85 protein-coding genes and 1 pseudogene (2 of these 86 cut by a window edge) are annotated in these 115,343 nt (G+C 41.9%); 30 read left to right on the top strand and 56 right to left on the bottom strand.

The genetic code is table 11. The features are described from left to right. The 10 genes from AB5443_RS08055 to AB5443_RS08010 all read right to left on the bottom strand — a co-directional run. On the bottom strand, window positions 1–1,505 hold the 5' portion of the coding sequence (locus AB5443_RS08055; RefSeq protein ID WP_277131357.1) for a nucleoside-diphosphate sugar epimerase/dehydratase. Its footprint begins 427 nt before the window's first position; only the first 1,505 of its 1,932 coding nucleotides appear in the window; it begins with the start codon at window positions 1,503–1,505; its stop codon lies off the left edge, out of view. 267 nt (window positions 1,506–1,772) lie between these two features. Beyond that, the gene (locus AB5443_RS08050; RefSeq protein ID WP_195663926.1) at window positions 1,773–2,363 is read right to left on the bottom strand and encodes a UpxY family transcription antiterminator; all 591 of its coding nucleotides are present in this window, start codon (window positions 2,361–2,363) and stop codon (window positions 1,773–1,775) included. Window positions 2,364–2,496: 133 nt separating this feature from the next. Then, window positions 2,497–5,538 (bottom strand): hypothetical protein, encoded by a 3,042-nt coding sequence (locus AB5443_RS08045; RefSeq protein WP_277131360.1) that lies wholly within the window; start codon window positions 5,536–5,538, stop codon window positions 2,497–2,499. Between the two features lie 47 nt (window positions 5,539–5,585). Next, entirely contained in the window at window positions 5,586–6,740 is a 1,155-nt protein-coding gene (locus AB5443_RS08040; protein ID WP_368119602.1) for a hypothetical protein, read from the bottom strand. 17 nt (window positions 6,741–6,757) lie between these two features. Then, window positions 6,758–7,867 (bottom strand): FimB/Mfa2 family fimbrial subunit, encoded by a 1,110-nt coding sequence (locus AB5443_RS08035; protein WP_368114179.1) that lies wholly within the window; start codon window positions 7,865–7,867, stop codon window positions 6,758–6,760. A gap of 243 nt (window positions 7,868–8,110) precedes the next feature. Continuing rightward, window positions 8,111–9,922 (bottom strand): fimbria major subunit, encoded by a 1,812-nt coding sequence (locus AB5443_RS08030; RefSeq protein ID WP_368114172.1) that lies wholly within the window; start codon window positions 9,920–9,922, stop codon window positions 8,111–8,113. 11 nt (window positions 9,923–9,933) lie between these two features. Beyond that, window positions 9,934–11,373, bottom strand: coding sequence for a DUF3868 domain-containing protein (locus AB5443_RS08025; RefSeq protein WP_368114173.1), 1,440 nt, complete (start codon window positions 11,371–11,373; stop codon window positions 9,934–9,936). A 13-nt stretch (window positions 11,374–11,386) separates the two neighbouring features. Further along, the gene (locus AB5443_RS08020; RefSeq protein ID WP_368114180.1) at window positions 11,387–11,971 is read right to left on the bottom strand and encodes a DUF3575 domain-containing protein; all 585 of its coding nucleotides are present in this window, start codon (window positions 11,969–11,971) and stop codon (window positions 11,387–11,389) included. A 419-nt stretch (window positions 11,972–12,390) separates the two neighbouring features. Further along, window positions 12,391–13,596 carry a site-specific integrase gene (locus AB5443_RS08015; protein ID WP_022139292.1) on the bottom strand — a complete coding sequence of 402 codons (1,206 nt, stop codon included), beginning with the start codon at window positions 13,594–13,596 and terminating at the stop codon, window positions 12,391–12,393. A gap of 130 nt (window positions 13,597–13,726) precedes the next feature. Next, entirely contained in the window at window positions 13,727–15,265 is a 1,539-nt protein-coding gene (locus AB5443_RS08010; RefSeq protein WP_368114174.1) for a DUF3078 domain-containing protein, read from the bottom strand. A 189-nt stretch (window positions 15,266–15,454) separates the two neighbouring features. Between AB5443_RS08010 and AB5443_RS08005 the strand changes: the two genes are divergently transcribed. The 4 genes from AB5443_RS08005 (at window position 15,455) to AB5443_RS07990 (ending at window position 22,514) form a co-directional block, all read left to right on the top strand. Further along, window positions 15,455–17,065 carry a CTP synthase gene (locus tag AB5443_RS08005; RefSeq protein WP_022139290.1) on the top strand — a complete coding sequence of 537 codons (1,611 nt, stop codon included), beginning with the start codon at window positions 15,455–15,457 and terminating at the stop codon, window positions 17,063–17,065. A gap of 26 nt (window positions 17,066–17,091) precedes the next feature. After that, entirely contained in the window at window positions 17,092–18,948 is a 1,857-nt protein-coding gene (yidC, locus tag AB5443_RS08000) for a membrane protein insertase YidC (protein WP_044653133.1), read from the top strand. A gap of 83 nt (window positions 18,949–19,031) precedes the next feature. Next, window positions 19,032–20,363, top strand: coding sequence for a multidrug efflux MATE transporter BexA (bexA, locus tag AB5443_RS07995; protein ID WP_195407578.1), 1,332 nt, complete (start codon window positions 19,032–19,034; stop codon window positions 20,361–20,363). 48 nt (window positions 20,364–20,411) lie between these two features. Further along, window positions 20,412–22,514, top strand: a complete 2,103-nt coding sequence (locus tag AB5443_RS07990) for a prolyl oligopeptidase family serine peptidase (protein ID WP_368114175.1) — start codon at window positions 20,412–20,414, stop codon at window positions 22,512–22,514. Window positions 22,515–22,661: 147 nt separating this feature from the next. On the opposite strand, the gene AB5443_RS07985 is transcribed toward AB5443_RS07990, so the two are convergent. The 4 genes from AB5443_RS07985 to AB5443_RS07970 form a co-directional block, all read right to left on the bottom strand. Further along, the gene (locus AB5443_RS07985; protein ID WP_288361980.1) at window positions 22,662–23,168 is read right to left on the bottom strand and encodes a flavin reductase family protein; all 507 of its coding nucleotides are present in this window, start codon (window positions 23,166–23,168) and stop codon (window positions 22,662–22,664) included. A gap of 22 nt (window positions 23,169–23,190) precedes the next feature. Continuing rightward, window positions 23,191–24,189, bottom strand: a complete 999-nt coding sequence (locus AB5443_RS07980) for an MBL fold metallo-hydrolase (protein WP_022139285.1) — start codon at window positions 24,187–24,189, stop codon at window positions 23,191–23,193. A 154-nt stretch (window positions 24,190–24,343) separates the two neighbouring features. Continuing rightward, window positions 24,344–25,441: a PspC domain-containing protein gene (locus AB5443_RS07975; RefSeq protein ID WP_368114176.1), complete on the bottom strand. Its 1,098-nt coding sequence runs from the start codon at window positions 25,439–25,441 to the stop codon at window positions 24,344–24,346. A gap of 20 nt (window positions 25,442–25,461) precedes the next feature. Further along, window positions 25,462–25,788 carry a PadR family transcriptional regulator gene (locus tag AB5443_RS07970; RefSeq protein WP_044653137.1) on the bottom strand — a complete coding sequence of 109 codons (327 nt, stop codon included), beginning with the start codon at window positions 25,786–25,788 and terminating at the stop codon, window positions 25,462–25,464. A gap of 165 nt (window positions 25,789–25,953) precedes the next feature. Between AB5443_RS07970 and AB5443_RS07965 the strand changes: the two genes are divergently transcribed. Continuing rightward, window positions 25,954–26,454: an N-acetyltransferase family protein gene (locus AB5443_RS07965; RefSeq protein ID WP_368114177.1), complete on the top strand. Its 501-nt coding sequence runs from the start codon at window positions 25,954–25,956 to the stop codon at window positions 26,452–26,454. Between the two features lie 56 nt (window positions 26,455–26,510). On the opposite strand, the gene AB5443_RS07960 is transcribed toward AB5443_RS07965, so the two are convergent. From AB5443_RS07960 to uvrA, 3 genes are all read right to left on the bottom strand, one after another. Further along, a complete protein-coding gene (locus AB5443_RS07960) occupies window positions 26,511–28,073 on the bottom strand; it encodes a peptide MFS transporter (protein WP_333697343.1) in 1,563 nt (520 codons plus the stop codon). Between the two features lie 97 nt (window positions 28,074–28,170). Next, on the bottom strand, window positions 28,171–28,650 hold the full coding sequence (gene ybaK, locus AB5443_RS07955) for a Cys-tRNA(Pro) deacylase (RefSeq protein ID WP_044653895.1): 480 nt from the start codon (window positions 28,648–28,650) through the stop codon (window positions 28,171–28,173). Window positions 28,651–28,732: 82 nt separating this feature from the next. Next, window positions 28,733–31,558 (bottom strand): excinuclease ABC subunit UvrA, encoded by a 2,826-nt coding sequence (uvrA, locus tag AB5443_RS07950; protein WP_288361551.1) that lies wholly within the window; start codon window positions 31,556–31,558, stop codon window positions 28,733–28,735. A 157-nt stretch (window positions 31,559–31,715) separates the two neighbouring features. Here uvrA and AB5443_RS07945 point away from each other — a divergent pair, with 157 nt between their 5' ends. Both AB5443_RS07945 and AB5443_RS07940 read left to right on the top strand, forming a co-directional pair. Further along, a complete protein-coding gene (locus AB5443_RS07945; RefSeq protein WP_368114178.1) occupies window positions 31,716–33,479 on the top strand; it encodes a LysM peptidoglycan-binding domain-containing protein in 1,764 nt (587 codons plus the stop codon). A 7-nt stretch (window positions 33,480–33,486) separates the two neighbouring features. After that, window positions 33,487–34,221: a porin family protein gene (locus tag AB5443_RS07940; protein ID WP_044655033.1), complete on the top strand. Its 735-nt coding sequence runs from the start codon at window positions 33,487–33,489 to the stop codon at window positions 34,219–34,221. Between the two features lie 79 nt (window positions 34,222–34,300). Here the strand turns inward: AB5443_RS07940 and AB5443_RS07935 are convergent, their stop codons facing one another. The 5 genes from AB5443_RS07935 to AB5443_RS07915 all read right to left on the bottom strand — a co-directional run bounded on the left by AB5443_RS07935 (window position 34,301) and on the right by AB5443_RS07915 (window position 38,011). Continuing rightward, window positions 34,301–34,744 (bottom strand): DUF4293 domain-containing protein, encoded by a 444-nt coding sequence (locus tag AB5443_RS07935; protein WP_073346103.1) that lies wholly within the window; start codon window positions 34,742–34,744, stop codon window positions 34,301–34,303. A 107-nt stretch (window positions 34,745–34,851) separates the two neighbouring features. Then, on the bottom strand, window positions 34,852–35,187 hold the full coding sequence (locus AB5443_RS07930) for a DNA-directed RNA polymerase subunit omega (protein ID WP_022139275.1): 336 nt from the start codon (window positions 35,185–35,187) through the stop codon (window positions 34,852–34,854). Between the two features lie 14 nt (window positions 35,188–35,201). Continuing rightward, on the bottom strand, window positions 35,202–36,005 hold the full coding sequence (locus tag AB5443_RS07925; protein ID WP_022139274.1) for an outer membrane protein assembly factor BamD: 804 nt from the start codon (window positions 36,003–36,005) through the stop codon (window positions 35,202–35,204). 250 nt (window positions 36,006–36,255) lie between these two features. Then, window positions 36,256–36,681, bottom strand: a complete 426-nt coding sequence (locus AB5443_RS07920; protein ID WP_022139273.1) for a hypothetical protein — start codon at window positions 36,679–36,681, stop codon at window positions 36,256–36,258. A 31-nt stretch (window positions 36,682–36,712) separates the two neighbouring features. Next, a complete protein-coding gene (locus AB5443_RS07915; protein ID WP_044655035.1) occupies window positions 36,713–38,011 on the bottom strand; it encodes a phenylacetate--CoA ligase family protein in 1,299 nt (432 codons plus the stop codon). Window positions 38,012–38,145: 134 nt separating this feature from the next. On the opposite strand from AB5443_RS07915, the gene uvrB reads away from it, so the two are divergent. Continuing rightward, on the top strand, window positions 38,146–40,179 hold the full coding sequence (gene uvrB / locus AB5443_RS07910; protein WP_022139271.1) for an excinuclease ABC subunit UvrB: 2,034 nt from the start codon (window positions 38,146–38,148) through the stop codon (window positions 40,177–40,179). A gap of 323 nt (window positions 40,180–40,502) precedes the next feature. Here the strand turns inward: uvrB and AB5443_RS07905 are convergent, their stop codons facing one another. Continuing rightward, complete coding sequence (locus tag AB5443_RS07905; RefSeq protein WP_277131382.1) at window positions 40,503–41,207, bottom strand: SGNH/GDSL hydrolase family protein; 705 nt, start codon at window positions 41,205–41,207, stop codon at window positions 40,503–40,505. A gap of 301 nt (window positions 41,208–41,508) precedes the next feature. On the opposite strand from AB5443_RS07905, the gene AB5443_RS07900 reads away from it, so the two are divergent. The 5 genes and pseudogenes from AB5443_RS07900 to AB5443_RS07880 all read left to right on the top strand — a co-directional run bounded on the left by AB5443_RS07900 (window position 41,509) and on the right by AB5443_RS07880 (window position 44,188). Continuing rightward, on the top strand, window positions 41,509–42,156 hold the full coding sequence (locus AB5443_RS07900) for a vancomycin high temperature exclusion protein (protein ID WP_073346108.1): 648 nt from the start codon (window positions 41,509–41,511) through the stop codon (window positions 42,154–42,156). Between the two features lie 50 nt (window positions 42,157–42,206). Then, window positions 42,207–42,509 (top strand): annotated as a pseudogene (locus tag AB5443_RS07895) (KilA-N domain-containing protein); the annotation flags it as partial. Window positions 42,510–42,570: 61 nt separating this feature from the next. Next, the gene (locus AB5443_RS07890; RefSeq protein ID WP_368114033.1) at window positions 42,571–43,020 is read left to right on the top strand and encodes a GxxExxY protein; all 450 of its coding nucleotides are present in this window, start codon (window positions 42,571–42,573) and stop codon (window positions 43,018–43,020) included. Beyond that, window positions 43,011–43,487 (top strand): hypothetical protein, encoded by a 477-nt coding sequence (locus AB5443_RS07885; protein WP_368114034.1) that lies wholly within the window; start codon window positions 43,011–43,013, stop codon window positions 43,485–43,487. The genes AB5443_RS07890 and AB5443_RS07885 overlap by 10 nt, the downstream gene beginning before the upstream one ends. Window positions 43,488–43,759: 272 nt before the next feature. Then, entirely contained in the window at window positions 43,760–44,188 is a 429-nt protein-coding gene (locus tag AB5443_RS07880; RefSeq protein WP_052662111.1) for an Hsp20/alpha crystallin family protein, read from the top strand. A gap of 106 nt (window positions 44,189–44,294) precedes the next feature. Here AB5443_RS07880 and AB5443_RS07875 read toward each other — a convergent pair whose 3' ends face one another. From AB5443_RS07875 to AB5443_RS07855, 5 genes are read right to left on the bottom strand one after another with little or no spacing between them, the layout of a single operon-like run. Beyond that, a complete protein-coding gene (locus tag AB5443_RS07875) occupies window positions 44,295–45,410 on the bottom strand; it encodes an ABC transporter permease (RefSeq protein ID WP_368114035.1) in 1,116 nt (371 codons plus the stop codon). Window positions 45,411–45,435: 25 nt separating this feature from the next. Continuing rightward, window positions 45,436–46,539, bottom strand: coding sequence for an ABC transporter permease (locus AB5443_RS07870; RefSeq protein ID WP_368114036.1), 1,104 nt, complete (start codon window positions 46,537–46,539; stop codon window positions 45,436–45,438). A 2-nt stretch (window positions 46,540–46,541) separates the two neighbouring features. Then, entirely contained in the window at window positions 46,542–48,020 is a 1,479-nt protein-coding gene (locus tag AB5443_RS07865) for an ATP-binding cassette domain-containing protein (protein WP_368114037.1), read from the bottom strand. Window positions 48,021–48,035: 15 nt separating this feature from the next. Beyond that, a complete protein-coding gene (locus AB5443_RS07860) occupies window positions 48,036–48,947 on the bottom strand; it encodes an HlyD family secretion protein (protein WP_368114038.1) in 912 nt (303 codons plus the stop codon). A gap of 16 nt (window positions 48,948–48,963) precedes the next feature. Beyond that, window positions 48,964–50,223 carry a TolC family protein gene (locus tag AB5443_RS07855; protein ID WP_368114039.1) on the bottom strand — a complete coding sequence of 420 codons (1,260 nt, stop codon included), beginning with the start codon at window positions 50,221–50,223 and terminating at the stop codon, window positions 48,964–48,966. Window positions 50,224–50,393: 170 nt separating this feature from the next. Between AB5443_RS07855 and AB5443_RS07850 the strand changes: the two genes are divergently transcribed. Beyond that, a complete protein-coding gene (locus AB5443_RS07850) occupies window positions 50,394–51,290 on the top strand; it encodes a helix-turn-helix domain-containing protein (protein WP_368114040.1) in 897 nt (298 codons plus the stop codon). Window positions 51,291–51,292: 2 nt separating this feature from the next. Here the strand turns inward: AB5443_RS07850 and AB5443_RS07845 are convergent, their stop codons facing one another. The 25 genes from AB5443_RS07845 to glmS form a co-directional block, all read right to left on the bottom strand. After that, window positions 51,293–52,339: a mannose-1-phosphate guanylyltransferase gene (locus AB5443_RS07845; protein ID WP_368114041.1), complete on the bottom strand. Its 1,047-nt coding sequence runs from the start codon at window positions 52,337–52,339 to the stop codon at window positions 51,293–51,295. A gap of 467 nt (window positions 52,340–52,806) precedes the next feature. Then, complete coding sequence (locus tag AB5443_RS07840; RefSeq protein WP_022139258.1) at window positions 52,807–55,221, bottom strand: polysaccharide biosynthesis tyrosine autokinase; 2,415 nt, start codon at window positions 55,219–55,221, stop codon at window positions 52,807–52,809. A gap of 9 nt (window positions 55,222–55,230) precedes the next feature. After that, entirely contained in the window at window positions 55,231–56,031 is an 801-nt protein-coding gene (locus AB5443_RS07835) for a polysaccharide biosynthesis/export family protein (protein WP_022139257.1), read from the bottom strand. 20 nt (window positions 56,032–56,051) lie between these two features. Beyond that, a complete protein-coding gene (locus AB5443_RS07830; RefSeq protein ID WP_022139256.1) occupies window positions 56,052–56,759 on the bottom strand; it encodes a WecB/TagA/CpsF family glycosyltransferase in 708 nt (235 codons plus the stop codon). After that, on the bottom strand, window positions 56,741–57,958 hold the full coding sequence (locus AB5443_RS07825; RefSeq protein ID WP_022139255.1) for a glycoside hydrolase family 88 protein: 1,218 nt from the start codon (window positions 57,956–57,958) through the stop codon (window positions 56,741–56,743). Before AB5443_RS07825 ends, AB5443_RS07830 begins: the two co-directional genes overlap by 19 nt. Continuing rightward, window positions 57,942–58,988, bottom strand: a complete 1,047-nt coding sequence (locus AB5443_RS07820; protein ID WP_022139254.1) for a hypothetical protein — start codon at window positions 58,986–58,988, stop codon at window positions 57,942–57,944. Before AB5443_RS07820 ends, AB5443_RS07825 begins: the two co-directional genes overlap by 17 nt. After that, window positions 58,985–59,830 carry an AAC(3) family N-acetyltransferase gene (locus AB5443_RS07815; protein WP_277131406.1) on the bottom strand — a complete coding sequence of 282 codons (846 nt, stop codon included), beginning with the start codon at window positions 59,828–59,830 and terminating at the stop codon, window positions 58,985–58,987. Before AB5443_RS07815 ends, AB5443_RS07820 begins: the two co-directional genes overlap by 4 nt. A 26-nt stretch (window positions 59,831–59,856) precedes the next feature. Beyond that, the gene (locus AB5443_RS07810) at window positions 59,857–61,023 is read right to left on the bottom strand and encodes a hypothetical protein (RefSeq protein WP_022139252.1); all 1,167 of its coding nucleotides are present in this window, start codon (window positions 61,021–61,023) and stop codon (window positions 59,857–59,859) included. Between the two features lies 1 nt (window position 61,024). Continuing rightward, window positions 61,025–61,426: a WbuC family cupin fold metalloprotein gene (locus AB5443_RS07805; RefSeq protein WP_022139251.1), complete on the bottom strand. Its 402-nt coding sequence runs from the start codon at window positions 61,424–61,426 to the stop codon at window positions 61,025–61,027. 32 nt (window positions 61,427–61,458) lie between these two features. Next, entirely contained in the window at window positions 61,459–62,631 is a 1,173-nt protein-coding gene (locus tag AB5443_RS07800) for a UDP-N-acetyl glucosamine 2-epimerase (protein WP_022139250.1), read from the bottom strand. Between the two features lie 104 nt (window positions 62,632–62,735). After that, window positions 62,736–63,887 (bottom strand): capsular polysaccharide biosynthesis protein CapF, encoded by a 1,152-nt coding sequence (locus tag AB5443_RS07795; protein WP_022139249.1) that lies wholly within the window; start codon window positions 63,885–63,887, stop codon window positions 62,736–62,738. 137 nt (window positions 63,888–64,024) lie between these two features. Then, on the bottom strand, window positions 64,025–65,098 hold the full coding sequence (locus AB5443_RS07790; protein WP_022139248.1) for a polysaccharide biosynthesis protein: 1,074 nt from the start codon (window positions 65,096–65,098) through the stop codon (window positions 64,025–64,027). Window positions 65,099–65,100: 2 nt separating this feature from the next. Then, window positions 65,101–66,279, bottom strand: coding sequence for a glycosyltransferase (locus AB5443_RS07785; RefSeq protein WP_022139247.1), 1,179 nt, complete (start codon window positions 66,277–66,279; stop codon window positions 65,101–65,103). Next, window positions 66,276–67,457, bottom strand: a complete 1,182-nt coding sequence (locus AB5443_RS07780) for a glycosyltransferase (protein WP_022139246.1) — start codon at window positions 67,455–67,457, stop codon at window positions 66,276–66,278. Before AB5443_RS07780 ends, AB5443_RS07785 begins: the two co-directional genes overlap by 4 nt. A gap of 4 nt (window positions 67,458–67,461) precedes the next feature. Beyond that, window positions 67,462–68,679: a hypothetical protein gene (locus AB5443_RS07775; protein ID WP_022139245.1), complete on the bottom strand. Its 1,218-nt coding sequence runs from the start codon at window positions 68,677–68,679 to the stop codon at window positions 67,462–67,464. Then, window positions 68,645–70,009: a lipopolysaccharide biosynthesis protein gene (locus tag AB5443_RS07770; RefSeq protein WP_277131412.1), complete on the bottom strand. Its 1,365-nt coding sequence runs from the start codon at window positions 70,007–70,009 to the stop codon at window positions 68,645–68,647. Before AB5443_RS07770 ends, AB5443_RS07775 begins: the two co-directional genes overlap by 35 nt. A gap of 9 nt (window positions 70,010–70,018) precedes the next feature. Then, a complete protein-coding gene (gene wecB, locus AB5443_RS07765; RefSeq protein ID WP_022139243.1) occupies window positions 70,019–71,170 on the bottom strand; it encodes a non-hydrolyzing UDP-N-acetylglucosamine 2-epimerase in 1,152 nt (383 codons plus the stop codon). Between the two features lie 9 nt (window positions 71,171–71,179). Next, the gene (gene wecC, locus AB5443_RS07760; protein WP_022139242.1) at window positions 71,180–72,385 is read right to left on the bottom strand and encodes a UDP-N-acetyl-D-mannosamine dehydrogenase; all 1,206 of its coding nucleotides are present in this window, start codon (window positions 72,383–72,385) and stop codon (window positions 71,180–71,182) included. Window positions 72,386–72,413: 28 nt separating this feature from the next. After that, window positions 72,414–73,556 carry an MraY family glycosyltransferase gene (locus AB5443_RS07755; protein ID WP_022139241.1) on the bottom strand — a complete coding sequence of 381 codons (1,143 nt, stop codon included), beginning with the start codon at window positions 73,554–73,556 and terminating at the stop codon, window positions 72,414–72,416. Between the two features lie 22 nt (window positions 73,557–73,578). Next, a complete protein-coding gene (locus tag AB5443_RS07750; protein ID WP_022139240.1) occupies window positions 73,579–74,157 on the bottom strand; it encodes a UpxY family transcription antiterminator in 579 nt (192 codons plus the stop codon). 351 nt (window positions 74,158–74,508) lie between these two features. Continuing rightward, on the bottom strand, window positions 74,509–75,456 hold the full coding sequence (locus tag AB5443_RS07745) for a tyrosine-type recombinase/integrase (protein ID WP_368114042.1): 948 nt from the start codon (window positions 75,454–75,456) through the stop codon (window positions 74,509–74,511). Window positions 75,457–75,704: 248 nt separating this feature from the next. After that, window positions 75,705–78,932 carry a carbamoyl-phosphate synthase (glutamine-hydrolyzing) large subunit gene (gene carB / locus AB5443_RS07740; RefSeq protein WP_022139238.1) on the bottom strand — a complete coding sequence of 1,076 codons (3,228 nt, stop codon included), beginning with the start codon at window positions 78,930–78,932 and terminating at the stop codon, window positions 75,705–75,707. Between the two features lie 9 nt (window positions 78,933–78,941). Beyond that, window positions 78,942–80,021, bottom strand: coding sequence for a glutamine-hydrolyzing carbamoyl-phosphate synthase small subunit (gene carA / locus AB5443_RS07735; RefSeq protein ID WP_022139237.1), 1,080 nt, complete (start codon window positions 80,019–80,021; stop codon window positions 78,942–78,944). 27 nt (window positions 80,022–80,048) lie between these two features. Next, on the bottom strand, window positions 80,049–81,932 hold the full coding sequence (locus tag AB5443_RS07730) for a class II glutamine amidotransferase (RefSeq protein ID WP_022139236.1): 1,884 nt from the start codon (window positions 81,930–81,932) through the stop codon (window positions 80,049–80,051). A 32-nt stretch (window positions 81,933–81,964) separates the two neighbouring features. After that, the gene (gene glmS / locus AB5443_RS07725; protein WP_277131421.1) at window positions 81,965–83,809 is read right to left on the bottom strand and encodes a glutamine--fructose-6-phosphate transaminase (isomerizing); all 1,845 of its coding nucleotides are present in this window, start codon (window positions 83,807–83,809) and stop codon (window positions 81,965–81,967) included. Window positions 83,810–84,171: 362 nt separating this feature from the next. Between glmS and gltB the strand changes: the two genes are divergently transcribed. The 4 genes from gltB (at window position 84,172) to AB5443_RS07705 (ending at window position 92,841) form a co-directional block, all read left to right on the top strand. Continuing rightward, on the top strand, window positions 84,172–88,764 hold the full coding sequence (gene gltB / locus AB5443_RS07720) for a glutamate synthase large subunit (RefSeq protein ID WP_277131424.1): 4,593 nt from the start codon (window positions 84,172–84,174) through the stop codon (window positions 88,762–88,764). A 120-nt stretch (window positions 88,765–88,884) separates the two neighbouring features. Next, a complete protein-coding gene (locus AB5443_RS07715; RefSeq protein ID WP_277131426.1) occupies window positions 88,885–90,231 on the top strand; it encodes a glutamate synthase subunit beta in 1,347 nt (448 codons plus the stop codon). 4 nt (window positions 90,232–90,235) lie between these two features. Further along, window positions 90,236–91,903, top strand: coding sequence for an asparagine synthase B (asnB, locus tag AB5443_RS07710; RefSeq protein WP_073346192.1), 1,668 nt, complete (start codon window positions 90,236–90,238; stop codon window positions 91,901–91,903). 173 nt (window positions 91,904–92,076) lie between these two features. Beyond that, the gene (locus AB5443_RS07705) at window positions 92,077–92,841 is read left to right on the top strand and encodes a glycerophosphodiester phosphodiesterase family protein (RefSeq protein WP_044656260.1); all 765 of its coding nucleotides are present in this window, start codon (window positions 92,077–92,079) and stop codon (window positions 92,839–92,841) included. A 239-nt stretch (window positions 92,842–93,080) separates the two neighbouring features. Here the strand turns inward: AB5443_RS07705 and AB5443_RS07700 are convergent, their stop codons facing one another. Then, window positions 93,081–93,377, bottom strand: coding sequence for a thioredoxin family protein (locus AB5443_RS07700; RefSeq protein WP_073346194.1), 297 nt, complete (start codon window positions 93,375–93,377; stop codon window positions 93,081–93,083). 315 nt (window positions 93,378–93,692) lie between these two features. On the opposite strand from AB5443_RS07700, the gene dapF reads away from it, so the two are divergent. The 6 genes from dapF to AB5443_RS07670 all read left to right on the top strand — a co-directional run bounded on the left by dapF (window position 93,693) and on the right by AB5443_RS07670 (window position 101,048). Then, complete coding sequence (gene dapF / locus AB5443_RS07695) at window positions 93,693–94,505, top strand: diaminopimelate epimerase (RefSeq protein ID WP_073346197.1); 813 nt, start codon at window positions 93,693–93,695, stop codon at window positions 94,503–94,505. Window positions 94,506–94,569: 64 nt separating this feature from the next. After that, window positions 94,570–95,802, top strand: coding sequence for an LL-diaminopimelate aminotransferase (locus AB5443_RS07690; RefSeq protein WP_277131432.1), 1,233 nt, complete (start codon window positions 94,570–94,572; stop codon window positions 95,800–95,802). 129 nt (window positions 95,803–95,931) lie between these two features. Beyond that, window positions 95,932–96,693, top strand: coding sequence for a hypothetical protein (locus tag AB5443_RS07685; RefSeq protein ID WP_044655804.1), 762 nt, complete (start codon window positions 95,932–95,934; stop codon window positions 96,691–96,693). Between the two features lie 148 nt (window positions 96,694–96,841). Then, window positions 96,842–97,198 carry a P-II family nitrogen regulator gene (locus AB5443_RS07680; protein ID WP_010538423.1) on the top strand — a complete coding sequence of 119 codons (357 nt, stop codon included), beginning with the start codon at window positions 96,842–96,844 and terminating at the stop codon, window positions 97,196–97,198. A 73-nt stretch (window positions 97,199–97,271) separates the two neighbouring features. After that, the gene (locus tag AB5443_RS07675) at window positions 97,272–98,711 is read left to right on the top strand and encodes an ammonium transporter (RefSeq protein ID WP_277131437.1); all 1,440 of its coding nucleotides are present in this window, start codon (window positions 97,272–97,274) and stop codon (window positions 98,709–98,711) included. 147 nt (window positions 98,712–98,858) lie between these two features. Beyond that, on the top strand, window positions 98,859–101,048 hold the full coding sequence (locus tag AB5443_RS07670; protein WP_277131440.1) for a glutamine synthetase III: 2,190 nt from the start codon (window positions 98,859–98,861) through the stop codon (window positions 101,046–101,048). Window positions 101,049–101,173: 125 nt separating this feature from the next. Here the strand turns inward: AB5443_RS07670 and AB5443_RS07665 are convergent, their stop codons facing one another. After that, on the bottom strand, window positions 101,174–101,734 hold the full coding sequence (locus AB5443_RS07665) for an RNA polymerase sigma-70 factor (RefSeq protein ID WP_277131443.1): 561 nt from the start codon (window positions 101,732–101,734) through the stop codon (window positions 101,174–101,176). A 215-nt stretch (window positions 101,735–101,949) separates the two neighbouring features. Between AB5443_RS07665 and AB5443_RS07660 the strand changes: the two genes are divergently transcribed. From AB5443_RS07660 to AB5443_RS07640, 5 genes are read left to right on the top strand one after another with little or no spacing between them, the layout of a single operon-like run. Beyond that, entirely contained in the window at window positions 101,950–102,885 is a 936-nt protein-coding gene (locus AB5443_RS07660) for a FecR family protein (protein ID WP_277131445.1), read from the top strand. A 43-nt stretch (window positions 102,886–102,928) separates the two neighbouring features. Beyond that, window positions 102,929–106,309, top strand: a complete 3,381-nt coding sequence (locus AB5443_RS07655; protein ID WP_073346209.1) for a TonB-dependent receptor — start codon at window positions 102,929–102,931, stop codon at window positions 106,307–106,309. Between the two features lie 41 nt (window positions 106,310–106,350). After that, a complete protein-coding gene (locus tag AB5443_RS07650; protein ID WP_022139220.1) occupies window positions 106,351–108,303 on the top strand; it encodes a RagB/SusD family nutrient uptake outer membrane protein in 1,953 nt (650 codons plus the stop codon). A gap of 34 nt (window positions 108,304–108,337) precedes the next feature. Further along, the gene (locus AB5443_RS07645) at window positions 108,338–109,606 is read left to right on the top strand and encodes a discoidin domain-containing protein (RefSeq protein ID WP_277131448.1); all 1,269 of its coding nucleotides are present in this window, start codon (window positions 108,338–108,340) and stop codon (window positions 109,604–109,606) included. A gap of 37 nt (window positions 109,607–109,643) precedes the next feature. Further along, window positions 109,644–112,622 (top strand): M60 family metallopeptidase, encoded by a 2,979-nt coding sequence (locus AB5443_RS07640; protein ID WP_277131450.1) that lies wholly within the window; start codon window positions 109,644–109,646, stop codon window positions 112,620–112,622. Between the two features lie 104 nt (window positions 112,623–112,726). Here AB5443_RS07640 and AB5443_RS07635 read toward each other — a convergent pair whose 3' ends face one another. Further along, the gene (locus AB5443_RS07635) at window positions 112,727–113,302 is read right to left on the bottom strand and encodes an HdeD family acid-resistance protein (RefSeq protein WP_022139217.1); all 576 of its coding nucleotides are present in this window, start codon (window positions 113,300–113,302) and stop codon (window positions 112,727–112,729) included. A gap of 171 nt (window positions 113,303–113,473) precedes the next feature. Here AB5443_RS07635 and AB5443_RS07630 point away from each other — a divergent pair, with 171 nt between their 5' ends. After that, window positions 113,474–115,343, top strand: partial view of an RNA degradosome polyphosphate kinase gene (locus AB5443_RS07630; RefSeq protein WP_277131453.1) — the 5' portion only. It continues 221 nt past the right edge of the window; the window shows 1,870 of its 2,091 coding nt (coding positions 1–1,870); its start codon is at window positions 113,474–113,476; its stop codon lies beyond the right edge, outside the window.

Genomic DNA, 115,343 nt, shown 5'->3' with positions numbered 1-115,343 from the left:
ATGAAGAAGCGGATGATATCAGGATGAGTAACTGTGACAGGACCGCCATTCTCAATCTGTTCTCTAAAGCGAGGAATAACTGAACCGTTACTACCCAATACATTACCGAAACGGGTAGTGATGAATTTGGTATTGCCTTTAACCTTTCCCTCACGGATGGCACATCCCAGACTCTGTACATAGATTTCCGCCAGACGTTTGGAACAGCCCATCACATTGGTAGGATTCACGGCTTTATCGGTAGAGACCATGATCATTTTTTCCGCACCATACTCCACAGCCATATCAGCTACCTGACGGGAACCTGTGACATTGACCAGTACGGCTTCGCAAGGATTCTCTTCCATCAATGGGACATGCTTGTAAGCGGCGGCATGAAAGACAATTTGCGGATGATAGAGATCGAATACCATGCGTACACGTTCTTTCACACGCACATCGCCAATCACCGGAATAAAATCTATGGCTGGATATTTTTTCTCAAATTCAAGACGGACATTATGCAAAGGAGTCTCGGCAGAGTCAAACATGATGAGTTTCTGAATACCCATCTGTACAAGCTGACGGCAAAGTTCACTACCGATACTACCTGCCGCACCGGTTACCAACACAACTTTTCCCCGGAACTCTTCGGCGACCTGACGAAGATTGATGTTTATTTCAGCACGACCCAGCAAGTCTTCAATCTTAATGGGACGTATCCACTGATGGAAATTACCGTCGGAATCCGCCTCACTAATAGTGGGAGCAATCAGAGTTTTAAGAGCATTGCTTTTACAATACTCCAAAAGACGGTTTTCCTCCAGACGGGTATCCTCATAACGGGCAAACAGAATACCCTTAATACCACGCTTACGTATTATATAGTCAACATCCGATTCATTTTCAAAATAATAAATAGGAAGATCCGCCAAGTGGCGACGGCTGTTGTTTTTGCCATAAACATAAAAGCCTGCGACCTTATAATGTGCACTGTCACGGAGACGCAACTTCAAGGCCACACTCTCCTCGTCAACACCATAAATAAGGATACGTGTATTCTTCTTATTTACCCAATCCAACAAAAAATCGTAAGTGATGATAAGTGAAACACGAAAGACCGTCAGCGCAGCCAGCGTCAACAAACCGTCAAACAGAAGGTAGGAGACTTTATAATTATCAAGTAGCTGTGTGTCGGATATAATCCAGAAAGAAATCACGGACAAACATCCTATCTTGAATAATACAGCGCACATAATACGCCAAAGCTCGCGTGCCTGAGAAAAACGGATGGTATTGCGATAGGTGTGAAACAATAAGGCTCCGGCAACACTTGCCACCAAAGAAACGCCGACAAACTGACAAAGCATCCAGTCGCTCATCGGAACATGCGCCATATAATGAATGACAGCATAAGCGACCAATGAACATAAGACAGATACCACCGTATCAATACCCAAAATGATCCAATAACTCAAATAGTTCTTACGAGCGTATTGAGCTATACCCCTTAATGTTTTTTCCATTATAGTATAAACGAATAAATTATATTTCAAATTGACTGATTTGATCGATAATTATCACCTTCTGATAGTTACGCACACTTCTACACTGCATCTTTCAAAAGATACAATTTATCAATACTTTCATGGATTTTTATTTATTCGAGAGGTCACCGGTATATGTATCTGATTTTTCATCACCGATGTCTGATAGACTGTCTGCTAGATTTCGCAAACTTTCATTACATTCTTGTAGTAGAATCCCCATACCCCCATAAAATAAACAGATGATTAATCGTGTAATTCCCCTTTTTCTGATACCGGCTCAACACATCCAACCGGTATATCCACGCATGCACACCCTAACATTGTCAATCGGACAGCAACCTTTGATTTCCCATTCACATTTACCAGTTCCCCTTCCAGTCCTGCTAATGGTCCTTTGATAACCCGTATCTTCTCTCCCGGTGCCAATGGCGATGTGCTCATACTAATCGTCTCATCCGAATAGTCGAGCATAAATTTGAATCGCAACATTTGCTGGTCAGGAATGATAGCCGGAGTACTCTCCCCACGTAGTACCATATAACGGCTGATTGCGGATAAGGTTAAAACTTCTTTTTGTTCATGTAAATCAACGTGAACGAAAATCATCATCGGAATTAATACCCGGTCAACAACTTTACGGCGATCGCTCCATTGATGTACTTCCTGTTGAATCGGAAGGAAGTTTTCAATCCCCATTTTTGTGAGACGCTCACTCGTTTTTTTCTCGTGACAGATGCGCACAATTGCCACTAACCAACGTTTAGAGCGTGCTACGCCGCTGCCAATCACATTTGTTGGCAGAGTTTTTCGGTCGTCATTTTTGTTAATGATCATGTATTTTAGCCTTCATTTCTCCGTTGCTTCTTCGGTAACGGAATGAATTTGGTTGCAAATATAGGCAAAATTATAAATAGTAAACAAGAAAAAACGTTTTCTTTTTACTCACAAATCCAAATATGTGGTTAAATTACTTTTCTACACAACGAACAAAGCAGGCGTCCTTACCTCCACTTGTCCCCCAGCTACCCATAGGATAAAAATCGAATGTAAAATAATTGAAGTCCCAACCGACATTGTCCGTCGTTGTACCATTTATTTTATTCTGCCCGGTCTTGCCATACCAATATATCGCACCCGGACGCATATAGATGTCATAAAACAATGGACAGTCATTGACACCATTAGGATAAAGGTCACTTGCATCATTTGAGCTAAAGTACGTATTCCTACTTGCAGCATATCTTAAAATTCCCTTGTACTGATTTTCGGCCAATTCACCTCGAGAATCTTTTCGATGCCCATAACCGGAAGCACCTATCGGAAAGAAAAGATTTTTTCCTGTTTGTTCGTTATAGACAAAACATCCTCTCATTCCACGTGCCTTTGAGGTTGTGTAATCGTAACCGTACACATCATTAAGGTCATCTGCAACTTCTTTCGCTCCATCTCCATATAGCACTCCGTATCCCTGTTTTATAATATCACTATCAAACAATGCCTGATAATCTGAGGCACTGGCAACCCTCCAACCGGTTTTAGGCTCTGTAAAATCTGCGTTTTTGGCTATATCACTCCACTTCTTCTTTTCACCACTTCCGGCTATTGTAAAAAAGCCATCTGCCGGATATGAGTTGTTAAAATCTTCCGGTAGTACATTCACCCAATATTCCTTGGGATTCTTATTATTCAGCGCATCAATAGGATAATCCCAATTACCACGCCCGAACAGAGAGCCTTCGTCCAGCGGAGATTCAGCTTCTTCCGTTTTTGTCCTCATGTTCTTGGTGTGCCATCTCGTTCCGCCTGCTATCAGGTTGTCCGGACTATCACCCTGCCGTACAAATATCAGATGATAACAAGTATAGTTGTGATATTCGACCCTTATAATAGCATAACGGGAAGTATTGGCACCACACGTTCCATCAAAATTGACATTAAAATCAATCTCGGAACCTGTTTTTCCATATACGGTATCTTTTATACATTCGGACATTCCACTGCCTTTGTCAAGGTTGACAACTTGGCCTGCACTACCATCGCTGTTACAATACCTTACAACATATGCTTTCCACGGTCCTTCTGACACAAATGTTTCAAATTTGGTTGCATTCTCCTTTGGTAAACGTTTCAGCACCACATGAAACGGATCACTCTTTCCGCTACTACGAAATATGCCTTTGGGATTGACAATACGACGTACTTGATAAATGGTTACCATATTTTCAAACGTTTTTTCCAGACCTTTCAGCTTGGTCGTAATCTTGACTTCCGCCTTCCGATGGTATGCGACATAAGGATTGTTACCCGTATAAGCCGTTTCTTTTATCAATTGCTTGGCACGTGTATACATAGGTATAAAGACATTGTATGTATTCGCTTCGGTAGGATGTTGTTCCACACGGTATGTGTCTTTCGAATCGGAATCTGCTGTGATATGTTCGCCTACACTCATATCCGTATATGTACGCTCTCCTCTTTTAGGAACTTTCTCATAATGATCCTTATTAGAATCTACAGTTACCGAAGAGGTCGTTTTAGGAATAACCAGATCGACAGTCTTATGTAATGAAAGAAAACCATTCCACTGATTCTCATTCGACTTGTCCATTTTAGAATAATATATCGAGTCATTGGCATTATACGGAGCCCAGCGATTATCCATAATTTCCGCCTTTATGTATTCAATTTCACGCCCACCTGTATTTACTTTAATTGGATACATCATTGAGTGATTATACAAGTATGATATGAAATAGGGTTCCGGAGTTACAACACCCGGTTCCGGCTCCACATACTCGATATGCCAGTCTACATCGTTGGCAAAATTATTGAATCCGAGTGTCAGTTTGTAATGGCAGTTACGCTTGGCATTATAATCTTTGAAAATATCCTGCCCAAGCATGAACCGGTACTTGATAGGACCGTTTCCAATTCTTTCTGAATTGATGGAGACGTAATAAGCGTCTACTTCTACATATGTGCCATATGGTTTGTCATCCTTAAGCTTATAGCCGGGGTCTCCCGGCATCCCCGGAGCGTCAAGCCCGTCTTTTCCATCAGCATCCTGCCGCTTGTCCTTACCTTCCCCCTGTATATTCTCATAAAAGTATACAGCGACAGAGTCTTCATGATGCGAACCATAATGGGGATTTCCCCGCGTGATACGCGGGCCATTATATTCGTGGTCGTAATCCGTAGGCAAGTCTCCTTTATAGTATTTTATTTCTTCACCGTCCAACAAAGTTTTGCTCAGTCCGTATCCTTCCGCACCTACATTATTATCTTCCCCCAGATAACATTGTGACGGAATATCTTTTATCCGTACCGATTTAAGGTATACAAAAACGCCTTCTTTCAGGCGACTGCCGTCATAAGCGATCGTAAGTTTCGAAGCAGCCCGGCGCAACCACGAATGCAGGTAGATGCTCGGTCTGTTGATGGTAAGAGGTTCGTTTTCCGGCTGATCTTTCTTGGTCGACGTGAAATATCCAAGCATCTGACTGTTCTTGCCGACTTCACCGGAAACATTATGCCAGGTAAGCGGTATACGCTTTAACCCCTCTTTGGTCTTGATATAATCGGAATACTTGATAAGAAGATCGGGGATATTGGCAACAGCATAAATATAGTATCTACCAAAAGGTATTTCTTTCAATTTGAAAGTGACACGTGGAGTCTGTGTCTCTGCTGATACATTGTTATCTGCGTCTGTATCCACACGTTTCTCATCAGTGATTTCATAGTCTAGAATCTGACGGCTTTGATTCTCCACAAGGTTTCCACTTTCATCATACAACAAGACATAGATCGTCTCTATTTCCTTAATCGCATCTCCCGCCGCTCTTGTGCTTTGCGTAAGCCCTGAAGCCATAGGACGGAAATCCACGGTAACAGACACCGTGCTTTTACCCTCCCCGACGGATTCCGGTCTTTCAAACCAGTCGTCCACACAACTTGCCACACTGAAGACAAGTACCAACAGAGATGTATATACTATATCGCGTCTCATCATCTTATCGTATTATCATTCTTTTTTATTTGTTTTTGCCATTTCATTTATAATCCGAAATCCGGTTTAAGGATAACCTCACTATAAGGTATCACATCTACTTTTACCCCTTCCTCCCAAAATGTGACGTCAACCAATATGTATGTGTTGCGGAAAAGGGCTCTCAGATTAGGGAAAGACCGGGTAAACGATACTTTTTTCTCCTCTGAGGTTCCGGCTTCCCCTTCAGGAGTTTTTTCTGTCAGATGAAGGGTCATCATATAGGCTTGCTCTCCATATTCTTGTGCTCCATCTTTGAGATTCTTACTTTCCGGAAGATAAAACACGGGGAATATTTTTTCACCGGGAGTGGGAGCTTCATTCACGTGATATGTGAGACCGGGAACCAGAGTCGGGGAACGAACGACAACTTCCTCGTGAATCTGTGCGGAAGGAATATCGTAATCCTGTATCCACCCTCTCCTATCCGCCAACGTCACATCCTCCGGATGATTTTGCGACTCATCCGCCACTTTTTTCAGCCAGTCGATCCAAAAGAACGGCTCACCCTCAAAAAGCATTTCCTTTTCCTTTTTATGAGGTATCAGATACGTTTTTCCGACTATTCCGGAAATACCGATTGCATCCACACTGACAGCATTTTCACGTTCGTTCGTGAGACGGAAAGTAAATTTGGTAGCGGCACGAACCAAATAGAACTGCCGCTCTACCAAACTCTCCGCATTGACCGGGACATCATACACCGAGCTCATAGGAATGGGGTTCTTATAATCGGGGGTGAAATACAATTCGTCCACAATGCTCCGGAATGTATTATCGCCTGCTGTCAATGTTTCCAATTTTCCGTGAAGCTCGGAAGATACGCTTTCTTCGTTAGCTATCAGGTATATTTTCTTTGTTTCATTCCGTGTCACCTTTAGTATCCTGAAACATTCGGTTTGAGGGGAGTTACCAAAATCGACATGAACGTTATGCTCCACACTGCCGTCCGCATGAAGGACAATAATGCGTAACGTGTACATATATTCGACAGGGCTATCCGCAGGGATATCGGCCGCACGGGTTTTGTCAAGAAGAGCGGTATGCAGGATGAGCGTAGCGGTGGGATCGTCCGGCTGTACTTCGTCCGTATAGCCACTTGTTCCGCTGCTACATGCTGTCAACAACAATGCCCAACTGACAAATGCCGCCATCCATTCCATATGTCGCAGCATTTTTTTCACTCTATATCTACATTAGAACGTACCACTTTCCACGAAAGGATTTGTATCACTGTACTCACCCATTTATTGTCTTCATCAAGGAAGAATGTCATATTATATTCATCTGCCCGATCGAGAAATTCCTGTTCGGACATACTCCTGTTACATTCGCCTCTTACCAACAAAGCGTAGTCAATGACCGGAATGGAAACAACTAGCTTTCCCTCAGTAGTCCGAATTGTCAACATCGGACGTGGATACTGGCTCCAGTCCCTCTTCACCAGCCTGCTTACCGTAAGTTCTGCTACGGCAGCTTTGACTGTTGTTATAACACGTTTCCCGGCTCCGGGCATTACATCCGCACCGGCTTTTGTCGGTATATCAACACCTGCTTCACCCGAATAGGTGGACCAGGCACGATAGGTAATCGGCTCATCATTGATCAATGAATTATCATGTGCCATCCAACCGTTCCGATCTTCGATGCTAAAGACAAAGTCGTCAGCGTTTATATCTTCTCCGGAAAGGTGCTGAAGTACCACGCGAAATATATTCGTATCTTTCGTCAGCGGCATGACATATGTATACTCACCCCCGTCATCATTTACAGGCAGACTGACATCGAGAGTGCCATGAAACAACGGATGCAAGTCTTGCTTGGAACAAGTGATACGTTTTTGCGCACCTGTGGCTACATCTGTCTCCATATCATATTGCCGTTTCAACTTGCAGTGCAAATCTTCCAGGTGGCATCCATGCGACACGTCGGGTAAAGTGAAGGATTCTTCATTGTCAAGTCCGCACCACGCAACAAGATGATAGTCACCCGGAGCAAGGTCGATAGGCATGACATATTCTTCTGATGCAAGAACACTACCTTGTTCGGCGGACTGCCATACCAATTCACCGTCCGGGGTGAACGCGTAAAGTCTGACGGACTTTACTTCGTGAGCAAAGGCGTCGGCAAATTTCAGGTTCATGTCATAACGGAATTTCAGTCGGTAGCGCACGGAGCAGTCACCTTCGTCGTTATAAATCATACCGTCACACGACACGAACAGGAAGGCACTCGCTATGATTGCCAATACTGTTATTCCCCAATATTTGATATAAGACAGTGTATTCATTATCATCTATCATTTCTTAATTAATGATTATATATAGTCTGCGGAACGAAACCGCAGTGGAAATTTCTGATTAAGTGGAAACCCGGAATCTTCTTCGGGATTTCAAAACGGCATCTCTCTTTGCGCCGATACCTAAACGCTTTCTTTACATTAAAAAGATGGCGGAATGCTTTCCCGACGGGAAGCGCCCCGCCATCAGGATTACTTAGTGGTTGTTTTTATGGTTCTGTTTGCTATGAATAATCACCATTCTAAATCAACATTCTGTTTTACAACTCTCCATGAAAGGATATTTATTTGTGCAGCAAGATAAGTATCATCATCTTTTGGATGTTGCGGAATAATCTTTTCGTCAGGATTCAAAACCGGAGTTCCAAGACCAGCCACAGAAGTGATAGCAATATCATAAATATGATTACGTACTACACCATACTTACCTTTAGTATCTTCAGCACCGTCTTCATGCTTAATGTCAGTATAATAATATGTTTTACCGGATGACCATATTCTTGCACCAATCGAATTCTTATTGGCAAGTACCTTATTTACGTCAGCATGAGTAGCGTACGCCTCTCCATTCGCTTTATAGAATGTCACATCTTTTGCTGTCTCTTCATTCAACTGCAAATAACTCAAATATCTCTTGCTGTCTTCTGAAGAACCGTCAGCTACACCTGCATCTATACCGGAAACCAATTTCACCATATCTTTACTAATTGATACCAGTTTCTCGTTTTCACCATCTACTTCTTTTGTATAAATCTGAGTATTTACAATACCCAACATTGCTGTCAATGCACCGTCTTCGGTATACTGAGTTCCACCCCATTCAGCCAAACTAAGAGGAGTAGCCACATTGTTCTCATCAACTGTCACCAATACGGCTGCAATAATCGCTTGAGTACGATTGCTTAGAGCATCAGCCGGTTTGTAATCGGACTTCGTACCATCATTATTATCAGCAGCATTTTCAAGACAGTATGCATTGTGTCCATCATATGAAGTAGAATTTCCATTCTCAACTCCTTTGGTGCCCACTTTTTTAGTTATTTCATTATATGACAAATAAGCAAGTGTAGTACCTGCCGGATTCTGTGCCCAATAAGAACGATAAAGAACAGGCATATTCCAATTCCAACTTAAATTCCATTCAGAATCAACCTTTTTGAATAGATATGCTTTATCAGCAGTACTCGTCACATCCCATCCGGTGAAAATGGCATATACAACTTTTGCATCTTCTCCTTCACCAACAGTAATATTAGTCTCGCTATCTTTTGCCGTTTTCAGCGGAATGGCGATATAACCTTCTTTTTCATTAAATGTCACTGTTTTGGGAGAGACTCCTTCTTTCCATTCAGTATACAATCTTGTTTTAGCCCATACACGCTCAACATAAATATTTACAGGGTCGGCAGTGGCAGACTCCGGTTTGGTTTTCAACTTATCTGCGGTTACCTCTACTTCACAACGGAAAGTTTCAGAACCAAATACAGAACTTGTCATCAAGAAACCGTCCTTTGCAGTACCAGCCAATGCAATCTCATCACGAAGTTGACTCAAAGACTTGTTGGCATCACCTAAGAAACAGTCGGCGCCTACTCCACCGTTAAGCACTGCAACCATAGATTTAAGACCATCTACGTTGTCATCCTTATCCGTTTCAATAACAAGCACCGCATTCACTTTTTCTTCAATATTAGGCATCTCGCTTTCACCATTTCCCAAATCTTTGCTTTCAAGTGAATAATCATAATAATTCTTTCCTTCACGTCTTACCGGACAAGCAGAACCATCTGCTTTGAAGAAATAGAACCGTATCGATTTCACCTCATTTTCATTTGCCAGTCCTTCTTCAAACAAATCTCCATCCTGATTTCCGGGATTCACATCTGCACGTGTCCTGATAGCTGCCGGATTAGCAATCTGAACAGACAGGAAACGACTCTGACCGTCAAATTCCGGACTGTCGGTTTCGGGCGTAATTTCATCGCTGGAACAAGCACTAAATGCCATTACTCCAAGCAAGCCCCAAAATAAATTTGATAACTTCATAAAATTAAACGTTAATGGATTAATAAATTATTTTTAGCTTTCTCTATTTTATCTATTTCAATAAGAATTATCTCAGCCTGCTCTACCCCCATCGCTTTCGCGTCATTCAAGAATCTTCGCGCACTATCATAATCCTCAACAAGAAAGGCATATGCCCCACGGGCGTATACAGCCTGTGGCGAATCTCCCGTTTTAGAAAGATAACGTTTTGCGCTTTCAAGATCCTTACGCTGCATTGCGGAATTCGCCGCATTCAAGTTGGCTGTCTCGTCATCAGGATACATTCTCACAGCCGTCTCAAACACATCGTTGAACTCAACGCTTCCCGGTTCGTATGTCCGTGCCACAAGATAGAACTCATTGAGGCTGAGTTTCTGAGGCTGCGTCTGCATGATACGTTTTATCTCTTCCACATCGCTGAAGCTGCGGATAACGTAGTCTATACGATAATCGGTATGACGTAAGGCCGGATAACAGTTCTGCAACAAGAAGCGGTATTCTTCCGGATAAGTCCGTTTTATCTTCGCTTCTTTAGCATCCGGTTCCAGATTGCTGTCAATCATATTCAATATTTCTGTGCGGTGTGCCAGATTGGTCTTCTCAACATAACGGCGCAACCCGGCCCAATCTTCCGGCTCATAGTCCGTAACTATAACACTATCCTTAAAATGATATAGCTGATTGATATAATGTTTCAATGCTGCCGTACGGCCTATAGCCAAATCCCGGTTATGAGAATACGGACTTTCGGGTGACGCATATCCCTTGAGCCACACCGAAGTAATAGTAATATCCTTGTCGTTCCGTACAGAATCGATGGAAGCTTGGATTTTACCCAATTCATGTGTATTCTGACGATATTCGGGATAAATAACCGTCTTATCGACCGGAAAATCAATGAAAGCCGAACCGGAAAGTGAGCGGCTTTTGACCGCTTCTGCCTGAGGGTAAACATAAAGCAACTGCGGAGACAACGGGATCACTTCCATATATCCTCCTAACGGCTCGACATATTCCGCCAATAGTGTGTTGCAACAGCCGTAATCACTGCGATATAACTCCAATGCGGCCCCGTTCATCCATCCATAGTAAGGCATAATGGCATGATATGCCACATCTGAGGGTTTTGAACGCGCCTTAAATGACATCTCTTTTGCACCGGACAACATGCTTTCTCCATTACGCACATAGTAATAATAGCGTTGACGCCCATAAATTCCTATCGACGGAAGTTCAAGCGTGTCTGTCGCGCACACAAAACGGGGAGTAAGTAATACAGCCCTGTTTACGTCCACATCCAAAGGAGACAAACCCATGCTCATGTCAACCACTATGTATTCACCGTTCCGTTCAATCCTGAGACTATCGGTTATCACTCCGACAGTTTGCTGGGCATTCAGCATACAGCATGTTCCCAGCCATGCTGTTATAATAAGAATCATTTGTTTCATAACTAAACGCTTTTTAGAATAAATAGACTAGATTTACTGCTGCCTTAGTTGGACCGAAATAGTTATGTGGTCTGTTTTCACCGACTTTCTTTCCACATCCGGCACACCTGAAACGGTCATAACGGGTATAGGAATAACCGACACCTATTTCAGCCTCGATATTCCAATGCCGTCCCAATATCCAGGCATAGCCATAAGCAACACCCGCACCAACAAACCATCCTTGATACCGGGTATCTTTAAGACTTGAGAAATCCGTACCCAATAAACTGAAATCAATGTCAATGCCACCTATATTATATTGACCGCCATGCAAATGAGCTCCGACGAAATGTCCTGCAAAGCGATCGCAGAACCAATAACGGGCCTCAGGTTGCACCGCCCAATGCTTCCACCGGCGATCATGCGACAATGTCCATGCATTGACCTCTCCGGAGATGTCAAGCGTCCAGCGAGGTGCCAGTCCAACCTCCAAACCGGTATTTATATTCAAAAAAACATCGGATAAAATATTGGTCTTGATTGCCACATTCTGTGCACAGACCGGATGAGTCACAATATTCATGACTATTATCAGAAGAAAAATCCCTAGCTTCATCATTTGTGTGTATTCTTATGCTAAACATTTGTTGTCATTTCCCTTGGAATAGCATCCAAACAAGTAGCAATAAACAGATTAACATTTCACTGATAATCCAAGAATATAACTTGTATTTTAGTTTCCCTTGTAAATATGTTTATGCCCCAATTATATTCGTTTGATAGCTTAATCCGATACTTCTCTTATCAAGAAAAGTACCGCTAACATTTATATCTGATATTTACACATTTGTGCTGTACGGACATTCCACTCCGCTTAACATTTGACAAAAAATGCTAATATTTTTTGTTGTGAATCAAAAAAGTTTATTGAATATAATAGTGTATACCTTATTTTTTGTAATTTTGCATCATCTAATACTTTTCTTGATAAGAAAAGTACCGGGTTAACAACGTGTTTTCATACTTTTTATATTATTATAAAGAATTGATAATAAGACTATTAGCCTTATCAACAGCAGAAGTATCCAATGAAGCAAGATAAATCTTCGTAGTATTTTCAGAATCGTGTCCCATAGCTTCACAAATCACAGAAATAGAGATATTTTTACTTTTGGCTATACTTGCCCAAGCGTGACGGGCGACATATGTTGTCAGCGTAACATTCAAGTTCAACAGTTTTCCAATCATTTTCAATTTCCTGTTTATCAAGTGTGCCGCATTTTGATATTGCCGTCTCTCGTTTTTATTGATGTCCTTTATTATCGGCAGCAGATAAGGCGTATCTGCCGTATCATACTTATTGATAATTTCCTGCATAGGCTTTTCCCATTTGATAAAAAGCTGCTGGTTCGTTTTGTGACGCCGATATGCCAGGATACCGTTCCGGATATCTTTCTTTTTAAGGAACGCCATATCTACGAATGACATCCCGCGGGTATAAAACGAAAACATAAAGATGTCCCGGGCATAATCCATCGACGGAGAGAATCTCAATTCCATATCCCTTATCTGACGGATGACTTTCATGGGTACAGCACGCTTCATGGTCTTGTCAATTCCAGTATACACATGCTTAAAGGGATTGCGCTGTACAGTTAACTCTTTGTCTACAGCACGGTTGTATATTGCCCGCAAATTTCTCATATAATACGAAGAACTGTTGGGGCATACTCCGGCAGATTTCAAATAGGTCTCATACTCAACCATAAGAACCGAATCGATTCCTTCAATAAGTATATCTCCACGATTTCCCATGAAACGTTCGAAACTGTTCAGAGTTGCTGCATAAGTTTCAGCAGTACGTTCTTTACCAATCTGCTTCAACTGCGCAACAAGCTCTCGCCCAAACGAAAGAAAACCACCAACAGAAGGAGACTGATAAGCCCTCACTACGTCTCCTGACGTAAAGGAATTTGCAGACCGCTCGAGACTCAGGACTATTTCCCGAAGTCGGGATTGATCTTCCAAAATACATTTTCTCAATGTGGTTAGATAATGTGCACGCATTGCGTCGTCAGCAGGAATGACGATTAACGACAATCTCTTGTCCCATTCTGAGGAGAAAAGCTTGTAGCCGGTGCTTATTTGCCTCACGACCCGGTCATGGGTCACCTGATAAAACAAAGTCCCCTCTTTATCAAAAACCGAGGAAGGACGAAACTTAACTTTTACTGTTGCCATATAAGTTATATTTTGAATTAAATAATTATTGATATAACAAATATGGGAATAAAAAAAAGAGACTGAATAACTTTTTATTGTTAAACAGCCTCTTACTATTTCTTTTTTAGAGTTAACTTGGAGTCTCTACCTACCATTTATAGTTAATACCAAAACTAAGCAGTTCTTTCAACTGGAAAAAGCTGTCGCCTTCAGTCGGTTTAGAACTGTCGTCAAAACGGGTATGCACGTAAAGTTTGGTAGAGAGATAGCGGTTCAGGACGAAGTTGAAGGTATTTTCCCATTCTACACGCGCCCAATGGTAGTTGGTCAGATAATTGAAACGGGATTCCAAGGTTACGGCGGAGATTATCGTCCAGTTGAGTGTCGCTTGTAATTGGGAACCGAAGTCATTCTTGGAACACTTTCCTTCGTCCAAGCCAAATTTGGTTTCGTCTACTTCCGAGCTGCCAATATAACGCAAGTTGTAAGTCAATGGCGCCATAAAGACGGAAAGATTGAATTTCTTCTTACTCAGTTTATAGTCCATACCGACACTGACCGCCAAATCCGCCGGTGACATAAATGTTGAAACCAAAACATCACTATTCGCTTTATAACCGTTGAAAAACTGGGTCTTGAATTCGGAAGAAATGGTATAGTACCAGTTTTTGAGGGCCCGCAAACCTAATTTGTTATACAGGCGGAGCTGGTCGGTATTAAACAGGTATTTATGGTATTCGTCAGACGGGGTGGAAGTCATACCTACCTTAGCTTCGAGTTGATTCTCGAACAGGATTCTTTCATTGTCGTTGTAGTTGGCAAAAATTTGGAAAGTCGCCAAACCGGAGAAGTTGCTTTCACCACCCTTGTACCAGTTGTCCGAAAGGTGGTTCTGGCTGATTTGCAGCGATCCGTTACCACCGGTCACCCACCAGTTGGGACGGCTGATCTTTATATCGGCCTTACCTACATTATCATCCATGTTCTCCGGTTGGAACAGGTGGATAACACTGGCTTTCGGGGATATTTTCGGTTTCACGTCGCGACGGAAAACATCACGGCTCATGATGCGGTCTTCCGTAGTGACTACCAGTTGTGGTTTTTGCAGATAAAGATCCATCAATGCCTTATTGACCAAAGTATTGGCACGTCGGGTCTTGGAGAATGCCAGCGTGTCATAAGGAAGAAGCTCCGTTGGCAGTTGCGGACTGGTATCCGGCTGCACAGGCTTCCATTCCAGTTTTGAATATTGTTCCATCGGGGCATAATAATATGCCAGCGGAGTAAACAGACGGAAATAGTCAGGATCGGACGGAATATAACGCGCAGGTACGGACAGGTCATTCAGATAATCCAGTTGGGCGATATACTTATTATATAAATAAGAGACTGTATCCAGTTTCGGAGTCGGGCCTGACATGTTGAGCTTGAGCATCAAATATTTCTGAAGTTCCGCTGAAAGCGTATCTGCTTTCACAACTTTGGCTTTTGCCACTACTGTTGAAGGCTTGGTCGTTTTCGGGGATTTGGTCGCCTTGGCAGGTTTGAGAGTTTCGGGAGCAGGCTGCAAAGAATCAACCGGAATCACGGAATCAACGGCTGATTCCTGAACAGGCTCCTGTGCATAAAGTGATAACGTTAATAAGGACAGGATAAAAGCTGAACATAAAGTAGTAATTCTCATCATATTTGTCTATGGTTTAGGGTGCAAAGCTACATTATTTTGTTCAGAAATCATAGGAATCTTTTAAAATTGCATTTTTTAATAAATTTGTAGCGGCGAAAGGCAGCATTCTTCCTCTTTTTTTTATAATTTTGCGCTTTTTAAGTTCGTAAGAATACTACTAAGTAAACAATTTTTAAAACAGTTATAGCTGTGGGAGAAACAAAGTATATTTTCGTCACCGGTGGTGTTGCCTCTTCGTTAGGAAAAGGTATCATCTCATCATCCATCGGTAAGTTGCTACAAGCAAGAGGTTATAATGTAACCATCCAGAAGTTTGACCCGTACATCAACATCGACCCGGGAACATTGAATCCATATGAGCACGGAGAGTGCTATGTTACCGTAGACGGACACGAAGCCGACCTCGACCTGGGACACTATGAACGTTTCCTGGGCATTCAAACGACAAAGGCGAACAACATTACTACGGGACGTATCTACAAGAGCGTTATCGATAAGGAGCGCCGTGGAGATTATCTGGGTAAGACAATCCAGGTGATTCCTCATATCACGGATGAAATCAAACGGAATGTGAAGCTGCTCGGAAACAAGTACAAATTCGATTTTGTAATCACTGAAATCGGTGGTACGGTCGGCGACATCGAGTCACTCCCCTACCTCGAAAGTATCCGTCAGTTGAAATGGGAACTTGGCAAGAATGCCCTTTGTGTGCACTTGACTTATGTCCCTTATCTTGCTGCTGCCGGAGAACTGAAAACGAAACCGACACAACATTCGGTGAAGGAACTTCAGAGTGTAGGTATTCAGCCGGATGTACTGGTACTCCGTGCCGAACATCCTCTAAGCGACGGATTGCGTAAAAAGGTGGCACAGTTCTGTAATGTGGACGATAAAGCCGTAGTGCAGTCTATCGACGCGGAAACAATCTACGAAGTACCTATCCTGATGCAGGCACAAGGACTGGACAGCACCATTCTTGAAAAGATGGGACTGCCGGTAGGAGAAACTCCGGGACTCGGCCCATGGCGCAAATTCCTGGAACGCCGTCACGCTGCTGAAACAAAAGAGCCGGTTAATATTGCGCTAGTCGGGAAATATGACTTGCAGGATGCGTATAAATCTATCCGTGAGGCTTTATCACAGGCAGGTACTTACAATGACCGCAAAGTGGAAGTGCATTTCGTAAACAGTGAAAAGCTGACAGACGAGAATGTAGATGAAGCGTTGAAAGGTATGGCCGGTGTCATGATCGGCCCGGGATTCGGTCAGCGTGGTATTGACGGCAAGTTTGTTGCTATCAAATATACGCGTACACATGATATTCCGACTTTCGGTATTTGCTTGGGTATGCAATGTATCGCTATCGAATTTGCACGCAACGTACTGGGTTATGCCGATGCCAACTCACGCGAGATGGATGAAAAGACTCCGCACAACGTGATCGACATCATGGAAGAACAAAAGGCAATCACCAATATGGGTGGTACGATGCGTCTGGGCGCTTACGAATGCGTATTGAATAAAGACTCCAAGACCTATCAGGCTTACGGACAGGAACACATTCAGGAACGTCACCGTCACCGTTATGAGTTCAACAATGACTACAAAGAACAATACGAAGCTGCCGGCATGAAATGTGTTGGTATCAACCCAGAGTCAGATTTGGTGGAAATTGTGGAAATCCCGGCATTGAAGTGGTTCGTTGGTACACAGTTCCATCCGGAATACGGTAGTACGGTATTGAACCCGCATCCGTTGTTCGTAGCGTTTGTGAAAGCTGCTATCGAAAACGAAAAGTAAATTAGTAATTTGTAATTAAAATAAGAATGGATAAAAACACCATCACAGGTCTCGTTTTAATAGGTATATTATTGGTAGGATTCAGTTTTCTGAGCCGCCCCAGCGAGGAGCAGATAGCTGCACAAAAGAGATACTACGATTCTATTGCCGTGGTACAGCAGCAAGAGGAAGCGCTGAAGGCGAAAACGGAAGCTGCACTGGCTAACAGCAAGCAAGAGACTGCTACATCGGTAGCCGATTCTTCCGCCCTGTTTTTCAATGCCATGCATGGAACAGACTCTAAAATCAGCATTCAGAATAACGTAGCGGAAATCACTTTCACGACGAAGGGCGGACGTGTATATTCAGCCATGCTAAAGGATTACATGGCACAGGACAAGAAGACTCCGGTCATGCTGTTCGACGGTGATGATGCTTCGATGAATTTCAACTTCTACAATAAAGAAGGTGCTATTCAGACAAAGGATTATTTCTTTGAAGCAGTGAACAAGACGGATAGCAGTGTCACCATGCGTTTGGCTGCGAACAGCGAAAGCTATATTGACTTCATATATACGCTGAAGCCGGACAGCTACTTGATGAACTTTGAAATCAAGGCTACAGGTATGGCGGACAAACTGGCAAGCACCAAATATGTGGACATTGACTGGTCGCAACGTGCCCGCCAACTGGAAAAAGGATTCACTTACGAGAATCGTTTGTCTGAGCTGACTTATAAGGTGACAGGTGAAAATGTAGATAACTTGTCGGCTGCTAAAGATGATGATAAGAAGTTGGAAAGCCGCATTGACTGGGTGGCGTTCAAAAACCAGTTCTTCTCTTCTGTATTTATCGCTGAGCAGGATTTCGAAAAGGTTTCTGTAAAATCGAGAATGGAACAGCAAGGAAGCGGATATATCAAGGATTACTCTGCTGAAATGAATACATTTTTCGATCCGACAGGCAAAGAACCGACAGAAATGTATTTCTATTTCGGCCCGAACCACTTCAAGACGCTGAAGGCGTTGGATAAGGGTCGTACCGAGAAATGGGAACTTCACAGACTGGTATATCTAGGCTGGCCGTTGATTCGCTGGATTAATCAATTCATCACGATCAACGTATTCGACTGGTTGTCCGGTTGGGGCTTGAGCATGGGTATCGTATTGTTGATTCTGACTATCATGGTGAAAGTTGTGGTTTATCCGGCTACCTGGAAAACTTATATGTCTTCTGCCAAGATGCGCGTTTTGAAACCGAAAATCGACGAAATCAACAAGAAGTATCCGAAGCAGGAAGACGCGATGAAGAAGCAGCAGGAAGTGATGGGGCTTTACAGCCAATACGGGGTAAGTCCAATGGGCGGCTGTCTGCCGATGTTGTTGCAGTTCCCTATCCTGATGGCTTTGTTTATGTTCGTGCCGAGTGCTATCGAGTTGCGCCAACAGAGTTTCTTGTGGGCGGACGACCTTTCCACTTATGACGCGTTCATCACATTCCCCTTCCATATTCCGTTCCTGGGTAACCACCTCAGCCTGTTCTGCCTGCTGATGACGGTTACCAATATCCTGAACACGAAGTATACGATGTCTATGCAGGATACTGGCGCACAACCGCAAATGGCTGCCATGAAATGGATGATGTATCTGATGCCGATTATGTTCTTGTTTGTCTTGAACGATTATCCGTCAGGTTTGAACTATTATTATTTCGTGTCAACGTTGATTAGTGTAGGTACCATGATTCTGCTTCGTAAAACTACTAACGAAACAAAATTGCTGGCTATCCTTGAAGCGAAAAAGAAAGACCCGAAACAAATGAAAAAGACCGGATTTGCCGCACGCTTAGAAGCGATGCAAAAGCAACAGGAGCTATTGCAGCAGCAAAGACAGAATAAGAAATAAGGAATAAAATCCTATATATTCTGAGAAAGCCGGACATCCTATTTTGGTTGCCCGGCTTTCTTTCTCTAAATAAACAAAGTATGATGAAGACTAAATATACTTATAAACAAATATGGACTATCGCCTATCCCATCCTGATCAGTTTGATTATGGAGCAACTGATAGGTATGACGGACACCGCTTTTCTCGGGCGTGTCGGTGAAATTGAACTGGGAGCATCTGCCATCGCAGGTGTATATTACCTCGCTATCTTTATGCTGGCTTTCGGTTTCAGCATCGGAGCCCAGATATTGATTGCCCGTCGCAACGGGGAAGGGAATTACAAAGAGATAGGTCTGATCTTCTATCAGGGCATCTATTTTTTACTGGTGGTTGCAGCTATATTGTTCACCCTATCCATTGTATTCTCACCGCATATATTGAAGAATATCATATCTTCTCCGCACATCTACGATGCAGCCGAGAGCTATATACACTGGAGAGTCTACGGTTTCTTCTTCTCTTTTGTCGGCGTTATGTTCCGGGCTTTCTTCGTAGGAACCACCCAGACCAAAACACTGACATTGAACTCCATTGTGATGGTACTCTCGAATGTTGTATTCAATTATATCCTAATCTTCGGTAAATTCGGTTTCCCGCAACTGGGGATTGCCGGTGCTGCCATCGGTTCTTCCTTAGCCGAAATGGTTTCGGTGATTTTCTTTATCATCTATACATGGAAACGGATTGACTGCAAGAAGTATGCATTGAATATCCTGCCCAAATTTCGTGTACAGATGTTGAAACGGATTCTCAATATTTCCGTTTGGACGATGATTCAGAACTTCGTTTCCCTATCGACCTGGTTCATGTTCTTCCTTTTCGTGGAACACTTGGGAGAACGGTCGCTGGCAATCGCCAATATAATCCGTAATGTATCGGGAATTCCGTTTATGATTGCGATGGCTTTCGCCTCTACCTGCGGTTCACTGGTCAGCAACCTTATTGGCGCAGGCGAACAGGATTGTGTGCGGGGAACTATCAGGCAGCATATCCGTATCGGGTATATGCTTGTAATACCCATACTGGTATTCTTCTGTCTTTTCCCTGACCTGGTTCTGAGTATCTATACGGACATTCCGGAATTAAGGGAAGCATCTGTCCACTCTCTTTGGGTGCTATGTTCGGCTTATCTGGTGCTAGTTCCCGCCAATGTTTATTTCCAGTCGGTATCAGGGACGGGAAACACCCGTACAGCTCTGGCGATGGAACTTTGCGTACTGACCATTTATGTCGCTTACTCAATGTACTTTATCCTGTATCTGCGGATGGACATCGCATTTGCATGGACAACGGAGTGTGTGTATGGTATTTTCACATTGATATTCTGCTACATATATATGAAGAAAGGAAACTGGCAGAAAAAGAAGATTTAAATCCTTTTTTCACTATCTTCGCAAGAAAATAAACATTTTATAAAATATATGAGACAAGCTAATTTATTTATGATGTCGGCAGCAATGTTGTTAGCGGCCTGCGGCGGAACCAAAGAAGCAGGCAAAACGGAGCAGGTGCTTATCGAGAAATCGGATATTAAGATTGAAGGGAAGCGCATGACTCCCGAAGCACTTTGGGCCATGGGACGTATCGGCGGATTCGCGGTATCGCCCGACGGAAAGAAAATTGCGTATACGGTGGCATATTACAGTGTACCGGAAAACAAGAGTAACCGCGAAGTCTTCGTGATGAACGCAGACGGAAGCGACAATCAGCAGATCACCCGTACCCCCTACCAGGAGAATGAGGTGACATGGATCAAAGGGGGTACCAAGCTCGCTTTTCTAAGCAATGACAACGGGAGCAGCCAGCTTTATGAGATGAATCCCGATGGTAGCGGACGCAAGCAGTTGACCAACTATGACGGTGACATCGAAGGATATTCTGTCTCACCGGACGGCAAGAAGCTCTTGTTTATCTCACAAGTCAAAACGAAAGAAAGTACAGCCGATAAATATCCGGATCTGCCTAAAGCTACAGGTATCATCGTCACCGACCTGATGTACAAGCATTGGGATGAATGGGTAACGACTGCTCCGCATCCTTTCGTTGCTAATTTTGACGGTAACGGTATTTCCAATATCGTGGATATTCTGGACGGTGAGCCGTATGAAAGTCCGATGAAGCCCTGGGGCGGAATCGAGCAACTCGCCTGGAACACGACTTCGGACAAAGTAGCTTATACTTGCCGCAAGAAGACCGGACTGGCGTATGCGATTTCTACCAATTCGGATATTTATATCTATGATCTGAATACTAAGAAGACGGAGAATATCACTGAAGAAAATAAAGGATATGATACCAATCCGCAATATTCACCAGACGGCAAGTATATTGCCTGGCAGAGCATGGAGCGTGACGGTTACGAGGCTGATCTGAACCGCCTGTTTATCATGAATCTGGAAACGGGTGAAAAGCGTTTTGTCAGCAAGGCGTTCGAATCGAATGTGGATGCCTTTGTTTGGGGTGCAGATGCCAAGATGATCTATTTCACTGGGGTATGGCATGGAGAATCGCAGATTTATGCGCTTGATTTGGCTAATGATTCGATAAAGGCGGTTACTTCGGGAATGTATGACTACGAAGGGGTGGCTCTTTTCGGTGACAAGCTGATTGCCAAACGTCATTCCATGAGTATGGGTGATGAGATTTATACAGTGGCACTGGACGGAACAACCACTCAACTGACACAGGAAAACAAGCAGATTTATGACCAGTTGGAGATGGGAAAAGTGGAAGGTCGCTGGATGAAGACAACAGATGGTAAACAGATGTTGACATGGGTGATCTATCCGCCTCAATTCGATCCGAATAAGAAATATCCTACTCTGTTGTTCTGCGAGGGTGGCCCTCAAAGTCCGGTAAGCCAGTTCTGGTCTTATCGTTGGAACTTCCAGATTATGGCGGCTAATGATTATATCATCGTCGCTCCGAACCGTCGCGGTCTGCCGGGATTCGGTGTGGAATGGAACGAACAGATCAGCGGTGATTACGGCGGTCAGTGTATGAAGGATTACTTCACGGCTATTGACGAGATGGCGAAAGAGCCGTATGTAGATAATGACCGTTTGGGATGTGTAGGTGCCAGTTTCGGGGGATTCTCCGTGTATTGGTTGGCCGGACATCATGACAAGCGCTTCAAGGCATTTATTGCCCATGACGGTATCTTCAATATGGAAATGCAATATCTGGAAACTGAAGAGAAATGGTTTGCCAACTGGGATATGGGTGGCGCATACTGGGAAAAACAAAATCCGGTGGCACAGCGTACTTTCGCCAACTCCCCTCACCTTTTTGTAGAAAAATGGGATACTCCGATTCTCTGCATCCATGGAGAAAAAGATTATCGTATCCTGGCTAATCAAGCGATGGCTGCTTTTGACGCTGCCGTGATGCGTGGGGTTCCTGCCGAGCTGCTGATTTATCCAGATGAAAACCACTGGGTACTGAAACCTCAAAACGGAGTGTTGTGGCAACGTACTTTCTTTGAATGGCTGGACAAATGGGTAAAGAAAGCTCCATCCAAATAAGATTTCAAGAAATTAGTTACATAGTAGAATAAAACATAGTAAACTAAGGCGTAGTAAACGAAAACATAGTAAACTAAAAGAAGCCCCTGTTCTCAATCTCTTGAGTTCAGGGGCTTCTCCATTGCATTCATAAAAAATCCGCTAAATTTATTCCGAATATATATTTTTAATTTCTACAATATACATCTTATGAAAACCGCCATGCGCACTATCATACCATTTTTCCAATGATTCCTTATCCAGAAAACATTCCGGTTTGATGCCGTCGGCGTAGAGTTTCTTACATTCCAGGCTCAGACGGGCTTGCTCGAACAATACATTACCCTCTTCTGTAAATACAGGTTTCAATCCGGTTTCTTTGACTTTATCTATATTCCGTCCCGACTTGGAGCCACAGACTGCATGAATTTTCTTATTTTCTTCTCCTAAGAAGGATAACGTCAGATAGTCGCCCTTCTCTATAAATTCATATGTATAGCGTTCAGGGCGAACAAAAACAAAGGCTACGGGCTTATTCCACAACCAACCGATGCCACCCCAACTTGCTGTCATTGTATTGAACTTCTCTTTGGTGCCGGCTGTAACCAGCATCCATTCTTTTCCGATTGCTTCGAAAAAGTTCTCTTTCAGGTCTTTAATTTCTAATTTCTTCATCTCTTTACTCGTTCGTTTATAGTTATTTCTTCTTATTCAGTTTTACAATTTCTCCCAAGTAAGGAATCTCTACCGGGATCTTTCTTTTCTTCGCTTCTGCCGCAAAAACTTTCGGGGGATCGTGCAAAGGTTCATCAGACAAGTCAAATGTACCATAATGCATCGGGATAGTAAGCCCGGCGCGCATTTCTTCGGCAGCGGTCAGGGATTCGTAAGGCGAGATATGGTTGGGACGCATAAACCAACGGGGCTTGTATGCACCGATTCCCAGTAAAGCATAATCCGGCGAACCGAACAAGTCCGGGATTTCACGAAAGTGGCTGGAATATCCTGTGTCACCGCTATAATAGAGTGAGATGCCATCGCCTTGCAACATAAATGCTCCCCACAATCGTTGTCCGCCGTCACGCACGGAACGTTTGCTCCAATGTTGCGCCGGAAGGAAAGTGATTTTGAGTCCTTCGTCTTCCATCTGCTGATACCAGCCGGCTTCAATTATCTTCATTTCAGGAAACCAGTTCTGGATTAATTCTCCTGTTCCCAGTCCGCAGAAGAGTTTCATTTGCGGATTGTTCTTCAAGAGACGGGCGATACTTTGTTTATCCAAATGGTCGAAATGGTCGTGGCTGACGAGCAGATAATCAATCCCTGTAAAGATGTCAGGATTAGCGGGAAATTCGCTCTGACGCTTTACAAAAGGGATGCTGCCGAACACCGGATCGAACATGATTCTTTTGCCTGCCAATTGGAGAAAAAAGGAATTATGTCCCAACCATACCAGTGAGTCCCCTACCACTGCGTCCAGAGAACGAAGATAGCAGACTTTCGGATTCCACTTCACCGTCTTCTTTTCTTTTCGTTGTGGATTGGGCGAAAGACGCCATTTCAGTACACTTCCCATCCCCGGACGGAAGCGATGCTGTCTGTTAAAAAAGCGTCCGCGTACCATCGGATTTCCTCTCCAATAAGGATTGACGGTAGCCAAACGTTCGTTTCTCCTAAAACATATATGTTCACCCATTTTTATTTCTTGAATACGTCTTTACAAACTTAATAAAAAATTCTCGATTTACTATAAATAAGAACAAACAAAAAATGTACCCCGGACACACTATCGGGGTACATTTAGTTATAAAAGAATAAATATTATCCTTTTTTAATAGAACAAGAGTTAGTTAAGAGCAGTGTAAGCCGTATAAAGGTAGTTGCCATCCGAGGGCTGAAAGGTTAATTACCATAATGACTGCACCCAATATCCATAGAATCAGCAACGACCATTTCAAGCCTGTCCCCATCGGTGACCAATGGAATAACTGGCGAAGAATAGTATAAAGGAAAGCTCCCAATGGAATACCAATCAGGGCGACTCCGGCAATCGTGCCAAGCAATGTCATCATAGGAGATACGGAAGTAACCGGTATCCAACTGATGGCAGGCAGCATTTCGTAAAGCAATGCCCCGCCACTGACCGCTACCGCAACAGCAGCGAACACCAGGGCTACCAATACGACAGCCAATACGAACAATACAGGGCAGCAGATAATCACCAAAGCTACCAGAAATATCTTAAAGAGGACGGCAGCAATGGAAACAAACACATCTCCTACTTTCTGAAGAAAGGTACGGGGCTTTCCGGAATTCATATAGTTATTGACTCCGTCCGCTACCCGTTCGAAGCCGTCTGTCACCGTTTTACCAATATTTTCGATGGTCACCGCTTTTCCATGCATACTCAGCTTTTCTGCCGCTGTATGAGCTTCCGGTATAACAATCCATCCGATAATATAGAGTATGATCATCGGACAGTAAGGGACAAATACCAGAATGATCATCAAGATACGCACCAGGGTGATATCCCAATCGAAATAAGCCGCCAGTCCTGATGCTACACCACCCAGCAACTTATTGTCCGGATCGCGAAACCAACGGCGCGGAGCGGCAGTATGTGCATAACTCTGATTGCCGGAAGCGGACTGTTCCGTCTTTTTCTGTGAATCCGTGTCATCGTCAGTTATTCCGAAGTCTTCCGGTTTACCTACACGCGCTATAATTTCTTCCACATCCGAAACAGTTATGACTTGTTTTCCTTCAGCTATTTTTTCAGCAAACAGTTCGGCAATACGCATTTCAATATCGTTTACGATTTCTTCCGCACCTTCCTGTTTACGAAAGTAATGCTTCAGATTAGACAGGTAATTATCTAACAGACGGTAGGCATCATCATCTATATGATAGACAGTTCCTCCTAAATTGATGGTCAAAGTCTTTTTCATTTTAATTTTTTCTTTTCGGATTATCTATTGGCAATATGGTTCACTGTTTCGTTCAATTCTTTCCAGGAGATTTCAAGTTCTCCCAGGAAGGCTTCTCCTCTCTCTGTGAGTTTGTAATATTTGCGGGGTGGCCCCTGCGTGGATTCCACCCATTCATAGCTCAACAAATCATCATTCTTCAAACGTGTCAGCAAAGGGTATAAAGTACCCTCTACCACAATTAGTTGGGCCTCTTTCAGTTTCTGAATGATGTCTGAAGCATAAGCAGGCTCCTTATGCAGCAAAAGCATGATGCAATATTCAAGCATGCCTTTTCTCATCTGGGATTTTACATTGTCTACTTTCATTATTCTCTTCTTTTGTATGGCACAAATATATGCATTACTTTAGTACCTTGCATTGCAAAGTACTATAAATTAATAATAATTAAAACATTAGAGAGCTTACACCTTATTATAAAAAGAAATAATGTCTATATTTGTGCCCGTTAAACCACAAAAAAGAAAATACGTATGTTTACTATTCGAAAAGCAACGGCCGACGATTGCGAACTTATCAATAAGATGGCAAAGGAAGTGTTTCCCGTCACTTACAATGAGATTTTATCTCCCGAACAACTGGATTATATGATGGACTGGATGTATGCCCCCCGAAATATTCTCAAGCAGATGGAAGAAGAAGGGCATGTCTATTTCATCGCTCACAAAGACGGTGAACTATGCGGATATGTTTCTGTGCAGCAACAGGAAAAAGACGTTTTTCATCTTCAGAAGATTTATGTCCTTCCCCGCTTTCAGGGAACGCACTGTGGTAGTTTCCTGTTTAAAGAAGCGGTCAAGTATATAAAGGAAGTGCATCCGGAACCTTGCCTGATGGAGCTGAATGTGAATCGTAACAATAAGGCATTGCAGTTTTATGAGCATATGGGAATGAGGAAACTGCGGGAAGGGGATTTTCCAATTGGTAACGGTTATTATATGAATGATTATATAATGGGATTGGATATTATTTAATAAGAAAAGGCTTGCAGAACACAACCTGCAAGCCTTTTCCATTAGTTATATTTTTATTATTTTGCTACACGTTCCAGCCATCTGACCATTGATAGCATCACAATCATAGAAGCACCTGTTGCACCGACAAATACCAGCCAACAAGCCCAGATTGGAACTGTAGTATAAAGGATACCACCAATAAACAAAAGTGAATTTCCCACAGCTGTCGCAGCCAACCAGCAACCTTGCATCAACCCTTGCAAATGAGGAGGAGCTACCTTGGATACAAATGACAAGCCCAAAGGAGAAATGAACAATTCGGCAACTGTAAGGATGAAATACAACCCAATCATAATCCATGGAGTTACACGAATAGCATTAATTTCGGCAGCGCTCATTGTACCCAACACTTCCTTAGAAGGCAACGTGAAAGAGAACACCATTAGAAATACATATGCTAATGCCGCAATCCCCATACCGATAGCAATCTTCATCGGAGTAGAAGGTTCCTTACCATTCTTCTTCATTGCACCGAACATCCACATGATAAACGGAGTAAGGAACACTACGAAGAACGGGTTGACGCTTTGAAAGATTTCAGCTCCCTTTATTTGTGTGAAACCCAAGTTGATATTGATGACACTCAAATCCACATAATCACGGGCAAAATAAGTCAAGGAATAACCATTCTGATGGAAAGACAACCAAAAGAAGATTACTACACCAAATACGGCAAACAAAGCATAAATACGTTGTCTGATTTCAGTAGCACTCATCTTGATTTCTTCCTTATTGATTGTCGCGGCAGCTTCCTTATTAGCAACAACTTTCTGAGCAGGATCCGGGAAACGACTCTTATTCACAACATAAATAATCAATGAGATAATCATGGCACCAATGGCAGCCATAAAAGCATATTGGAAACCACGGTTGAATACATCGAGGTAGTTATTTACAAATACACCCATATCTGCCACAGGCGTTCCATCCAAAACAGCCGCACTGGAAAGGGTTGTTAAGTTTTCCATTGCTTGCGGAGCCATGTCGTTTCCTTTTTCCAAATATTGGTGACACAATTCGGGCAGAGTGGCATCATAATCAAAGTTATTCACTTTCAACCACCAGTTACGTACACCAATAGCAATGAACGGTGCAAAAACAGCCCCGATATTAATAAACATATAGAATATCTGGAAACCAGCATCACGCAGGCTTGAATACTTAGGATCATCATACATCTGACCTACCAAAGCCTGAAGATTTCCCTTAAACAAACCGTTACCAAAAGCAATCACCAAAAGTCCAAAACAGGTTAATCCCAAATAAAGTGCCATATTGGGAACAGGAGTCGGAGTCGGAATGGCAATAATCAAATAACCGACAGCCATTAATATCAGACCTACCAAAATAGTGCCTTTAAAATTCTTAGTCTTATCGGCAATGAAACCTCCTGCCAAAGCTAAAATATAAATGGAAGCGTAAAATGCGGAATAGATGTATCCGGTAGTTGTCTCGGACAACCCAAATTTCGCAGAAATAAACAATGTCAGAATTGCCATCATAATATAGAAGCCAAAACGCTCTCCCATATTTGCTAAAGCCGCAGCAATCAGACCTTTAGGGTGTTTACTGAACATAGATATAAGTTTTTTAGAATTAATAATGGATTGATTAATTAAATATTTCTTGCAAATATATACTTTTTCTTGAATTTTCCTACCATAATCTGTCAAACTACTCCTCAAATAAACGACAAATTTCCGCCCGCGATTCGCGAATCAAATCTGCCGGAGCCAATTTTATCTGAAGTCCCCGAACTCCGGCACTGACATAGATATACGGAAATTGCTGACAAGTTTCATGAATATAGGTAGGGAAATGTTTCTTCATGCCGATAGGAGAACAACCACCCCGGATATAGCCGGTAAGTGGAAGAAGCTCTTTCACAGGTATCAAATCGCATTTCTTGTTACCGGAAGCTTTGGCTGCCAGTTTTAAATCGACTTCGTGTTCGCCCGGGATGACGCAGACAAAATATCCGCTCTTGTCACCGTGAAGAACGAGCGTTTTGAATACCTGTTCTATATTCTCGCCTAAGTTCGCCGCCACATGAACGGCGCTCAGGTCATTTTCATCTACTTCATAGGGAATTAGCTCATAAGCTATTTTCGCCTTGTCCAGCAGCCGTGCGGCATTCGTTTTATTGATTTTCATTTTCGTTGTATTTATAAGGTATACTATGATAAGTGCCAACCCGCCGGAGACTGTCCGGCAAGTTGGCACTTTATGATTCCGATTAAAGTCCCAGTTCTTCGCGAAGGAACTTAGGTGTATATCCTTTAGGGCTCTTCGCAACTTCTTCGGGTGTTCCGTAGCTAAGGAGTTCTCCCCCGCCCTTACCACCTTCAGGCCCCATGTCGATGATATAATCCGCCATTTTAATCACGTCCAGATTATGCTCGATCACAATTACCGTGTTGCCTTTGTCTACAAGTTTGTTCAGGACGCCCATCAATACGCGTATATCTTCAAAATGGAGTCCGGTAGTCGGTTCGTCCAGGATATAGAGGGTCTTGCCAGTATCTCTTTTGGAGAGTTCCGTTGCCAGTTTCACACGTTGACTCTCGCCGCCGGAAAGAGTGGTGGAAGATTGTCCCAACTTGATATATCCCAGTCCGACATCCTGTATGACTTTGATTTTATTCAGGATTTGCGGTACGTTCTCGAAGAATTCCACGGCACGATTGATTGTCATATCCAGTACATCGGCTATGGATTTCCCTTTAAAACGGACTTCCAGTGTTTCACGGTTGTAACGTTTGCCGTGGCAGACTTCACAGGGCACATAGACATCCGGCAGGAAATTCATTTCAATAGTCTTATAGCCATTCCCCGTACATGCTTCGCAACGACCGCCCGCAACATTAAAGGAAAAACGCCCCGGTTTATAACCGCGAATCTTCGCTTCCGGCAATCCGACAAACAGGTTACGGATATCCGAGAATACACCGGTGTAAGTGGCAGGATTGGAACGGGGAGTACGCCCCAGTGGAGACTGGTCGACGTTGACCACTTTATCTATATTTTCCAATCCTTCAATAGAATCGTATTCCAGAGGATCCTGCAAGGAACGATAGAATTTCTGCGAAAGGATGGGTTGTAATGTCTCATTAATTAAGGTAGACTTTCCACTTCCCGATACTCCCGTTACGCAAATCAGTTTTCCCAATGGAAATTCGACAGAAACATTTTTCAGGTTATTGCCTTTCGCCCCTTTCAGCCAAATAGATTTTCCGTTCCCTTTTCTACGTTTGGCGGGAACTTCTATCTTCATTTGTCCATTCAGGTATTGGGAAGTCATTGTGTCGGTCTTCACCATCTCCTGCGGAGTTCCGGCAAAGACTACTTCTCCACCCAGGCGACCGGCTTTCGGCCCCATATCAATAACGTAATCGGCAGCCAACATCATATCTTTGTCATGTTCCACTACAATCACGGAGTTTCCCATGTCACGGAGTTCTTTCAATGAATTGATAAGACGCAGGTTATCGCGTTGATGCAGACCGATACTCGGCTCGTCAAGAATATAAAGTACATTCACCAATTGGGAGCCGATTTGCGTTGCCAAACGGATACGCTGGCTCTCTCCACCGGAAAGGCTGACAGAACTACGGTTCAACGCCAGGTAGTCCAAACCGACATCCAACAGGAACTTCAAACGGGTACGGATCTCTTTCAGGATTTCCACCGCAATTTTCTTCTGTTTATCGGAAAGGAACTCATCGACTTTCATCAACCAGTCATATAACTCGTTGATGTCCATATTGGCCAGTTCATTGATATTCTTATCGTGAATACGGAAATGCAACGCTTCCTTATTCAATCGGGCGCCTTTACATTCGGGACAAACAGTTGTTTTAGCAAATTGTTCCGCCCATTTCTGTGCCGTAGCAGAGGCGTCTTTCTCCTGTAACATTTGGATATACTTCACCACACCTTCGTAAGTGACGAAGTAGTCAGAGGAAGTTCCGATCAGAGAGCTTTTGATTTTAATCCGTTCGTCAGAGCCATACAGGACTTCGTCAATCGCATCATCGGGTAATTCTTTTACGGGAGTTTTTAATGTTGCGTCGTACTTATCAAGCAGCGCTCCGATTTGCCAGAAAATCATGGCATTCTTATATTTTCCCAAAGGTGCTATTGCACCTTCATAAATCGAAAGATCACGGTCGGGAATCACTTTATCCACGTCAATCTGATTGACTACACCCAGTCCTTTGCACTTCGGACACGCTCCTTGTGGAGAGTTGAACGAGAAATTATGCGGAGCCGGTTCACGGTATGATAATCCGGTGACCGGACACATGAGACGTTTACTGTAATGACGGATGTTTTCCGACTGGGTATCCAGAATCATCATCAGGCCGTCACCTTGGCGCATGGCAGTTGCCACGCTCTGTTTCAGGCGTCGGTCATCCTTTTCAGTCACCACCAATTTATCAATAACCACTTCGACATCGTGGTTCTTATAGCGGTCGAGTTTCATGCCATGCGTTATTTCACGCACTTCACCATCCACCCGTACATATAAGTATCCTTTTTTGCGTACTTGCTCGAACAGTTCCCGGTAATGTCCCTTACGGGCACGAACCAGCGGGGCAAGCAGATATATTTTCTTTCCCTTATAATCCTTCAGGATCAAGTCCAGAATCTGTTCTTCAGTATATTTCACCATTTCCTCACCGGACAGGTACGAATAAGCCACTCCCGCACGGGCGTAGAGCAGACGGAGATAATCGTATATCTCGGTCGTTGTCCCTACGGTAGAACGGGGATTTTTATTCGTTGTTTTCTGTTCAATGGAAATAACCGGGCTCAAGCCTGTTATCTTATCGACATCCGGACGTTCCAGGTTACCCAAAAAATTACGGGCATACGCTGAAAAGGTCTCGATATAGCGGCGTTGTCCTTCAGCAAAAATTGTATCAAAAGCCAGAGAAGATTTGCCACTTCCGCTTAGTCCTGTGATGACAGTCAGACTGTTGCGGGGAATCTCGGCATCAATATCCTTCAAATTGTGTACGCGCGCACCGTACACGTTGATATATTCTGTTTCCTGCATATTCATATCTTCCATAAATGTTGCAAAATTAATGTTTCCGCCCGAAATATGCTCCTAAAAAAGCACAATATTATTTTCTTAACTCAAATCTTATGAAGATATAGGGCATTATTTGTACCTTTGTTCCTTGATTTCAAGAACCAATAGTTATAATTTGATGAAACCGATAAACCGAATATTTTTATTTCTGCTTTTTATAAGCGTTTCATACGCCGTCAGTTATGCACAGGAAAACCAGTCATATTTCTTGCATACCATCGAAAAAGGACAAAGTTTATACTCTATTTCCAAGATGTACAATGTCACTACATCGGATATTATCCGTTTGAATCCCGGTTGTGACGAGAAAATCTATGCCGGACAAACGATTAAGATTCCTAAAGGAAAAGAAAGCCAGAAAGGAGAAACTTTCCATACGATTCAAGCCGGAGAGACTTTGTACAAACTGACAACCATGTATAATGTATCCGCGAAAGATATTTGTGAAGCCAATCCCGGTTTAAGTGCCGAGAATTTCCGTATCGGACAAGTAATCCTGATTCCACAGAAAGAGGAAAAGGAAGTTGCCGTGCAGACACCACCGGTTGAGCAAAGCAATATCCAAGGCCCTGTGGTTCCCAGATGCAAGGATATGCATAAGGTGAAACGCAAAGAAACTATTTTCAGCGTGAGCCGTGAATATGGCATCAGCGAACAGGAATTGATTGCCGCCAATCCCGAGTTGAAAAAGGGAATGAAAAAAGGACAGTTCCTTTGTATCCCCTACCCGGCAGTAACTACCGTACAGCCTACTCAAAAAGAAGATCCTTATGCTATTCCACCGAGCAACAGCGAACTTTTCCGTAAGAGCAAAGAGACTCCCAAAGAGATGTCTACAATTAAAGCTGCATTAATACTGCCTTTCCAGGAAGACAAACGTATGGTGGAATATTACGAAGGTTTCCTCATGGCAGTAGATAGCCTGAAACGCACTGGTACTTCGCTCGATTTATATGTATATGACAGTGGTAAGGATATTTCTACCTTAAATACGATTCTTGCCAAAAACGAGATGAAGAAGATGGATGTAATCTTTGGCCCGATGCATCAGAACCAAATTAAACCTTTATCCGATTTCGCAGAAAAGAATGATATCCGTCTGGTGATTCCTTTCTCACAGAAAGGTGAAGAAGTATTCAACAATCCTGCCGTATATCAAATCAATACGCCACAATCCTATTTATATTCGGAAGTTTACGAGCATTTTACCCGTCAATTTCCTAATGCGCACGTTATCTTTATAGAGCCGGCAATTGCCGATAAGGAGAAAGCGGAATTTATCAGCGGTTTGAAGCAGGAACTGAAAAGCAAGGGAGTCTCGATGCAGACAGTCAACGAAAGCGCTACGAAAGAGACATTAAAGGCAGCACTTCGTAATGACAAGGAAAACATCTTTATTCCAACATCAAGCACGAATGTGCTACTGATCAAGGCACTACCACAATTAACTCTGCTGGTCAGAGATAATCCCGAACAAAACATTCACTTATTCGGCTATCCGGAATGGCAAATTTACACTAAAGACCATTTAGATAGTTTCTTTGAACTGGATGTATATTTCTACTCTTCGTTCTATACAAATACATTATTCCCGGCGGCTGTGCAATTCACCAACAACTACCATAAATGGTACAGCAAGGATTTAACAAGTAAATTTCCAAACTATGCTATGCTTGGATTTGATACCGGTTTCTTCTTCCTGAAAGGATTGTCACGCTATGGCTCGGAACTTGAAAATAATCTGCCTAAAATGAATCTGACTCCTATTCAGACCGGATTCAAATTCCAGCGTGTGAACAACTGGGGGGGATTTATTAATAAGAAGGTGTTCTTCATACGTTTCACTAAGAATTTTGAATTAGTAAAACTAGACTTCGAATAATACGAAAATGATAAAGATAAAACCATTTTTGATCGCAGCACTCCTGCTTACAGGTTTTACTCTGCCTGCAACTGCCCAAATCGGAGAAGCACGGAATAATTTTTCTGTGGGTATCAACGGCGGCGTCAATCTGAACAGTGCTTCTTTCACTCCGACCATCAAGCAAAATAGCCTGATGGGTATTACCGGCGGATTGACAGCACGATATATTTCCGAAAAGTACTTTGCCATGATTTGCGGTGCACAGGTCGAATTGAACGTCTCGCAACGAGGTTGGGATCAGTTATTCGAAACTGTATCATTAGATGCCAACGGATATGAAGTGACTTCCAAAGACCCTACCAAGACATATACCCGCAAAATGACTTATGTCGACATTCCCTTTCTCGCCCATCTTGCTTTCGGACGAGACAGAGGATTGCAGTTCTTCGTCCATGCAGGGCCTCAAATCGGCTTTCTGATAAGTGAATCCGAAACAATAGACGGGATAGACATGAATAACTTGTCAAATACCCAGAAAGCAGTATATGGCGTCAAGATTCAGAATAAATTTGATTATGGTATTGCCGGCGGTGGCGGCGTGGAACTCAGAACAAAGAAAGCAGGTAGCTTCATTGTAGAAGGACGTTACTACTTCGCCCTGTCCGATTTCTATAGCACTACGAAAAAAGATTATTTTGCACGTGCGGCACATGGCACAATTACCATAAAGCTCACTTACTTATTTGACTTGAAAAAATAAAGCACCGCTTTAGAGGTCAAAAAGCACCGCTTTAGCATGACTAAAGCGGTGCTTTTTGTATCAAATATGAATGCTCAAATTATCGCAATCTATCTGCGGCTTTTACCATTACTTCATCCCGTCCGATAGCACGAATCGCCAATATATTAAGGATAATAGAAATAAGCGGCAAGCATAGCGCCCAACCAATACGGAACAAGTTCGCGTCATTCTTCAATGCAAAATAAAAAGCAAGGAAGGCGATGTAATAACCCACCAACAGCAGGCTATTGAAAATCGTCATACGAATCTGCAACATACGGTTCTTAAACAAGAAGATTGTAGCGGCAGCCACCAAGGTGCTGAGCATCAAAATACCAAACAATCCCCACGTGGACTGGAAAGCGCCGTTTACACCCATTCCCAAAGCCTTAAAGGGATGCTCTCCCATTGTATCAATAAAATAGCCCATCGGCAAACACATTGCCGTAATCAGCAATCCTGCAACAATCAGTAAATAAACTGTTTGAATCCGTTGAATCATAAGTCTTCTTATAGTAGTTAAGTTAAACAATAATAGCCAAGCAATAAGGAGCAGGGATTATCATCCCACTTACTACTTGACTATCAATCTTTTCGTCAGAAAATAGATTACTGAAGTTTTTCCTTTTCCTTAGCAGGATTTCTATAATATATTTTCCCTTCGATGTATTCTTGCGTAGCAATCAAGTCCGGTTTCGGCAATTTCTCATAGTAACGAGAAATTTCGATTTGCTCCCTGTTTTCAAATACCTCTTCCATGTTATCGGTATAAGAAGCAAACTCTGCCAATTTCTTAGAAAGATCACTTTTGATTTCCACACTGATCTGATTAGCACGCTTACCAATAATGGCAACAGTTTCATAAACATTCCCTGTATCAGAGCAGAGTTCCATCATGTCACGAGTTACTGTTGTAACAGGAGCATTCGTCTTTTTGTAGTCCATAAATCTATTTAAATTTAGTCTTTAATTACTTTCTGTGATTCATTGAATATTCTTTCAGCCTCTTTCAAGTACTTGCTTTCAGGGAATTCATTCTTAAAAGCATAATATTCATCAACCGTTTCACGGTAACGATCCATCTTCTTGTCTTCCACACTATAAATAGCCATCTCGTGTCTTGCACGCAGAATCAAGATGGAAAGTTCTTCGCGATAATCTGTATAAGGATAATCTTTCAGGGCATTCTGTGCCGTGATGACACAAGACTCATAGTTGTTACCCATGTAATTACCCAAGTTATAGTATAGTCTGGCCGAATAAAGCTCTTTCAGCACCAGCTTGTCCTGCAAAGCGAAAATCATATCCTGAGCTTCCTGCTTCTTTGTGCTGTTCGGAAAGTATTCCATGAACATCTGCAACTGCTGGATAGCCTGATAAGTGCTTGATTGATCCAGACGTGGTTCCGGAGTATCCAGGAACAATGCCTTACCTGCATGGAAACGTGCCAGTTCAGTGAAAGTACCACGCGGATAGGTGTTGAAATAGGTGATAAATGTCTGGGCAGCCGTCTGATAATCTTTCTGATTATAGTAGCTCATTCCCAGCATATACAAAGACTCTTCCGCCTTGTCCGTTCCTTTCAGAATGGTGATTAACTCATTCAACAGAGTAGCCGAACGGTTATACTGTCCTTTCGCAAAATAGTTTTTGGCGGCTTCGTACTTGTATTCGTAATCGGTGCTTTTCAGCAATTTATTATACTCCCCACATGACGTAAGAGTGGCTGCCGCAAGCAAAGTTATAATGATATTTTTCTTCATCCTATTTAAAATAATGCGCAAAGTTACTTATTCGCCGGGAATTTAGCAATTAATCTATGTTTTTTAATACATAAAAGGCGTTAAACATCGACAAAAGGGGAGAAAATGACGGTGAATTGCGGGTGATAAACCGTAAACGGGGTCAATAAACAATAGTGACGGTATATGCCCGGGATAGTGACGGTATCGTTATCATATAGTGACGGTATCCTTACCGGATAGCGTCACTATTTTTTCCACGTTGCTATATTTACAGTTTATACAGGTCGCTTGCCGCCAGCAGATCGACTTTCTTGTCTTTCAGCACCTCGATACATTTATCCAGATTACTCGGACGAATCACTACGTTAGCGATATTGTTATTGGCAAACGAATACATATATTCGATAAAGACTCCTTCATCGGATAAAAATCCCAGTACCTTGGCCAAAGCGCCCGGTATGTTGGGGCAGCTAATGCCGACCACATCGGTCACATTCACTGCAAAATGATTATCTTTCAAAGCTTTATATGCTCTATCCGGATCGGATACTATTCCACGCAAAATGCCGAAATCAGCATTTTCTGCGATGCACAAGGCGGAAAGGTTGATATTCTCCTTCGCCAGCACTTCAGTCACTTCCGTCAGACGGCCTGACTTATTTTCCAAAAAGATAGAAAGTTGTTTTGCTACCATGATCGTAAAGTATTATATGTAAGTTCAGGTATTAAATTTTTCTGTTATCAATCACTCGTTTCGCTTTGCCTACGCTACGTTCAATGCTGCGCGGCTCTACCAGTTTCACGTTGACTCCCAGTCCGAGCACACTTTGCAGACGTCCCGCCAGTTTCTTCTTCAAGGCCAGCATCTTGTTTATCTCGTCAGAATAGAATTCAGGACGTACTTCCACCTGAAGTTCCATGGTGTCAGTATTGTTTGCACGATCTACTATCAGCAGATAATGCGGTTCGAATTCAGCCATTTCAAGGATAACGGATTCAATCTGTGTCGGGAATACGTTCACACCGCGGATAATCAACATATCGTCACTACGTCCCAAAATGCGATCCATACGTACCAATGTACGGCCACAGGAACATTTATCGTGATGCAAGGCGGTCAAGTCACGCGTACGGTAACGAAGCAACGGCATCCCTTCCTTCGTCAGATGGGTAAATACCAATTCGCCTGTTTGTCCGGGTTCTACCGGTTGCAACGTATTCGGATCAATAATTTCAGGGAAGTAATGGTCTTCATTCAAGTGAGTACCCTGTTGGCATTCACATTCATAACCGACACCGGGGCCGGCTATTTCACTCAAACCATAAATATCGTAAGCTTTGATACCGAGTTTCTCCTCGATTTCATGGCGCATATGTTCCGTCCATGGCTCAGCACCGAAAGCTCCTACCTTCAGTTTGAAATCTTCGCGCGGCAGACCGGAATCTTTAATGGCATCTGCCAGATAGAGTGCATAAGACGGCGTACAGCAAAGTACCGTAGAACCGAAATCATGCATCAGGGTTATCTGTTTTTCGGTATTGCCACTGGACATCGGAATAACGGAAGCTCCGATATTTTCGGCTCCGGCATGCGCACCCAGTCCCCCCGTGAAAAGCCCGTATCCGTAAGATACCTGGAATATATCGGAACGGCCTGCTCCGTAGGCTGTAAAAGCACGGGATATACACTCCGCCCAAGAGGACAAGTCCTTGCGGGTATATCCAACGACCGTCGGCTTTCCGGTTGTACCGGAAGATGCGTGGATGCGTACAATCTGACTCATCGGCACGGCACAAAGTCCGAACGGATAATTATCTCTTAAATCATGTTTCGTGGTAAACGGCAGTTTTACAATATCATCTATGCTATTGATATCGTCGGGAGTAATTCCCATTTCCTGCATCTTCTTCCGATAGAAGGGCGTGTTATGATAAACGTAATCTACAATTTTCTTGAGTCGTATGCTTTGAATCTTGCGAAGACTTTCGCGGTCCATACACTCAATGCTCTCATTCCAAATCATGTGTTTCCGGTATTACTAGTTGTATGAATCTGTTTTTTGATATTAATATGTTGCAAAGTAAAGGATTTATTTGGAAAAATGATTTGTAATCTCGATTATTTTGCCGAATATTGCTCCACTTTTTAGGATTAACTATGAATTTTGAACTAACATCAGCTTACAAGCCTACCGGGGATCAGCCGGAAGCTATTGCGCAACTTACTGAAGGGGTACTTCAGGGAGTTCCTGCACAAACTTTATTGGGAGTCACCGGATCGGGAAAAACATTTACCATTGCCAATGTAATTGCCAATATCAATAAACCGACATTGATCTTGAGCCATAACAAAACGCTGGCTGCACAGTTGTATGGCGAGTTTAAAGGCTTCTTTCCGAATAATGCGGTGGAATATTACGTTTCTTATTATGACTATTACCAACCGGAAGCCTATTTGCCAAGTAGTGATACATATATAGAAAAAGACTTGATGATTAATGACGAAATCGACAAACTTCGTCTTGCCGCCACTTCCGCCCTGCTCTCCGGAAGAAAAGATGTAGTAGTGGTTTCTTCCGTTTCCTGTATTTATGGTATGGGAAACCCTTCGGACTTCTATAAAAATGTAATTGAAATAGAACGGGGACGCATGATGGATCGTAATGTGTTTCTCCGCCGTTTGGTGGACAGCTTGTATGTACGCAACGATATTGATCTCAATCGTGGTAATTTCCGCGTGAAAGGTGATACGGTGGATGTTTATCTGGCATACACGGACAATCTGCTCCGCGTCACTTTCTGGGGAGATGAAATTGATGGCATAGAAGAGGTAGATCCTGTTACAGGTGTCACTATCGCTCCTTTCGATGCTTATAAAATTTATCCGGCCAACTTGTTTATGACTACCAAGGAAGCGACTCTCCGTGCTATCCATGAAATAGAGGATGACTTGACCAAACAAGTGGCATTCTTTGAGTCTATCGGCAAAGAGTATGAAGCTAAACGATTATATGAGCGGGTTACTTACGACATGGAAATGATTCGGGAACTCGGGCATTGTTCCGGTATTGAAAATTATTCCCGTTATTTCGACGGTCGCACAGCAGGTACCCGTCCTTACTGTCTGCTTGATTTCTTCCCGGATGATTTCCTGATTGTAATTGACGAAAGTCACGTCAGTATACCACAAGTCCGTGCCATGTATGGTGGCGACCGTGCGCGTAAAATCAATCTTGTGGAATATGGGTTCCGCCTACCTGCTGCCATGGATAACCGTCCTCTGAAATTTGAAGAGTTTCAGGAGATGGCAAAACAAGTCATTTACGTCAGTGCTACGCCCGCAGATTATGAATTAATTCAATCCGAAGGTATTGTTGTGGAGCAGGTAATTCGTCCTACCGGTTTGTTGGATCCTATTATTGAAGTTCGTCCGAGCCTTAACCAGATTGATGATTTAATGGAAGAAATCCAACTGCGGATCGAGAAAGAAGAACGTGTACTTGTCACTACGCTGACCAAACGGATGGCGGAAGAGTTGACGGAATATCTTCTTAATAATAATGTAAGATGTAATTATATCCATAGCGATGTCGATACACTTGAACGCGTCAAAATCATGGATGATCTCCGTCAAGGAATCTATGATGTACTCATCGGAGTGAATCTGCTTCGTGAGGGACTAGACCTTCCTGAAGTATCGCTTGTAGCTATTCTTGACGCCGATAAGGAAGGATTCCTTCGCTCCCATCGCTCCCTGACACAGACTGCAGGACGTGCCGCACGTAATGTGAACGGAAAAGTTATCATGTATGCCGACAAGATGACGGATAGCATGAAACTGACCATTGACGAAACGAATCGTCGTCGTGAGAAACAGTTGGCTTATAATGAAGCAAACGGTATTACTCCGCAACAGATCAAGAAGGCCAGAAACCTGGCTGTATTCGGCAATGCCAATTCTGAAGCTAATGAATTGCTGAAAGAAAGACATGCTTACATCGAACCTGCTACACCCAATATAGCGGCCGACCCGATAGTACAATACATGAGCAAACCGCAAATGGAAAAGAGTATCGAACGTACGCGCAAACTGATGCAGGAAGCTGCCAAGAAACTGGAATTTATCGAAGCTGCACAATATCGTGACGAGTTATTGAAACTGGAAGATTTAATGAAAGAGAAATGGGGATAGCTAATCCCTGTTTTTCTTCTATCCCACAGCTTGAATATCAATAAATCTATAATAGAGCGGCCGTTTTATTAATTAGTGTTATAAAAACACCAATCATAGACTGATTATTTGCAGATATCCGGAAAGTCCGTATCTTTGCAACGTGTTTTTCATAGTATTAGATTTAAGGTTAACAAAGGTTGGAGCAAGGCGTTGCTCCTTTTTTTATGTCCATACCTCTGCTACCCTACTCTTCGACGGATAACTTCATAAAAAATGCTGCCTGATTTTAGATGATTATCAAGCAGCATTCATAGATTACATTATAATATCAACAAACTCGTTTAGAGTGCTTTTTCAATCGCTTTCTTTATCATTGGTTCCATAACATCATATCCCTCACCCGTCGGATGTACTCCATCTTTTGTATATTGAGGATTTAAAGCCTGATTCTCCGGTACAACCAATGCCTGGTAATAATTCACATACGGAATTTTGTTAGCCTTTGCATAAGCTTCTATCCGGTCATTTAATGATTTGATTTTTTGAGGAGCGTCCTTTATTTCCATTCGCCATTTGAATTGGGCGGCAGGTAATACGGAAGTCAGAATCACTTTAATCTTGTTTGCTTTGGCCAACTCTACCATAGAAACAATATTCCCGAATGTATAATCTTCATTATAAGCTTGCGTATTTTCAGCAACATCATTTGTTCCGGCGTTAATCACGACCAGTGCCGGAGAAAGATTAATCACATCTTCACGGAAACGTACCAGGAACTGATAGGAAGTTTGTCCACTGATTCCACGACCGATGTAGCCGTTCGATTTAAAAAAGTCCGGATGAGTCCGCACCCAGCCTTCGGTAATGGAGTTCCCCATAAAAACAACTCTCTTCTCTTTCTTTGCCGCTTGCGGAAGAGCTGCATTTTCTTTTGAATAACGGCCTAAATTTGCAAAATCCTTTTTTTGTGCATAACTTTCTCCTATCGGGAAACTCAAACAAACAATGGCCAACAATAACCATTGGCCTAATCTTCTTTTATTCATGTTTATATTAAGTATTAGTAATATGATATTTCGTGCAAAGATAAAAAAATCTCTATAAACAGGTGCCTAAATGACGAATAACCGTTAAGGCAAGACTCATTTTTCTTAATCTATGTTATATAACATGCGTTTTTTCTTGGATTATTTGCAGATATCGCAAAAGTCCGTATCTTTGCAATGTGTTTTTCATAGTATTAGATTTAAGGTTAACAAAGGTTGGAGCAAGGCGTTGCTCCTTTTTTTATGTCTATAGGTTTGGAATCCTAAAAAAGAGTGGTATTTTTGTAAACAAAAAAAATAGATGAAACGCAAATTGCTTTATATAGCCTTAATATTCACTATTCTGTGTATTACCTGTATCATTGTGTGTAACAGAACAATAAAAAAACATACAACTTCCAAGATATATACAGAAGCAAGCATTATCCCCACGAATAAAGTCGGACTACTACTCGGCACTTCTCCCAAACTAAAGAATGGGAATAATAATCTATATTTCGACTATCGTATTCTCGCGGCTGTCGAACTATACAAAGCAGGAAAAATAAAATATATCCTTATCAGCGGCGACAATCGCAGAGAAGATTACAATGAGCCGGAAGAAATGAAAAAGGCACTCATGCAAAAAGGAATCCCCGAAAAGTTCATCTACTTAGATTATGCCGGCTTCCGTACGCTTGACTCTGTCATACGCGCCAAAGAGGTATTCGGACAAAATCAACTGACTATCATTTCCCAACGCTTCCATAATGAACGTGCTATTTATTTAGCCGAAAAGAATGGAATAAATGCTATCGGTTATAATGCCAAAGACGTGAACGCCTATGCCGGACTGAAGACCAATATCCGTGAATTACTTGCAAGAGTGAAAATGTTTATTGATTTAGCAATAGACAAACAGCCCCATTTCTTAGGGGGAAAGATTATAATTGGCAAGAAAAGCATGTAAAAGTTTCTTTATTCCAAAAGATAGATTTACCTTTACTGAAAAATCAGAATATGACAAAAATTACAGTTCAGAAAACAGACGTTACGATCTTAAAAATCAACGATACAGATTATATTTCCTTAACTGACATAGCTAAATACAAGACAACAGATGCCAACGCTGTTATTGCTAATTGGCTACGCAATAGAATGACTATTGAATATTTAGGATTATGGGAGATATTGTATAACCCCAAATTTAAACCCCTCGAATTCGAGGGGTTTAGAAAGGAAGCAGGACTAAATGCATTTACTCTTTCACCTCAAAAATGGATAGAAACAACCGGTGCTATTGGAATCATATCCAAATCGGGAATACAGATGAGACACATTATCTTATTTTTTAGACAAAAAAACATAAGAACAAAAAAGAAACATGGAAATAGAAAGTTTGATAAAAGCTATTATCCAGTGTGCTTATAATGTAAGAACACACCTTGCAGCAGGTTTTCTTGAAAATGTTTATCAGAAAGCATTGATGATAGAATTAAAAGAAAAGGGTATTCATGCAGATACAGAAACTCCTATAAATGTATATTACAAAAATGAAATTGTAGGAGAATTCAGAGCAGACATAATCGTAGAAGGAGAAATAATCATTGAACTTAAAGCGGTACAGCATCTTCTTCCTATACACGAAACCCAATTAGTAAATTACTTAACCGCTACCAATACAGACCACGGCTTATTAATAAACTTTGGTGGTGAACGTATCGAAATAAAAAAAAATTCAGAGAATATAAACATAAAAATAACGCATAAGAAAAAATATGTTCTTTTGTTCTTATGTCTAAAAGCAATAAAAATTTGTCTATTATGGAAATAAATCAAGCAGCCCCCAAATTTCAGGATGTGTCAATCGCACCTATGCATACAGCGGAGCATCTACTTAACGCTACCATGGTAAAGACCTTTGGTTGCCCGCGCTCCCGTAATGCCCATATAGAAAGAAAAAAGAGTAAGTGCGATTATATTCTTTCATCTTGCCCTACAGCGGAACAGATACAATCTGTCGAAGATAGAGTGAATGAAGTTATCAGTCAGAATTTGCCGGTGACTATTGAATTTATGACGCATGAGCAGGCTAAAGACATCGTAGACCTCAGTAAACTGCCTGCTGATGCCAGCGAAACACTTCGTATCATTCGCATTGGAGATTACGATGCTTGTGCCTGTATAGGACTACACGTATCCAACACTTCAGAAGTGGGAACCTTCAAAATCATCAGTTATGATTATGATGAGGAAAGACAGACGCTTAGACTAAGATTCAAACTAATCGGTAAGAAGTAAGCAGATTATCAAATTAATATCTATCTTATATAAAATAAATAAAAACAGGATACATTTTGTCACCAAACAAGTAAAATTGGCATTATATAAATGACAAATAGACAATTTCAGTCTCAAAAATCTTATGGCATGAGGTTTGCATATTTAAGAGTGAATGACGGTTCAAGAACTGACGGTGAAAATCGGGATAATTCCTGTCACCGGAAGTGAAAGTTCCGAAGTCCAAAATTGAATTAATTGAATGTTTAACTTAAAGATAGGAGACTAAAATTATGATGCCTGTTAGAAGAACTCAAAGTTGGTTACCAAGTATCTTTAATGATTTCTTTGATAACGATTGGATGGTAAAAGCAAATGCTACCGCACCTGCAATTAATGTTTTGGAAACAGAAAAGGAATACAAAGTAGAACTGGCTGCTCCGGGCATGACGAAGGATGATTTCAATGTCCGCATTGATGAAGACAACAACCTCGTCATCAGCATGGAGAAGAAGACTGAAAACAAAGAGGAGAAGAAAGATGGTCGCTATCTGCGCCGTGAATTCTCATACTCCAAGTTCCAGCAGACAATGATTCTACCGGATAATGTAGACAAAGAAAAAATTGCCGCATCCGTAGATAATGGCGTTCTGAATATTGAACTTCCCAAACTCTCTGAAGAAGAAGTGAAGAAGCCCAATAGACAAATTGAAATAAAATAATACAGTAACCAACTTATCACCGGAAACGGTGATAGAAACAATAAAGACAGCTCTTTCCGATAGATGAAAAACGAGCTGTCTTTTTATATACTTAAAGGTATATTCTTTATTGATTCTTCCGGTAACCAACCACCGCCCAACTATTAAACACAACTGCAAAGAACAGCAATATTCCCAACTGTGGCAATAAATCAAAGAACCCGCTTCCTTTGAGATATACCATCCGCATCACTTCCATAAAATAACGCAAGGGATTCAACCTGGTAAACCATTGTGCCCATTCCGGCATACTGCTGATCGGAGTGAACAACCCGCTCATCAATATCAGAATCAACAGACAGAACCACATCACAAACATCGACTGCTGCATCGTGGCTGAATAATTGGAAATAACAAGTCCGAAACCGGACATCACCAATACAAAAAGAACCGCAAAGAAGTAAATCACTACAAAATGCCCGACAGGCACTATGCCATAAATCAGCCATGCCAACAGGAAACACAAAGTCAGTACTATAAACCCGATCAACCAGTAAGGCAGCAGTTTGGCTATAATAAAAATGAACTTCGGAACCGGTGTTACATTGATTTGTTCAATCGTCCCCACCTCCTTTTCGCTAACCACATTCAAGGCAGGCAGAAATCCGCAAATCAATGTCAGCAACATAACCATCAATGCCGGAATCATGTATAACTTATAATTCAAATTCGGATTAAACAATCCCTGAGTATCAATGCGGATAGAAGGAAAAGCACCGGAAACGGCAGCAGCTTCAGGACGTTCCGAACGCAATTCGGCAGCATAATCATTAACTATAGAAGCCAAGTAAGAACTTCCAAGTCCCCCCTTCGTCCCATTCACCGCATTGGCAGCAATTAAGATATGAGCATCTTCACCATTCATCCAATCCCGTTCCAGATGCCCCGGAATCTCCATTACAATATCCGCCGTTCCGGTTTCAATATTCCGGAGACCTTCTTCATAAGAAGCCGGCACTTCCACCAAACGAAAATAAGTGGAAGCGGCAATTTTATTTACTAATCGTTGAGAGATAGCCGAATGATCATTATCCACTATATTCAACTGGATATTCTTGATTTCCAAGTTCACCGCCCAAGGCATCAGCAGCATAATCATGCATGGAAACACAAGAATCAATTTCGGCAGAAACAAATTGCGGAGCAACTGTTTAAACTCTTTTTCTATCAGGAACTTTATCATAAATAATTCTCCATTTAGCCCATTATTATTCCAACCGGTACTTGAATTTCTTGAAGCTGACCGTTATAAGCACCGTCGCCATCAACAATAAAATACCAATCTCCTTCACTACAAATAGAACCGGAACGCCCTCAATCATCAACTTCCGCACCGCCTGGATATACCAACGTGCCGGAAGTATATCTGAAATCCACTGAAGTATCAACGGCATACTCTCAACAGGGAAAATCATCCCCGACAAAAGCATCGTGGGCATCATCAGCATCAAACCCGACACCAACATAGCGGCGACCTGTGTCTGTGTGACCGATGAAATCAGCAATCCCAAAGCCAGGGATACGAAGATAAACAACAAAGACACCGTTATCAACCAAAACAAACTTCCCATCACCGGAACATCGAGTACAAAGACCGAAAGCAGCAGAATCGTTATCAGATTGACAAATGACAAAACAAAATAAGGTACAGCTTTTGCCAAAATAATGAATAATGGCTTCACGGGCGAAACCAACAGCACCTCCATCGTACCCGTTTCTTTCTCGCGAACAATGGAAATAGAAGTCATCATGGCACAAATCAGCATCAGAATCAGTCCCATCACTCCGGGCACAAAATTATAAGCGCTCTTCATCTGAGGATTATACAGCAGTTTGATGTCAGGAGTCAGACGGGCAGCGGAAACATCCGGTGGCAACATCTCCTGTCCCACCATAGAAATAATTCCGGTCGCATAATTTACCTGCGAAGTCGACATATTCGGATCCGTCGCATCTACAATCAACTGCACACGGGCATCGCCCGCATAAAGCCCGTCCATAAAACGTTCACCGAAAACGATTGCCATATCAACCTCACTTTTCAGAAAGGCAGCCTCCATCTCCTGCGGCGAATGAAAACGGGCGGTAACAGTAAAGTACTCACTGGCATCCAGGCGATCAATGATTTTCCGTGTCACCATATCATTCGAAGGATCGAGCACCGCCAACCGAACATTCTTGACTTCCGTGCTGATGGCGAAACCAAACAAGATAATCTGTACCACGGGCATCCCCAACAGAATCAGCATCGTTCGTCGGTCACGAAAAATATGATAAAACTCTTTCTTTACAAAAGCTATAAACTGTCTCATAATCAATCTGCTTTACGCACCGCATCGCGGGCTAATTTTTGGAAAACATCATCCATCGTTTCCACTCCGAACTGCTGCTTCAGACGAACAGGTGTATCAAGCGCTTTAATCTGCCCGTCCACCATGATAGAAATCCGGTTACAGTATTCCGCTTCATCCATATAATGCGTAGTCACAAATACTGTGATTCCCTGGTCGGCAGCCTGATAAATCAACTCCCAAAACTGCCTTCGCGTAGCAGGATCCACTCCACCGGTAGGTTCATCCAGAAAGACGATTCTTGGTTCGTGAAAGATTGAAACCGAAAAAGCCAGTTTCTGTTTCCACCCCAAAGGCAGGCTTTTCACTAAAGTATCCCGTTCATCAGAGAACCCCAAACGTTCCAACAGTTCTTCAGTCTTTCGTTCTATCTCCTGTTCTTCCATTCCATAGATTCCGGCAAACAGGCGGATATTCTCCCAGACTTTCAAATCTTCATATAAAGAGAACTTCTGACTCATGTATCCGATATGCTTCTTCACCTGTTCAGCTTCCCGGAAAATGTCATATCCCGCAACTTTCCCTACACCCGATGTCGGCTTGCTCAATCCGCAAAGCATACGCATAGCGGTTGTCTTCCCTGCTCCGTTAGCACCCAGAAAGCCAAAGATTTCTCCGCGGTTCACCTGAAAGGATATATGGTCTACTGCCATAAAGTTCCCGAAACATTTTGTCAGCTGGTCTACTTCAATCACAGGCGTCGCCTCATGCCGTACTTCCTCCCGTTCCAACGAAGGCGGACAAAGGATAGAAGCGAATCGTCGGAGAATACGTTCAGGTGTGTCAATGCCATGAATCTGTCCATGATTGATGAAAGCAATCCGGTCACACTGACGGGCTTCGTCCATAATTGGAGTCGAAACGATAATCGTAATTCCCTGCTGTCTTAGATTCCTGAGCATTTGCCAAAACTCTTTACGCGACACAGGATCTACACCAGTAGTAGGTTCATCCAAAAATAAAATATCCGGTTTATGAATCAATGCGCAACTTAATGCCAGTTTCTGTTTCATACCACCCGACAAAGCTCCTGCCCTTCTCTTCTTGAACGGTTCTATCTGCTGATAAATATCCTTGATTAAATCATAATTTTCCTGAATAGTCGTATGGAATACCGTAGCAAAAAACTCCAGATTTTCTTCCACTGAGAGATCCTGATAGAGCGAAAAGCGACCGGGCATATATCCTACCCGCGTACGAATCTGCTTGTAGTCTGAAGCGACATCCAGTCCGCCAATAGTTGCCGTACCCTTATCAGCCAGCAATAGAGTAGTCAGGATACGAAACAAGGTACTCTTTCCCGCACCGTCAGGCCCAATCAGCCCGAAGATTTCTCCCTGCTCCACTGTAAAAGAAACTCCTTTCAGCGCTTCCACCTTTCCATAACTTTTGCTGACTTCTTCCACAACCACTATGGGTTCTCTTCCATCCGCCCCTTTCATCTGAATTTCCTCTTTTTAATTCCCAACTTTCATTTTCACTCCACCATACATGCCTATCTTCAGCGCTCCGTCATTCTTCACAGCTATCTTCACCGCATAGACCAAATTAGCACGTTCATTTTTTGTCAGAATAGTCTTGGGGGTAAATTCCGAACGGTCGGAAATCCAAGTAATCACACCCGGATAAGCCTTCTGCTCCGAATTTCCATAATCGGCATAAACAGTCACCTTATCTCCCAACTTCACCTGTGACAACTGTTCGGAAGTGATATAAGCCCGCAGGTACATTCCATCCGTTTCCGCCACCTTAAACAACGGTCTGCCGACAGATGCCAGTTCACCGGCTTCCGCATATTTGGCCAGTACCGTACCTTCAATAGGCGACTGAATGTGGCATTTATCCAACTGGTCTTCCACCTGCGCCACTTGTATGGCGACTGAATTTCCCTGTTCCGTCAGACTGTTCGTACTGTTCAGCAATGATGATTCCTGTGCTGCAAGCTGTCTTTCGAGCAATTTGACTTGTGCATCCCAGTCGTCCAACTGTTTCTGATTGGCCGCACCCGCAGCAAGCAAGTTCTCCACCCGCTTCTTTTCACGTTCGGCCGTAGCAATTTGCTGTTTGGTAGCGGCAATTTGTTTGGCAAGATCCGGACGCTGACTTTCCACAGATTTCATACTGGCTTCCAGTTGCAACTTCTTCAGATATAACTGTACCGTATCGACCAATCCCACTTCCTCACCTGCTTTTAACCTTGTCCCTTCCTCTATATCCAGTTTCAGCAATTTTCCCGTAGCTTCGGCAGAAACAATGACTTCCGTTGCTTCAAACGTACCGGTGGCGTCATAATCAGGCGTTCCGTTTCCACAGGCGGATAACATTACCAATGCCATCCCCCACATTCCTATCTTTGTTATTCCTTTCATATCCTGAGAAGTTATTTTAATAATTCGTAGTATATTTCAATTGATAAATACCCATCAACCGCTGAATCTCATGCAGGGCTTTCGACTGACGTGCCAGGCTTTCATTAGTCAGTTCCCGAAGCATCTCGGTCACGGTCAATGTACCATTAGCCACTTTTGCCTCAGCCGCTTTGCGGATATTGGTACGCAAACGGATAATTTCATTATCATCCTGCATCTGTTTCTCCAACGAACGGATTGCCTGCTCCTGCTGTGTCATTTGTAACCGCGTATTGAAAAGAAACACATCCCGGTTATTGTCCAATTGCTGACGCTTGTTCTCAATCACCCGCCGGTCGTTCTTCAACGTATACAAGCTACCGAAATTCCACGAAAGCCGTACACCTGCAATATAATAAGGAGAAAATTCGTTTTTCAACATATTCAACCCCGGATTCCCATAAGCCCCCTGCACGAACAATCCGAATTGCGGAAGATGGCGCACATTGAGCGCTTTCTCCTGTACTTGCAATCCGGCTCCCTGTGCATCAAACAAAGACAGTTCCGGCCGGCGTATTTCACTGACAGCCGAAACCTCATCCTGTGGAACAGGTTTCTCCAACGTAGTCTCCTGCGACAATTCTTCTCCCACCAACAGCGAAAGCATTTTCAAATACGCGACACGCGACGAAACAAGATCCACCCTCTTCTGACGGGTATTCAGTTGCTCCACTTTCACTGCATCCAAATCCGCCTGGTTGGCTATTCCATTTTCTACATAAGCAGTAATCTGACGATAATTCCGTTCCAGTTCATCCTGCAACAATTCATTTTGTCGCAACTGCTCATCCAGCAACAGGATTCCGAAATACAAATCATTCACACGACTGTTCAGTGCATACATATCCACATTCAGTCTTTCCTTCTCTATTTCAGCCTCCGCCGTTGTCTGCTTCTTCTGCATACGGATTCCGCCACCATCCCAGATTTTCTGTTGCAATTCCAACACAACCTGATACTGGTCTTTGGGCAAACCTTTTATATCCACTCCAGAAAGCTTCACAGGGATTTCCGTCACTTCACTCTGATAAGAAGCTTTGGCCGAAAGAGCCAATTGAGGTAAATATCCTCTGGCCGCATTTTCCAGACTATATTCCTTTGTTTTCTCCACCAAGCCATATTGATGTACCAGCGGATAATTCTCCTGCGTTTTCCGTTGACATTCTTCCAACGTAATTTGCGCATACATACCCGATACGAACAACAAAAAGGAGAAACTGAAAATCATTCTTTTCATACGCATCATTACTTTAAATTCTTCGATTTCTTCGAAAGGCAAAGATAGGTCTTTCAAAGATACATTCACATTCTATAAGTTGGCAAATATGTTCCGATTGTTCGATTTATCAGAAAAAGGATGATGTATATAAGGCTTTTTATTACCTTTGCCGGAAAAGAATGAAAGATATGGAACAGAAAGACCCTATGGAATTAGGACTTAGAACACTAGAGAATCTGAAAGTCGTCCGCAACAACGAATTCCGCTTTATCTCTTCCGAATTCGGATTCGTCAATAGTTTCAGAAAGATGGAAGCCACCTTGTTCTCTATCGGTCAGCCATACCGAATCCAAGAAGGACGTATCATATTTGTCAATCAAGGCTCCGCAAGAGTTCTAATTAATCTGATAGAATATACTATCCGGCAAACACACTTTTCGGTAATCACTCCTAATTCTATCGTTCAGATCATAGAAATATCACCTGATTTCGACATGCAGATGATGGCAATGAATCAGGATTTCCTTCCAATATCCGGGAAGGAAGATTTTTTCTCTTATCTTCTCCATCATCAAAAAAATATCTTATTGCTATTGTCTCCGCAAGAGGTACTGCAAACGGAATATTATTTTACCTTGATGTGGAATATACTGCAAGAACCGACATTCCGCAGAGAAGCTATCCGCCATCTTCTGGCCAGTCTTCTTTATTATATAGAATATATCGCCCAAAGCAACATGCTGATGAACCCTGTCCGGCTGACACGGCAGGAAGACATTTTCCAACGTTTCATCTCCCTTGTGAATGCTTGCAGCAAGAAAGAGCGGAACGTCAACTTTTACGCAGACAAGCTATGCCTCACCCCACGTTACCTGAACACGGTCGTCAGGCAAGCCAGCCAACAAACAGTAATGGACTGGATAAACCAGTCCATTATACTAGAAGCCAAAATATTGCTAAAACATGGCAACCGGCTTGTTTATCAGATTTCCGATGAGTTGAATTTTCCTAATCCGTCTTTTTTCAGCAAGTTTTTCAAACGGATGACGGGAATGACACCCCATGAATACCAAAACTCGAAATAACTTTATTTCGAGAATTCCTTGATACGTTGTTCCTCTTCCAATTTGCAAATCAGCAACGTATTATCTTTTTCGGCAATAATGTATCCGTCCAGTCCTTGCACTACCACCCGTTTTTCTTCACTGGCGTGCACAATGCAGTTCTTACTGTCATACAGACGGATATCTGTCCCTACCGTAGCATTTCCCGATTTATCCTGTGGCAAGAGTCCGCGCAAAGCTCCCCATGTACCCAAATCCGACCAACCGAATGAAGCGGGCAGTACATAGATTTCCTGCGCTTTCTCCATCACTGCGTAGTCGATAGAAATGCTTTCACAAGTCGGGAACAGCTTCTTTATCGTTTCACTTTCTTTCTCCGTGTAGAAATCGGGGAAGATACGGTCAAAAATCTGTGCAATGCCCGGAACATATACACGCATCACTGAAGTGATGGTACGTACATTCCACACAAAGATTCCGGCATTCCAAAAGAAATTACCTTCTGCCAAGTACTTCTCCGCAGTTTCTTTATCCGGTTTTTCCTTGAATGCATCCACCGTAAAAATCTCCTTGTCCGTCATTATCTGCTCTCCAGCAGCGATATATCCATATCCGGTTTCCGGACGGGTAGGTCTGATACCTAGGGTAACAATAGCACTGCTATCATTCGTAAAACCAAGCGCCTTCTCTACCACCCGACGGAATTCCCCCGTATCAATAACCAGTGCATCCGAAGGAGTTACCACGATATTTGCATTCGGATGTTTCTTTTTAATTTTCCAGCAGGCATAAGCAATGCAAGGCGCCGTGTTCCGTGCACAAGGTTCCGCCAAAATATTACTCTCCGGCATCTCAGGCAACTGCTCCCGAACAATATCTATATATTTTTCAGAAGTTACCACCCACATATTTTCCTTCGGGCAAACACCGTCAAAACGGTCGGCAGTCAACTGAATCAGCGACCGTCCACACCCCATTACATCAATAAATTGTTTCGGACATTCCGGTGTACTCATCGGCCAAAAACGGCTGCCAATGCCACCAGCCATTATTACGACATGATTATCCATACCTGTTATTCTCCAATTTTAAAAATAATTGCGCAATTTACTCCAAAATGTCCAATTTCGCAAGGAAAATAAAAGAAACTAACTAAAGTTTATTCATTCAGTTTCTTATTATTGTGGTTAAAAGTGAACGATAGGTACAATTAGGTACACCGCATACTTTTCTCACATGGATGCACGTACATCCATACATAAATCGCATATGGTGCTTTATAAGATTCCTTTTTATTCAAACTTTATATTCTTTTCCTTGTTATAAACAAAAATATCAACGATCTTCACAGACAGTTGATATTAAAGGAAATCACACCGGCTTTTACGCCGACATGAGGGCGTTGATCAGGAACATACCGCTGTACATTTCCTGACCTACAAAATGTAGGGTTCTTCATGTGTGTATCATGAAGTTAGGGACCTACATATTTCATCTCACTTTGGGTTAAAATAGTAAGTAGTATACCACTATTTAGTTATTCTTTATCGTTAGATTGTTCTCCATAGCCATAACCATAACGTTTAGCATAGCCATAATATTTACCATATTTACCATAACCATAATAGTAACCATACTTTTTCTTATTCATATCAAGTCCATTGATGACTGTACAAATATTGGGCAGTTTTTCTCCTTCAGCCAATTCATTAATCAGTGTATACTCTGCTTTATGGGTATAGTCTGCACGGCATACATAAACGGATAAATCAGCCGCACGTCCTACAAGTAATGTATCTGTTACCATGCCAACAGGAGCTGTATCCAATATTACATAATCAAACTTCTGACGCAATATTTCGATAGCTTTATCCAAACCGTCACGTGCAAGCAATTCAGTCGGATTAGGTGGTACAGTCCCACCTGGAAGAATAAACAAATTCTTATTTATATCTGACTGCTGCACTAAATCCATTAAATTTATAGTTGTATTAGTCAGATATTGAGTAATACCATGTTCTTTTTTAGGAATATTGAATACTTTATTCAAGCCCGGCTTACGAATATCAAGTCCTACAATCACAACTTTTTTCCCTAACAAAGAAAGACTGATCGCAAGATTTCCTGAAACAAAGGATTTACCTTCACCACTAATCGTTGAGGTCACCAAAATAACATTCTTACCATTCTCAAGCATAAACTGAAGATTAGTACGAATGCTCCGGAAAGTTTCACTCATCAGATTGTTCTTATTCTCAAACACAGCGATAGAACCTTGCTTTTCAGAAGTTAACGGAATATCACCGACAATTGGAAGCGAAGTCAACCTTTCTACATCCACTCTACCCTCAATCTTTAATTTTGTGAGTCCAATCAAATAAATGATACCTATAGGAAGTCCCATGCCTGCTACCAAAGCAGCCAGATAAATAATCATCCTCTTTGGCGAAACAGGATTATCATCAGGTAGTGCTTCATCAATAGTTTTAGCATTATTCGCAGTAGCTGCCAAGGTAATTGCATTCTCCTCACGTTTCTGGAGCAACATCAAATAAAGACCGGCTTTGATTTCCTGTTGACGGGCTATACTAACAAATTGACGTTCCTGAGTCGGTGCATCACTAATACGACGCAAATAACGGTTTGCTTCGCGAGCCAAATCATCTTTTGTAATCTGCAATCCTTTTAATGTAGCATCTAATGTAGCTTGTACATTACTTTGCATTGCCCGGATACTGGTATCCAAGTTCACTATAGTCGGATTATTTTCCGTTGATGTCCGCAACAAGCGTTTTCTCTCTACCAACATCTCATTATATCGATCTATAGCACCGGCCAATGCTGCATCTTGTAGTCCGACATTACTTGGCAACACCTCATATTCATTACCTTTCATATAGCGATATAAATCCATCACCAAGTTAATTTGTGTCTGATTCTCAACACGTTTTTTCTCATATTCAGCATTTCCTGTCAACGCAATCTGAGCTTCACTTGTCAAGTCTGTAATACCGGCACTACGTTTAAAATTTTCCAAATCTTGTTCTGTACTACCAAGCTCTTTCGAGATAATGCCAATACGTTCATTAATAAATTCTGCTGTTTTCTGAGCTACCTCATTTTTATCATTGTTGGCATTGATGTTATACATCATCAGCAACTGATTGATAAAATCCACACCACGCCGCCTATTTGAATTTTTCAATGATACAATAACAACAGAAGTAGTCTTTGACGTAGGAGCAATTGATAAAGCATTAGTATATCCTTTAGCTACAGCCATCGGCCTATTTATAAAGGCGGTAATATGCCGTTCTTCGCCTTCTTCTTCCGGTTGGATTACCGCCAACGTATCCTTGTTTTCAAAAAAAGCTACCGTTCCTTCATCAGTAGGAAATACCGCCGGCAACTTGTCAAATTGCTTGCTGTATTCTTTATCATCCACTATAATTTGCACATTCATAGCCCCTGTTGATAGTAAAGTCATTCCCACTTCCATAGTTTTCGGAAGTTTCTCAGCTTCCTGTGGTGTCATACTTACCAATACAGGAGAAGTTCGGTATAGCTCCTTTGCAGGAAATGCATCACCATCCCTGTAAGTCACATATAAGTTCAACTGATTCACCACCTCACGAGCTAATGACTTGGAACGTAGTACTTCTATTTCATTATCCACATTCTTCGATGAAGACATAAAACCATCTAGTCCCATTTTCTCCAATTCCGATCCCATACTGGCTCCTCCTCCTTTTTCGTCATCTTTTATCAAGACAGTAGCAGATATATTATATATCGGAGTAGTTGTAAACAAATAAACCCATGCGCCAACCATACAAATGATAACCGAAGCTACAAACCACGGCCAATGAATCAAATAGCGGAAAATAATCTGTTGAATATTTATCTGTTCTTCATCCGCCTGGTTAGTTCTTTCTTTTTTTTCCTCAATCATAATATTTTATTATTTCAAAATAGTTACTAGCAGGCTTGCCAATGATACTACTATAGAAGTAGCCGAGAACCAAAGACTTGTGCTATTACCAATATCCGAGTTGCGTGCCTTCGCTTTATTTGGAGTCACATAGACTATATCATTTTGTTGTAACCAATAATAAGGAGACAAAATAGTTTCAGCCTTATTGAGATCAAGCGTTATGATCTGTTGTTTGCCATTGTAATCTTCACGAATCAACTTTACGTTGTCGCGAAGTCCATATACTGTCATATCGCCTGCCATTGCCAACGCTTCCAGCAAATTAACCTTTTCATTATTAATAGTGAATGTACCCGGGCGGGCAACTTCGCCAATGACAGAAATTTTGTAATTCACCATACGCACTGTAACAATTGGAGTCTCCTTTATATAAGGTTTCAGCTTTTCTACAATCATTTGCTCTGCCTGTTTCTTCGTCAATCCACCTAACTTCAGTTCTCCTAATACAGGAAAATCAATAGTGCCTTCATTACTTACCAAATAGGTTTGCAATGTAGGTTGAGCTGTTGTATATTTACTCATTTCATTAACATTCACCTGGCTTGCAATGGTAAGATTAAACGGCATAGCCAATTCCGGACTAGTACATGACACAACAATAGTTAGCAAGTCTTTCGGCATAATCTTCGCATCATACATTTTATCCTGTTGCGCTGTCTGTTCTATGACCTCAACATCCTGTAGATATGGTACTTTTTTATACGATTGACATGCAACCAAAAGAAAAGGTAACATCAACCAAAATAATTGTCTATTTAATCTGTTCATAAATTTATTTTATTTAAATATTAAATCTTACCCATTCTCACCAATTGAAGAAAGCGTATTAAATGAATCTGACGCTTTATTCGTGATGGCTGTTTAACTAATCTATATGCAAACTCTAAATTATGATCTACCCACCATTTAGGCGCACGTTTCACATTTCCCGTATATACATCGAAACTACCTCCCAATCCTTGGTAAATAGCCATATGTTGTTGAAACATTTCCTCCATTAGCAATTCTTGTTTTGGAGATCCCATTGCCACAAATACCACATCCGGTTTCCTTATTGCAATATCAGCAATCAATTCTTGTTTTTCCATGTCCGTCTTGATATAGCCATTTCGATAGTTAGCAATGTTAATGCCTGGAAATTCCTGTTGCAATTTCCCTACCGTACTTTCAATCACTTCCTGCCTACCACCTACTAAGTAAAAACTTTTCCTCTCTTTATATAAAGAAGCTATAATCTTCAACCACAGTTCACACCCCGGGATCTTAACAGCATCTTTATACCCATGTTTTTTCAAAGCCATCACAGCACCAATCCCATCACAGTAACCAATGTTTCGGTTGATAATATCCCGTGTCTGATTGGTAGCATGCAGAATCTTTTCAGCATTGATAGCTACCAAAATACCTTTACGCCCTTTCACATATTCCAATAGCTCTGAAAAAGCTTTGAACGGATGCACTTTTACACCGTTCAATATTACTCTGTTGTCTTGCATCGCGATAATATATAATAACTTAAAGCATTAAACATAAATGCATTGCTCCAACGCATATAAGAAATCTTCGAGCTTATTCCTTTTTTAAGCTGATAATAGAAATATCCTCTTTCATCTTGCATATTCTTTATTGTCCAGTTCAGTACTTTCTCAGCCATTTCCTGATTTTCATTAAACTGATGCAAACGATGTAGAGTTATGAATAATTGTCCCGGACAATGAATATCTATCGGATACATCCGATTATGATAATACTTAGGAGCACCATCCTTTTCAAAAAAATGTCTGATATAGAAATTAAATCCTTTTTCAATATGCGAATGATATGATTTATCTCCTGTCTGTTCCTCATATGCTATCAAACCGTCCAGATTATATCCTGTATGGAAACTATCAATCCATGATTGCACGGGCAGCATTCCATATACCCACGAACCATCTTCTCTTTGCTCATTACAACAAGCAATCACAGATTTTCTTGCAGTTTCTTTATATAAATCGTTTCCTGTATAGTGATAGCAATAGCTTAATAGTTTACTCCCTAACAATGAGGCATTGAATACTGTATCATTTCCTTTCAGTGGACTATATGAGAATAAAAAGCCATCATTGCAATCAAACCGGTGTAAGTCATTCATTACAAAGTTTGCTGCAGAAAGTGCCACATCCAAGAAATTCTTTTCCCTTGTCACCTCATAAGCTTCCATAAGAGCAGTAGCACAAAAGTTTGTTGCCACTACCGTAGGTGTATACTTAGGAAATAAAAACAATCTCCGTGCTTGCCAGTCAAAATTATATCCCCAACAAGCACCTGCATAACCTTTCGATTGAAGTGAGACTAATAGCTCTGCCAACTCTCTTATTTGTTTCAATAGCATACTCTTGGTTCCCAATTCCGTTTCTAACTCTGGAGATTTGCAAACCACCGCATATAAATTACAATATCCTTGTAGAAATAATCCTATTCCCTTTGCATTATATTCTTTAGGAACGAGCGCAACAGGACGCAAATTAATAGGACATCTTTTAAACCCCTGAATGATGATTAATCTGCATAAAGCAAAATTCTTCAAAAAAGGAAGTACGTGAAAAAGTCTCGAATTCAATCCATCGTAAGGATCCCATCCCTTAAAATGCTGTGATTCACAATATAATTTAAGTTTCAGTAGTGCTTTAACACTCTCATTCTTTAATGTCATTTCTATATATTTCCGTTATTGTTTGATATTTAAAACAACTGTTTGTTTCAGACAATAAATATTCAAGTCCCCCGCTTGAAACAAAACTTTTAGGATGACCAACGAGTACAAATATATTTCTATCTTGTAAAGCAATCAACGATAAATATTTTCTATGCATCATAGATGAGAAAAGACAATAGTCCCAAGTTTGATATTCCTTTTCAAAAAAATATTTAACCTTATCAAGCTTTCCTTTATGAATTCCGCTCGTTTTTGCTTCAAAAGCATCTTTAGCTGACTTCCGGTTCTGAAATAACGATTTAATTCTTTCGATTGAAAGATATTTAGTCCAACGGATTATTGGAAAAGCAACAATTGGTAATTCCCATATCTTTTTATTTCCGCTTTGTTCCAACGTATTCCCTACTTGCCAATATTCTAAATCTGTAGGTATATTTGAATAATCATAATTTGAAAGAAAACCTATTTCTCTTCCACCAGGATATATAGACGAATCAATCACTAATTCAGTTTGTCCCATTGCACTAACTATATTTTCGGAAGGTTGAATATTATATCCACCAGCACGCAAAGCAATACATTTGTATGTCGGATCAATCTGTTGAATTAGCCCTTCAATAGTGTTTTTTCCTTTCTTCAAGAGATTTACTAAAGAATATTCTCCATCACGTTCATAACTGCCCAACCTCCATTCTTTCAAATTAATGTTCCATTTATTCTTATCCCAATATGCATCAACCCATTGAGGATGAAGGTGTAATTGTATATCATGTCCTGCTTTGTAGGCATCTAACAGTTGCTTTTCAATCGCCTCAATAGGATTATTCTTATATCCCATTGTATTACCTTTAGTCCATTCCTCTTTCAATTTCCAGTATTCTATCACCTCAAAGAAGAAAGTAAAACGTACATTATATTGTTCCGCAATATCTAACAAATGTTTAGTTGGTTCAATCATGTGCTGGAAAACATCTCCAGAACCATTACCATATAGTTCATAATCAAGAGTTAAAAGAAATGATTTCATCTTTTGAATCGAGTAATATTTTGTTCATATTCCATCTTTACTTTATTATAAAGGTCTGTATTATCAATTATGTATATAAAAGAAAAACCAAAATTTACCCTTTTATAAGTTTCGCAATAAAGTGATGCGACATAATCACCTGCACTAATAGCAGAATCCATCAATTTGCCATTGTGAACGTATGTTCTCACCTCTTTCTCATCTCCATTCTCTAACTTCACTTTCAAAAAAAACTTATCAGGTAGATAACATTCAGTTTTGTCTTTTGATAAAATATCTTCTAATGCATGAAAAATAGGAATATTCTTTACTCCCAAACCTAAAGATTTACATCCCTCTTTTAGTAATTTTCCATAAGGAGAGTCCCAATAAAATGGAGTTTGACTAGTTTCATGTCCTTCTGTTAGAATTTCAGCATCCTTTCCCCACACACAAACAGCTTTTGTAGGATGAACACTTTTATAAACACCCGGCATTTTAGAAAAAACATTCGTCAAAATTCCCATACCAGATTTAGTGTTCTTCATATCAAATACATGATTCCCTTTAGCCCATTCGTCAGAATTCATTGGAGGGTAATAAGCCATCATTATCACGCCATTTTTTGTCACGATTGACTGAAGCAATTTTATTACCTCTTGGGGAGAATAGTTAGCATTCAGATTACCAAAGCCTGAAGACACTATAATTTTATCGCCTGATCGTAAACCCAAATCATTAATTAACACTTCCTTCAATTCATCAAGAGATGTCGGAGGAATGTTTCCTTTCATCCGTTCTTTAAGATGACGTTTGAGTCTTTTCAAATGATTTCTTAGCTTAGGAGGTAAAACTCCTTTCAAAAAAAATTTCAGATTTGCCGTCACTTTCAATAACTAATATTATTAATCAATACTTTAACCCGCGCATCCCACGATATCTCATTTTCGGCAATCTGCCTATTGTATTTTCCCATTGTGGATAATTTATAATCCTCATCAAGTATGGATTTTAACTTTTCACAAATATCCTGTTCATCATTACGGTTTACTCTTATAAATCCTTCTTCATGCGATTCTACAAATGATACCAAATCTCCATATGGATCAATCATTACAGGCCGTCCATAACTTAAATAATCTCCTAATTTATTAGGCCATCCCATAGAGCCTATTAGTAAGTCCTTACGCATTAATAAGAATATATCAACTTCACTTATCTTATTTTGTCCTTTTATAACATCGACCCAACCATGCTCTACTATAATATCTCGCAATCCATATTTCTCTATTATTGAGTCTGAAACTTTTTTTCCAAATAAGAAAATCTTAAAATCCGAAGGATAGATTTTTTTTATACATAAAAGTATAGGTAAAATACCCTTTAATTCCTCATCATCAATTCCTATATAGCCGAGCCTAACTTCTCTATTTAAAGAATTTGGTAATTCTTTAAACGATATTTTATCCGGTAAAGAGCCGCCAGGAACCAGTATGATTTTTTCTGGCACTATTTTCATTTCTTCAATAACATAGTTTCTCATTACTTCGGATAATACTAATACATAATCCGATGTTTGTCTAAAATAAGATATTGCCCACAAGAAATACCTTCCAAATAAAATTCTATACAAATGAGATTTTGAGTCATAATATCCGCCCTTCCCTAATAAATCTCCATATTCTGATAAATATTTAGATTTATATATAAACTGATTTATTTTACACGGCCAACCCGAGCAAGGAGTCTCTCCACAATCCGAGTATACCAAGTCACATTTATGGAATAAAGCATATAAGGCTCTCATCATGAAATTTAAGGTAAAAAGCCCTATAGGCAACTTTCTTATGCGATAAGGAATTATAGCATTATAACAGATTATTGTAACTCCGTCAATATATCTTTTGTGCCACAATTTTAAACTTTTCCTTTTTTCCGAAACCAACAAAACAACTTCCAATCCATTATGCGCTAAAGCTCGTGCTAATGGAAAAGTTCTTCCCCAACGTATACCTTCATAATCAGAAGAGCTTATACATAGAATACTTTTATTCATCCTATTTTAATAAATCAATATCTTGAAAAGGAATATACGGTCCCTTTTTAATTTCTAAAATTAAGGTATCAGGTTCTAATACTCTGAGTGAATGCCATTCGCCAGGCATTATTTCACAAATAATATTGCCACTTTCACCACTCATTAAATGGCGTTCCACAATATTCTTATTATCATCGTATTGTAAAACTTCTATTGCCCCCTGTAGCAAAACAAATGTTTCTTTTTTAGGTGGGTGTAGATGACGATGAATAGGCATAAATGTTTCAGGTTGCAAAGAGTTTAAAAGTTTATGAATATCTTCGTCTAAAGATTCATGAATATTATAATTCATACGTAATCGTTCTGATATTCTCGATTTTTCATGTACTTCTGCAACAATAGATTTCCCGATAATTTTCATAACAAATCCATTTTATTAAAGATCCTTTATTTTCAATGTTTTCGCCAAACAACCCTATCCACTACCCCTGTATAGCTTTGAATCAAGTTTACAACTTTAGTCGAAACATTTTCTTCTACATAATCCGGCACAGGAAGACCATAATCACCATTTACATTCATTGTAATAGCCATATCCACAGCTTGCAACAACGATTTTGAGTCAATCCCGGCTAAGATAAAGCAAGCTTTATCCAGTGCCTCGGGGCGTTCCGTACTTGTGCGGATACATATAGCCGGAAACGGACGCTTTATGGAAGTAAAGAAAGAGCTCTCTTCAGGTAATGTACCACTATCGGATATCACAGCAGCGGCATTCATCTGAAGGCAGTTATAATCATGAAAACCCAGTGGTTCATGCTGTATGACATTTGCATTCAACTTAAATCCATTCTGCTCCAAACGTTTTTTTGAACGAGGGTGGCAAGAATAAAGAATGGGCATATTATATTTCTCTGCAATGGCATTGATAGCATTAAACAAAGAAAGGAAATTTTTCTCTGTATCAATATTCTCCTCACGATGAGCGGAAAGTAACATATATCGTTTTTTCTCTAATCCCAACCGCTCCAAAATATCTGAAGCTTCAATGTCGCAAAGATTGGCATGAATTACTTCTGCCATAGGTGAACCTGTCACATAAGTTCGCTCTTTTGGAAGCCCATTCTCATCCAAATAACGACGGGCGTGTTCACTATAACACATATTGACATCTGAAATAATATCCACAATACGCCGGTTCGTCTCTTCAGGTAAACACTCATCCTTACAACGATTACCCGCTTCCATATGAAAAATCGGAATATGAAGACGTTTGGCAGATATAGCAGATAAGCAAGAATTTGTATCACCCAAGATTAACAATGCATCCGGACGTGTCTGCGTCATTAACTTATAACTACAATTAATGATATTACCTACCGTGGCTCCCAAATCGTCTCCTACTGTGTCCATATAGACCTCAGGATCTTTCAGTTTCAAATCCTTGAAGAAAACGCCATTTAAGTTATAATCATAATTCTGACCGGTATGTGCCAAAATACAGTCAAAATATTGACGACATTTGTTAATCACTGCGGCAAGACGAATAATTTCAGGACGAGTTCCGACAATAATCAAAAGCTTCAACTTCCCATTATCCTGAAATCTGATATTTGAATAGTTCATAATCCAAACATTTTTTAACGCATTAATGACCAATACACTGACTCTTGAGTTTATTCAATTATCCATTGAAAATACTCTATCAGTATATTGGCCGAATTAGTATATTACACTTTTTCGAAATAAGTATCCGGATTCTGAGGATCAAAACACTCGTTACACCAAATGAATGTAATCATATCTGTATCTCCCAAGTTCTCTATGTTATGTGTATAGCCCGTAGGAATATCAATAACTTCCATCTTGTCACCTGAAACATAATACTCAATAACCCGGCTATCAGGATTTCTCATATCACGGAAACGAATTACCCCCTTACCACTGACCGTGAGAAACTTTTCATTTTTTGTGTGATGCCAATGTTGCCCTTTTATAATTCCCGGTTTTACAATGTTGACCGAGAACTGTCCACGTTCGGGAGTACGGATAATTTCCGTAAAACTACCACGTTCATCAACATTCATTTTTAGCGGATAACCGAATTTGTCTATCGGCAGATAAGACAAATAAGTAGAATAGAGTTTCTTTGTGAAAGCATCGCCCATATCAGGTACGTTCCAATTATTCCGGCTCTCTTTAAAGTTATAAAGCAAGTCAACGATAGCACCTAAAGTAATGGTATGTACCACAGGCACTGTACAATAATCGCCATCATAATGTTCCATTCCACTTAAAGCAGCAATCAGTTCATTCACCACATCATCTACATACACGAGATTCATCACTACACTAGGATCATTCAGTTGAATAGGTAAATCATTGGCAATGTTATTACAAAATGTGGCTATTGCACTGTTGTAATTAGGACGACACCATTTTCCAAATACATTAGGAAAACGGTACACCAGTACCTTTGCCCCTGTTTCTCCGGCATAATCAAACATTAACTCTTCTCCCGCCAGTTTTGACTCTCCATAAGGATTATTCAGAATAGCCTGCGACGATGATGAAATCATCACAGGACATTTGTTCCCATATTTTTTTAACGTATCCAACAGTACAGAAGCGAAACCAAAATTTCCCTTCATAAACTCTGATTGCTCTTTCGGCCGGTTCACTCCTGCAAGGTTAAACACAAAGTCGGCATTTTTGCAATAGATATCCAACTCGGCAGGATCACTATCAATATCATATTCAAAGATTTTCAATTCTTCACCTGATATAACATAGTTTTTAGCCTTACCACTCTGAATATTATGCAATTGAGATATTAAATTTCGTCCGACGAAGCCTTTGGCACCGGTAACTAATATATTCATACTAATTTTATTGTTAAAACTCAACTTGCTTTTTTATTAGAGATTACTTTCAGGAAAGAGGAATAGTGAAACAATACAAGTTGAGTAAAAGGTTTTAATAAAAATCTCACAAAATATATTTGCTCAAAAGCATAAAGTTATTCACTTCTGATTTCTTTAGCTTTAGCATGCTCTATCAATCCCAAGTCTTCCTGGATGAAACGCAAACGCATCAACTGCTCTTTCATGCCTTCCACATCAAGACGACGAGTGTTATGACTATGATAATCCTCAATTCGGGAAACATCTTCATTCCCTTCAGTAAAGAATTTGTCATAGTTCAAATCACGATTATCACAAGGAATACGATAGTAATCTCCCATATCTATCGCTTTAGCCATTTCTTCACGAGTAACAAGAGTTTCATACAGTTTCTCGCCATGACGGGTACCGATTACTTTCACTTCCGTTTCTCCGTATTTAGGTTCCACCTTTACATAAATCTGTTTCAAAGCTTCGGCCAATGTAGAAAGAGTCGCGGCAGGCGCTTTCTGCACAAAAAGATCTCCATTATGTCCATGTGTAAAGGCATACACAACTAAATCCACAGCATCATCCAACGTCATCATAAAACGAGTCATATTAGGATCGGTGATGGTAATAGGATTACCTTCTATTATCTGTTCGACCCACAGAGGTATCACTGAACCACGGCTTGCCATTACATTACCGTAACGTGTACAGCAAATAACAGTTTGTGCGTCTTCACCAAGTTCACGTCCCTTTGATATGGCAACTTTTTCCATCAAAGCTTTACTAATTCCCATTGCATTAATCGGATAAGCAGCCTTGTCTGTTGAAAGAACTACAACGTTCTTTACACCATGTTCAATAGCAGAAAGCAATACATTTTCCGTACCTAATACATTAGTATGGGTAGCCTCCATTGGAAAAAACTCGCAGCTCGGTACCTGTTTCAGAGCAGCAGCAGAAAACACATAGTCTACTCCCCGCATAGCAACGTCTACAGATGCTTTATTCCGCACATTGCCTATGTAAAACTTCACTTTCGGATTCTGTAAACGATGACGCATATCATCCTGCTTCTTCTCGTCACGACTAAAAATACGGATTTCCTTGATATCCGAATCTAAAAAACGACGAAGAACAGCGTTTCCAAATGAACCGGTACCGCCTGTTATTAACAGGACTTTGTCTTTAAATACTGACATAATTATAACGATTTTATAAAGTTAAATATTATATTTCCCGCCTGATAATGCGAATAATTATTCATAATCTTTTGTTTGCCGGCCTCCCCAACCAGTAAGGCTTCTTTATAGTTATCAAAAATATAGCTCAATTTATCAGCAAAATCTTCTGGAGATCCGGGCATAGCCAAATAAACTTCTTTCTTGTTTACGAAATACTCTGCTATCTCTCCTACTTCAGTACATAAGACAGGTTTTGCCGTCATCAAATATTCACCCAATTTCGTTGGAAATCCACCGGCAGCTCTAACCGTATCTGGTTGGGATGAGACTAAAACGTCAGCTTCATTCAATATGGTGGGAACCTCTGTATAAGAAACATAATCAAATGTCACATAATCAGATAATTCATTCGATTTGATTATATGTAAAAGTTCATTTCTATTTGCTCTTGATGGATTGCCATATAAAAATAAATGAAAGCTATACCTGCCTTTTAAATAGTTCAATGATAATAAGATGTTATCCACATTATCCTTCGATAGCTCCATGTTTCCCATATATACAATCTTAAATGTTGCTGGTTGTATAGTTACTTTAGCAGGTAGTTTTTCAAATCTTGAAATATCTGTGATAGATGAAACTATTACTCCTTTATGGAAAGATATGTTCTGATAATACTTTAATAGAGTATCGGTCATTGAAATATATCCTGAGTAAAAATGAAGAATGAACGAATATGCTTTCCTTTTCCATGCAGGAATTGCTTTTTTTAGTTTTGCTCGGATAGGAATGGGGAATTCATCAAATATAAATAACAATCTCGTCCGAAGCATTATATTGACAAATGCCATATAGCATAATATCACCAGATTGTCCGAACTAACAATTATCGCATCATATTTGGATTTCCCGCCATTCTTAATCAAATATCTCATGAGTAGTAACAATGACCAAAGGACTTCAAAAGGTCTAATGATTCTATTCCTAGTTCTCTTGCGCCGGAAAGCATATCTATATTTCACGCCACCCAATTCTCCATTATCATCCTCCAAGTTATCTATACCTGTCCCCGATGGCATATATGAAATAACCTCGACATCAGTCCCTAAGGCAACCAATCCTTTTGAATAAGAAAGAATACGTGTTGTTGCAGCCATTCCATAAGGTAACGGATAACTACATATGATGGCTATTTTCATAAACGGGAATAAAGAAAATCCAATAAATCCTTTGACACTGATTTGTAATCGAAATTATTCAATAAATATTCTTTCGCAGTAGATGCTACATTCAATGCTTCTGAATAGTTTGAAAGAATAAAGTCCAATTTATTAGCATACGCCACGTGATTCTCAGGCTCTACAATATAAACGTGAACACCATCCTGTACGTATTTAGTTATTTCGCCTACATCAGTCAGAATAGCCGGAACACCTGTTGCCATATACTCCCCAAGTTTAGTAGGAAATCCGCCTTCAGCACGTTTCGAATCAGGTTGAGATGAAACTAATAAATAAGCATTTTTTAGAATTACGGGTACTTCCAAACTGCTCACCCTTCCTTTAATAAAGACTCTGTCTGAAAGATTGCATTCTTCAATTACAGATATTATTATATTGTAATCTTTTGGTGAAGGAGCTCCGTACAGATAGAAATCTATATCAGGATATTTATTTGCAATAACAGAAAAAGCACGTATGATATTATCTACATTATCTTTTGATAATTCCATATTACCCATATAGCACATATATTTCTTTTGAACATTGCTATCCGCATCTACATTGAACCGGGAAGTATCTGTGATAGTAGGTAAAATATGATAAGGCTTATTCAATTTACGATTGAAAAAGACATTCAATTTTTCCGTCATAAAAATGAAAGAATCCTCATATTTCAAAATAAAATTATAGAATCTTTTCTTCCAATTTGGAATATCTTTTTTCAAATGAACTCTTATAGGTTCCGGATATTCATCTGTAATAAAAACTGGTTTAATTCCTAATATCTTAGCCCATAAAGTGAATAAGAACAGCACATTCAGAAAATCATTACTGATTAATAAGAAATCTATTTTCCCAGCTTTATTTTCCTTCCAGATATTATAGCATGTCACTCCCCAATAATAATATCTCCCAATGAACCTGCAAATCTTGTATTTAGAATAAACACGGGTATTGGGGTATTTATAATTTATACCTTCATAAGTCCCATGGGCGGGATAAGAGGAAGGATTCGTATATAAATCCGTTGGCCTATAGATAAAAACATCTGTTTTAGCACCATGCTGATGAAGTCCTTTCATATAAGAAATAATCCTCGCCGATGCTGCCAATCCTTCAGGAAAGGAAAATGTACAAACTACTGAAACTCTCATTTTATTATTTTTGAATTCGACAAAATGGCATTAAATAGACAAAAAACAAGGGACTGCGTTCTATAGGATTCGAAAAAAAGACAATCAATAACATCAATACGAACAACCAGGAAAAAGACGTTCCCCCATACATTTTTTTTAAAGTCTTATAAATTCCAATCAGCATAAAAGATATTCCTGCTATTCCCCACATACGGGCGAAAGTCGCTATACCATTAACGCCTACGAAATTATAACCGAAATCATCCTTTATATTATAAACACCATATCCCAATGGATAATAAAGAAGGCGTTCCATATTTAACCTAAAGACAGTAAACCTGTCATATTCTATGGTATCCAATCGCTCATTGGTATTTCCATAAACATTGGAATTATATAAATAATCGTTCAATTTTTCACCGATAAATTCTAATTGAAATACAAAAGGAATGGCACAAATAAAAAGTAATAAGAACAAAATCGTTTTGATACGGCCTTCACTATTTCTGATATAAAATAGAAGGTACAATACCAATGCCAAGTATCCGGCAGTCGACATTGTTGTCAAAACTGCTATTACATAGATAATTAAATATTTATCTGTTTTTACTCCATAAACTATGGAACGATAAATTATGGCAATAATGCAGATCATAGCAAAAGCACCGGGTTCCCACATAAAACCTGAATTACGGACATATGCCAATCCGGCTATCGGAGAGTAAGTATAAACAAATACATACCATGCAGTCGGACGAGCTTCAGTATAAAAATCAGCTATAAAATTTCCCAATATGGGAGACAAACGTTCAAATATGAATGGAAACAATAACTGCATAGCATAGAATACCAAAGAGATTACGGTTAAAACAAAGACCCATTTTTCAAAACGATGCCAGAATGAACTGCCTATTATTTTAAATCCCAAGTATGATATAGTCAGAGGTATTAAACCACCCAATACTTTATTAAAAACCCAAGATTCATTAAATACATTAGAATATAAGAAATTGATAAAGAACCAATATATGCCTATCCCCACAATAAACGGATCGATCCGTCTCTTTTTCAATAAAAAAAACGTACAAAACAAACCTATCAAAACAAAAGAAAATGTCTGTTCAAAACAAATTGAAGCAGTATTCGAGATATAAATAAAGAGGAAGAACAGTACTATATTGTCTATAACCTTTTTAGGTATCAGACTATTTGTACCATATACTGTTTGACTTATTCTCATTAGATATAATTTTATAATATTGAATAGGATATATGATCGCATATATAAGCATCATTATTATACCCGATATTACTACTCCATATATCCCCACACTTTTCCCCATAACTATTGCCAGAGGGACATAAATAAAAGGAAGTAAAATTGAAATGTAAAACTGGAGCTTAATTTTACCAATACCATTAATTATACTCAAAAATATATTTGAATACATTTGCAATAATAAAAACACGGACAAGAGTATCACAAGATATGTACTTATTTCCATTTTATCACCAAGCCATATATTGAAAAAGAGCGGTGAAATTATTATCATGACTATAGCTAACAGTACAAATCCACAATAAATCCGAACCAATTTTGATTTTACATTTTTAATCCAAGCTATATCTTTCTTTGTATAGGCATCTGTTACTGCTGACCAGAAAGGAGTCGTTATTATAGTAAAAGCGAAAAGTAATATTGAAAGATACTTATTCACTATATAATATTCGGGAACAGCTTCAGGCCCAATAATGTTAGAAATTATAATATTATTACTTTGAAACAGAAATAGGTTCGATATTTGAATGATAAAAAAGGCAGCCCCTAATGTCAATATCTGTCTCACCATTTTCTTCTCAAAAAATCGTAAAGACGGTAATACCCTTTTAAATCTTCCTCTAAAATATTTGAAGGTATAGAAAACATATACTAATACAGGAATGATAACCAAGATAGATCCTATTCCTATTAAAGAAGATATTTTTCCACTCAAATAAAAAATAAAAATAGTCAGCAACGAAATGGATTGAATGGCCAAATTCATATTGGATGTAACATCTGGCATCTGATAAGCTAATAAAACAGACTTAAATATACCCAGAATAAAATTCATACACATCATCAGCACAACTATCAGGATCAAAGTATTAATTTCTGAAGCCATATCTACAGGCGCATTGAAAATCTTGTACCAATTAATAAAAGGATATATGAATACAAATATCACCATAATGAAAGCAAAAATTAAAATCATGGCAACATACGCTGTACTAACTACTTTTTTTGCCTCAATATAATTTTCTTCAGCAAGAGACTTTGCTAAAAGATTCCTTAATCCTTGTCCAATGCCAATATCAAAAAAACCAATCCAGTTTACTAAAGACATTATTGTAACCCATATACCATACCGTGTCTTATCCAGACATTCCAAAAACAAAGGAACATACAGCATACTTAAAAACAAGCTTGTTCCTTTATTAAGAAACATTCTTGTGATAGCTTTTTTAGCTCTGACTGTACGTCCATTACCTGAATTTAGATAATGCAAGGCTCCCTTTATCAAATTCATCCTTATATGCTATGACAAAAAGTTCACGATTCTTCCACATGCCAGTCCATCTCCATAAGGATTGACTGCCATACTCATCTTTTTATAAATTTCTGCGTTATCCAATAAAATCGAAACTTCATCTACAATCTTATTATAGTCTGTTCCTACCAATTTTACCGTCCCTGCATCCAATGCTTCCGGACGCTCTGTAGTATCACGCATTACTAATACCGGCTTACCCAGTCCAGGCGCTTCTTCCTGAATTCCTCCACTGTCAGTCAATACAATCGTTGATTTCTCCATTAAATAAACGAAGCTCAAATATTCAAGAGGTTCTATGAAAAACATATTTTTCAGACTGGACAGATCTTCACCAAATACTTCATGTATAGGTTTACGCACATTAGGATTAAGATGCATCGGATAGACAAAATCAACATCAGTATACTTCCTGGCAAGGTCTTTTATGGCTGTACACATCTGAATGAAGCCATCCCCAAAATTCTCCCGACGATGTCCCGTAATCAGCACCAGTTTCCTGCCATCTCTTAAACGGCCTATATCGTATCCACTTTTTTTCAGCACCTTCTCCAATTCAGTACTAAGGCTAGTATCCTTCTTGATTTTCGTAACGACTTGATGCAAAGCGTCAATAACGGTATTCCCCGTCACGACAATTGAATCAGGATTTATGTTCTCCTTTAAAAGGTTGCTTTTACTTAGTAAAGTAGGTGCAAAATTATATGTAGCAATACGTCCCGTTATCTGCCGGTTCATTTCTTCAGGCCATGGGCTATAAATATTGTGCGTACGAAGTCCCGCTTCTACGTGTCCTACAGGTATTTGTTGATAAAAAGCTGCAAGAGCGGCAGTTGTGCTTGTAGTAGTATCTCCATGCACCAATACCACATCAGGTTTCGCCTCTTTCAAAATATCACGCATACCTGTCAATACCCTTGCCGTCACATCGTAAAGGTCTTGTCCCTGTTTCATTATATTAAGATCGAAATCAGGTGTTATTTCAAACAAGTCAAGTACTTGGTCAAGCATTTGTCTATGTTGTCCGGTGACACAAACAATGGTTTGAAAGTTTTCCGGACACTTCTGAAATTCTTTTACCAATGGTGCCATTTTAATAGCTTCGGGACGAGTCCCGAAGACCAACATTACTTTTTTCATTTTGTCTGTCTATTTTTTAAAGATACCGCAGAAATCGAGAATCACCTTATCTTCCCGATATTCAAGAGCTTTGAATGGATCATGCGCAGTCAGGAAAACGATAATATCAGCTTTCTCATAAGCATCTCTATAGTCTGTGAGTTTAAATACATTATGCTCTTTGACATTGGGCTCTACTACCAAAATATTAGCATTGTTGCAGCTTTGCATAACCTTTGTGACAATGTATTTAGCCGGTGATTCACGCAAATCATCAATATTTGGCTTAAAGGCGAGTCCCATCATAGCTACACAAGGTTTATAATGATGTTCAAGCTCAAATTTCAACATTTCGTTCTGCACTTTTTCAGCGCACCAGAATGATTTATAATTATTAATCTCACGAGCCTGCCCTATGATTTTAGATTCCATTGGGAACTCAGCTGTAATAAAATACGGATCTACAGCAATACAATGTCCGCCCACGCCACATCCCGGTTGAAGAATATTGACACGCGGATGCATATTAGCCAAACATATCAGTTCCCATACATTAATACCGGCTTTATCACAAATAAGTGAAAGTTCATTGGCAAAAGCTATTTGTACATCACGACTTGAATTTTCAGTCAGCTTACACATTTCAGCAGTCTTGCTGTTAGTACTATGAAGCGTACCTTTTACAAACTGGTTATAGAAAGCGATAGCTTTATCTGTAGACTTGTCATTTATTCCACCAATAACGCGATCATTGTGTACTAACTCGTAAATGACATTACCCGGCAACACGCGCTCGGGACAATAAGCTATATATATTTTATCTATCAATTCGGGACGCACTGAAAAAATAAGATCTTTCATTTTATCAGTAGTACCCACAGGCGAAGTAGATTCTATAACATACAAATCACCCTCTTTCAACAAAGGAAGTACAGCGCGAGTTGCCGATTCTACATATGAAATATCAGGCTCGTGATTTCCCTTAAATGGTGTAGGAACCACCATAAAATAGGCATCGCTTACTTCGGGAACAGTGGCAGCCTTCAAGCTACCCGTTTTTACCACTTCTTGCAACATCTCCTCCATACCCGGTTCTATGATATGCAATTTGCCCTGGTTGGTCATTTCAACGACTTTCGGATTAATATCAACTCCGACTACTTGAACACCGTTTTTAGCGGCAATAATGGCTGTAGGCAGGCCAATATAGCCTAACCCCATAAAACAAGCTTTCATGATTATTTTATTTTGAATATAATTGAACTTACTTATTGGACGGTACGTGGATATAAGTCTTATACCACTTCCTTCCGGTTAATTTTTCGTGCTTTACGATGGCTCGATTAATTACAAGATGTGAAGTACACCAAAATATCAAGTCGAAAAGAAGCATGAAAGTTGCATTGATATAAAAAGACAACACAAAATTAGCAGCTACCAAGAATAATGATAACAATAATAATGTAATCATCACAGTCCTTATCCTCATGCCTGTACGTAACAATTTATGATGAATATGATTCTTGTCCGGCAAAAATGGGTTACGCCCACTCCTAACACGAGAATAAAATACACGGATAACATCAAGTAGCGGAATAAATAATGTAGAAATAGTCACCATGTTCAAATTCAGCCTGAACGGATTCCAATACTCCTGTTGCATCCAAAAATGAAGAATCAAAAAACTAAGAATATATCCGAGAGTCAAACTTCCGGCATCCCCCATAAATAGTTTTCGACCTGATATACTGAATACATTATAATAATAGAAAGTAGCGACCACTCCCAAAGTAGCGGAAGCTAAAAGAGCATGAGTCCACTGCCCTACAAATGCACAGACTATGATTAACAATCCCAATGCAATACAAGTAAGCCCCGAAGCCAAACCATCAATTCCGTCTATCAAATTAATAGCATTCGTAATATAGACTACAAGAAAAACAGTCAGAGGCATACCTATAAATGCAGGGATGGCATGAAGCCCTAATAATCCGCCCAAATCGTTAATCCAAAGACCGGAAAGTGGAAGAAAAGAGGCGGAAAGAATCTGCACTACAAATTTATACCGATACCCTACTCCCACCAAGTCATCCGCTACTCCAACAAGATACAGCATTGTCGTGCCGGCAACGAGGAAAAGATAACGTATGAATAAACAAGACGACCATACGGGAGCAACAGGTTCATTCATATAATAACGGATTCCTGTAATAACACACAAAGATATTAGTATAACAGGCAGAAAAGCCAGACCACCCAAACGAGGAACGGGAGTTTTATGTACTTTACGGGCATCAGGAACGTCAAAGAGACGTTTCTTATAAGAAATAAATATTATTCTTGGAATAACAATAGTAGCTAACAGTACTGAAAGTAAAAAAGTACCTCCAATATAAATATACATCATAACAAATTATCGTATTTTAGGCTTAATTCTTTTCTCCAATCGGTTCTACGTATCCTACGGGCATATCCGCACAAGCACATCCTAACATGTTTAGCCGGACAGCTATTTTACTTTTTCCATCCACCATTACAAGTTCCCCTACAAGCCCTGTCAAAGGACCTTTGACTACACGCACTTTTTCTCCGCGTGCCAAAGGAGCGCTATTCATACAAATTGCTTCATCCGAGTAGTCGAGCATAAAGCGAAAACGAGCCATTTGTTCATCAGGTATTACAGTCGGACTACTCTCACCACGCATTACCATATATCGGCTTACTGTAGAAAAGGAAAGAACTTCTTTACGTTCTTTCGGATCTGCATGCACAAATACCATCATTGGAAGCAACACAGATTCAACCACTTTACGGCGGTCGCTCCATTGATGTATTTCCTGTTGGACTGGTACGAAATTTTCAATCCCCATCTTTGCCAAACGTTCTGCTACCTTCTTCTCATGGTGCATACGCACGAGAGCTACATACCAGCGTTTAGAGTGTGCTACGCCTTCCCCTGTCCCAATATTAGGCCCAGCAATTAAAGTTCCTTCTTTTCTTAGAATCATACTTTTTTACCCCTTATATTTCCGTTACTTCTTAGGTAACGGAAATTATTCGGTGCAAATATAGACAAAATTGTTAATAGCGTACAAGCAAATTTCCTTTTTTTTCTCTTTTTATTTAAATATATAGTAAAAATGTATCCGAACATGAAACTTTATCGCTTCATGTTCAATGATTTCTATTGTCTGCACTGAACGATTTTCCTCTGTAAATCAGGCAGAAAACTCCCAAACTTCCCTATTTGTATGCATTTCTTCTTATTACTATTGTAGGTTATTGGTTCCCTGTATTTCCGTTACCTAAGAAGTAATAACCGTGCAATTTAGCTGAATATCAAATCTTTAATGTATTTTTCACAGAATCCCCCTATAATTCCTCACGTAAGAATAATTCAGTCGATTTACTTTTGTACGTTCGTTCAGGTCAAAGCCTTTCAAATAGATTTGTGTTGTCTTAATAGATTTGTGCCCTAATGACTCACTTATCATTTCAATGGGAACTCCCCGATATTTAGCGGTAGTAGCCCAAGAATGCCTAAATGTATAAGAAGTGACGGCTGAACGAATATGTAGCTTTCTGGCTAAACTCTTCAGGTCATTATTAAAACGCCGCAAGGTGGATTGATATTCTTTATAGGCAGCCTCTTCATCCCGCTTATTCTTCCCGCTTAATATATAAAAAAGATAATCGGGATGTTCGGGAAGAACTGAGGAATGGAAATTACGAAGTCGGGAAACAATATCTGATGCCGATTCTAATATTTCCACACTCATGGGAGTTCCTGTCTTGGTGCGATTATATTTCAAGATATTCCCCTCCAAATTCGATTTCTCCAAATGAGCCAAATCGACAAAAGGCATTCCACAGAACGAAAACAATAAATTGGCAATGGCCTGCGTCCTACGTAACTTTTCAGACTGCGGTTCTGTGTAAAGTAACGTATGCAGTTCGTTTACCGGAATAGCTTTCTTCTGACGAGTATCCACTCCGGTAAATACATCACGAAACAAACGATGCACATAAGGAGTCTGATGAGCATCTACCCCTTTATTATATATACAGCGTAACATCCGCATATAAGTAGAGATAGTGTTAAGCTTCAAGCGGCAAGCCGACAGGTAGTTGCTGTACCGTCTTAAATTCTCACGGGTGATTTGTCTGAATGACACACACGGAGTTCCACAAAATACTGTAAAAGAACGTAGTGCATTCTCATAAACATGTGCTGTAGCATAGCGCCCCTCACGGCGCAAGCACTCCACATGCTTGTTTGCACATACGGTAAATCCGTCTTTTCTCATAATTCACTATTTTATTAATTTATAAAATCAGTATGATATTACGAGAAATAGAACGAATTTCCAATAAAAAGGGTAATTAACTAAGGTTTTCTTATAAAGTTTTTAAAAACCTATACGATTTAATACTTAAAATAGGGAGAGCAGTCAAAAAACAAACACAGAAAAGGCCGCTCCCGAATAACAGGAACGACCTTCTATTTCTACATATCAGCATGACACCGTCATACTATCGAAAGCATGACATCACGTTACTTATATTCCGCCCAACTCTTGATAGCAATATCATCAATGCTCATCGTACAGAAAGCATTAATAAAAGCACTGGCCAGACGGGCATTCGTAATCAGCGGAATATTCAAGTCGATGGCAGCGCGACGGATTTTGTATCCGTTGCTCAATTCTCCGGCTGTCAGGTTCTTCGGAATATTGACTACCATATCTATCTCCTTACTGTGAAGCATTTCCAATGCTTGCGGATGTCCCTCTTCACTCGGCCAATAGACATGGGTACTTTCGATACCATTTTCAGCAAGTGTCCTATGCGTACCTCCGGTTGCGAAGAGTTTGTATCCTTTGTTCACCAGCATACGGGCAGCGTCCATCATATCGGCTTTCTGCTTCATCGTACCTGTTGAAAGCAGGATGTTCTTCTTCGGAATGCGATAGCCTACGGCAAGCATTGCTTTTAGAACGGCACAAGAGGTATCCATACCGATACACCCTACTTCACCGGTAGAAGCCATATCTACGCCCAGGACAGGGTCGGCTTTCTGTAAGCGGTTGAAGGAGAATTGAGAAGCTTTGATTCCCACATAATCCAGTTCGAAAAGGTTCTTCTCCGGTTTCTCAACAGGCAGACCGAGCATGACTTTCGTTGCCAGTTCAATAAAGTTTATCTTTAATACTTTGCTGACAAACGGGAAAGAACGACTGGCACGCAGGTTACATTCAATCACCTTGATATCATTGTCTTTTGCCAGGTATTGAATATTGAACGGGCCGGAGATATTTAATGCTTTGGCAATCTCACGGCTGATACGTTTGATACGACGCACTGTTTCCACATAGAGTTTTTGCGGCGGAAACTGGATAGTAGCGTCACCGGAGTGCACGCCCGCAAACTCGATATGTTCACTGATAGCGTATGCTACGATTTCTCCATTCTGGGCTACGGCATCCAGTTCCACTTCCTTGGCATGTTCGATAAACTGGCTTACCACTACCGGATGCTTCTTCGATACGTTAGCTGCCAGTTTCAGGAAACGTTCAAGTTCTTCCTGATTGGAGCAGACATTCATCGCGGCACCTGAAAGTACATATGACGGACGGACAAGTACAGGGAAGCCTACTTCATCGACAAACTCATTAATGTCGTCCATAGAAGTCAACTCACGCCAACGCGGTTGGTCTACACCGATACGGTCAAGCATGGCAGAGAACTTTTCGCGGTCTTCGGCATTGTCAATGCTCTTCGCACTTGTGCCGAGGATATTGATATTCTGTGCATCCAGACGCAAGGCGAGATTATTCGGAATTTGCCCACCGGTAGATACAATGACACCATGCGGATTTTCGAGTTCAAGAATATCCATGACGCGTTCGAAAGTCAGTTCGTCGAAGTACAGGCGGTCGCACATGTCATAGTCCGTAGACACAGTTTCGGGATTATAGTTAATCATGACACTGCGCCATCCTTCCTTACGGATGGTATTCAATGCCTGAACACCGCACCAGTCGAATTCTACGGAAGAACCGATACGATAAGCACCGGAACCGAGTACGACAATGGATTTATGGTCGCCCAGATAATGCACGTCATTAGCTACACCGCTATAAGTGAGGTACAGATAGTTGGTCTGTGCCGGATATTCAGCCGCCAGGGTATCAATCTGTTTCACTACCGGAAGGATACCCGCATTCTTACGATGATTGCGGACATAGAGGATACCGTCTTCCATATCGCCCTCGTAGCCGATGGCACGGGCAATTTGGAAATCGGAGAAGCCTTGCACTTTCGCTTTACGAAGCAAATCGTTCGGCAGGTCGGCAATCTGTTTGTGATTGTTTCCCCAACTATGCAGTTCTTCCGAAGTTTTCATAATGTTCATCAACTTCTGAAGGAACCATTTGTCAATCTTCGTCAGTTCATGTACCTGGTCGATAGTATATCCGGCACGAAAAGCCTTTGAGATAACGAAGATACGTTTATCGGTCGGTTCGCGCAGAGCTTTATCAATATCAGAAATAACCAGTTCCTTGTTTTCCACAAATCCGTGCATTCCCTGTCCAATCATACGAAGACCTTTTTGGATAGCTTCTTCGAAGGTGCGGCCGATAGCCATTACCTCACCGACAGATTTCATGGAAGAACCGAGTTCCTTATCTACGCCGTGGAATTTGCCTAAGTCCCAACGGGGTATTTTACATACCACATAGTCCAGTGCCGGTTCGAAGAAAGCGGAAGTCGTTTTTGTTACAGAGTTCTTCAAGTCGAAGAGTCCGTAACCCAATCCCAACTTGGCAGCAACAAAAGCCAATGGATAACCGGTCGCTTTGGATGCCAGAGCCGATGAACGGGAAAGGCGGGCGTTTACTTCAATCACACGGTAATCTTCGGATTCAGGGTCGAATGCATATTGCACGTTACATTCACCCACAATACCGACATGGCGGATAATACGGATGGCAAGTTCACGAAGTTTATGATATTCCTTGTTAGTCAGTGTTTGAGACGGAGCGATAACGATAGACTCACCCGTATGGATACCCAGCGGGTCGAAGTTTTCCATATTACAAACGGTGATACAGTTATCGAAGCGGTCACGTACTACCTCATATTCCACTTCTTTCCAACCACGGAGTGATTTCTCTACCAACACCTGCGGGGAGAAAGCGAATGCTTTTTCTACTAAAACATCCAGTTGCTCTTCATTGTCACAGAAACCTGAACCCAGGCCACCTAATGCGTAGGCAGCACGGACAATCACCGGATAGCCCAGTTCTTTCGCTGCACGGCGGGCGTCTGCCGCATTTTCTACGGCTTCGCTTTTGATGGTCTTTACATTGATTTCATTCAGTTTCTGAACGAAAAGTTCGCGGTCTTCGGTATCCATAATAGCCTGTACCGGAGTACCGAGCACCTTGACGTTATATTTTTCAAGAATGCCTTCCTTGTACAAGGCGACACCGCAGTTCAGAGCTGTCTGACCGCCAAATGCCAACATGATACCTTCGGGCTTCTCTTTCTGAATCACCTTTTCTACGAAATACGGAGTCACGGGAAGGAAGTAGATTTGGTCTGCCACTCCCTCTGAAGTCTGTACCGTAGCAATATTCGGATTGATGAGAACCGTTTCAATCCCTTCTTCTTTCAAGGCTTTGAGTGCCTGCGAACCGGAATAGTCGAACTCGCCGGCTTCACCGATTTTCAGGGCACCGGAACCCAGCAGTAATACTTTCTTTATATTTTCTTTCATAATGGTCGGTTATTTAAGCAGGTTTACAAATTCGTCGAACAGGAATTCCGTATCCGTAGGCCCACTGGCTGCTTCCGGATGGAACTGCGCAGAGAACCAAGGATTCTTTTTGTGTTTGATTCCTTCGTTGGAGCCATCATTCATATTGATGAACAACGGTTCCCAATCTGCTGTTAACGTATTGTTGTCTACGGCATAACCGTGGTTTTGTGAAGTAATGAAGCAACGTTCCGTACCTACCATGCGTACCGGTTGGTTATGGCTGCGGTGTCCGTATTTCAGTTTATAAATCCGCGCTCCGCCTGCTTTTGAAAGTAGCTGGTTACCCATACAGATTCCGAAGATAGGGAGTTTTTCGTTCTTCATCGCTTTGCGGATATTCTGGACGGCAGCATCACAAGTGTCCGGGTCACCCGGGCCGTTGGAAATAAACAGTCCGTCAAATTCGAGTCCGTTATAGTCATAATCCCAAGGCACGCGAATCACTTCGACATCACGTTTCAGCAGGCAACGGATAATATTCGTCTTCACACCGCAATCCACCAGGACTACTTTCTTCTTATCAACTCCTTCATTATAACGAATCACTTCCTTGCAGCTTACCTTGTCTACATAGTTGATGCCTGCGTACTTTGCTTCGGGCACATTGTCCGGTTCATCATCAAAGATAATCTTTCCCATCATCACTCCATGTTCGCGAAGTACTTTTGTCAGTTCGCGGGTATCAATACCTGTGATGCCGGGAACTTGTTCGCGTTTCAACCAGTCGCCCAGGCTTTCCACTGCATTCCAGTGACTGTATTCATAAGAATAGTCACTTACAATAATCGCTTCCGCATGAATCTTTTCGCTTTCCATGAAAGTAGCCAGTCCATTCGGTTCGATTGTAAAAGGAGGAACACCATAGTTACCCACCAAAGGATAGGTAAGAGTCATCAACTGTCCGGCATATGAAGGGTCAGTGAGGCTCTCCGGATACCCGGTCATGGCGGTATTAAAAACTACTTCGCCCGCCACCGGCTTCTCGTAGCCAAACGACTTGCCGGAAAACCGGCTCCCGTCGTCAAGGATTAATGTCACATTTCTCATTCTTTTTATTGAATCGTTGTATGGTTGTTAGAATTGATACATCTGCTCGATGTAGTCGATGAATGCCTTATTCACCAGTTTCACACCGCCCGGTGTAGGATAATTGCCGCTAAAGTACCAGTCGCCCGTATGATTCGGGCAAGCCTCGTGAAGTCCTTCCAACGGTTGATAGACGATTTCGACTTTGGCTTTCGTTCCTTTCGGTGTCAGCAGCTCCACCATTTTGGCAGAGATTTCTTCGTCGGTGAAAGGCGCATAGATATCTTTTACGTAGTTCACCATTTGCTCTTTCGGCAGTCCCACCTGGTCTTTGGATTTACGATAAGCAGCCGCAATCACGTCTTTCATATCGCGTTCTTTCAGAAGTTCGACAGCCGCCCTGAAAGCGATAAATTCGCTCATCTTTGCCATATCTATACCATAATAATCGGGATAGCGCACTTGCGGGGAAGAGGATACGATGACAATCTTCTTCGGCCCGAGACGGTCGAGAATACCGATAATGCTTTGTTTCAAAGTGGTGCCACGCACAATGCTGTCGTCGATAATCACCAGGTTGTCAACGCCGGGGACAAGACTTCCATAAGTAATGTCGTACACATGGGCTGCCAGGTCATTGCGGCTATTTCCTTCGGCGATGAAAGTACGGAGTTTGATATCCTTGATGGCCACCTTTTCGCTACGGATACGGCGGGAAAGAATCACTTCCAGTTCTTCCAGATTCGGATTATGCCCCAATGCGGCGATTTGCCGTACTTTCTCTTCGTTGAGATAATCATCCAGTCCCTGCAACATTCCGTAGAAAGCGACTTCTGCGGTGTTGGGGATGAAAGAGAAAACCGTATGGTCAATGTCGTTATTGATAGCTTTCAGTATTCTCGGGACTAGTTTCCCGCCCAGGTGTTTCCTTTCCTTATAAATATCGACATCACTGCCACGGGAGAAGTAGATACGCTCGAAAGAGCAAGCGTGTTTCTCACGCGGTTTGATGATTTGCGAAGTGCGGATTTTGCCCTCTTTGCTAATCAGTAAGGCTTGTCCCGGTTGCAGTTCCTTGATTTCTTCGAATGGAACATTCAAGGCAGTCTGAATCACCGGACGCTCGGAAGCCAATACGGCAATCTCATCATCCTGATACCAAAATGCGGGACGAATCCCCCACGGGTCACGGATAGCGAAAGATTCACCGCTTCCGGTCAGACCGCAGATAACGTATCCCCCATCCCATTCACGACTGGAAGTACGCAGGACATTGGCAAGGTCGATATGATCTTCTATATAGTTAGTGATGCCCATGCCTGTAAGCCCGTCCGCTTCGGCAAGATTGAAGACACGTTCCACTTCACGGTCGAGACGATGTCCCATTTGTTCCAACATGATATATGTATCGGCATATTTACGGGGATGCTGACCGATGGCAGTGATGCGGGCAAATATCTCGTCCACATTCGTCATATTGAAGTTTCCGCAGAGAGCCAGGTTCTTGGCACGCCAGTTGTTCCTTCTCAAAAACGGGTGTACGTAGGAGATTCCCGATTTTCCTGTGGTTGAATAACGGAGATGTCCCATATATGCTTCGCCGGCAAAAGGCAAAGTACGTTTGGCATACTCCGCGTCATGCAGTTGTTCGGAAGTAAGGTCTTTGAAATTGCTCTGGACATTCTCAAAAATTTCCGTGATGGCTCCCGAACCCAAGGCACGTTCACGAAACATATATTCTTCACCCGGATTCACTTCCAGTTTCACACACGCCAATCCTGCACCTTCCTGTCCGCGGTTATGCTGTTTTTCCATCAACAGGTAGAGTTTATTAAGACCGTACATCCATGTCCCGTACTTCTTCTCGTAATACTCCAACGGTTTGAGCAGGCGTATCATGGCAACGCCACATTCATGTTTCAATTGTTCCATCTATATAATTACCAGTTATAAATTGCAAGGCTCTATTCTACTGTCACCGACTTTGCCAGGTTTCTTGGTTGGTCTACATCCATTCCCTTGCATACGGCAATATGATACGCAAGTAATTGGAGAGGTACCGTAGTGATTAACGGATTAAGGCACTCTATTGTTTCGGGAAGCTCGATACTGCAATCGGCAATCTTGCTGATAACCGTATCGCCTTTTGTCACAAAGGCAATCACCCGTCCTTTCCGCGCCTTGATTTCCTGTATATTGCTCAGTACTTTTTCATACAGACCGTTTTGGGTGGCAATCACCACTACCGGCATTTCAGCGTCAATCAAGGCAATCGGCCCGTGCTTCATCTCCGCAGCCGGATAACCTTCGGCGTGAATATACGAAATTTCTTTCAATTTCAACGCACCTTCGAGAGCTACGGGATAACTATATCCGCGTCCCAAATAAATAAAGTTATGCGCATAGGTGAAAGTTATCGAGAGTTCCGCCAGTTTATCATTCAGCTTCAAGACTTCCTTCATCTTCTCCGGAATATGGTTTAATTCCCTCACGACTGAAAGATAATAGGATTCGTCAATGGTTCCTTTCGCTTTGGCAAGTGTCAATGCCAACATGGCGAGCACAGTGACCTGTCCCGTAAACGCTTTGGTGGAAGCCACGCCGATTTCCGGGCCTACGTGGATATACGAACCGGTATGAGTGGCACGCGGAATGGATGATCCGATGGCATTACAAATTCCATATATAAATGCCCCGCGGCTCTTTGCCAATTCCACGGCAGCCAGCGTATCGGCAGTCTCGCCGCTTTGCGAGATAGCAATTACGACATCTTCTTCGTTAATCACAGGGTCGCGGTAACGGAATTCGGAAGCATATTCTACTTCTACCGGTATGCGGCAGAAACTTTCAATCAGTTGTTTGCCGATAAGTCCGGCGTGCCAGGAAGTTCCGCAAGCCACGATAATAAACCGTTTGGCATTCAGCAGTCTTTCCTTATTATCAATCACAGCCGAAAGCACCACATTGTCCGCTTCTACATTAATACGCCCGCGCATACAGTCATGGATACAATCCGGCTGCTCGAAAATCTCTTTCAGCATAAAGTGGGAATAGCCGCCTTTCTCCAACTGACCGAGTTTCAATTCCACCTTCTTCACTTCGGGAGTCGTTTCGACATTATTCAGGTCGACGACCTTTAATTCTTCCTCCCTGTTTATAACGGCAATCTCACCGTCTTCCAGATAAACCACCTTATCCGTGTATTCTACAATCGGAGTGGCATCCGAAGCCAGAAAGAATTCATCTTCGCCAATCCCCACTACCAGCGGACTGCTTTTGCGTGCCGCAATAATCTCATCCGGATGCTCTTTATCAAGAATCGCAATCGCATAAGCACCAATCACCTCTCCCAGCGCCAACTGAACGGCTGCCAGTAGACTGACCTGATTGGTAACTTTCATGTATTCTATTAATTGAACGAGAACTTCGGTATCTGTACTGCTTTTGAAGAGGTAGCCTTTGGCTTGAAGTTTTTCTTTGAGAACAGCGTAGTTTTCAATGATACCGTTGTGAATGAGAGCGAGTTTTTCGGAAGAAGAGTAATGAGGATGAGCGTTAGCGGAACAAGGTTCCCCGTGAGTAGCCCAGCGGGTATGGGCAATTCCGATTGTACCGGAAATATCTTTCTGTGTGACGAAATTTTCGAGTTCGGAGACTTTTCCTTTCGTCTTGTACACATTTAACTGTTGGTTATCACTAATTAATGCTACCCCTGCGCTGTCATATCCTCGATACTCCAGTCGCTTCAGCCCTTTGATAAGGATAGGGTAGGCTTTTCTTTTACCAATATAGCCTACTATTCCACACATATTATGATATTTTTATTTCGGCTGCAAATATACATATTAGAAATAACATAAAGACAACAAAAACAATATTTATTTGACACAAGAGCACAAAAAAGTTATAAACACATCAAAAAGTTAAATAATATATTATTTTTAGCTCAAAAAGAAACAAATTACAATTAGAATGGAATCATCCCGTATCAAATAACAGATTAAAAGCAAATTCAATGTTTTCATTTACAAATTAAAAGAAGAAAGAACTTAGTTATTATTTCGTGTCACAGAAAAGCAATATTTTACTATCATTATGAAATTAAATATTTAATTTTGCCGAACAAATTGACACATCAAATAGGTATTATCATACAATAAAGCTAGTAAGAATGAAAAAACAAGAACTTTTTAACAACGAAACAAAAGGATTCCCTTACCAACGACAGCCCCGACAAGCGGGCTTGTACGATGCGGCATACGAACACGATGCCTGCGGTGTTGGTATGCTGGTCAACATTCACGGAGAAAAGTCACACGATGTTGTTGAGTCGGCTTTAAAGGTATTGGAAAACATGCGCCATCGCGGTGCTGAAGGTGCGGATAACAAGACCGGGGACGGCGCAGGTATCCTGCTGCAAATTCCGCATGAGTTCATCTTATTGCAAGGTATTCCCGTCCCGGAAAAGGGTCGGTATGGTACCGGCCTGCTCTTTCTTCCGAAAAATGATAAAGACCAAGGAGCTATTTTAAGTATCATTATTGAGGAAATTGAAAAAGAAGGACTTACATTGATGCATCTGCGCAACGTGCCCACTTGTCCTGAAATTCTGGGAGAAGCTGCCTTAGCCAATGAGCCGGACATCAAGCAGGTGTTTATCACCGGATTTACGGAGACGGAAACGGCTGACCGGAAATTGTATCTCATCCGTAAAAGAATTGAGAATAAAGTCAGATTGTCATCCATTCCGGCAAAAGATGATTTTTATGTCGTTTCTCTCTCTACAAAAAGTATTATATATAAAGGTATGCTTTCGTCGTTGCAACTGCGCAACTACTACCCCGACCTGACGAACAGTTATTTTACCAGCGGACTGGCACTGGTACACTCCCGTTTCAGTACCAACACGTTTCCTACATGGGGATTGGCACAGCCTTTCCGTCTCCTGGCTCATAATGGTGAAATCAATACCATCCGTGGCAACCGCGGATGGATGGAAGCTCGTGAAAGCGTACTCTCCAGTCCAACTTTGGGAGACATCAAGGAGATTCGGCCGATTATACAACCGGGTATGAGTGACAGCGCTTCATTGGATAATGTACTGGAATTTCTCGTAATGTCGGGATTGAGTTTACCGCACGCAATGGCGATGCTTGTGCCGGAATCATTTAATGAGAAGAATCCCATCAGCGAAGAACTGAAGGCATTCTATGAATACCACTCCATCCTGATGGAACCGTGGGACGGGCCGGCTGCCCTGCTTTTCAGCGACGGACGTTTTGCCGGTGGTATGCTCGACCGTAACGGTCTTCGTCCCGCCCGCTATCTAATTACGAAAAACGATATGATGGTAGTGGCATCCGAAGTGGGCGTGATGGATTTCGAACCGGGGGATATCAGGGAGAAAGGCCGTTTGCAGCCCGGCAAGATTTTACTGGTGGATACGGAGAAGGGTGAAATCTATTATGACGGCGAATTGAAAAGACAATTGGCCGAAGCCAAACCGTATCGTACGTGGTTATCTACCAACCGCATCGAACTGGATGAATTGAAAAGCGGACGTAAAGTGCCTCATCATATAGAGAATTATAACCGGATGCTGCGCACTTTCGGTTACTCGAAAGAAGATATTGAACGACTGATTATGCCCATGGCAAGTACCGGCGCAGAACCGATTCAATCAATGGGTAACGATACTCCTTTGGCTGTTCTTTCAGACAAACCGCAATTGCTATACAATTATTTCCGCCAGCAGTTTGCGCAGGTTACCAATCCGCCGATTGACCCGTTGCGTGAAGAACTGGTCATGTCACTGACTGAGTATATCGGAGCCGTAGGGATGAATATTCTCACTCCAAGCGAAAGCCATTGCAAAATGGTACGTTTGAATCATCCGATTCTAAGCAATACTCAATTGGATATTTTATGTAATATCCGTTATAAGGGTTTCAAGACAGTCAAACTTCCGATGCTCTTTGAGGTAGCGAAAGGGAAAGCCGGATTGCAGGAAGCATTGGGCAGTCTTTGCAAAATGGCGGAAGAATCCGTGACGGAAGGTGTGAACTATATCATCCTGAGCGACCGTGACGTGGATGCCGGGCATGCAGTAATTCCATCTCTTCTGGCGGTAAGTGCTGTTCATCATCACTTGATTTCGGTAGGCAAACGTGTTCAGACCGCACTGGTAGTAGAAAGCGGTGAAATACGCGAAGTGATGCACGCGGCATTATTACTCGGTTTCGGGGCAAGCGCACTGAATCCGTATATGGCATTTGCCGTTCTTGACAAATTGGTGAAAGACAGAGATATCCAGTTAGACTATGCTACGGCAGAGAAGAATTATATGAAGTCCATCTGCAAAGGTCTGTTCAAGATTATGAGTAAGATGGGTATTTCTACCATCCGTTCCTATCGGGGTGCAAAGATTTTCGAAGCGGTCGGTTTGAGCGAAGAGTTGAGCAAGGCTTACTTCGGTGGACTCGGTTCACCGATTGGGGGTATCCGTCTGGAAGAGATTGCCAGAGATGCCATTGCTTTCCATGAAGAAGGGTTTGCAAAGGAAGTCGATGGATTACTGCCGAACAAAGGGTTGTATGCTTTCCGGAAAGACGGAGAAAAACACGCGTGGAATCCGGAAACGATCAGTACGCTGCAATTGGCTACCCGGTTGGGTAGTTATAAGAAATTCAAAGAGTACACGCACTTGGTAGATGAAAAGGAGAAACCTATCTTCTTGCGTGATTTCTTAGGATTCCGTCGCAATCCGATTTCTATTGACCGGGTAGAACCGGTAGAGAATATTCTGCATCGGTTTGTTACGGGCGCCATGTCTTTCGGTTCCATCAGTAAGGAAGCGCACGAGGCAATGGCTATCGCTATGAATAAGATTCACGGACGCAGTAATACCGGTGAGGGTGGCGAAGATGCTTCGCGTTTTCAGCCGCTGCCGGATGGCAGTTCCCTGCGAAGTGCCATCAAGCAGGTGGCTTCGGGGCGTTTTGGTGTGACGGCGGAATATTTGGTGAATGCGGATGAGATTCAGATTAAAGTGGCACAGGGTGCGAAACCGGGTGAAGGGGGACAACTTCCGGGATTCAAGGTGAACGATGTGATTGCCAAGACACGTCATTCCATTCCGGGAATTTCTCTGATTTCTCCCCCGCCCCATCACGATATTTATTCGATTGAGGATTTGGCTCAATTGATTTTCGATTTGAAGAATGTGAATCCGCAGGCTAAAATCAGTGTGAAGTTAGTTGCGGAAAGTGGCGTAGGTACGATTGCCGCAGGTGTGGCAAAGGCGAAGGCGGACTTGATTGTTATTTCCGGTGCCGAAGGGGGCACGGGGGCTTCTCCCGCTTCTTCTATCCGCTATGCGGGTATCTCTCCCGAACTGGGCTTGAGCGAGACACAACAGACATTGGTTCTAAACGGGCTTCGCGGCCAGGTAGTTCTGCAAGTTGACGGACAATTGAAAACCGGACGGGACATTATCTTAATGGCATTGATGGGAGCAGAAGAATATGGTTTTGCTACCTCTGCACTGATTGTATTGGGTTGCGTGATGATGCGCAAATGTCATCAGAATACTTGTCCGGTGGGAGTTGCCACACAGGATGAGGAATTGCGCAAACGTTTCCACGGACGCAGCGAATATTTAGTCAACTTTTTCACGTTCCTCGCACAGGAAGTCCGTGAGCATTTGGCTGAAATGGGATTCACCCGAATGGATGATATTATCGGGCGTACGGATTTGATTGAACGTAAGTCTGTTGAACTTAAATCCGTTGGACATATGTCCGTTGAGCATAAATCCGAAGCCCATATTCCGAATCCGAAACATGCGTTAATTGATTTCACGAAGATGCTGGCACGCATTGACAACAGTGCCGCTATCCGTCACGTCATCGACCAGGATCATGGAATTTCTACTGTTAAAGATGTAGCTATCATTGATGCTGCCCGGGATGCCATCGAACACGAGAAAGAAATTTCGTTGGAATATACGATTGCGAATACAGACCGGGCAATAGGCGCTATGCTTTCAGGAGTGATTGCGAAAAAGCAGGGCGCCAGGGGATTACCGGAACATACGCTAAACGTGAAGTTCAAAGGTTCGGCAGGTCAGTCTTTCGGTGCGTTCCTTGTGCCGGGTGTCAACTTTAAACTGGAAGGTGAAGCGAACGATTATCTGGGTAAAGGTTTGAGTGGCGGACGTATCGCCGTACTGCCCCCGATCCGCAGTAACTTCGAAGCTGACAAGAACACAATAGCAGGTAACACCTTGCTTTACGGCGCTACAAGCGGGGAAGTATATATCAATGGCCGTGTAGGTGAACGTTTTGCCGTGCGCAACTCGGGTGCTGTCGCCGTAGTAGAAGGTGTAGGCGACCACTGTTGCGAATACATGACCGGTGGCCGTGTAGTAGTTCTCGGACAAACCGGACGTAACTTCGCAGCCGGCATGAGTGGTGGTGTAGCGTATGTATGGAACAAAGACGGGAACTTCGATTATTTCTGTAATATGGAAATGGTAGAATTATCTCTTATCGAAGAAGCCGGCTACCGGAAAGAATTACACGAACTGATTCGTCAACACTACCTGTACACAGGTTCCAAACTGGCACGAACCATGCTCGATGACTGGAATCACTACGTAGACCAATTCATCCAAGTAGTACCCATCGAATACAAAAAGGTATTGCAGGAAGAACAAATGAGAAAGCTACAACAAAAAATCGCAGACATGCAAAGAGACTATTAGGTAGTGATTAACGGTTTAGTGATTAGTGATTAATGAAGGGAAGCTATAAAGATGCACTAATCACTAAACATTAATCACCAACCGTTAATCACTAATCATTAATCACTAATCACTAAAATTATGGGAGATCCTAAAGCATTTCTAAATATACCTCGACAAGAGGCGGGATACCGTCCTGTGAGCGAGCGAATCACTGACTATAGTCAGGTGGAACAGACATTGAATACGAATAGCCGTAAGTTGCAGGCTTCGCGCTGCATGGATTGCGGTGTACCTTTCTGTCACTGGGCGTGTCCGATAGGGAATAAACAACCTGAATGGCAGGATGCGTTGTACAGGGGCAAATGGAGGGAAGCGTATGAAGTGTTATCGTCTACTTGCGATTTTCCGGAATTTACGGGGCGTATCTGCCCGGCTCTTTGCGAGAAATCATGCGTGTTGAAACTTTCGTGTGACCAACCGGTGACTATCCGTGAGAATGAAGCGGCGATTGTGGAAGCTGCTTTCCGTGAAGGATATATACATATACAAACTCCCGAAAGAAATGGAAAGAAAGTTGCAGTAATTGGTGCAGGCCCTGCCGGATTGGTCGTAGCCAACCAGTTGAACCTGAAAGGATATAGCGTCACATTATTTGATAAAGACGAAGCACCCGGCGGATTGCTGCGCTTCGGTATTCCCAACTTCAAACTGGATAAAAACGTAATCGACCGACGCATGAAAATATTGGCGGCAGAGGGTATTCAGTTTGAGATGGGTGTGGAAATAGATGTCAATCATTTGCCGGAAGGTTTCGACGCTTACTGCATCTGTACGGGAACACCGACAGCACGGGATTTGAGTATTCCGGGACGGGAACTGAAAGGCATTCACTTCGCCCTAGAAATGTTGGCTCAACAAAACAGGATTTTGGAAGGTCAGACTTTCCCTAAAGACAAGTTAGTGAATGCCAAAGGAAAGAAAGTACTTGTGATTGGCGGTGGTGATACCGGTTCTGACTGTATCGGAACCAGTGTGCGTCAAGGAGCTGCCAGTGTCACTCAAATTGAAATCATGCCGAAACCACCCGTTGGCTACAATCCCGCTACCCCGTGGCCGCAATGGCCGGTAGTCTTCAAGACGACTTCAAGCCATGAAGAAGGTTGCACACGCCATTGGTGCCTGGCTTCCAATCAATTCCTCGGAAAGAACGGAAAGGTGACAGGTGTAGAGGTGGAAGAGGTAGAATGGATTCCGGCAACAGACGGCGGGCGCCCGACAATGAAACCTACCGGAAAAAAAGAGGTAATCGAGGCGGATATGGTATTGCTGGCTATGGGATTCTTGAAACCGGAACAACCGCAATTTGCCGATAATGTATTCCTTGCCGGAGATGCAGCTACCGGAGCCAGTTTGGTAGTACGTGCCATGGCAGGCGGACGGAAAGCGGCTGCGGAAATAGATGCTTATTTAACAACCAAAAATTAAAGTTATGTGTGGAATAGCAGGTATACTCAATATAAAAGTTCAGACCAAAGAGCTAAGGGATAAAGCACTGAAAATGGCCCAGAAAATCCGTCATCGCGGACCGGACTGGAGCGGAATCTATGTAGGCGGAAGTGCCATCCTAGCACACGAACGTCTTTCCATTGTCGACCCGCAAAGTGGCGGTCAACCCTTATATTCGCCCGACCGGAAACAGGTGCTCGCCGTAAACGGTGAAATCTACAACCACCGTGATATTCGTGCAAAGTACGCCGGGAGATATGATTTTCAGACAGGCAGTGATTGTGAGATCATTCTTGCCCTTTATAAAGATAAAGGTATTCATTTTCTGGAAGACATCAGTGGTATCTTTGCCTTTGTCCTTTATGACGAAGAGAAAGATGAGTTCCTGATTGCCCGTGACCCTATCGGCGTTATACCTTTATATATAGGTAAGGACAAAGAGGGAAAAGTCTACTTCGGCAGCGAACTGAAAGCGCTTGAAGGATTTTGTGACGAATACGAAGTATTCCTTCCCGGACATTACTATTACAGTAAAGAAGGAAAGATGAAACGCTGGTATTCGCGTGACTGGACAGAATATGAAACTGTAAAAGATAACAATGCCCGTACCGCTGATGTAAAAACAGCGTTAGAAGATGCCGTTCATCGCCAGTTGATGAGTGATGTACCTTACGGAGTACTTCTTTCCGGTGGCCTGGACAGTTCCGTCATTTCCGCTATCGCCAAGAAATATGCAGCCAAACGTATAGAAACAGACGGAGCAAGCGATGCCTGGTGGCCGCAGCTTCACTCTTTTGCCATCGGTCTGAAGGGTGCGCCCGATTTGATAAAGGCTCGTGAGGTTGCCGAATATATCGGAACGGTGCATCATGAAATAAACTACACCGTGCAGGAAGGACTGGATGCGATTCGTGACGTTATCTATTTCATCGAGACGTATGATGTAACTACTGTGCGGGCTTCCACTCCCATGTATTTGCTGGCACGTGTCATCAAGTCCATGGGTATCAAAATGGTGTTGAGTGGTGAAGGTGCTGATGAAGTTTTCGGCGGTTATCTCTATTTTCACAAAGCCCCTACTCCACAGGCGTTCCACGAAGAAACAGTACGCAAACTTTCAAAATTACATATGTATGACTGTCTCCGGGCTAATAAGAGTTTATCTGCCTGGGGAGTAGAAGGACGTGTCCCCTTCCTTGATAAAGAGTTTCTTGATGTGGCAATGACGCTGAATCCGAAAGCCAAAATGTGCCCCGGAAAGGATATTGAAAAAAGAATCGTACGTGAGGCTTTCGCCGATATGCTGCCGGAAAGCGTGGCATGGAGACAGAAAGAGCAGTTCAGTGACGGTGTGGGATATTCCTGGATTGATACATTGAAAGAAATAACAACCGCTGCCGTAAGTGACGAACAAATGGCACATGCAGCCGAACGTTTCCCCATCAATATTCCGCAAAACAAGGAAGAATATTATTACCGCAGCATCTTTGAAGAACATTTCCCCAGTGAAAGTGCGGCTCGCAGCGTACCGAGTGTTCCCAGCGTAGCCTGCTCTACGGCAGAAGCGCTGGCATGGGATATTTCTTTCAGAAACCTGAACGAACCAAGCGGACGCGCAGTAAAAGGAATACATGAAGAAGCCTATACTTAATTTGTCGAAAAGTAATAGAATGGATTATTTCTGTTATTCTTTTGTAGCATTTCTATTCTAAAATCCCTAAGATTAACGCAGATTAGCATATTATTGTCTGATTTGCGTTTTCTTTTTTATACTTTTGAAGCCAAACCCAATTAAATCTATTAAACCTTTTAAAGACCAGACAAATGAATTTAAAGAAAATGATGATGGCTTCTGCCCTTTTAGTAACTGCTTGCTGTATGCAGGCACAGACAAAAGTAATTGCCCACCGTGGTTATTGGAAAACCCCGGGTTCATCACAAAACAGTATTACCGCGCTTCAAAAAGCAGATTCCATCGGGTGCTACGGTTCAGAATTTGATGTATGGATTGCCAAAGATAACAAACTGGTTGTCAATCATGATCCCGTTTATAAAATGCGACCGATGGAATATTCCAAAGGGGATGCACTGACCGGGCTGAAACTCTCCAACGGAGAAAACCTGCCTAGTTTAAAACAATATTTGGAAGCAGGAAAAAAATGCAATGCCCAATTAATACTCGAACTCAAAGCACACAGTACCAAGAAGCGTGAGACAAAAGCTGTGCAGGAAATTGTGGCTATGGTAAAAAGTATGGGATTGGAAAGCCGCATGGAATATATCACTTTCTCTCTGCACGCCATGAAAGAATTTATCCGCCTGGCACCAGCCGGAACCCCGGTATTCTATCTGAATGGCGACTTATCTCCGAAAGAATTAAAAGAGCTCGGTGCTGCGGGACTTGACTATCACTTCGGCGTAATAAAAAAACATCCCGAATGGATTAAGGAAGCGCATGACCTTGGCTTGAAAGTCAATGTGTGGACAGTGGATGAGGCAGAAGACATGAAATGGCTGATTGAGAATAAAGCAGACTTTATTACTACCAATGAGCCGGTTATATTGCAGAAAGAGCTTAAGCAACAATAAATCAAGACATATTTAATCATTTAGTATCCGAGCTTAAAGCAACGGAGCATTCCTTTTAAAGGAAGAGGGCATTCCTCGGTGTGCAACGGGTGGTTCCTTTTAAAGGAACCACCCGTTGCTTTAAAAGAAAAAACAGCTATTCATAATACATTAATAATCAAATATTTGCCAAATCATTCATTTGACATTGGAGAGAACATCCGTATTTCCACAAACACCAATAAAATATTACAGCCAATTCATCTGAAATCATCCAGCACCTCTTTCAACTCTTCCACCGTCAATTCTCCTACTTGCCGCCAAAGTTCATTTCTTTTATGCAATAAGAGGAATGCCGGAACAGTATCTATATTGTGCGCATCGGCGATTGCTTTATTCTCTCCAACATTTACCTTTACTAATTCAATCGTCCTCTTTTCATAAGTACGAAGTATCGGTCCTATCCATTCGTAATGAGGCGACCAGTCGGCATAAAACACAAGCAACACCAAATGATTGGTCCTTACTGCCGTTTCTAATTGTTTTTCTATATTCATATTTCTGCATTTTTATGTTAAGTATAGTGCTAAAACAACGGATATAGGAAAAGGTTCTTCGGATTATCCAGGCTAAATATTCTTTATATATTATGAAAGAATATGCAAAACCGCTCACCCAAATAACAATTTATCAATATACAGATGTGTATAATTTCAATTTATAAGCATATATAGCTACATACTAAGCGATTGAAAGTTCATTAAAAATAAATAGATATTAGATATACTTTTCAACAAAACATAAAACAAAAAGTCATACCTTTGCATCGTAATAAAACAAAAGGATACAACAACCAATAAATATAAGTCAAAATGACAAACAGGATTAAGTTCACCAAAATGCATGGAGCGGGAAATGACTACATATATGTAGACACTACCCAATATCCGATAGAAGAGCCTGAAAAGAAAGCAATCGAATGGAGCAAGTTTCATACAGGAATTGGGAGTGACGGACTTATATTGATTGGAAGTTCTGATAAGGCTGATTTCAGCATGCGTATTTTCAATGCTGACGGTTCGGAAGCGATGATGTGCGGAAACGGTAGCCGTTGCGTAGGCAAATACGTATATGAATACGGTTTGACCGATAAAACTGAAATCACACTGGAAACGCTGTCAGGTATTAAAATACTGAAACTTCACGTAGAAGGAAAAACAGTTACAGCAGTGACAGTAGATATGGGCAGTCCGCTGGAAACGGAAGAAGTACATTGGGAAGGGAAATATCCTTTCCGGTCAACTAAAGTATCCATGGGAAATCCTCATCTAGTTACTTTTGTGGATGATATAACCCGGATTAACTTACCGGAAATCGGTCCTGAATTAGAAAACGACCCTCTTTTTCCTGACAGAACAAATGTGGAGTTTGCACAAATTGTCGGCAAAGATACCATACGGATGAGAGTCTGGGAAAGAGGTTCGGGAATTACCCAAGCTTGCGGAACAGGTGCTTGCGCTACAGCAGTAGCTGCCTTCATCAACGGACTTGCAGGAAGAAAAAGCAATATAATAATGGACGGCGGCACAGTCATCATTGAATGGAACGAAGCCTCAGGACATATATGGATGACAGGACCGGCAACCAAAGTTTTCGATGGGGAAATTGAAGAAGTTGAGAGGTGAGAATGGAGAGATGAGAACAGCGAATTGAGAATGAATACGGATAGAAACTTAAAACAATCACAATATGGCATTAGTAAACGAACATTTTTTGAAATTGCCGGGAAGTTACTTGTTCTCGGATATAGCGAAAAAGGTAAATACTTTCAGGATAACGCATCCCAAACAGGACATCATCCGGCTAGGTATCGGCGATGTTACTCAGCCGCTTCCCAAAGCCTGTACCGAAGCAATGCACAAAGCGGTAGAAGAACTTGCCAATAAAGATACATTCCGCGGATATGGTCCTGAACAGGGATATGATTTTTTGATTGAAGCAATTATAAAGAATGATTTCGCCCCACGCGGGATTCACTTTTCCGCTTCCGAAATATTTGTCAGCGACGGAGCTAAAAGCGATACCGGGAATATAGGTGATATTCTTCGCCATGACAATAGCGTAGGCGTTACAGACCCTATTTATCCGGTATATATTGACAGTAACGTCATGTGCGGACGTGCCGGAGTACTGGAAGAGGAAACGGGTAAATGGAGCAATGTCACATATATGCCCTGTACGAGTGAAAACAACTTCATTCCTGAAATCCCGGACAAACGGATAGATATTGTTTATCTCTGCTATCCGAACAACCCGACCGGCACAACACTGACCAAACCGGAACTGAAGAAATGGGTGGACTATGCTTTGTCTAACGACACGTTAATCCTGTTTGATGCCGCATACGAAGCGTATATCCAGGACGAAAACGTCCCCCACTCTATTTACGAAATTAAAGGGGCGAAGAAATGCGCCATTGAATTCCGTAGTTTCTCAAAGACAGCAGGATTCACCGGAGTACGTTGTGGATACACGGTAGTACCGAAAGAGCTTACTGCCGCAACGTTGGAAGGTGACCGCATCCCGCTCAACAGATTATGGAACCGCCGCCAATGCACCAAGTTCAACGGCACTTCCTACATCACCCAACGGGCTGCAGAAGCTGTTTACAGTGCGGAAGGCAAGGCACAGATTAAAGAAACGATAAATTATTATATGACCAACGCAAAAATCATGAAGGAAGGGCTGGAAGCTACCGGATTGAAAGTTTACGGCGGAGTGAACGCTCCCTATTTATGGGTGAAAACTCCGAATGGCCTATCCTCATGGCGATTCTTTGAACAGATGTTGTATGAAGCCAATGTTGTCGGTACTCCCGGTGTGGGCTTCGGGCCAAGTGGCGAGGGATATATCCGTCTGACCGCTTTCGGCGAACGCAACGACTGCATTGAAGCTATGAGAAGAATAAAAAACTGGCTTTAAGAATTCGGAATGACTTCCCCCGGCTCATTCACAACCAGTAATTCTTAATTTATTTGATAGTATTTCGCGCGCTACTATATACATGGACCGTACATCCACATTTTTCTAACTTTTAAAGGTAAAAAGACGATGAAAACGACGATTAACAAAAACAAGGGGGTAATAACAGTAGCATTATTACTGTCAGGGCTCGTACCATCCGCAACGATGGCACAAGACAAACTAGAAGCTTCGGTAGGAGCAGACTTGGTAAGCGGTTACATCTGGCGTGGCCAGGATTTGGGCGGAGTCAGCATCCAACCTTCACTGGGGATTACTTACAAAGGTTTCTCACTCGGAGCATGGGGTTCTGTAGGGTTCGAACCGGCAGACACGAAAGAGTTTGATTTGACTCTCGGTTACTCAATAGGTGGTTTTAGCGTTTCGGTAACAGATTATTGGTTTAATACCCAGGTAGCGACAGGTATAGACGATGAGGGAGAAACGGTTTATTCAACCAACAAGTATTTTAAGTATGGAGCCCATTCTACGGCTCATGTATTTGAAGCACAAGTGGGATATGATTTCGGTCTGCTGTCCGTCAACTGGTACACGAACTTTGCTGGTGCTGACGGTGTGAAAGAAAACGGCAAAAGAGCTTATTCTTCCTATCTCGCACTCAGCGCACCGTTCAAATTGGGTGGTCTTGACTGGACAGTAGATTTGGGCGTGGTACCTTGGGAAACGACTTTCTATAATGGCTATACAAGCGGGTTCTGTGTTTCCGATGTCAGCCTCGGAGCTTCCAAGGACATCAAGATTACCGATTCCTTCTCCGTACCGGTATTCGCCAAGGTATCAGTCAATCCACGCACGGAAGGAGCTTATTTCACATTCGGACTAAGTTTTTAAGAGAGAGAGAATTTAAAATATCAAAAGGAGTGTATAGGGAAGGTAGTTAGAGTTTAGATTTTATCGGTTTGTTGTATGGTAACCTGCTATGGCTACCACTGCCCTATACCTCTTTCTTTTACTGGTCAACACTAATAATTTAAGGTATATGAAAAAGATTGAAGCTATTATCCGTAAAACCAAATTCGAGGACGTGAAAGACGCCCTTCTCGAAGCGGACATCGAATGGTTCTCTTACTATGACGTAAGAGGTATTGGGAAAGCTCGCCAGGGACGTATCTATCGTGGCGTAGTCTATGACACCAGCACCATCGAACGAATACTTATCTCTATTGTCGTACGCGACAAAAATGCAGAAAAGACGGTACAAGCCATTATCAAGGCTGCACAAACCGGAGAAATCGGCGATGGACGTATCTTCGTCATCCCCATCGAGGATGCCATCCGCATCCGCACTGCCGAACGGGGCGACATAGCGCTCTATAACGCCGAACAAGAACGCTAGCGACAAGGTGCCGCACCCAGGTTTTCTTGCGGATTATAACTAATTTATAAAGGTATTAAATAAGATAATTATTATGGATACAAAATATAAAAGTCATGGCTTCGTAAAGCCATGGATAGCCACTACTATGTTCATGGTATGCTGTTTTGCTATGGATTTGTCAGCGCAAGACACAGCCGCTACCGATACTGTTGCAGCAATAACAGAGACAATAACTGAACTTTCAGCACTCCCAGCCGAATCTACGGCAGAAGCCCCGGATACTATCGGTGAACTGGCTTTAGGATTAAATACGGTTTGGATGTTACTTGCAGCTATGCTCGTATTCTTCATGCAGCCGGGATTTGCCTTAGTAGAAGCAGGTTTCACCAGAGTGAAGAATACTGCCAATATTCTGATGAAGAACTTTGTAGATTTCATGTTCGGTTCTTTGCTTTACTGGTTTATCGGTTTCGGACTGATGTTCGGCGCAGGCGGATTCATCGGGATGCCCCACTTCTTCGACCTGTCTTTCATGGATAACGGGCTGCCTAAAGAAGGATTCCTTATTTTCCAGACCGTATTCTGTGCCACTGCCGCTACCATCGTATCAGGAGCAATGGCAGAACGCACCAAATTCTCCATGTATTTGATTTATACAATCTTCATCAGTGTACTGATTTACCCGATTTCCGGTCATTGGACTTGGGGCGGCGGTTGGCTGATGAACAGTGAAGCAGGTTCTTTTATGATGAACCTTTTCGGAACGACCTTCCATGATTTTGCAGGTTCCACTGTTGTTCACTCGGTAGGTGGATGGATTGCTTTGGTAGGTGCCGCCATTCTAGGCCCACGTATCGGCAAATATGGAAAAGACGGTAAATCCAGAGCTATTCCGGGACATAACCTGACTATTGCCGCATTGGGTGTATTTATCCTTTGGTTCGGATGGTTCGGATTCAACCCCGGTTCCCAGTTGGCAGCAAGTACCGAAGCAGATGCAAACGCAATCTCACATGTATTCCTGACAACCAATCTTGCAGCTTGTGCGGGTGGTTTCTTCGCCTTGGTAATCAGTTGGATGAAATATGGAAAGCCCTCTTTGTCATTGACACTGAATGGTGTATTGGCAGGCTTGGTAGGTATCACCGCCGGATGCGATGTCGTATCTCCCGCAGGAGCCGTGCTGATTGGTGCTATCTGTGGCATTGTGATGATATTCTCGGTAGACTTTATTGATAAAGTCCTGAAAATCGACGACCCGGTAGGTGCTTCTTCCGTACATGGTGTTTGCGGTTTCTTAGGAACCATTCTCACAGGTTTCTTCTCCACCAGCGAAGGGTTGTTCTACGGATATGGTTTCGGATTTCTCGGAGCACAAATCTTCGGAGCACTTATAGTCGGAGCTTGGGCGGCAGGTATGGGATTCATCATCTTCAAGGCTCTCGATAAAATTCACGGTCTGCGCGTTCCGGCACGTATCGAGGAAGAAGGACTTGATATTTACGAACACGGGGAGTCAGCTTACAACTAAAAACGTCTTCTTGTAAACCAATAAAAACAGACTATATAGATTTAAAAACAGATTTCTATCCCGGGCGGGTTTGGTCGCCTTCCCGGGAACCATACAGAGAAAGATTATTTGCTCTAACATATTTAACAACAAATCAAATTAGGTATTATGTCAAAACTAAGATTCAGAGTAGTAGAAACTGCTTTCAAGAAGAAAGCGGTTGAGGTAGCAACCCCTGCCGAACGTCCGTCGGAGTATTTCGCCAAGTACGTATTCAACAAGGAGAAAATGTTCAAGTACCTTCCGAGTAAGGTGTACAATGCACTGATTGACGCTATTGACAATGGTGCTCCGCTAGACCGCAGCATTGCCGACGAGGTAGCGGCCGGCATGAAGAAATGGGCCATCGAAATGGGTGTCACTCATTACACACACTGGTTTGCACCGCTGACCGAAGGCACGGCAGAAAAGCATGACGCCTTTGTTGAACATGACGGCAAAGGCGGTATGATGGAAGAATTCACAGGCAAGCTGCTTGTACAGCAGGAGCCGGATGCTTCCTCTTTCCCGAACGGCGGTATCCGCAATACGTTCGAAGCCCGTGGATACAGTGCCTGGGATCCTTCATCTCCTGCATTTATCGTCGACGACACTCTTTGTATCCCGACCGTATTCATCGCATATACCGGTGAAGCCCTCGACTACAAAGCTCCCCTATTGAAAGCACTTCGTGCCGTAGATAAGGCAGCCGTAGACGTTTGCCACTATTTCAATCCGGAAGTGAAGAAAGTAGTCGCCTACCTGGGTTGGGAACAGGAATATTTCTTAGTGGACGAAGGTTTATACGCCGCACGCCCGGACTTGTTAATGACAGGCCGTACATTAATGGGGCACGACAGCGCCAAGAACCAGCAGTTGGAAGACCATTATTTCGGTGCTATTCCTACCCGTGTAGCAGCATTTATGAAAGACCTCGAAATTGAAGCCTTGAAATTGGGTATCCCTGTAAAGACCCGTCACAACGAGGTTGCACCCAACCAGTTTGAACTGGCTCCTATCTTCGAAGAATGTAACTTAGCCAATGACCATAACTTATTGATTATGTCGTTGATGCGCAAAGTAAGCCGTCGTCATGGTTTCCGTGTACTGCTTCATGAGAAGCCGTTCAAAGGTGTCAACGGTTCCGGCAAGCACAATAACTGGTCATTGGGAACTGACACAGGCATCTTATTAATGGGACCGGGCAAGACCCCTGAAGACAATCTGCGTTTCGTTACGTTTGTAGTAAACACATTGATGGCAGTTTATCATCATAACGGATTACTGAAAGCATCCATCTCCAGTGCCACCAACGCCCACCGTCTGGGAGCGAATGAAGCGCCGCCGGCAATCATTTCCTCTTTCCTGGGCAAACAGTTGTCTCAGGTATTGGATCATATAGAAAACAGTACAAAGGATGACCTAATCAGCCTCAGCGGCAAGCAAGGCATGAAGCTGGATATTCCGCAGATACCCGAATTGCTGATTGACAATACCGACCGTAACCGCACCTCTCCTTTCGCCTTCACCGGCAACCGTTTCGAGTTCCGTGCCGTAGGTTCCGAAGCAAACTGTGCTTCCGCCATGATTGCATTGAACTCTGCCGTAGCTCATCAGTTGTCGAAATTCAAGAAAGATGTAGACGCCCTGATTGAAAAAGGAGAACCGAAGATATCCGCCATCCTTGAGATTATCCGCGGATACATCAAAGAGTGCAAAGCCATCCACTTTGACGGCAACGGTTACAGTGACGAATGGAAAGAAGAAGCTGCCCGCCGCGGTCTGGATTGTGAAACGAGTGTTCCTGTCATCTTCGACAACTATCTGAAACCGGAAACGATTGCCATGTTCGAAGCTACCGGTGTAATGACAAAGAAAGAACTGGAAGCCCGTAACGAAGTGAAATGGGAAACTTACACGAAAAAGATTCAGATTGAAGCCCGTGTATTGGGTGACCTGGCAATGAACCATATCATCCCGGTAGCAACTCAGTATCAAACGGATTTGATTAATAACGTCTATAAGATGCAATCCCTGTTCCCGGCAGAAAAGGCAGCCAAGTTATCTGCCAAGAACCTGGAACTTATCGAAGAGATTGCCGACCGTACAGCCTTCATCAAAGAGCATGTGGACGCAATGGTGGAAGCCCGTAAAGTGGCGAACAAAATTGAAAGCGAACGTGAGAAAGCCATTGCCTACCATGACACCATCGCTCCGGCACTGGAAGAAATCCGTTACCACATCGACAAGTTGGAACTCATTGTCGACAATCAAATGTGGACGCTTCCGAAATACAGGGAACTATTATTCGTAAGATAAAAAAAGAAAATGCCCGATGAAGAAAAAATCATCGGGCATGGAATAGAGATTATCTATTTCTTTTGTTGGTTGTTTTAAGTTTGCAGTGGAGGGGTGCCGTGAGGCAGTCCTCTTCTTTTTATACCCTATACACTCAAGAAGATAATCAACAAGCGTATGTTCTCTTTTAAGAAACGCAGAGTGATAGTCATATTCTTTTCCACCGTCTTCTCTGAAATAGCAAGTTTCTCTGCGATTTCACGGTTGGTGCACCCTTCCTTACGGCTCAATCGGAATATTTCCTGTTGGCGGGGAGAAAGCTCCGCCAACAATTGTTCAATGTATTCTCCCAATTCATGCGCCTCTATCTCCTCTTGAATCCCATGCCAATCATTCTCATTGTCAGTGATAGTATCCAAAACGGTAAGTTTATAAGCGTTCTCATTAAAGCTTTTCCGCATATGGCTAAAGATAAGATTGCGGGTGGCTATAAAAAGAAATCCCTCAAAACTTTCATTTTCTTTTAAAGATTCACGATAATTCCAGAGTTTCAGAAATACCTGTTGGACAATATCTTCAATATCGGCATCCGAAGTAATATAAAGCCGTGAAAAGTTACAAACCTTCCCCCAATACCTTTTATAAATAATGGAAAACGCATCATTATCACCTTTTTTCAGTGCAGCTATCAATTCACGGTCTGTCATAAGATTTATTAATTACAGGCGCAAATATAAGTACTAATATTAAATATTAGTATATAAACGCTAAAATTATTATACGCCCATCCCCAATTATTCCTCTATACCATACCAAAAGTCCCCAATTCAAACATAAAATTCACCCTTCCGAAAAAAAAGTTCTTTTTAAGGGAGGGTTAAAATATAGTTGCGAGTATTTAATGTAGATAAGCAGAAAAAGAATGGAAAAAAAAGAGGTAAACAGATTAATTAAAGGCTTACTGACTGACCAACTCAGTTGGGAAGAAAAAGAAAAGCTGTCTCAACACAAATCGGTAGAAGAAAGGATGAAACGGCAATGGAGACATGCTGCGGAAAGTCCCGAAGACCGGGAAATGGGAGAACGGGTATGGAAACGTCTGGAAGAATGTAGAAAGCCGGCAAAACCACCCCGCTATCAACTCTCCTTCCAACGCTTTGTTGCTGCCGCTTCCATCATCTTGTTTGTTATAGCGGGAAGTTTATGGCTTTTAAAACAAAATTGGGAAAGTACAACCGAATATATCAGTTTCACTGCCGACAAAGCCCTGATGTATATGCTTCCTGACAGTTCGAAAGTATGGATGAAAACAGGCAGCAATATACGCTACGCACAAAACTTCGGAAGCCAAAGGGAAGTTTGGTTGGAAGGCGAAGCATTATTCGATGTTACCAAAGGAAAGAAACAGCATTTTATAGTACATATTCCTAAAGCATTTATTGAAGTAAAAGGCACTTCCTTCCAAATCAAAAAGAACAAGTACAATAAAAATGAAATAACCCTGTTTGAAGGAGAAGTAGAATTCAATATCCAGTCCACCAACCAATGTATCGCCATGAATCCGTTGGATAAAATAATCTATGACCCGGAGACTGCAGACATAACAATGGAAAAAGTAGAACATATGAATTGGGAGAACGGACGGTATCTGTTTACGGACATCACACTGGCGCAATTAATAGAAATTATCAACGACAGATATGATTCGCAAATCACTCTTGGCAAAGATGTAAATAAGAAATATAAATATTCGGGAAGCCTCTACCATGATGAGCCTTTAGAAAATGTAATCAAGAAACTATGTTACAGCATGAGCTTGAAAGTCGAGAAAAAAGGAGAAGAAATTCTCATTTACTAATATCTTTTTTATTAATCATTTAAATAACTAAAAATCTAAAAGCATGGAGAACAAAACATTCTCAACCAAGCAACGGTACGTAAAATGTATCATCTTGGCACTGTTGCTTTATCCGATTACTTTGTTTGCCGCTTATGGGCAAATAGCAGTGAAAGGAGAATCCCTCAGTGTCAAAGAAGCAATTCAACAAATTGAAAGACACAGTAATTACGTCTTTTTCTACAACGCGACATTGCTCAAAGAAATGAGTAAAAAGAACATTGATTGTAAGGGTTCTATTGAGAAAGTCTTGAATGAAATATTCAAGAATACGAATGTAGAATATATGATTAATGGCAATGAAGTCGTTTTAAAAGTAAAAAGCGCTCCGGTAACACCTCAGCAAACCAAACAAAAGAAGCGTACTGTGACGGGTACAGTATTTGATGCGAATACAAAAGAAACCTTAGTCGGCGCAAACGTAAAAATAAAAGGAACCGATGTCGGTACTATCACTGACCTGGACGGTAATTTCAGTATCAGCGTCAACAGCAGTAAAGATGTGTTGGTAGTATCATATATGGGGTATAAGACAGTAGAACAAGCCGTTGAGGACATGGGAGTCATAAAAATCGAATTACCATCCGACAGCGAGTTACTGAATGAAGTAGTGGTCGTAGGATTCGGAACGCAGAAAAAGGTATCTGTAGTAGGCTCTATCACTAACATCAAGGCCGCTTCGCTGAAAGTTCCTACATCTTCGCTAACCAACTCTTTCGGCGGACGTCTGGCAGGTGTAATCGCCACTACTTCCAGTGGTGAACCTGGCAAAGACGCTTCACAGTTCTATATTCGCGGTATCGGAACATTTGGCGGACGTGCCACTCCATTAATTATGCTAGATGGAGTGGAAATCAGTTCCACAGACCTGAATTATATTCCTGCCGAAAACATTGAAAGCTTTTCTATTCTGAAAGATGCTTCCGCCACGGCAATCTATGGTGCACGCGGTGCAAACGGTGTAATGCTGGTGACGACAAAATCCGGAAAGGAAAACGAAAAGACCCGTATCAATGTCAGTGTGGAAAACTCATTCAATGTGCCTATGAGCTTCCCTGACTTTGTAGACGGAGTCACCTACATGGAAATGGCAAACGAAGCACGTTATACCCGTACCGGAACTTATGACGGCCTGCTTTACACACAGGAGCAGATTAACAACACCCGTGCCAACAAGAATCCGTACGTATATCCCAATGTCAACTGGAAAGACCTGATGTTCAAGAATATGTCTATGAGCCAACGGGCAAACATCAATGTCAGCGGCGGTGGTTCAAAGGCAAACTACTACTTGAGTTTGCAAGCAAACCACGACTCCGGTGTCTTAAATAACAAGAAACTTTATTCATTTGACAATAACGTAAACGTATGGAGTTATACTTTCCAAAGTAACGTGGATTATAAACTCACTCCTACTACAAAAATACAATTACGAATGAATGCTCAACTCCGCAATAGCGGCGGTCCGAAAACCAGTACAACCGATTTATTTGCAGAAATGTTATCGGCCAATCCTGTTAACTTCCCCGCTTACTATCCAAGCAGTGTCGCTCCTTCCGGAGTTGATCATATGTTATTCGGTAATGCATTCTATACAGGTGACTTGTTATACAAAAATCCATATGCAGACTTAATGACCACTTATGGAGAAGATTTTCAATCAACCATCCTAACCACAGTCAAAGCAGAACAGGAGTTGGACTTTATCACCAAAGGACTTAAGCTGACCGGATTAATTAGTTTTAAAAACTGGTCGAAGTCTTACTTCACCCGTACGATCGAACCTTATTATTACATGGCAAAACCAGGTTCTTATGATCCATATGACTCTGAAGCAGCAAACTATACCCTGGAACGTGTAGGTACTAGTGGAAAGGATTTCATCACTCAATCGGATCCAGAGAAATCTGCCGACCGTACTTTCCAGTTTCAGGCAGCCTTGGAGTGGTCACGCAATTTCAAAGGCATCCACGACTTATCAGCGATGTTACTCTACCTACAACGTGAATACCGCGTCAATCCATTGCCAACCCGTAATCAGGGAATATCCGGTCGTTTCACCTATGCTTATGACCAGCGTTACTTGTTCGAGGCTAATTTCGGTTATAACGGAACGGAACGTTTGGCTTCCGGTCACCGCTTCGAGATGTTCCCTTCCTTTGCAGCGGGCTGGGTCATCAGCAATGAAAAATTCTTCGAACCAATAAATAGAATTATCACAAACCTTAAAATCAGAGGTTCGTGGGGATTGGTTGGTAACGATGAAACGGGAACGAAAGATATACGTACCGGAGCTGAAGGTCCCCACTTCATTTATCTGACTAATGTAAACCTGAATGATGACAATCACCAATACACTACTGGAGTAGATATGAATGTTACTTACAAAGGTCCTGCCGTTACACAATATGGCGTAACGAATGCAACCTGGGAACGGGCGGAAAAACTAAACTTAGGTGTTGACCTCGAATTATTCAGCAAACTATCTTTGACTGTCGATATCTTTAAAGATAACAGAAGCAATATCCTGCTCCGTCGTGAACGTTTTCCTGAATATCTGGGATACGAAAACGCCAAACCATGGGCATCTATCGGTAAAGTGGAAAACAAAGGATTGGAACTTGCCATGAATTATGTACAAGAAATTGGTAAAAACTGGAGTTTCGACTTGAGGGGTACGTTTACATATAACCGTGCCACCCAGATATATTCTGATGAAGCATATCGTGCAGAAGAATATCGCCGCCATGACGGAAAATCTCTGAACGGCACATGGGGATACGTTGCCGAACGCCTTTTCGTTGACCAGGCAGATATTGATAACAGCCCGACACAAAAATTCGGTAACTCACCAATGCCGGGTGATATTAAATATAAGGACATGAATGGAGATGGAATGATAGACGGTTCCGACCAATGCGAACTTTCTCCTTATGGTTCTACTCCGGGCATCATGTATGGCTTCGGTTCCACCATACGCTACAAAAAATTCGACCTCGGTTTCTTCTTCCAGGGGGCGGCACAGCGGAAAATCATGATCAGCGGTATCCACCCGTTCGGAAACACCCGCAAGAATGTCCTGCAATTTATAGCGGATGATTATTGGAGCGAATCCAATCCCAATCCCGATGCAGCTTATCCCCGTCTCGAATACCGTGACGACGCAAACAATAACCGCCAAAACAGTAGCTACTGGTTGCGCGACGGCTCATATATGCGCCTTAAAAATGCCGAACTCGGTTATAATTTCAAGTACGGACGTATCTATCTGATTGGGAATAACCTGCTGACATTCAGTAAATTCAAATTATGGGATCCGGAATTGAGCTGGAACGCTTACCCGCTGTCACGTACCTTCAGCATAGGCATGCAACTCAATTTCTAAGAAAAGTTTTTCAAATAGTATAAAATATAAGTAATCTATATATGAAATCAAATATACTTTATAAATTCATTATCGGAGCAGCCGTAGTGACAACCAGCCTTACATCATGTAATTACCTGGATGTAGTGCCTGTAGAACAAGCTACCCTTGACGACGCTTACAAAAAGCCGGAACTTACATTAGCCTACCTATATTCTTGTTATAGCGGATTGAAAAAATGGAATCCGGTGGACTACTACAACGAAGATGTAGCATCCACCGACGAATATGTACTTCCGCCCAACTGGAACGGAGACGCCTATAATATACAAACCAACCAACGCTCGTCAGCTACCGGCGGCGGTTGGACCTGGCGTTATTGCGGATATGACCCTATCCGTACATGCCACTTATTTTTAGAAATAGTGGACAAAGCCCCCAACCTGACAGACGAACAACGCACCACATGGAGAGCGGAAGCGGAATTCCTTATAGGTTACTACCATTTTATGGTATTACGCAAATATGGCCCCTGCCCTATCATGGATCATGCATATCCGTCAGACGTGACGGGTGACGATATGCCGGGACGCTCGCACTATGACGCTGTGACGAAGTTCATTACCGACCAGATAGATAAGGCAATCCCTAACCTGCCCGACCGCTGGACAGGTGGAGACTGGGGACGTGTAGATAAAGTGGTGGCAAAAGCAATCAAAGCACGGGTACTTCTTTATGCAGCATCCCCTCAATGGAACGGAAATACACTGTACGAATCAGGACGGTTAAAATGGGAAAACACCCGTTGGGAAACTCCTGGGTATGGGAAACAGCTTGTCAGCCCTGTATACAGCGAGCAAAAATGGATAGACGCCAGAGACGCTTGCAAGGAAGCATTGGATTTCGCCCTGCGCCAGAATCTCGAACTCTACCAGGAATCCAATTTCGACGAACTGAAAAATGTAGATGCCAGCCAAAAGGACTTTATGAAATACGTATTCCGCATGCGTTATGCCTTGCTTTCACGTGCCAATGCTACCGGCAAATGCCAGGAAGTTGTCTGGGGGCTTGCCGACCAAAGCAGCATTGTCAATGGTTGTCTTCCACGCCGGATGTTTAAAAAGACAGATAACACATGGCAGGACGGATGGTCAGGAGTATCTCCGACACTTGAGGCTATCAAACAATTCTATACCAAAGATGGGTATCCCATTACCGACGAGAGCCGCTTCTATCCTCAGGACGAATGGTACGACGTTGCCGGACAAAGCATTATAAACAGTGAACCCTCTTACTCAGGAGAACTCAATGCCAATGAAATCATTAAGTTAAATACCCATCGCGAACCACGTTTCTACGCCTGGATGGCTTTCAGCGGCGGAGAATACGGAACCAAACTTGTAAAGAACGCGCCAATCATACTGAAAATGAGAGATTCGGAAGCACAAGGATATAATCCCAGCATCTCAAGCAGAGATTATTGCCGTACAGGTTTCCTTTGCCAAAAATGGGCTCATCCCGGACTTGCATATAGCGAAAACGGCTCGGACAACAACGGTTCGTTAACTGCCCCACGTCCCATTATCCGTATGGCAGAGCTATATCTGAACCTGGCAGAGTGTTATGCAGCCTTAGGAGAAGAAGATAAATTCTTAGAAGCAATCAATCCGGTACGTACCCGCGCAGGTATCAATGCCTTAAAAACAAGTGATGTAACCAAGGGCAAAGACGACATGACAGAGTGGGTACGCAGGGAACGATTCGTTGAGTTCTATGGCGAAGGTATCCGTTTCTACGATATGAGACGCTGGTTGAAAGGCAAGGAAATTATGGGCAAGGGACTTCACGGATTGAATATGGTAGGCTATGTAGGGCCGACTTTTACACAATTCAACCAAGAGACAGTAATGCCCGAATACACAGAAGTATCATGGGACGACCGTTTGTACCTAATGCCTCTTTATTATGAAGAAGCAGATAAAAGCGAGAACCTGATACAAGCACCGGGATATTAATCTTTAAACGATTTAGATGAAAAGAAAATCAGTTATGAAAAAATACATTTATATGACCGCTTTGGCTTTATCCTGTCTGGGAATATTGTCAATAGCCAGCTGTTCTGACGATGATTTCAAGAACAAACCTCAGACAATCGACATCAACGACATCGCACTCACTCCTATCAACGGCGGATGCGAAGTGGAATGGACCCCTGACCCGGAAGACAATAACTTTGTCTTCCTGCACATAGAGTTTACAGACCATGATAACAAACCCCGTTCTTACAACGTCAGCCGTTACGGAAGCGAACTGGTTACTCCATTCGTAAAAGACGAAGACGGAAACCCGGTTCTCAACGAAAATGGCGAATCGGTAAAGATGGTTATCAAAGATTTAGTAAACCAGGAATATACATTGCATTTCTATGCTTACAATAATGACAATAACCGCATTGTTCTGGGAAGCCGTTCAATTACTCCATTGGATTACAAGCAATGTACTCCCGATTCTATTTTTGCAGTGAGCATATCTGCAAAAGGCGGACGTAAAGTGATACTGGAATGGAAAGAGCCTCAGGTCAAAACCAGTTCCACTTCCGACAAGGTCTTTTTCAGATTCAAATTCGGAGAGGATATTGTGGAAACCAAAAACATTGATTTGGGAATACGTCATGCAGAATTTATCTTGGAAAATTCCGGTGAATGTACCGTAGAATATGGTACGGTATCAGTTATCGGAAAAGAATGGGTAAAAAAGTATAACGGTACTCTCAATGTGGTCAAGTTCTACACTCAGGAGTTGTGGGAAGCCAAGGATAAAGAGGGCTGGACAGCCACTTGCGAATCCGTACAAGAAAGTGAAGGTCCTGTCAACTCATTGATAGACGGGAATATTAATACTTTCTGGGCATGTAGCTGGAATCCCGCAATCTTCCTCGATAAATACATAATTGACATCACACTACCGGAAGAGCAAGATATGGTAGGAGTAATCCTACAACAAAGACAAAGCAATTCTATGGGTTATTGGCGCTTGGTTCAGCACTTTTCTATTGAAGTGAAAACAGAAGGTTCCGAAGAATATACAATGGTCATTCCGGAAGGAACTTTAACGAATGAAGGAGCAACAGATAAAGATAATTTAGGAACTGCTTATCTGGCAAAACAGAACTTCGATCTTGAACAGATTTACCGCACCAGACAAATTCGTTTATGCCTATGGGATCCGCTGAACAGGGAATTTACAGAAAATCCACAAAATCTTTGCATGGGCGAATTTGGTATCCTCATAAAAGACCCTGCTAAAAACGATGAGTAACCTTGAATATTATAATAAACTAATTAATCAAAACACAATGAAGAAAATTTTATTCACTCTTTTATGCTCCCTCTTTCTTTTCACCGCCTGCTCCGATGACGATGAAAGAAGTGAAGCAGCCCCCTATCTCCGAATACCGGAGATAGCGCAATCGCTACATTACTTGAAAGACGTTCAAAGGGAAAACATAAAAATAGAAACGAACTGTGAAGACTGGACTATCACATCTGATAAAGACTGGTGCGATGCACACCGTATCAGCAGTAACCCGCAGATGTTCCGTTTGGCATTGGACGAAAACAATGAACTGAACCTGCGTGAAGCCAAACTTACCCTGAAAGCAAGCGGAATTACGGAAACGATTACAGTGAAGCAACTCGGAACCCAACCGGCTATCCTCGTGAGCCCCGAAAAACTGGACAATCTATCCGACACAAAAAATAATTATGAATTGGTAATCACTACTAATGTATCCAGTTTCAAATGGGATATTCCTGAAGAAGACAAAACCTGGCTTTCAATAAGTGAAGCACCGGTGGAAGACCTTACACGTGCCATGATAGACAGCAAGTACATACTTACTGTACAAAGTAATATCAAAATGAAAAAACGTTCTTCTACCATCATATTCACAGGTACAGGAAATGAAGAGGAACATCCTACGGCAGAGCTTCCCATTACTCAAAAGAAACGTTCTACAGATGCGGGCGACGTTGAAGTTGGAGAAGATATTAAAATCAGGCCAAACAATGGATGGGCAAGTTCGGAACAGACGGACCCTCAAGCAATCTCACATGCTTTCGATGGCTATACAGACGACAATCATTGCTACCATACCCAATGGGGTGCAAACGCTGAAAAGATCTTCCCTTTAAATCTGGAATTCTATTTTGATGGGACACAGGATATGGACTACGCCCTATTTTACCCTAACGGAAATGGCAAATTCGAAAATATAGATTTATATTACCTTGATGGTGGTTCACCTATCACTTTCAATCAAGATTCTCGGCCTGAAACCTGTCCGTCAACAGGCAGAACCTGGGTGAAAATCAAGTCATATAAGCTCCAAAACATATCAAGTGAGCAAAAAATAATGTTTCCCGAACGACTGACAAATGTACTTGGTATCCGATTTGTCGTAAATTCTACATACAGTGGTGATAAAGCTGCTTGTAATGAAATGGAATTCTGTCGTAGCAACGCCTCATTCCTTGATGCACAACTATTGGCCGTTTTCAAAGACATCACTTGTTGCGAGTTGAATGACAATGTTACAGACGATGACATCAACAGCCTGCCCGGATACTTTGCACAACTGGCTTTCCAAATCAAGGAAGGAACTTATACCGACTGGGAAAAGAAATTCCGCATCCAGGATTACAGTCCATACAGCGATGTATTCCAAACAGCCGATGCCATGTTAATAAAAAAATATGGTAACCAGGATAACATTACAGGCATACATGTAGAGGCGGGAGACAACATCATTGTATTGGTAGGCGATACACATAATAATGAAATCTCTCTTCAGGTACTTGGAGAAGAAACCGTCAATAGTGATAACGGAGCATATGTACAGACAGAATCGCCAACATCGGCTCAAACGATTCAACTGACCAAAGGAGTCAATAAGGTCGCAATAGATAAAGCAGGTATGCTCTTTATCTTATATACAGCCGATCCTACCAATGTACAAAACCAACCTATCCGTGTACATATCCCTTATGCAAGTGGAAAGGTCAGTGGATTCTTCGATTTGGAAACGGATAAAACAGACGCTAAATATACAGAACTACTTGATAAGGCAGATTACAAATACTTCGGTGTACGAGGAAAAGAAATCATATTCTACTTCCATACATCAGAACTAAGGAAAGTAGCACCTAACAATATTGTGGCAGCTATTAACCTATGGGACGATATTGTCGGTTGGGAGCATGAGATAATGGGCTTTAGCGGTGACTTACGCAAAAGATATAATAATCATATCTTTGCCATTTCACCCGAAGGCAGCTATATGTGGCAGTCTGAATACAGGGTAGGATTTGTATATACCTATCTCGAAAACATTCTGTTACCTGAAAACGTAAAAGCAAAAGAAGACAATGCCTGGGGACCTGCGCATGAAATCGGACATATCCATCAAAAAGCAATTAACTGGCCGGGATGTTCCGAATCATCCAACAACTTATTCTCCAATTATGTCATCCACAAAATGGGCCAATATCATTCACGGGGGTACGGACTTTGCCGTGTCGCAAAGACACGATTCGTAGACAATGATCCATGGGTTACATTCGGAGAAGCAACGCATCAAAATGAGGATACGGAAATACATATGCGTATGTACTGGCAATTATTCATCTATTACCATCTATGCAAAGACAATAAAAACTTCTGGCCTGAGGTATTTGCCAAGATGCGCGAGAAATATGCCGGAGTTTATACGGAAAACAATCCGGGTAAATCACAAATGATGTTTGTAGAAGCCGTATGTGAAACAGCTAAGGAAGACCTAACCGATTTCTTTGACTTTTGGGGATTCTTCACACCAGTAGATGATCTAAAAATCGAGCAGTATGGTACATTCACCTACACGGTTACAGAAAGTATGATAAGTACAACGAAATCGAGCATTTCCAAGTATAAGAAAGCGGCTCCCATCCAGTATATCGAAGACCGGAAGAAAGAGTGGTTCGAACCGGGTCCTAACGAATATCGTGATAAGGAATCTGGTGATGTCGGTTATTATACGCAGTTCCAGGGAACAAGCGCTACATTCAATAACGATGAGGTAACCGCTACTATATCAGGAAAGGAAATCACCGTAGCTTCAAATGTAGGAAGCAAAGCTGTGGCATTTGAGGCCAGAAAAGGAAACAGCAGTGATGGGGAACTCGTTTATTTCTCCAATGACTTCAAGTTCACTCTCCCCGACAATATTAAAACGAGTGAAGTGAGACTATGGGCTGTTCAGGCGGATGGTGCCCGAAAGAGTATTAAAGTGAATTAGAATACCCGACTAACACAAGACACTATTATATAAAGAAAAGGACTACTCCATTTAAAATATGGAATAGTCCTTTGTTTTTAAGCCTCTTTAGAATAATATCAAAATCATTCGATAATCTTTGCATCCTCAATATCGTCATCATGTGATATCGGAGTCTGTGGACGGCGACGTGCAAACTTAAACCAGTTTATCAACTCGGAAAGCGAATAAACCAAACTGCTGATACCGATAATAATAAAAGCAGTATTACGTGCTCCCGTCGGATTGAACAAAGCAACGATACCCGCAATAAGAATCAGGGAAGGAATCAGATAAAATGCTCCCGGAACAGGCATCCAACGACGAGCGGCAGACAGAGAAGCAATCTGTTGCACACCACCCATAATCAAGATAAATCCTAACAGGAACATCAGCACATCCGCAAAGAACTCCGGCATCATAATCAGCCAAAGCCCGAACAATAAACTACCGATTCCTTCAATCGGGAAACGGGGGGCGATTTCATCTTTCGTCCTTTTCCGCCCGAAAAAGCTGAAAAGACTGATAACACCAGGAATCAAAAAAGCGACTCCTACCGTGATAACGATATAACTGGCAGCCGCATTCGGCCAAATCACCAAGACCAAACCTATCACGAGTGCAAAGAGAATGCGAATAAGGGAATAATTCATTGTTTTCATAAATTCTATATTTTTTAACCAAGTCAGTTCCAATACTTTTGCGAATATAAGTGTTTCTACTGATATATAAAAATAACAAATAAACATTGTAATAAGTTCGTAACAAATCCGTTATAGCTATTACATCTCACTTAGATATTTTTGCAGAAAATTAAAAACAGATTCTTCATCATGAAATCAAGCGAAACAAAAAAGAAGTGTCCTTATGTTGAGCGTGACATCAGTTGGATGTATTTCAACCAACGTATCTTACTCGAAGCTGCCCGTACGGAAGTTCCTTTACTGGAACGACTGACTTTTCTTGGCATCTATTCAAACAATCTCGACGAGTTCTTCCGTGTCCGTGTCGCTACCTTAAACCGGATTATAGAGTACAACGATAAGAATATACAGAAAGAACAGGAAATCGCCGCACACACCCTGAAACAGATAGGCAAACTGCACAACCGTTACTACGAACAGTTTGAAGAAACGTTCGCCTCTATCATGGAAGAACTGAAAAAAGAAAATATTTACGTTATCAAAGAAACGGAAATGAACGATGAACAGAAAACATTCATCACTTCTTTCTATCGCAACAAGCTGAATGGTTCCACCACCCCGCTTTTCCTTAACGGTCCCCGCCAACTGGACGACCAGACAGATGAGGATATTTATCTCGCCATCCGCTTGCTCCGCAAAGATGAAACTGGAAAAATAAAAGAGAAGGATTATGCAGTCATCCAGTTGCCGGTCGGAGAATTCGGGCGCTTCATCCAACTGCCCGAATCGGAAGGAAAGACTTGTCTTATGTTTCTCGATGACGTCATCCGCTACTGCCTGCCTATGATTTTTGTCGGAATGAAATATACCGATTATGAAGCATACACCTTTAAGTTCACCAAAGATGCCGAAATGGAAATAGACAGTGATTTGCGGACGGGCGTACTTCAGAAAATCTCCAAAGGAGTGAAAAGTCGCAAGAAAGGTGAACCTCTCCGTTTTGTGTATGACGAGCAAATGCCCAGGGACTTGCTAAAAAGGCTGACTGACCGTCTGAATATAGGCAAGAACGATACCCGTGTAGCGGGTGGGCGTTATCATAATTTCAAAGATTTAATGAAATTTCCGGTCTGTGGTCACAGTCATCTGAAATATCCTGTTTGGGAACCTATTTTCAAGCCCGAGCTTAATGGTGCGGAAAGCCTGCTGACTCTGATTCGTCAGAAAGACCGCTCGCTGCATTATCCTTATCATAGTTTTGATACCTTCATCCGCATACTGCGCGAAGCTGCTATCAGCAAAGAAGTGAAAAGCATCAAGACAACACTTTACCGGCTGGCTAAAGACTCCAAAGTAATTAAGGCATTGATTTGTGCAGCAAAGAACGGCAAGAAGGTGACGGTAGTCATCGAATTACTGGCACGTTTTGACGAAGCTTCGAATATCAATTGGAGCAAAAGGATGCAGGATGCAGGAATCCATGTAATCTTCGGAGTGGAAGGGCTGAAAATTCACTCCAAACTCGTACACATCGAAACGCGCCACGGAGACATTGCCTGCATCAGTACGGGGAACTTCCACGAAGGAAACGCATGCATGTACACCGATTATACCATTATGACCGCCCACCGTCCCATTGTCCGGGAAGTAAATGCCGTATTTGACTTTATCGAGAAGCCATACACGCCCGTTAATTTCAAAGAGTTGCTCGTTTCTCCCAATGATATGCGTAAACGGTTGATTGCTCTTATCAATAAGGAGATAAAGAACAAGGAACAGGGAAAAGATGCCTATATCCTTGCCAAAGTAAATCACATAACGGACCGCGCACTCATCGAAAAGTTATACGAAGCCTCAGCAGCAGGAGTTAAGATAGAATTGGTTGTACGCGGCAACTGTTCTTTGGTACCGGCTGTTCCGGGCGTCAGTGAGAATATACATATCAATGGAATTATAGACCGTTATCTTGAACACTCACGCATTTTCATTTTCGCCAATGGCGGAGAAGAGAAATATTATATCGGTTCGGCAGACTGGATGCCACGAAACTTGGACAACC

It is taken from the genome of Bacteroides sp. RTP21281st1_H5_RTP21281_210402 (genome assembly GCF_040918965.1).
Classification (GTDB): Bacteria; Bacteroidota; Bacteroidia; order Bacteroidales; family Bacteroidaceae; genus Bacteroides; species Bacteroides congonensis.
This window is presented reverse-complemented; position numbering and strand designations above follow the sequence as displayed.

Excerpts from the sequence above, each read along its gene's own strand:
- AB5443_RS08050 (WP_195663926.1), bottom strand. The coding sequence starts at position 2,363 with ATGATCATTAACAAAAATGACGACCGAAAAACTCTGCCAACAAATGTG.
- AB5443_RS08045 (WP_277131360.1), bottom strand. The coding sequence starts at position 5,538 with ATGAGACGCGATATAGTATATACATCTCTGTTGGTACTTGTCTTCAGT.
- AB5443_RS08040 (WP_368119602.1), bottom strand. The coding sequence starts at position 6,740 with ATGGAATGGATGGCGGCATTTGTCAGTTGGGCATTGTTGTTGACAGCA.
- AB5443_RS08035 (WP_368114179.1), bottom strand. The coding sequence starts at position 7,867 with ATGAATACACTGTCTTATATCAAATATTGGGGAATAACAGTATTGGCA.
- AB5443_RS08030 (WP_368114172.1), bottom strand. The coding sequence starts at position 9,922 with ATGAAGTTATCAAATTTATTTTGGGGCTTGCTTGGAGTAATGGCATTT.
- AB5443_RS08025 (WP_368114173.1), bottom strand. The coding sequence starts at position 11,373 with ATGAAACAAATGATTCTTATTATAACAGCATGGCTGGGAACATGCTGT.
- AB5443_RS08020 (WP_368114180.1), bottom strand. The coding sequence starts at position 11,971 with ATGAAGCTAGGGATTTTTCTTCTGATAATAGTCATGAATATTGTGACT.
- AB5443_RS08015 (WP_022139292.1), bottom strand. The coding sequence starts at position 13,596 with ATGGCAACAGTAAAAGTTAAGTTTCGTCCTTCCTCGGTTTTTGATAAA.
- AB5443_RS08010 (WP_368114174.1), bottom strand. The coding sequence starts at position 15,265 with ATGATGAGAATTACTACTTTATGTTCAGCTTTTATCCTGTCCTTATTA.
- yidC (WP_044653133.1), top strand. The coding sequence starts at position 17,092 with ATGGATAAAAACACCATCACAGGTCTCGTTTTAATAGGTATATTATTG.
- bexA (WP_195407578.1), top strand. The coding sequence starts at position 19,032 with ATGAAGACTAAATATACTTATAAACAAATATGGACTATCGCCTATCCC.
- AB5443_RS07990 (WP_368114175.1), top strand. The coding sequence starts at position 20,412 with ATGAGACAAGCTAATTTATTTATGATGTCGGCAGCAATGTTGTTAGCG.
- AB5443_RS07985 (WP_288361980.1), bottom strand. The coding sequence starts at position 23,168 with ATGAAGAAATTAGAAATTAAAGACCTGAAAGAGAACTTTTTCGAAGCA.
- AB5443_RS07980 (WP_022139285.1), bottom strand. The coding sequence starts at position 24,189 with ATGGGTGAACATATATGTTTTAGGAGAAACGAACGTTTGGCTACCGTC.
- AB5443_RS07975 (WP_368114176.1), bottom strand. The coding sequence starts at position 25,441 with ATGAAAAAGACTTTGACCATCAATTTAGGAGGAACTGTCTATCATATA.
- AB5443_RS07970 (WP_044653137.1), bottom strand. The coding sequence starts at position 25,788 with ATGAAAGTAGACAATGTAAAATCCCAGATGAGAAAAGGCATGCTTGAA.
- AB5443_RS07965 (WP_368114177.1), top strand. The coding sequence starts at position 25,954 with ATGTTTACTATTCGAAAAGCAACGGCCGACGATTGCGAACTTATCAAT.
- AB5443_RS07960 (WP_333697343.1), bottom strand. The coding sequence starts at position 28,073 with ATGTTCAGTAAACACCCTAAAGGTCTGATTGCTGCGGCTTTAGCAAAT.
- ybaK (WP_044653895.1), bottom strand. The coding sequence starts at position 28,650 with ATGAAAATCAATAAAACGAATGCCGCACGGCTGCTGGACAAGGCGAAA.
- uvrA (WP_288361551.1), bottom strand. The coding sequence starts at position 31,558 with ATGCAGGAAACAGAATATATCAACGTGTACGGTGCGCGCGTACACAAT.
- AB5443_RS07945 (WP_368114178.1), top strand. The coding sequence starts at position 31,716 with ATGAAACCGATAAACCGAATATTTTTATTTCTGCTTTTTATAAGCGTT.
- AB5443_RS07940 (WP_044655033.1), top strand. The coding sequence starts at position 33,487 with ATGATAAAGATAAAACCATTTTTGATCGCAGCACTCCTGCTTACAGGT.
- AB5443_RS07935 (WP_073346103.1), bottom strand. The coding sequence starts at position 34,744 with ATGATTCAACGGATTCAAACAGTTTATTTACTGATTGTTGCAGGATTG.
- AB5443_RS07930 (WP_022139275.1), bottom strand. The coding sequence starts at position 35,187 with ATGGACTACAAAAAGACGAATGCTCCTGTTACAACAGTAACTCGTGAC.
- AB5443_RS07925 (WP_022139274.1), bottom strand. The coding sequence starts at position 36,005 with ATGAAGAAAAATATCATTATAACTTTGCTTGCGGCAGCCACTCTTACG.
- AB5443_RS07920 (WP_022139273.1), bottom strand. The coding sequence starts at position 36,681 with ATGGTAGCAAAACAACTTTCTATCTTTTTGGAAAATAAGTCAGGCCGT.
- AB5443_RS07915 (WP_044655035.1), bottom strand. The coding sequence starts at position 38,011 with ATGATTTGGAATGAGAGCATTGAGTGTATGGACCGCGAAAGTCTTCGC.
- uvrB (WP_022139271.1), top strand. The coding sequence starts at position 38,146 with ATGAATTTTGAACTAACATCAGCTTACAAGCCTACCGGGGATCAGCCG.
- AB5443_RS07905 (WP_277131382.1), bottom strand. The coding sequence starts at position 41,207 with ATGAATAAAAGAAGATTAGGCCAATGGTTATTGTTGGCCATTGTTTGT.
- AB5443_RS07900 (WP_073346108.1), top strand. The coding sequence starts at position 41,509 with ATGAAACGCAAATTGCTTTATATAGCCTTAATATTCACTATTCTGTGT.
- AB5443_RS07890 (WP_368114033.1), top strand. The coding sequence starts at position 42,571 with ATGGAAATAGAAAGTTTGATAAAAGCTATTATCCAGTGTGCTTATAAT.
- AB5443_RS07885 (WP_368114034.1), top strand. The coding sequence starts at position 43,011 with ATGGAAATAAATCAAGCAGCCCCCAAATTTCAGGATGTGTCAATCGCA.
- AB5443_RS07880 (WP_052662111.1), top strand. The coding sequence starts at position 43,760 with ATGATGCCTGTTAGAAGAACTCAAAGTTGGTTACCAAGTATCTTTAAT.
- AB5443_RS07875 (WP_368114035.1), bottom strand. The coding sequence starts at position 45,410 with ATGATAAAGTTCCTGATAGAAAAAGAGTTTAAACAGTTGCTCCGCAAT.
- AB5443_RS07870 (WP_368114036.1), bottom strand. The coding sequence starts at position 46,539 with ATGAGACAGTTTATAGCTTTTGTAAAGAAAGAGTTTTATCATATTTTT.
- AB5443_RS07865 (WP_368114037.1), bottom strand. The coding sequence starts at position 48,020 with ATGAAAGGGGCGGATGGAAGAGAACCCATAGTGGTTGTGGAAGAAGTC.
- AB5443_RS07860 (WP_368114038.1), bottom strand. The coding sequence starts at position 48,947 with ATGAAAGGAATAACAAAGATAGGAATGTGGGGGATGGCATTGGTAATG.
- AB5443_RS07855 (WP_368114039.1), bottom strand. The coding sequence starts at position 50,223 with ATGAAAAGAATGATTTTCAGTTTCTCCTTTTTGTTGTTCGTATCGGGT.
- AB5443_RS07850 (WP_368114040.1), top strand. The coding sequence starts at position 50,394 with ATGGAACAGAAAGACCCTATGGAATTAGGACTTAGAACACTAGAGAAT.
- AB5443_RS07845 (WP_368114041.1), bottom strand. The coding sequence starts at position 52,339 with ATGGATAATCATGTCGTAATAATGGCTGGTGGCATTGGCAGCCGTTTT.
- AB5443_RS07840 (WP_022139258.1), bottom strand. The coding sequence starts at position 55,221 with ATGATTGAGGAAAAAAAAGAAAGAACTAACCAGGCGGATGAAGAACAG.
- AB5443_RS07835 (WP_022139257.1), bottom strand. The coding sequence starts at position 56,031 with ATGAACAGATTAAATAGACAATTATTTTGGTTGATGTTACCTTTTCTT.
- AB5443_RS07830 (WP_022139256.1), bottom strand. The coding sequence starts at position 56,759 with ATGCAAGACAACAGAGTAATATTGAACGGTGTAAAAGTGCATCCGTTC.
- AB5443_RS07825 (WP_022139255.1), bottom strand. The coding sequence starts at position 57,958 with ATGACATTAAAGAATGAGAGTGTTAAAGCACTACTGAAACTTAAATTA.
- AB5443_RS07820 (WP_022139254.1), bottom strand. The coding sequence starts at position 58,988 with ATGAAATCATTTCTTTTAACTCTTGATTATGAACTATATGGTAATGGT.
- AB5443_RS07810 (WP_022139252.1), bottom strand. The coding sequence starts at position 61,023 with ATGAATAAAAGTATTCTATGTATAAGCTCTTCTGATTATGAAGGTATA.
- AB5443_RS07805 (WP_022139251.1), bottom strand. The coding sequence starts at position 61,426 with ATGAAAATTATCGGGAAATCTATTGTTGCAGAAGTACATGAAAAATCG.
- AB5443_RS07800 (WP_022139250.1), bottom strand. The coding sequence starts at position 62,631 with ATGAACTATTCAAATATCAGATTTCAGGATAATGGGAAGTTGAAGCTT.
- AB5443_RS07795 (WP_022139249.1), bottom strand. The coding sequence starts at position 63,887 with ATGAATATATTAGTTACCGGTGCCAAAGGCTTCGTCGGACGAAATTTA.
- AB5443_RS07790 (WP_022139248.1), bottom strand. The coding sequence starts at position 65,098 with ATGTCAGTATTTAAAGACAAAGTCCTGTTAATAACAGGCGGTACCGGT.
- AB5443_RS07785 (WP_022139247.1), bottom strand. The coding sequence starts at position 66,279 with ATGAAAATAGCCATCATATGTAGTTATCCGTTACCTTATGGAATGGCT.
- AB5443_RS07780 (WP_022139246.1), bottom strand. The coding sequence starts at position 67,457 with ATGAGAGTTTCAGTAGTTTGTACATTTTCCTTTCCTGAAGGATTGGCA.
- AB5443_RS07775 (WP_022139245.1), bottom strand. The coding sequence starts at position 68,679 with ATGAGAATAAGTCAAACAGTATATGGTACAAATAGTCTGATACCTAAA.
- AB5443_RS07770 (WP_277131412.1), bottom strand. The coding sequence starts at position 70,009 with ATGAATTTGATAAAGGGAGCCTTGCATTATCTAAATTCAGGTAATGGA.
- wecB (WP_022139243.1), bottom strand. The coding sequence starts at position 71,170 with ATGAAAAAAGTAATGTTGGTCTTCGGGACTCGTCCCGAAGCTATTAAA.
- wecC (WP_022139242.1), bottom strand. The coding sequence starts at position 72,385 with ATGAAAGCTTGTTTTATGGGGTTAGGCTATATTGGCCTGCCTACAGCC.
- AB5443_RS07755 (WP_022139241.1), bottom strand. The coding sequence starts at position 73,556 with ATGATGTATATTTATATTGGAGGTACTTTTTTACTTTCAGTACTGTTA.
- AB5443_RS07750 (WP_022139240.1), bottom strand. The coding sequence starts at position 74,157 with ATGATTCTAAGAAAAGAAGGAACTTTAATTGCTGGGCCTAATATTGGG.
- AB5443_RS07745 (WP_368114042.1), bottom strand. The coding sequence starts at position 75,456 with ATGAGAAAAGACGGATTTACCGTATGTGCAAACAAGCATGTGGAGTGC.
- carB (WP_022139238.1), bottom strand. The coding sequence starts at position 78,932 with ATGAAAGAAAATATAAAGAAAGTATTACTGCTGGGTTCCGGTGCCCTG.
- carA (WP_022139237.1), bottom strand. The coding sequence starts at position 80,021 with ATGAGAAATGTGACATTAATCCTTGACGACGGGAGCCGGTTTTCCGGC.
- AB5443_RS07730 (WP_022139236.1), bottom strand. The coding sequence starts at position 81,932 with ATGGAACAATTGAAACATGAATGTGGCGTTGCCATGATACGCCTGCTC.
- glmS (WP_277131421.1), bottom strand. The coding sequence starts at position 83,809 with ATGTGTGGAATAGTAGGCTATATTGGTAAAAGAAAAGCCTACCCTATC.
- gltB (WP_277131424.1), top strand. The coding sequence starts at position 84,172 with ATGAAAAAACAAGAACTTTTTAACAACGAAACAAAAGGATTCCCTTAC.
- AB5443_RS07715 (WP_277131426.1), top strand. The coding sequence starts at position 88,885 with ATGGGAGATCCTAAAGCATTTCTAAATATACCTCGACAAGAGGCGGGA.
- asnB (WP_073346192.1), top strand. The coding sequence starts at position 90,236 with ATGTGTGGAATAGCAGGTATACTCAATATAAAAGTTCAGACCAAAGAG.
- AB5443_RS07705 (WP_044656260.1), top strand. The coding sequence starts at position 92,077 with ATGAATTTAAAGAAAATGATGATGGCTTCTGCCCTTTTAGTAACTGCT.
- AB5443_RS07700 (WP_073346194.1), bottom strand. The coding sequence starts at position 93,377 with ATGAATATAGAAAAACAATTAGAAACGGCAGTAAGGACCAATCATTTG.
- dapF (WP_073346197.1), top strand. The coding sequence starts at position 93,693 with ATGACAAACAGGATTAAGTTCACCAAAATGCATGGAGCGGGAAATGAC.
- AB5443_RS07690 (WP_277131432.1), top strand. The coding sequence starts at position 94,570 with ATGGCATTAGTAAACGAACATTTTTTGAAATTGCCGGGAAGTTACTTG.
- AB5443_RS07685 (WP_044655804.1), top strand. The coding sequence starts at position 95,932 with ATGAAAACGACGATTAACAAAAACAAGGGGGTAATAACAGTAGCATTA.
- AB5443_RS07680 (WP_010538423.1), top strand. The coding sequence starts at position 96,842 with ATGAAAAAGATTGAAGCTATTATCCGTAAAACCAAATTCGAGGACGTG.
- AB5443_RS07675 (WP_277131437.1), top strand. The coding sequence starts at position 97,272 with ATGGATACAAAATATAAAAGTCATGGCTTCGTAAAGCCATGGATAGCC.
- AB5443_RS07670 (WP_277131440.1), top strand. The coding sequence starts at position 98,859 with ATGTCAAAACTAAGATTCAGAGTAGTAGAAACTGCTTTCAAGAAGAAA.
- AB5443_RS07665 (WP_277131443.1), bottom strand. The coding sequence starts at position 101,734 with ATGACAGACCGTGAATTGATAGCTGCACTGAAAAAAGGTGATAATGAT.
- AB5443_RS07660 (WP_277131445.1), top strand. The coding sequence starts at position 101,950 with ATGGAAAAAAAAGAGGTAAACAGATTAATTAAAGGCTTACTGACTGAC.
- AB5443_RS07655 (WP_073346209.1), top strand. The coding sequence starts at position 102,929 with ATGGAGAACAAAACATTCTCAACCAAGCAACGGTACGTAAAATGTATC.
- AB5443_RS07650 (WP_022139220.1), top strand. The coding sequence starts at position 106,351 with ATGAAATCAAATATACTTTATAAATTCATTATCGGAGCAGCCGTAGTG.
- AB5443_RS07645 (WP_277131448.1), top strand. The coding sequence starts at position 108,338 with ATGAAAAAATACATTTATATGACCGCTTTGGCTTTATCCTGTCTGGGA.
- AB5443_RS07640 (WP_277131450.1), top strand. The coding sequence starts at position 109,644 with ATGAAGAAAATTTTATTCACTCTTTTATGCTCCCTCTTTCTTTTCACC.
- AB5443_RS07635 (WP_022139217.1), bottom strand. The coding sequence starts at position 113,302 with ATGAAAACAATGAATTATTCCCTTATTCGCATTCTCTTTGCACTCGTG.